The sequence below is a fragment of the Amycolatopsis samaneae genome, assembly GCF_039541975.1.
GTDB lineage: Bacteria > Actinomycetota > Actinomycetes > Mycobacteriales > Pseudonocardiaceae > Amycolatopsis > Amycolatopsis samaneae.
Map to the genome: position 1 here is coordinate 224,850 of NZ_BAABHG010000010.1, position 113,363 is coordinate 338,212.

General features: G+C 70.6%; 108 protein-coding genes and 1 pseudogene (2 of these 109 cut by a window edge). 53 read left to right on the plus strand and 56 right to left on the minus strand.

Annotation, left to right across the window (positions count from 1 at the left end; genetic code table 11):
* Positions 1-647, plus strand: the 3' portion of a protein-coding gene (locus ABD987_RS26880; protein WP_345399454.1) for a PQQ-dependent sugar dehydrogenase. The gene continues 349 nt to the left of window position 1, outside the view; 647 of the gene's 996 nt are visible here — the last part of the coding sequence; its start codon lies beyond the left edge, outside the window; its stop codon occupies positions 645-647.
* A gap of 102 nt (positions 648-749) precedes the next feature.
* On the opposite strand, the gene ABD987_RS26885 is transcribed toward ABD987_RS26880, so the two are convergent.
* Positions 750-1,319 carry a TetR/AcrR family transcriptional regulator gene (locus ABD987_RS26885; protein ID WP_345399457.1) on the minus strand — a complete coding sequence of 190 codons (570 nt, stop codon included), beginning with the start codon at positions 1,317-1,319 and terminating at the stop codon, positions 750-752.
* A gap of 56 nt (positions 1,320-1,375) precedes the next feature.
* Here ABD987_RS26885 and ABD987_RS26890 point away from each other — a divergent pair, with 56 nt between their 5' ends.
* Positions 1,376-2,557 (plus strand): MFS transporter, encoded by a 1,182-nt coding sequence (locus ABD987_RS26890; RefSeq protein WP_345399460.1) that lies wholly within the window; start codon positions 1,376-1,378, stop codon positions 2,555-2,557.
* 132 nt (positions 2,558-2,689) lie between these two features.
* A complete protein-coding gene (locus ABD987_RS26895; protein WP_345399463.1) occupies positions 2,690-3,607 on the plus strand; it encodes a hypothetical protein in 918 nt (305 codons plus the stop codon).
* Here the strand turns inward: ABD987_RS26895 and ABD987_RS26900 are convergent.
* Positions 3,604-3,867 (minus strand): hypothetical protein, encoded by a 264-nt coding sequence (locus tag ABD987_RS26900; RefSeq protein ID WP_345399466.1) that lies wholly within the window; start codon positions 3,865-3,867, stop codon positions 3,604-3,606. The genes ABD987_RS26895 and ABD987_RS26900 overlap by 4 nt on opposite strands.
* 128 nt (positions 3,868-3,995) lie before the next feature.
* Between ABD987_RS26900 and ABD987_RS26905 the strand changes: the two genes are divergently transcribed.
* The gene (locus tag ABD987_RS26905; RefSeq protein WP_345399469.1) at positions 3,996-4,757 is read left to right on the plus strand and encodes a GntR family transcriptional regulator; all 762 of its coding nucleotides are present in this window, start codon (positions 3,996-3,998) and stop codon (positions 4,755-4,757) included.
* Between the two features lies 1 nt (position 4,758).
* On the opposite strand, the gene ABD987_RS26910 is transcribed toward ABD987_RS26905, so the two are convergent.
* A complete protein-coding gene (locus ABD987_RS26910; RefSeq protein WP_345399472.1) occupies positions 4,759-6,129 on the minus strand; it encodes a WS/DGAT/MGAT family O-acyltransferase in 1,371 nt (456 codons plus the stop codon).
* 86 nt (positions 6,130-6,215) lie between these two features.
* Between ABD987_RS26910 and ABD987_RS26915 the strand changes: the two genes are divergently transcribed.
* The 3 genes from ABD987_RS26915 (at position 6,216) to ABD987_RS26925 (ending at position 10,322) form a co-directional block, all read left to right on the plus strand.
* Positions 6,216-7,217, plus strand: coding sequence for a glutathione S-transferase family protein (locus tag ABD987_RS26915; RefSeq protein WP_345399475.1), 1,002 nt, complete (start codon positions 6,216-6,218; stop codon positions 7,215-7,217).
* A 67-nt stretch (positions 7,218-7,284) separates the two neighbouring features.
* A complete protein-coding gene (locus ABD987_RS26920) occupies positions 7,285-8,919 on the plus strand; it encodes a thiamine pyrophosphate-binding protein (RefSeq protein WP_345399479.1) in 1,635 nt (544 codons plus the stop codon).
* A 137-nt stretch (positions 8,920-9,056) separates the two neighbouring features.
* Positions 9,057-10,322 carry an aminotransferase family protein gene (locus ABD987_RS26925; protein WP_345399481.1) on the plus strand — a complete coding sequence of 422 codons (1,266 nt, stop codon included), beginning with the start codon at positions 9,057-9,059 and terminating at the stop codon, positions 10,320-10,322.
* Positions 10,323-10,478: 156 nt separating this feature from the next.
* Here the strand turns inward: ABD987_RS26925 and ABD987_RS26930 are convergent, their stop codons facing one another.
* The 8 genes from ABD987_RS26930 to ABD987_RS26965 form a co-directional block, all read right to left on the minus strand.
* Positions 10,479-10,916, minus strand: a complete 438-nt coding sequence (locus ABD987_RS26930; protein WP_345399484.1) for a VOC family protein — start codon at positions 10,914-10,916, stop codon at positions 10,479-10,481.
* Positions 10,895-11,128, minus strand: coding sequence for a hypothetical protein (locus ABD987_RS26935; RefSeq protein WP_345399487.1), 234 nt, complete (start codon positions 11,126-11,128; stop codon positions 10,895-10,897). Before ABD987_RS26935 ends, ABD987_RS26930 begins: the two co-directional genes overlap by 22 nt.
* 118 nt (positions 11,129-11,246) lie before the next feature.
* Positions 11,247-12,521 (minus strand): methyltransferase domain-containing protein, encoded by a 1,275-nt coding sequence (locus ABD987_RS26940; RefSeq protein WP_345399490.1) that lies wholly within the window; start codon positions 12,519-12,521, stop codon positions 11,247-11,249.
* 190 nt (positions 12,522-12,711) lie between these two features.
* On the minus strand, positions 12,712-13,236 hold the full coding sequence (locus ABD987_RS26945) for a GNAT family N-acetyltransferase (RefSeq protein ID WP_345399493.1): 525 nt from the start codon (positions 13,234-13,236) through the stop codon (positions 12,712-12,714).
* Positions 13,233-14,090, minus strand: coding sequence for an ABC transporter ATP-binding protein (locus ABD987_RS26950; protein ID WP_345399496.1), 858 nt, complete (start codon positions 14,088-14,090; stop codon positions 13,233-13,235). The genes ABD987_RS26945 and ABD987_RS26950 overlap by 4 nt, the downstream gene beginning before the upstream one ends.
* Positions 14,087-14,860, minus strand: a complete 774-nt coding sequence (locus tag ABD987_RS26955; RefSeq protein ID WP_345399499.1) for an ABC transporter permease — start codon at positions 14,858-14,860, stop codon at positions 14,087-14,089. The genes ABD987_RS26950 and ABD987_RS26955 overlap by 4 nt, the downstream gene beginning before the upstream one ends.
* Complete coding sequence (locus tag ABD987_RS26960; RefSeq protein ID WP_345399502.1) at positions 14,857-15,870, minus strand: ABC transporter substrate-binding protein; 1,014 nt, start codon at positions 15,868-15,870, stop codon at positions 14,857-14,859. Before ABD987_RS26960 ends, ABD987_RS26955 begins: the two co-directional genes overlap by 4 nt.
* Positions 15,871-16,005: 135 nt before the next feature.
* Positions 16,006-16,785 carry an IclR family transcriptional regulator gene (locus ABD987_RS26965; protein ID WP_345399505.1) on the minus strand — a complete coding sequence of 260 codons (780 nt, stop codon included), beginning with the start codon at positions 16,783-16,785 and terminating at the stop codon, positions 16,006-16,008.
* A 116-nt stretch (positions 16,786-16,901) separates the two neighbouring features.
* On the opposite strand from ABD987_RS26965, the gene ABD987_RS26970 reads away from it, so the two are divergent.
* The 3 genes from ABD987_RS26970 to ABD987_RS26980 are packed head-to-tail and all read left to right on the plus strand — an operon-like array spanning position 16,902 to position 20,164.
* Positions 16,902-17,936, plus strand: a complete 1,035-nt coding sequence (locus ABD987_RS26970; protein WP_345399508.1) for an amidohydrolase family protein — start codon at positions 16,902-16,904, stop codon at positions 17,934-17,936.
* Positions 17,937-17,948: 12 nt separating this feature from the next.
* The gene (locus ABD987_RS26975; RefSeq protein ID WP_345399511.1) at positions 17,949-19,553 is read left to right on the plus strand and encodes an FAD-dependent monooxygenase; all 1,605 of its coding nucleotides are present in this window, start codon (positions 17,949-17,951) and stop codon (positions 19,551-19,553) included.
* Positions 19,553-20,164, plus strand: coding sequence for a TetR/AcrR family transcriptional regulator C-terminal domain-containing protein (locus ABD987_RS26980; protein WP_345399514.1), 612 nt, complete (start codon positions 19,553-19,555; stop codon positions 20,162-20,164). The genes ABD987_RS26975 and ABD987_RS26980 overlap by 1 nt, the downstream gene beginning before the upstream one ends.
* A gap of 79 nt (positions 20,165-20,243) precedes the next feature.
* Here ABD987_RS26980 and ABD987_RS26985 read toward each other — a convergent pair whose 3' ends face one another.
* The gene (locus ABD987_RS26985; protein ID WP_345399977.1) at positions 20,244-21,737 is read right to left on the minus strand and encodes a PH domain-containing protein; all 1,494 of its coding nucleotides are present in this window, start codon (positions 21,735-21,737) and stop codon (positions 20,244-20,246) included.
* 77 nt (positions 21,738-21,814) lie between these two features.
* Positions 21,815-22,360, minus strand: coding sequence for a PH domain-containing protein (locus ABD987_RS26990; RefSeq protein ID WP_378214402.1), 546 nt, complete (start codon positions 22,358-22,360; stop codon positions 21,815-21,817).
* 131 nt (positions 22,361-22,491) lie between these two features.
* Here ABD987_RS26990 and ABD987_RS26995 point away from each other — a divergent pair, with 131 nt between their 5' ends.
* Both ABD987_RS26995 and ABD987_RS27000 read left to right on the plus strand, forming a co-directional pair.
* Complete coding sequence (locus ABD987_RS26995) at positions 22,492-23,412, plus strand: proteasome assembly chaperone family protein (protein WP_345399520.1); 921 nt, start codon at positions 22,492-22,494, stop codon at positions 23,410-23,412.
* Between the two features lie 289 nt (positions 23,413-23,701).
* Complete coding sequence (locus tag ABD987_RS27000; RefSeq protein WP_345399523.1) at positions 23,702-24,439, plus strand: class I SAM-dependent methyltransferase; 738 nt, start codon at positions 23,702-23,704, stop codon at positions 24,437-24,439.
* Between the two features lie 7 nt (positions 24,440-24,446).
* Here the strand turns inward: ABD987_RS27000 and ABD987_RS27005 are convergent, their stop codons facing one another.
* Positions 24,447-24,875: a MarR family winged helix-turn-helix transcriptional regulator gene (locus ABD987_RS27005; protein ID WP_345399526.1), complete on the minus strand. Its 429-nt coding sequence runs from the start codon at positions 24,873-24,875 to the stop codon at positions 24,447-24,449.
* A gap of 143 nt (positions 24,876-25,018) precedes the next feature.
* Between ABD987_RS27005 and ABD987_RS27010 the strand changes: the two genes are divergently transcribed.
* Positions 25,019-25,933 (plus strand): class I SAM-dependent methyltransferase, encoded by a 915-nt coding sequence (locus ABD987_RS27010; protein WP_345399529.1) that lies wholly within the window; start codon positions 25,019-25,021, stop codon positions 25,931-25,933.
* A 65-nt stretch (positions 25,934-25,998) separates the two neighbouring features.
* On the opposite strand, the gene ABD987_RS27015 is transcribed toward ABD987_RS27010, so the two are convergent.
* Positions 25,999-27,189, minus strand: a complete 1,191-nt coding sequence (locus ABD987_RS27015; protein WP_345399532.1) for an FAD-dependent monooxygenase — start codon at positions 27,187-27,189, stop codon at positions 25,999-26,001.
* Positions 27,190-27,293: 104 nt separating this feature from the next.
* Complete coding sequence (locus ABD987_RS27020; RefSeq protein ID WP_345399535.1) at positions 27,294-28,229, minus strand: zinc-binding dehydrogenase; 936 nt, start codon at positions 28,227-28,229, stop codon at positions 27,294-27,296.
* Between the two features lie 93 nt (positions 28,230-28,322).
* On the opposite strand from ABD987_RS27020, the gene ABD987_RS27025 reads away from it, so the two are divergent.
* From ABD987_RS27025 to ABD987_RS27030, 3 genes are all read left to right on the plus strand, one after another.
* Positions 28,323-28,919: a TetR family transcriptional regulator gene (locus ABD987_RS27025; RefSeq protein ID WP_345399538.1), complete on the plus strand. Its 597-nt coding sequence runs from the start codon at positions 28,323-28,325 to the stop codon at positions 28,917-28,919.
* Entirely contained in the window at positions 28,876-29,058 is a 183-nt protein-coding gene (locus ABD987_RS44615; RefSeq protein ID WP_425551093.1) for a muconolactone Delta-isomerase family protein, read from the plus strand. Before ABD987_RS27025 ends, ABD987_RS44615 begins: the two co-directional genes overlap by 44 nt.
* A 125-nt stretch (positions 29,059-29,183) precedes the next feature.
* The gene (locus tag ABD987_RS27030) at positions 29,184-30,269 is read left to right on the plus strand and encodes an AraC family transcriptional regulator (RefSeq protein ID WP_345399541.1); all 1,086 of its coding nucleotides are present in this window, start codon (positions 29,184-29,186) and stop codon (positions 30,267-30,269) included.
* Here the strand turns inward: ABD987_RS27030 and ABD987_RS27035 are convergent.
* The 8 genes from ABD987_RS27035 to ABD987_RS27070 form a co-directional block, all read right to left on the minus strand.
* The gene (locus ABD987_RS27035) at positions 30,198-31,436 is read right to left on the minus strand and encodes an MCE family protein (protein WP_345399544.1); all 1,239 of its coding nucleotides are present in this window, start codon (positions 31,434-31,436) and stop codon (positions 30,198-30,200) included. The genes ABD987_RS27030 and ABD987_RS27035 overlap by 72 nt on opposite strands.
* Positions 31,436-32,572, minus strand: a complete 1,137-nt coding sequence (locus ABD987_RS27040; RefSeq protein ID WP_345399547.1) for an MCE family protein — start codon at positions 32,570-32,572, stop codon at positions 31,436-31,438. Before ABD987_RS27040 ends, ABD987_RS27035 begins: the two co-directional genes overlap by 1 nt.
* Positions 32,573-32,775: 203 nt before the next feature.
* Entirely contained in the window at positions 32,776-33,960 is a 1,185-nt protein-coding gene (locus tag ABD987_RS27045) for an MCE family protein (protein ID WP_345399550.1), read from the minus strand.
* Complete coding sequence (locus ABD987_RS27050; protein WP_345399553.1) at positions 33,957-34,979, minus strand: MCE family protein; 1,023 nt, start codon at positions 34,977-34,979, stop codon at positions 33,957-33,959. The genes ABD987_RS27045 and ABD987_RS27050 overlap by 4 nt, the downstream gene beginning before the upstream one ends.
* Entirely contained in the window at positions 34,976-36,010 is a 1,035-nt protein-coding gene (locus tag ABD987_RS27055) for an MCE family protein (protein ID WP_345399556.1), read from the minus strand. The genes ABD987_RS27050 and ABD987_RS27055 overlap by 4 nt, the downstream gene beginning before the upstream one ends.
* Positions 36,007-37,293: an MCE family protein gene (locus ABD987_RS27060; RefSeq protein WP_345399559.1), complete on the minus strand. Its 1,287-nt coding sequence runs from the start codon at positions 37,291-37,293 to the stop codon at positions 36,007-36,009. Before ABD987_RS27060 ends, ABD987_RS27055 begins: the two co-directional genes overlap by 4 nt.
* Positions 37,290-38,159: an MlaE family ABC transporter permease gene (locus tag ABD987_RS27065; RefSeq protein WP_345399562.1), complete on the minus strand. Its 870-nt coding sequence runs from the start codon at positions 38,157-38,159 to the stop codon at positions 37,290-37,292. The genes ABD987_RS27060 and ABD987_RS27065 overlap by 4 nt, the downstream gene beginning before the upstream one ends.
* A 6-nt stretch (positions 38,160-38,165) precedes the next feature.
* Positions 38,166-38,960 (minus strand): MlaE family ABC transporter permease, encoded by a 795-nt coding sequence (locus tag ABD987_RS27070; protein ID WP_345399565.1) that lies wholly within the window; start codon positions 38,958-38,960, stop codon positions 38,166-38,168.
* A gap of 476 nt (positions 38,961-39,436) precedes the next feature.
* Here ABD987_RS27070 and ABD987_RS27075 point away from each other — a divergent pair, with 476 nt between their 5' ends.
* Positions 39,437-39,817 (plus strand): hypothetical protein, encoded by a 381-nt coding sequence (locus ABD987_RS27075; protein WP_345399568.1) that lies wholly within the window; start codon positions 39,437-39,439, stop codon positions 39,815-39,817.
* Positions 39,818-39,895: 78 nt separating this feature from the next.
* Here ABD987_RS27075 and ABD987_RS27080 read toward each other — a convergent pair whose 3' ends face one another.
* Together ABD987_RS27080 and ABD987_RS27085 are read right to left on the minus strand one after the other, a co-directional pair.
* Positions 39,896-40,807, minus strand: a complete 912-nt coding sequence (locus ABD987_RS27080; RefSeq protein ID WP_345399571.1) for a diacylglycerol kinase — start codon at positions 40,805-40,807, stop codon at positions 39,896-39,898.
* Between the two features lie 111 nt (positions 40,808-40,918).
* Positions 40,919-42,544 (minus strand): FAD-binding oxidoreductase, encoded by a 1,626-nt coding sequence (locus tag ABD987_RS27085; RefSeq protein ID WP_345399574.1) that lies wholly within the window; start codon positions 42,542-42,544, stop codon positions 40,919-40,921.
* Positions 42,545-42,564: 20 nt separating this feature from the next.
* Between ABD987_RS27085 and ABD987_RS27090 the strand changes: the two genes are divergently transcribed.
* The 3 genes from ABD987_RS27090 to ABD987_RS27100 all read left to right on the plus strand — a co-directional run bounded on the left by ABD987_RS27090 (position 42,565) and on the right by ABD987_RS27100 (position 45,552).
* A complete protein-coding gene (locus ABD987_RS27090) occupies positions 42,565-43,155 on the plus strand; it encodes a TetR/AcrR family transcriptional regulator (RefSeq protein ID WP_345399576.1) in 591 nt (196 codons plus the stop codon).
* On the plus strand, positions 43,152-44,681 hold the full coding sequence (locus ABD987_RS27095; protein WP_345399579.1) for a glycerol-3-phosphate dehydrogenase/oxidase: 1,530 nt from the start codon (positions 43,152-43,154) through the stop codon (positions 44,679-44,681). Before ABD987_RS27090 ends, ABD987_RS27095 begins: the two co-directional genes overlap by 4 nt.
* Positions 44,682-44,751: 70 nt before the next feature.
* The gene (locus ABD987_RS27100) at positions 44,752-45,552 is read left to right on the plus strand and encodes a TIGR03084 family metal-binding protein (protein WP_345399582.1); all 801 of its coding nucleotides are present in this window, start codon (positions 44,752-44,754) and stop codon (positions 45,550-45,552) included.
* Positions 45,553-45,647: 95 nt separating this feature from the next.
* Here ABD987_RS27100 and ftsW read toward each other — a convergent pair whose 3' ends face one another.
* The 7 genes from ftsW to ABD987_RS27135 form a co-directional block, all read right to left on the minus strand.
* Positions 45,648-46,979 (minus strand): putative lipid II flippase FtsW, encoded by a 1,332-nt coding sequence (gene ftsW, locus ABD987_RS27105; protein ID WP_345399585.1) that lies wholly within the window; start codon positions 46,977-46,979, stop codon positions 45,648-45,650.
* A 324-nt stretch (positions 46,980-47,303) separates the two neighbouring features.
* The gene (locus ABD987_RS27110) at positions 47,304-48,080 is read right to left on the minus strand and encodes an SDR family NAD(P)-dependent oxidoreductase (protein WP_345399588.1); all 777 of its coding nucleotides are present in this window, start codon (positions 48,078-48,080) and stop codon (positions 47,304-47,306) included.
* A 33-nt stretch (positions 48,081-48,113) separates the two neighbouring features.
* A complete protein-coding gene (locus ABD987_RS27115; RefSeq protein WP_345399591.1) occupies positions 48,114-48,908 on the minus strand; it encodes an enoyl-CoA hydratase/isomerase family protein in 795 nt (264 codons plus the stop codon).
* The gene (locus tag ABD987_RS27120) at positions 48,905-50,080 is read right to left on the minus strand and encodes a CaiB/BaiF CoA transferase family protein (protein ID WP_345399594.1); all 1,176 of its coding nucleotides are present in this window, start codon (positions 50,078-50,080) and stop codon (positions 48,905-48,907) included. The genes ABD987_RS27115 and ABD987_RS27120 overlap by 4 nt, the downstream gene beginning before the upstream one ends.
* A 17-nt stretch (positions 50,081-50,097) precedes the next feature.
* On the minus strand, positions 50,098-51,522 hold the full coding sequence (locus tag ABD987_RS27125) for a class I adenylate-forming enzyme family protein (RefSeq protein WP_345399597.1): 1,425 nt from the start codon (positions 51,520-51,522) through the stop codon (positions 50,098-50,100).
* A complete protein-coding gene (locus ABD987_RS27130) occupies positions 51,519-52,685 on the minus strand; it encodes an extracellular solute-binding protein (RefSeq protein ID WP_345399600.1) in 1,167 nt (388 codons plus the stop codon). Before ABD987_RS27130 ends, ABD987_RS27125 begins: the two co-directional genes overlap by 4 nt.
* Positions 52,682-54,049 (minus strand): sugar porter family MFS transporter, encoded by a 1,368-nt coding sequence (locus ABD987_RS27135; protein ID WP_345399603.1) that lies wholly within the window; start codon positions 54,047-54,049, stop codon positions 52,682-52,684. Before ABD987_RS27135 ends, ABD987_RS27130 begins: the two co-directional genes overlap by 4 nt.
* 129 nt (positions 54,050-54,178) lie before the next feature.
* Between ABD987_RS27135 and ABD987_RS27140 the strand changes: the two genes are divergently transcribed.
* Entirely contained in the window at positions 54,179-55,174 is a 996-nt protein-coding gene (locus ABD987_RS27140; protein WP_345399606.1) for a LacI family DNA-binding transcriptional regulator, read from the plus strand.
* A 129-nt stretch (positions 55,175-55,303) separates the two neighbouring features.
* On the opposite strand, the gene ABD987_RS27145 is transcribed toward ABD987_RS27140, so the two are convergent.
* Complete coding sequence (locus ABD987_RS27145) at positions 55,304-55,957, minus strand: TetR/AcrR family transcriptional regulator (protein ID WP_345399609.1); 654 nt, start codon at positions 55,955-55,957, stop codon at positions 55,304-55,306.
* A 112-nt stretch (positions 55,958-56,069) separates the two neighbouring features.
* On the opposite strand from ABD987_RS27145, the gene ABD987_RS27150 reads away from it, so the two are divergent.
* From ABD987_RS27150 to ABD987_RS27165, 4 genes are all read left to right on the plus strand, one after another.
* On the plus strand, positions 56,070-56,993 hold the full coding sequence (locus ABD987_RS27150; protein ID WP_345399612.1) for an AurF N-oxygenase family protein: 924 nt from the start codon (positions 56,070-56,072) through the stop codon (positions 56,991-56,993).
* Positions 56,993-58,528, plus strand: coding sequence for a flavin-containing monooxygenase (locus ABD987_RS27155; protein WP_345399615.1), 1,536 nt, complete (start codon positions 56,993-56,995; stop codon positions 58,526-58,528). The genes ABD987_RS27150 and ABD987_RS27155 overlap by 1 nt, the downstream gene beginning before the upstream one ends.
* A gap of 63 nt (positions 58,529-58,591) precedes the next feature.
* Complete coding sequence (locus ABD987_RS27160; protein WP_345399618.1) at positions 58,592-59,293, plus strand: maleylpyruvate isomerase family mycothiol-dependent enzyme; 702 nt, start codon at positions 58,592-58,594, stop codon at positions 59,291-59,293.
* Positions 59,294-59,361: 68 nt separating this feature from the next.
* Positions 59,362-60,576 carry an MFS transporter gene (locus ABD987_RS27165; RefSeq protein ID WP_345399620.1) on the plus strand — a complete coding sequence of 405 codons (1,215 nt, stop codon included), beginning with the start codon at positions 59,362-59,364 and terminating at the stop codon, positions 60,574-60,576.
* 21 nt (positions 60,577-60,597) lie between these two features.
* Here ABD987_RS27165 and ABD987_RS27170 read toward each other — a convergent pair whose 3' ends face one another.
* The 4 genes from ABD987_RS27170 to ABD987_RS27185 form a co-directional block, all read right to left on the minus strand.
* Positions 60,598-61,206: a TetR/AcrR family transcriptional regulator gene (locus tag ABD987_RS27170; RefSeq protein WP_345399623.1), complete on the minus strand. Its 609-nt coding sequence runs from the start codon at positions 61,204-61,206 to the stop codon at positions 60,598-60,600.
* Positions 61,207-61,280: 74 nt separating this feature from the next.
* The gene (locus tag ABD987_RS27175) at positions 61,281-63,833 is read right to left on the minus strand and encodes a polynucleotide kinase-phosphatase (RefSeq protein ID WP_345399626.1); all 2,553 of its coding nucleotides are present in this window, start codon (positions 63,831-63,833) and stop codon (positions 61,281-61,283) included.
* On the minus strand, positions 63,830-65,242 hold the full coding sequence (locus ABD987_RS27180; RefSeq protein ID WP_345399629.1) for a 3' terminal RNA ribose 2'-O-methyltransferase Hen1: 1,413 nt from the start codon (positions 65,240-65,242) through the stop codon (positions 63,830-63,832). The genes ABD987_RS27175 and ABD987_RS27180 overlap by 4 nt, the downstream gene beginning before the upstream one ends.
* Positions 65,243-65,472: 230 nt before the next feature.
* On the minus strand, positions 65,473-65,805 hold the full coding sequence (locus ABD987_RS27185; RefSeq protein ID WP_345399632.1) for a DUF4288 domain-containing protein: 333 nt from the start codon (positions 65,803-65,805) through the stop codon (positions 65,473-65,475).
* Positions 65,806-65,957: 152 nt separating this feature from the next.
* Here ABD987_RS27185 and ABD987_RS27190 point away from each other — a divergent pair.
* Positions 65,958-66,583: pseudogene (locus ABD987_RS27190) on the plus strand (ATP-dependent Clp protease proteolytic subunit).
* Here ABD987_RS27190 and ABD987_RS27195 read toward each other — a convergent pair.
* Positions 66,570-67,415 (minus strand): prolyl oligopeptidase family serine peptidase, encoded by an 846-nt coding sequence (locus ABD987_RS27195; RefSeq protein WP_345399635.1) that lies wholly within the window; start codon positions 67,413-67,415, stop codon positions 66,570-66,572. The pseudogene ABD987_RS27190 and the gene ABD987_RS27195 sit on opposite strands and share 14 nt — an antisense overlap.
* A gap of 209 nt (positions 67,416-67,624) precedes the next feature.
* On the opposite strand from ABD987_RS27195, the gene ABD987_RS27200 reads away from it, so the two are divergent.
* From ABD987_RS27200 to ABD987_RS27210, 3 genes are read left to right on the plus strand one after another with little or no spacing between them, the layout of a single operon-like run.
* Positions 67,625-68,563 carry an alpha/beta hydrolase gene (locus tag ABD987_RS27200; protein ID WP_345399638.1) on the plus strand — a complete coding sequence of 313 codons (939 nt, stop codon included), beginning with the start codon at positions 67,625-67,627 and terminating at the stop codon, positions 68,561-68,563.
* A 33-nt stretch (positions 68,564-68,596) separates the two neighbouring features.
* A complete protein-coding gene (locus tag ABD987_RS27205) occupies positions 68,597-69,043 on the plus strand; it encodes a GbsR/MarR family transcriptional regulator (RefSeq protein ID WP_345399641.1) in 447 nt (148 codons plus the stop codon).
* 8 nt (positions 69,044-69,051) lie between these two features.
* Positions 69,052-69,861: a class I SAM-dependent methyltransferase gene (locus ABD987_RS27210; RefSeq protein WP_345399644.1), complete on the plus strand. Its 810-nt coding sequence runs from the start codon at positions 69,052-69,054 to the stop codon at positions 69,859-69,861.
* On the opposite strand, the gene ABD987_RS27215 is transcribed toward ABD987_RS27210, so the two are convergent.
* The 3 genes from ABD987_RS27215 to ABD987_RS27225 all read right to left on the minus strand — a co-directional run bounded on the left by ABD987_RS27215 (position 69,858) and on the right by ABD987_RS27225 (position 72,076).
* Positions 69,858-70,445 (minus strand): TIGR03086 family metal-binding protein, encoded by a 588-nt coding sequence (locus ABD987_RS27215; RefSeq protein WP_345399647.1) that lies wholly within the window; start codon positions 70,443-70,445, stop codon positions 69,858-69,860. The two genes, ABD987_RS27210 and ABD987_RS27215, sit on opposite strands and share 4 nt — an antisense overlap.
* Positions 70,446-70,507: 62 nt before the next feature.
* Positions 70,508-71,251, minus strand: a complete 744-nt coding sequence (locus ABD987_RS27220) for a dienelactone hydrolase family protein (RefSeq protein ID WP_345399650.1) — start codon at positions 71,249-71,251, stop codon at positions 70,508-70,510.
* A 63-nt stretch (positions 71,252-71,314) separates the two neighbouring features.
* Positions 71,315-72,076, minus strand: a complete 762-nt coding sequence (locus ABD987_RS27225; RefSeq protein ID WP_345399653.1) for a maleylpyruvate isomerase family mycothiol-dependent enzyme — start codon at positions 72,074-72,076, stop codon at positions 71,315-71,317.
* A gap of 66 nt (positions 72,077-72,142) precedes the next feature.
* On the opposite strand from ABD987_RS27225, the gene ABD987_RS27230 reads away from it, so the two are divergent.
* Positions 72,143-73,057 (plus strand): MerR family transcriptional regulator, encoded by a 915-nt coding sequence (locus tag ABD987_RS27230; protein WP_345399656.1) that lies wholly within the window; start codon positions 72,143-72,145, stop codon positions 73,055-73,057.
* 236 nt (positions 73,058-73,293) lie between these two features.
* The gene (locus tag ABD987_RS27235; RefSeq protein WP_345399659.1) at positions 73,294-73,980 is read left to right on the plus strand and encodes a TIGR00645 family protein; all 687 of its coding nucleotides are present in this window, start codon (positions 73,294-73,296) and stop codon (positions 73,978-73,980) included.
* Between the two features lie 120 nt (positions 73,981-74,100).
* Here ABD987_RS27235 and ABD987_RS27240 read toward each other — a convergent pair whose 3' ends face one another.
* Genes ABD987_RS27240 through ABD987_RS27250 form a run of 3 tightly spaced genes read right to left on the minus strand, consistent with a single transcriptional unit; the run spans position 74,101 to position 75,801 of the window.
* On the minus strand, positions 74,101-74,946 hold the full coding sequence (locus ABD987_RS27240; RefSeq protein WP_345399662.1) for a helix-turn-helix domain-containing protein: 846 nt from the start codon (positions 74,944-74,946) through the stop codon (positions 74,101-74,103).
* A gap of 11 nt (positions 74,947-74,957) precedes the next feature.
* Entirely contained in the window at positions 74,958-75,491 is a 534-nt protein-coding gene (locus ABD987_RS27245) for a DUF6879 family protein (RefSeq protein ID WP_345399665.1), read from the minus strand.
* Positions 75,472-75,801, minus strand: coding sequence for a hypothetical protein (locus tag ABD987_RS27250; protein WP_345399668.1), 330 nt, complete (start codon positions 75,799-75,801; stop codon positions 75,472-75,474). Before ABD987_RS27250 ends, ABD987_RS27245 begins: the two co-directional genes overlap by 20 nt.
* 189 nt (positions 75,802-75,990) lie before the next feature.
* On the opposite strand from ABD987_RS27250, the gene ABD987_RS27255 reads away from it, so the two are divergent.
* From ABD987_RS27255 to ABD987_RS27285, 7 genes are all read left to right on the plus strand, one after another.
* The gene (locus ABD987_RS27255) at positions 75,991-76,245 is read left to right on the plus strand and encodes an HC3 family zinc finger protein (protein ID WP_345399671.1); all 255 of its coding nucleotides are present in this window, start codon (positions 75,991-75,993) and stop codon (positions 76,243-76,245) included.
* 301 nt (positions 76,246-76,546) lie between these two features.
* Positions 76,547-77,797: a bifunctional glycosyltransferase family 2/GtrA family protein gene (locus ABD987_RS27260; protein WP_345399980.1), complete on the plus strand. Its 1,251-nt coding sequence runs from the start codon at positions 76,547-76,549 to the stop codon at positions 77,795-77,797.
* Positions 77,794-79,947, plus strand: coding sequence for an ArnT family glycosyltransferase (locus tag ABD987_RS27265; protein WP_345399674.1), 2,154 nt, complete (start codon positions 77,794-77,796; stop codon positions 79,945-79,947). Before ABD987_RS27260 ends, ABD987_RS27265 begins: the two co-directional genes overlap by 4 nt.
* A gap of 80 nt (positions 79,948-80,027) precedes the next feature.
* Positions 80,028-80,765, plus strand: a complete 738-nt coding sequence (locus tag ABD987_RS27270) for a response regulator transcription factor (RefSeq protein WP_345399677.1) — start codon at positions 80,028-80,030, stop codon at positions 80,763-80,765.
* Complete coding sequence (locus ABD987_RS27275; protein WP_345399680.1) at positions 80,762-82,243, plus strand: sensor histidine kinase; 1,482 nt, start codon at positions 80,762-80,764, stop codon at positions 82,241-82,243. Before ABD987_RS27270 ends, ABD987_RS27275 begins: the two co-directional genes overlap by 4 nt.
* Before the next feature lie 22 nt (positions 82,244-82,265).
* Positions 82,266-83,435: a glycosyltransferase gene (locus tag ABD987_RS27280; protein WP_345399683.1), complete on the plus strand. Its 1,170-nt coding sequence runs from the start codon at positions 82,266-82,268 to the stop codon at positions 83,433-83,435.
* A gap of 146 nt (positions 83,436-83,581) precedes the next feature.
* Positions 83,582-84,574 carry a PQQ-dependent sugar dehydrogenase gene (locus ABD987_RS27285; RefSeq protein ID WP_345399686.1) on the plus strand — a complete coding sequence of 331 codons (993 nt, stop codon included), beginning with the start codon at positions 83,582-83,584 and terminating at the stop codon, positions 84,572-84,574.
* Between the two features lie 5 nt (positions 84,575-84,579).
* Here ABD987_RS27285 and ABD987_RS27290 read toward each other — a convergent pair whose 3' ends face one another.
* Positions 84,580-85,311 carry a hypothetical protein gene (locus ABD987_RS27290; protein WP_345399689.1) on the minus strand — a complete coding sequence of 244 codons (732 nt, stop codon included), beginning with the start codon at positions 85,309-85,311 and terminating at the stop codon, positions 84,580-84,582.
* Between the two features lie 105 nt (positions 85,312-85,416).
* Here ABD987_RS27290 and ABD987_RS27295 point away from each other — a divergent pair, with 105 nt between their 5' ends.
* From ABD987_RS27295 to ABD987_RS27305, 3 genes are all read left to right on the plus strand, one after another.
* Positions 85,417-86,067, plus strand: coding sequence for a TetR/AcrR family transcriptional regulator (locus ABD987_RS27295; RefSeq protein WP_345399692.1), 651 nt, complete (start codon positions 85,417-85,419; stop codon positions 86,065-86,067).
* Positions 86,068-86,208: 141 nt separating this feature from the next.
* On the plus strand, positions 86,209-87,840 hold the full coding sequence (locus ABD987_RS27300; protein WP_345399695.1) for a choice-of-anchor A family protein: 1,632 nt from the start codon (positions 86,209-86,211) through the stop codon (positions 87,838-87,840).
* A gap of 139 nt (positions 87,841-87,979) precedes the next feature.
* Positions 87,980-88,261: a hypothetical protein gene (locus ABD987_RS27305; protein ID WP_345399698.1), complete on the plus strand. Its 282-nt coding sequence runs from the start codon at positions 87,980-87,982 to the stop codon at positions 88,259-88,261.
* Positions 88,262-88,265: 4 nt separating this feature from the next.
* Here the strand turns inward: ABD987_RS27305 and ABD987_RS27310 are convergent, their stop codons facing one another.
* Positions 88,266-89,294 (minus strand): alpha/beta hydrolase, encoded by a 1,029-nt coding sequence (locus ABD987_RS27310; protein WP_345399701.1) that lies wholly within the window; start codon positions 89,292-89,294, stop codon positions 88,266-88,268.
* A gap of 8 nt (positions 89,295-89,302) precedes the next feature.
* On the minus strand, positions 89,303-90,451 hold the full coding sequence (locus ABD987_RS27315; protein WP_345399704.1) for an MFS transporter: 1,149 nt from the start codon (positions 90,449-90,451) through the stop codon (positions 89,303-89,305).
* Between the two features lie 90 nt (positions 90,452-90,541).
* Here ABD987_RS27315 and ABD987_RS27320 point away from each other — a divergent pair, with 90 nt between their 5' ends.
* From ABD987_RS27320 to ABD987_RS27340, 5 genes are all read left to right on the plus strand, one after another.
* Positions 90,542-91,000 carry a MarR family winged helix-turn-helix transcriptional regulator gene (locus tag ABD987_RS27320; protein WP_345399707.1) on the plus strand — a complete coding sequence of 153 codons (459 nt, stop codon included), beginning with the start codon at positions 90,542-90,544 and terminating at the stop codon, positions 90,998-91,000.
* A gap of 96 nt (positions 91,001-91,096) precedes the next feature.
* A complete protein-coding gene (locus ABD987_RS27325) occupies positions 91,097-91,537 on the plus strand; it encodes a helix-turn-helix transcriptional regulator (RefSeq protein ID WP_345399710.1) in 441 nt (146 codons plus the stop codon).
* A 10-nt stretch (positions 91,538-91,547) separates the two neighbouring features.
* The gene (locus tag ABD987_RS27330; protein ID WP_345399713.1) at positions 91,548-91,958 is read left to right on the plus strand and encodes a VOC family protein; all 411 of its coding nucleotides are present in this window, start codon (positions 91,548-91,550) and stop codon (positions 91,956-91,958) included.
* Positions 91,959-92,069: 111 nt separating this feature from the next.
* Positions 92,070-94,460 carry an ATP-binding cassette domain-containing protein gene (locus ABD987_RS27335; protein ID WP_345399716.1) on the plus strand — a complete coding sequence of 797 codons (2,391 nt, stop codon included), beginning with the start codon at positions 92,070-92,072 and terminating at the stop codon, positions 94,458-94,460.
* 138 nt (positions 94,461-94,598) lie between these two features.
* Positions 94,599-95,663, plus strand: coding sequence for an aldo/keto reductase (locus ABD987_RS27340; protein WP_345399719.1), 1,065 nt, complete (start codon positions 94,599-94,601; stop codon positions 95,661-95,663).
* Between the two features lie 174 nt (positions 95,664-95,837).
* Here ABD987_RS27340 and ABD987_RS27345 read toward each other — a convergent pair whose 3' ends face one another.
* Together ABD987_RS27345 and ABD987_RS27350 are read right to left on the minus strand one after the other, a co-directional pair.
* The gene (locus tag ABD987_RS27345) at positions 95,838-97,019 is read right to left on the minus strand and encodes a C40 family peptidase (protein WP_378214400.1); all 1,182 of its coding nucleotides are present in this window, start codon (positions 97,017-97,019) and stop codon (positions 95,838-95,840) included.
* On the minus strand, positions 97,016-97,978 hold the full coding sequence (locus ABD987_RS27350; RefSeq protein ID WP_345399722.1) for a nucleoside hydrolase: 963 nt from the start codon (positions 97,976-97,978) through the stop codon (positions 97,016-97,018). Before ABD987_RS27350 ends, ABD987_RS27345 begins: the two co-directional genes overlap by 4 nt.
* A gap of 106 nt (positions 97,979-98,084) precedes the next feature.
* Between ABD987_RS27350 and ABD987_RS27355 the strand changes: the two genes are divergently transcribed.
* On the plus strand, positions 98,085-98,846 hold the full coding sequence (locus tag ABD987_RS27355; RefSeq protein ID WP_345399725.1) for an acyltransferase: 762 nt from the start codon (positions 98,085-98,087) through the stop codon (positions 98,844-98,846).
* Positions 98,847-98,971: 125 nt separating this feature from the next.
* Positions 98,972-100,375 carry a sulfatase family protein gene (locus ABD987_RS27360; RefSeq protein WP_345399728.1) on the plus strand — a complete coding sequence of 468 codons (1,404 nt, stop codon included), beginning with the start codon at positions 98,972-98,974 and terminating at the stop codon, positions 100,373-100,375.
* Positions 100,376-100,412: 37 nt separating this feature from the next.
* Here ABD987_RS27360 and ilvA read toward each other — a convergent pair whose 3' ends face one another.
* Positions 100,413-101,669, minus strand: a complete 1,257-nt coding sequence (ilvA, locus tag ABD987_RS27365; RefSeq protein WP_345399731.1) for a threonine ammonia-lyase IlvA — start codon at positions 101,667-101,669, stop codon at positions 100,413-100,415.
* Positions 101,670-101,838: 169 nt separating this feature from the next.
* A complete protein-coding gene (locus tag ABD987_RS27370; protein WP_345399734.1) occupies positions 101,839-103,263 on the minus strand; it encodes a short-chain fatty acyl-CoA regulator family protein in 1,425 nt (474 codons plus the stop codon).
* 229 nt (positions 103,264-103,492) lie between these two features.
* On the opposite strand from ABD987_RS27370, the gene aceA reads away from it, so the two are divergent.
* Together aceA and aceB are read left to right on the plus strand one after the other, a co-directional pair.
* Complete coding sequence (aceA, locus tag ABD987_RS27375) at positions 103,493-104,770, plus strand: isocitrate lyase (protein WP_345399737.1); 1,278 nt, start codon at positions 103,493-103,495, stop codon at positions 104,768-104,770.
* A gap of 77 nt (positions 104,771-104,847) precedes the next feature.
* Positions 104,848-106,455, plus strand: a complete 1,608-nt coding sequence (aceB, locus tag ABD987_RS27380) for a malate synthase A (protein ID WP_345399740.1) — start codon at positions 104,848-104,850, stop codon at positions 106,453-106,455.
* A 149-nt stretch (positions 106,456-106,604) separates the two neighbouring features.
* Here aceB and ABD987_RS27385 read toward each other — a convergent pair whose 3' ends face one another.
* Positions 106,605-107,150: a TetR/AcrR family transcriptional regulator gene (locus ABD987_RS27385; RefSeq protein ID WP_345399743.1), complete on the minus strand. Its 546-nt coding sequence runs from the start codon at positions 107,148-107,150 to the stop codon at positions 106,605-106,607.
* 90 nt (positions 107,151-107,240) lie between these two features.
* Between ABD987_RS27385 and ABD987_RS27390 the strand changes: the two genes are divergently transcribed.
* Positions 107,241-107,699, plus strand: coding sequence for a DUF1348 family protein (locus ABD987_RS27390; protein WP_345399746.1), 459 nt, complete (start codon positions 107,241-107,243; stop codon positions 107,697-107,699).
* Positions 107,700-107,766: 67 nt separating this feature from the next.
* Positions 107,767-108,558, plus strand: coding sequence for a class I SAM-dependent methyltransferase (locus ABD987_RS27395; RefSeq protein WP_345399749.1), 792 nt, complete (start codon positions 107,767-107,769; stop codon positions 108,556-108,558).
* 6 nt (positions 108,559-108,564) lie between these two features.
* Here the strand turns inward: ABD987_RS27395 and ABD987_RS27400 are convergent, their stop codons facing one another.
* On the minus strand, positions 108,565-109,818 hold the full coding sequence (locus ABD987_RS27400) for a glycosyltransferase family 4 protein (RefSeq protein WP_345399752.1): 1,254 nt from the start codon (positions 109,816-109,818) through the stop codon (positions 108,565-108,567).
* A 179-nt stretch (positions 109,819-109,997) separates the two neighbouring features.
* Here ABD987_RS27400 and ABD987_RS27405 point away from each other — a divergent pair, with 179 nt between their 5' ends.
* On the plus strand, positions 109,998-111,800 hold the full coding sequence (locus ABD987_RS27405) for a glycoside hydrolase family 2 protein (RefSeq protein ID WP_345399755.1): 1,803 nt from the start codon (positions 109,998-110,000) through the stop codon (positions 111,798-111,800).
* On the opposite strand, the gene ABD987_RS27410 is transcribed toward ABD987_RS27405, so the two are convergent.
* Together ABD987_RS27410 and ABD987_RS27415 are read right to left on the minus strand one after the other, a co-directional pair.
* Complete coding sequence (locus tag ABD987_RS27410) at positions 111,769-112,257, minus strand: glutathione peroxidase (protein ID WP_345399758.1); 489 nt, start codon at positions 112,255-112,257, stop codon at positions 111,769-111,771. The genes ABD987_RS27405 and ABD987_RS27410 overlap by 32 nt on opposite strands.
* A 20-nt stretch (positions 112,258-112,277) precedes the next feature.
* Positions 112,278-113,363: the 3' portion of a 1,4-alpha-glucan branching protein domain-containing protein gene (locus tag ABD987_RS27415; protein WP_345399761.1), read on the minus strand. The gene runs 426 nt beyond the window's last position; only the last 1,086 of its 1,512 coding nucleotides appear in the window; its start codon lies off the right edge, out of view — the gene reads right to left on this strand; the stop codon is at positions 112,278-112,280.

The following is a 113,363-nucleotide window of genomic DNA, read 5'->3' on the forward strand; positions in this document are numbered from 1 at the left end:
CGTCGGACAACCGGGTCGCGAAGCTCAAGCTCGGCCAGCAGCCGACGCCGGTGCTCACCGGGATCCCGCGGGGTACGCAGTTCCACCAGGGCGGCCGGATCAAGTTCGGCCCGGACGGGTTCCTCTACGTCGGCACCGGGGACGCGAAGAACGGGGACAACGCGCAGAACAAGAACTCGCTCGGCGGCAAGATCCTGCGCGTCACCCCCGACGGCAAGCCCGCGCCGGGCAATCCGTTCGGCAGCGCGGTCTACTCCTACGGGCACCGCAACGTGCAGGGCCTGACCTGGGTCGGCAACCAGCTCTACGCCTCGGAGATCGGGGACAGCAAGGTCGACGAGCTGAACAGGATCGAGCCGGGCAAGAACTACGGCTGGCCCCAGTGTGAGGGCAAGTGCTCCGTCTCGGGCATGACCAACCCGGTCAACCAGTGGCCGACCTCGGAGGCGACGCCCAGCGGTATCGCGTACTACAAGGGCAAGCTGTACATGGCCGCGCTCAAGGGCGGTACGTACAAACTGGACACCGCGGGCAAGGGTGGCAAGGTCTACACCGATGTCGGCCGTACTCGTGACGAGGTCGCCGGGCCCGACGGCCGGCTCTGGGTCGTCACGCCGGGCAAGATCTACACCGCCGACGGCAGCTGAGCCTTTCGATGGTGGTTCCGCATTCCGGCGGCTGGTGTGCTGAAGGACGCCTTAGGTGCGCTCGATGCACTGAAGGCGTCCTTCAGCACCTGACCTGCCCGGCTATCCCGTGGACGGAGGTTGAGCGCGAAGCAGTATCTCGGCGGCCGCCCGGGCGTCGGCTCCGGCCCCGAGGTCGCCGTCGATCGTGGTCACCACGCTCGCTCCTTCGATGAGCAGAAGTAGTTGCCGGGCAAGGGGAATCGGGTCGGCGACGCCCATCTCGCGGAGCCTTTCCTCGAGGAGCGCGCGATAACGCGCGAGGTGGCGCCTGGCGATCGCGGCGATCGCCGGTGCCGCGCGGGTGTCGGTGACGGTGTTGACGACGGTGCAGCCGCCGTAGCCGGGCTGGGCGAACCATTCGAGCAGCAGCTCGAACACCGAAAGCACGCGCGGTGGCCCGGCGGGCGCGTCGGCGGTGTTGCGGATCAGCCAGGCGTGGATGCGGTCGCTGTGTTCGGCGAGCATCGCCTCGACGAGCCGCTCCTTGGATTCGAAGTAGCGGTACAGGCTCAGCTTCGACGCCGCCGCGCGCGCCGCGATCTCGTTGACGCCCACCGCGTGGACGCCCTTTTCGTAGAACAGTCCGGCCGCGGTTTCGAGGATCCGCTCCCGGGTCGCCTCCTGGGTCACGAAACACACAGTACCACTCTGTACTTTCGACAGTACCGATCTGTACTGTGCGGCTCATGAGTGATGCCGAAGTCCCGCTGCGGCGGTTGTGGACGGGCGTGCTGTGCGGCTATCTCGCCCTCGGGGCGACGTTGCAGGAATTGCCGGGCTATGCCGTGGCGACGTTCGGCGCCGGCCCGGCGACGACGGGTCTGCTGGTCGGGGTCGCCTTCGCGGCGGCGGCGAGCACGCGGCCGTTCGCGGGGCGGGCGGGCGACGCCGGGCGGGCACGGGCGGTGGTGCTGGCCGGTGGTGTGCTGACCTCGATGGCGGCGGCCGGACACCTGTTCGCGCCGGATGTCGGGACGTTGCTCGTCGCGCGGCTGCTGATGGGGATCGGCGAGGGGATGCTGTTCTCGGCGAGTCTGCCGTGGGTTCTCGCGGCCGCGCCCGCGGATCGGCGTGGGCGGGTGTCCGGCTGGTTCGGCCTGTCGATGTGGGGTGGGCTCACGCTGGGGCCGCTGCTCGCGGTGGTCCTGCACGACATCGGCGGCGCGCGTGCGGTGTGGGGAGCGGTGATCGCGCTGCCGGTCGTGTCGGCGGTGCTGGCCGCGACGACCCGGCGTCCGCCACCGCTCGCGGATCCGGTGCCGATCCGGCCGCGGTCGTGGCGGGAGGTCCTGCCGCGCGGGGCCGGGCTGCCCGGCCTCTGCCTGGGCATGGCGGCGTACGGCTACGGCAGCCTGACCGCGCTGCTGGTGCTGTACCTGAGCGACGGGATCGGCGGGCAGAATCTCGGGCTCGCGGTGTTCGCGGTCGCGTTCCTGCTCACCAGGTCGCTCGGCAGCCCGCTGGTTGACCGCTACGGCGGTGCGGTGGTGGCGCGAATCGTGCTGCTCGTCGAATGCGCCGGGCTGACGCTGCTCGCCACCGTGCCCACCGAGTTCTTCGCCCTGCTGGGCGCCGCGATCACCGGCGTCGGTATCGGCACGATCTTCCCCGCGACGACGGCGATGACGTTGCAGCGCACCGGCGCGATCCGGCCGGGTACCGCGGTCGGTTCGATCACTTCCTTGTGGGACTTGGGAATTCTCGCCGCGGGCCCGATCGGCGGAGTGGTCGCCGCACACTTCGGGTATCGCCCGGCGTTCGCGCTCGCGGCCGGGGTCGCCATCGTCGCCTGTGGACTGACCTTCGTGCTCGTACGCGATGCGAAGCCTGTTGATATCCCGCCGGTGATGGCTCGAAATCGTTCCTGAGCCGGTAAGCTTTCTTGCGAAGGATTCACCTTCTTCGTTGCCACCACGTGCGAATCGGCAATACGTAACGGGGTGAGCTTCTCCGGCGACTTCCGGCTTCGTGGTACGCGTTCCGGAAGGCGGGAAGAATTCATGATGATGCCTTATGACCACGTCGGTGAAAAACTCGTCGAACTTCTCGAAGAACGGTTCACCAGACCCCACGGCGCGGCTTTGATGAGCCTGGCGGAAACTCGGGCGGAACTGGCGGCCACCGGCGGTGTTCATCAGGCCACGTTCCACGGTTACCACGCCATCGTCCAGCACCGGCGCTACGAAGAGCCGGGCAGACTGGACGTCTTCTACACCAATCCGGACAAGGTGTACACCTCGATCGGAAACTGGCTCACCGGGCTGGCGCGTTTTCGGGTCAATCCCTGCTTCGGGCACGCGGTCGTCAAACACGGCAGGATCATCGAATGGTGGTTGGTGTTCGGCGACGGCAGGTTCCGGCTCACCCCGCTCGAACCGACCGCGATGGCGCGGAGCCTGCTCTACCGCGCGGCCAGGGCGCACAGCCTGGACTCCTACACCGTGCGCCAGTACGGCATCCTGGTGGGTGGCCTGACCGCGGGCTCGGCGCTGGGCGCGGTCAGTGGCGGGCTCGGCGCCGTTGTCGCCAAGCAGGCCGCCGTCGCCGTCAGTGAGGCGCTCAGTGACTCGGCGGCGAAGAGCAGGGAGACGGTCAAGAGTGCGCTCTGCGCGCATATCGCGGAATTCATGCGGTACGCACTTGCCAAACAGCGTGAGTTCGACGAAATGGTGGTGGCGAGCCGGGCGGCGGGGCGGCCATGGGACCCGGCGGTCGTTTCGGGATACGCCATGCTACCCGGATACTGCGTCACCCACCGGTTTTCCTCGCCCCCGGGGGATTTCACCTTCCACTACAGTGGTGACGGAAATGTGCCGTTCGGCAACAATCAGGGCACCATCGTGTTCACCGACTACCGGATCACCAGCTGGTGGTATCTCGGCCCTGGTCGCAAGCGGCTGAAGATCGTGCCCGATTAGCGCGCCGGCCATCGGTATCCTGAGGGCGGCGGATCGTAGCCGTTTCGGAGCCGATAGACCTTTTCGCAATCCCAGCACTGGCGCGGAACCAGATGTATCTCGCGGTTGCTGGTGTCGTCGTACGCGGCCACGGACGAAAGCCCGCACAACATCGTGATCGGCTCGCCGGGCAGCGGCACCCGGCTCAGGATGATGCGATGCCAGATTCCGTCCACGACGGGAAGAACATGGGCGAGATCGAGGTAGATCAACGCGTTCATGTGTCGCCGCCCTCGCGTCGTTCGGTCACAGCGCCTCCAGCGTGGCAACTTGTAATGACGTCTTGACAAGAGAGTCTCATGTGAGGGAGAACTGGTCAAGACAAGAGGACCAGTGGGATAGTGGAGGCATGGTGGACCGGAGAAGTGGCGTCCCAGCGTTCAGGCAGGTCGCATCCGACCTTCGTGAGAAGATCACCGCGGGCGAGTACGCGCCGGGCGAGCAACTGCCCAGTGAGCGTGAACTCGTTGACAGCTATGGTGTTTCGAGGCCGACTGTTCGTGAGGCGGTCAACATGCTCCGTGCGGAAGGTCTTGTTACCTCCGAGCACGGGCGCGGTGTGTTCGTGCGGCCTCCGGCGAGCATTCAGCGCATGTCCAGGGCGAGGCTGTCTCGTGAGGCGCGCGAACGCAACCGCGGTGCGTTCCTCGCCGACGCTGCCGCCCGCGGGTTCACACCGTCGACTTCGGTGAAGATCCGTTTCGAGCAGGCTGATCAGCGGGCAGCCGCGCACCTCGCCATCGACGAAGGAACCGAAATCACGGTGCGGGATCGGGTGATGCGCGCCGATGGGCTGGTTGTGCAACTCGCGGTGTCGCGCCTACCGCGTGAGCTGACGCGCGGCACCGCGATCGAGGAGGTCGACACCGGGGCTGGCGGTGCGTACGCACGACTTGAAGAATCGGGGCACCGCCTGGGTTCCTTCGTCGAACATGTCGGCGCGCGGATGCCAACGCCGGACGAGGCGACGCAGTTGCAGCTCGCCGAGGGTGTCCCGGTGATCACCGTGACCAGGGTGGCTTACACCGAGGACGGCACGCCGGTCGAGATGAACGACATGGTGCTCGCCGCCGATCGCTACGAGCTGTCCTACGAGTGGCCTGCCGACTGAATCACGCGGCCAGTGCGGCGTTTTCCAGTTCCGCCAAGGCCGTGTCGAGGTGGACGAGGATGCGTTGCAGGTGCGGGACGCTGCGGCGACAGCCGGTGATGCCGAAGTCGAGGTTGTCGCCGTTGCTGGTCAGGGTGATGTTGAGGGCCTGCCCGTCGAGCAGTACCGACGCGGGGTAGATGCCGTCGAGCTGCGCGCCGTTCCAGTACATCTGCTTGCGCGGGCCGGGGACGTTCGAGATCACCAGGTTGAACGGCGGCCGCGTGTTCTCCACGACACCGGGCAGCGGCGAGACACCGAGCGCGGCGACGTTGATGCCGGACAACGCCAGTGTCTGCAACGGGGACAGCTCGGAGAACAGCCGCTTCCCGTTGCGCATCGAGGCGTGGATCGCGGCCAGGCGGTGCGCGGGGTCGGGCTGGTCGGTGGCCAGGTTGCACAGCAGCGCGCCGATGTTGTTGCCGCTGGCGGTGCCACTGTCTTCCTTGCGGCGCAAGGAAACCGGCACCATCGCGATCAGCGGGGCGTCCGGCAGCGCGCGCTGTTCGATGAGGTAGTCGCGCAGCGCGCCCGAGCACATGGCGAGCACGACGTCGTTGCGGGACACCCCGGCCGCGGTCGCGATGGCGCGGACCCGGTCCAGTGACCACGACTGCGCGGCGAACCGGCGGGCGCCGCCGATCGGCACGTTGAGCATGGTCTTCGGGGCCTGCATGGGCAGCGTCAGCGTGTGCTCCTGGAACGCTTCGCGCGCGACCTTCACCGCCACCGGGGCGATGCCCGCGAGCTGGTTGAGCGTCCTGCCCGCGGTGCGCAGGAACGACGCGGGTGCTTTGCCGTTGCGGGTCCCGCCGGTGTTCCGCGTGCCCCACGGCGGCGGGCAGGCGAGGTCGTCCGGGGAGTCGCTGAGCGTGTTCTGCAGTTGCCGCAGCGCCGAAACACCGTCCATCAGCGCGTGGTGGACCTTCGTGTACAGGGCGAAACGGCCGTCGGCGAGACCCTCGACGAGGTGGGATTCCCACAGCGGACGGTGCCGGTCGAGCAGCGTGCTGTGCCAGCGCGACGTCAGCTCCAGCAGCTCGCGGATCCGGCCGGGGCCCGGCAGCGCGGAGTGCCGGAAGTGGTAGTCGAGCTCGAGGTCGGTGTCGGTGGACCAGGCGACGTGACCGAGCGTGTTCACCGGCCGGGTCGGGCGACGGCGGAACACCGTGCGCATGTTCTCGTCCTGGAGCAGGTTCGCCCGGAGATCGCGCAGGTACTCGGGCCCGGCGCCCTCGGGTTTGCGGAACAGGCTGAGGCCGCCGACGTGCATCGGATGTTCGCGCGTCTCGATCAGGAGGAACATCGAGTCGGTCACGGGCATCATCGGCATGCCGACCACCTTCCCTCGCGGTACCCCGGGAGGGCGAGTGTACGCACACCACGGCCGATCGGGCAGATTCGCTCTAGGCTGGGGGCATGACGATCCCGACCGACCCGAAGACGGGGGAGTTCCGGCGCTCCGCCAACCATTTCGACGCGCGCGTCACCGCCGACGGGCGGGACGGCTGGCCGGTCGAGGCGGGCCGCTACCGGCTGGTGGTCAGCCGGGCCTGTCCGTGGGCGAGCCGGGGGCTGATCGCGCGGCGGCTGCTCGGGCTGGAGTCCGCGCTCTCGGTCGCGGTGGCCGACCCGATCCAGGACGAGAAGAGCTGGCGCTTCACCCTCGACGCGGACGACCGCGATCCGGTGCTCGGCATCCGGTACCTCGCCGAGGCCTACCACGCCGCCGACCCGCACTACATGGGCGGCATCAGCGTCCCGGCGGTGGTCGACGTGCCGAGCGGACGGCTGGTGAGCAACGACTACCCGCGGATCACGCTCGACCTGGCCACCGAGTGGGGCGGGCTGCACCGGCCCGGCGCGCCCGAGCTGTACCCGGAGCGGCTGCGCGCGGAGATCGACGAGGTCAACGACGGCGTTTTCCGCGACGTCAACGCGGCGGTGTACCAGGCCGGATTCGCGAGCAAGCAGGCCGCGTACGAGGACGCCTACCAACGGCTTTTCGCCCGCCTTGACCAGCTTTCCGAGCGGCTGGCCGGGCAGCGCTATCTCGTCGGCGACACCATCACCGAGGCGGACATCCGGCTGTTCACCACGCTCGTCCGGTTCGACGCGGTGTACCACGGTCATTTCAAGTGCAACCGGAACAAGCTGACCGAAATGCCGGTTCTCTGGGCTTATGCGCGCGATTTGTTCCAGACTCCCGGATTCGGTGACACGGTCGATTTCGACCACATCAAACGGCACTACTACGCCGTGCACGAGCAGGTGAACCCGACGCGGATCGTCCCGCTCGGCCCCGATCTGTCCGGCTGGACGGATCCGCACGGCCGGGAGGCGCTCGGCGGGCGGCCCTTCGGCGACGGCACCCCGCCGGGCCCGCCGCCGGAGGGCGAGTTCGCCGGACCCCGGTGGTAACCGTGGGGCCACCGCCCGTGCACGGGGGGTGTTGCTGGCGTATTCGATCATCTGGCAGCATGCCGGGGTGGGTGATCGGACCGGAGCAGAACATGTCGCGGACGCCCTGACCGCCCTGGGTACCGAAGTCGCGTTCGGACTCCCCGGGGTGCACAACCTGCCGCTGTGGGAAGCGCTCGCGCACACCGGTATCCGGTTGATCGGGGTACGGCACGAGCAGACGGCCGGGTACGCGGCCGACGGATACGCGCGGGCCACCGGCAGGCTCGGTGTCGCGCTCGTCACCACCGGTCCCGGCGCGGCCAACACGCTCGGCGCCGTCGGCGAGGCGATGGCCTCGGCGGCGCCGGTGCTGGTCGTCGCCACCGACATCCCGTCGACGTTGCGGCGGCCCGGCGTGGTCCGCGGAGTGCTGCACGAGACCTCGGACCAGCAGGCGATGTTCGCGCCGGTGACCAAGGCCGGGTTCACCGTGCGCGCCGCCGACCAGATCGGCCCCACCCTGCACCGCGCGGCCCGGCTGGCCACGCAGCCGCAGAGCGGCCCGGTCTACCTCGGCATCCCGGCCGACTACCTCCGCGACACCGCGCCGCGGCGCGAACCGCCTCCGCCGCCGCTGGCGCCGCGCATCGACATCTCCGAGCTGAGCGCGGTCGAGGCGCTGCTGTCGGGTGCGAAGCGTCCGCTGATCTGGGCCGGTGGCGGCGCGCTGCGGTCCGGGGCGGGCGAGGCGATCGGCAGGCTGGCCGAACGGCTCTGCGCGCCGGTGCTCACCACGTTCGCCGCCCGCGGCCTGCTGCCGCCCGAACATCCTTGCCTGGCCCCGAATCCGGTGCACAGCCCGGAGGTCGGCGAGCTGTGGGACACCGCGGACGTGGTGCTCGCGATCGGCACCGACTTCGACGGCCTGATGACGCAGAACTGGCTCATGCCGAAGCCGCCGAAGCTGATCGCGGTCAATGTCGACGCGCAGGACGCGGCGAAGAACTACCCGCCCGACTTCCTGCTGGTGGGTGACGCCCGCGAGGTCGTCGAGGTGATCGACGTCCCGAAGCGGCCTGGACTGCCCGAGCTGACCGCGCGGCTGACCGGGATCGGCCGCCGGGTGCGGCGGCGGATCCGGGAGGAGGAGCCGCAGGCCGCGGACTTTCTGTCCACTTTGGAGGAAGTGCTGCCCCCGGACGCGGTGGTGGTCTCGGACATGTGCGTCGCGGGCTACTGGCTCGGCGGCTTCCACCGGTTCCGCGCGCCACGCCGCTTCGCCTACCCGATGGGCTGGGGCACGCTCGGCTACGGGTTCCCGGCCTCGCTCGGCACGGCCGCGGCCGGCGGCGGGCGGGCGGTCTGTGTCAGCGGTGACGGTGGTTTCCTTTACGGCTGCGGGGATCTCGCGACGCTGGCCGCGGAACAGCTGCCGGTGACCGTCGTCCTCGTCGACGACGGTGGTTACGGCATGCTGCGCTACGACCAGGAGCGCGCGGGCCTGCCCTATCGCGGGGTCGACTGGGACAGTCCGGACTTCGTGGGGCTCGCCCGGTCCTTCGGTGTGCACGCCGAACGGGTGTCCGGGTTCGGGCGCGCGTTCCGGCGGCGGCTGGGTGAGTTCGTGAAGTCGGACGAGCCGAACGTGCTGGTGGTCAGCGCGCGGCTCGCCCCGCCGGTCAACACCTCGCCGCGCTGGTACCGGCGGGATGACCGCTGACCTCCTGGTTCGCGTCCGGTGGTGATCCGGGTCAGGATGGGTGGCGAGGACCAGGAGGCAACGCGAGCACACAATCGCGAAGCACCGCTCACGGCGCCGACCGGGTGCGGGTGTCCCGCAAAGCACAGGAGGCAGGTATGACTTCAGCACAGCCGAATCCGCTGTGGCACCCGTTCGCGGACATGGGCGCGGTCGACGGGGACCGCTTCGTCGTCACCCGCGGCGAGGGATCCTATGTCTGGGACGAGGACGGCGAGCGGTACTTCGACGCGACGGCGTCCCTGTGGTACGCCAACTTCGGCCACGGGCGCGAGGAGATCACGCGCGCGGTCACCGAGCAGCTCCGCACGCTCGACTCGTACAACCTGTTCGGCTACAACGCCACCAAGCCCGCGCTGGAGCTGGCCGAGCGGGTCTCCGCGCTGGCGCCGGTGCCCGGCTCGAAGGTGTTCCTCGGCTCAGGCGGCGGTGACGTCGTGGACACCGCGGTGAAGATCGCGCGCTCGTACTTCGCGCACACCGGGCGGCCGGAGAAGGTCCACGTGATCGGCCGGGTGCAGGGGTATCACGGCACGCACGGGTTCGGCACCGCGGCGGGCGGGATCGCGGTGAACGCGGAGGGGTTCGGGCCGCAGGCGAGCGGGTTCTCGCACATCGCGTGGGACAGCGCGGAGGCGCTGGAGGCGGAGATCCAGCGGGTCGGCCCGGAGCGGGTCGCCGCGTTCTTCTGTGAACCGGTGATCGGCGCCGGGGGCGTGCTGCTTCCGCCGGACGGGTACATCGAGGCGGTCGCCGAGATCTGCCACCGGCACGACGTGTTGTTCGTCGCCGACTGCGTGATCGCCGCGTTCGGACGGCTGGGCACCTGGTTCGGGATCGACCGCTGGCCGGTGCGTCCCGACCTGATCACCACCGCGAAGGGCATCACCGGCGGGACGATCCCGCTCGGCGCGCTGCTCGTGGCGCCGCGGGTGGCGGAGCCGTTCTTCACCGGCGCGCCCGGCGCCCCGGTGCTGCGGCACGGCGCGACCTACGCCGGGCACCCGGTGGCCTGCGCGGCGGCGAACGCGACCCTCGACATCTACGAGCGGGACGGGCTCATCCCGCGTGGCCGTGAGCTGGAAAAGCCTCTCGCCGACGCGCTGTCCGGGCTCCGCTCGCACCCGCTCGTCGGCGAGGTACGGGCGGGTCTCGGTTTTCTCGCCGCGGTGGAGCTGCGCGACGACCTGCTCGCGACGGATCCCGGCGCGCCCGGCAGGCTGCAGCGGCTGTGCCGTGCGGAGGGGGTGCTGGTGCGCCCGGTGGGCCGGGGCATCGTCGTGTCACCGCCGCTGATCGCCGCCGAACCGGAGCTGGATCTGCTGGCCTCGGCGTTGCCGAGGGCGATGGACCGCCTGGTTTAGCCCGCCCGTTCCCGCTGTCCTTTGTGGACGGAAGGTGCTGAAGGACGCCTTCGGTGCGTTGGTCGCACTGAAGGACGCTTTCAGTGCAGTGGATGCACTGAAGGCGTCCTTCAGCACGTCCGCAACGCGTCGTCCGGGACATCGCGCGCCGACGGGTCAGGAGATGCAGAACTCGTTGTTCTCCGGATCGGCCATGGTGACCCAGCTGTGTGGCCCCTGCCGCCCTCGGTGCAGGAACGTCGCGCCCCGCCCGGCCAGCTTCTCCCGCTGCTCCTCGACGTTCGCCGCGCCGACCCAGACGTCCAGGTGCACGCGATTCTTGACCGTCTTGGCCTCCGGGACCAACTGGAACAGCACGCGTTTCGGCGGGCCGCCCGCGGGCGAGTCCGGATGTCGGATCGCCGCGCCGGACTTCCACACGAGGGAGCCCCGGTACGTTCTGGTCTCCGCCTCCGTCGCGTAGCCCTTGGCGATCATCTCGCGCACGAACGCCTCGTCGGTCGGTTCGGTCTGCCAGCCGAGCGTCTCCGCCCACCAGTCGGCGAGCACGTGCGGGTCGGCCGCGTCCACGGTCACTTGGAAGTCATACGCCATACCGGGACGTTAACCACCGGCACCGACATTTCCTGAAGAGACGCAGCTTGAAGAGACGCGGTGGCGAACACCGCGGGCCGCTCGGCGGGGACCACCGTGAACCGCCACTTGTCCACGCCGCCGCCCATGATCTCGGCGTACCGGCGCGCGCCGTCCGCGTTGGCGAAGCGGACCTGCTGGCCGTTGGTGAGATGGGTGATCTTGACCGCCACGGTGCCTCCTGTACTGGGTGGGCCGGCCCGCGGAGCTTCCCCCTCCGGGACCGGCCACGTCAGTAGAACACGTGTTCGACAATCTTCGCCACCCGGGTCCCCCGGGCGAGCGAGAAGGTCAGACGCCGAACGCCGCCGGGTACCGGATGACGCCGCCGGTCACCGGCCGCGACGGGTCGAGGGTCAGTGCCATCATCGCCTCGTCGGGTACCTCGAACGACGGCCGGATGCCCCATCGCGAAGCGGGGACGAAGCCGAACCTCGGGTAGTACTCGGGGTGTCCGAGTACGAGCACGAGGTTCTCGCCCAGCGCCTTCGCCGCGTCGAGCCCGGCACGGATCGCGGCCGAGCCGCCGCCCTGACGTTGGAACGCGGGCAGCGTCGAGCACGGCGCGAGGCACAGCGCGGGAGCGTCGTCGACGTGGCAGCGGGTGAACAGGGCGTGGGCGGCGAGCGTGCCGTCCGGGGCCTCGGCCACCCACGACAGGCCGTCGATCCACGCGCCGGGGTCGGCGCGCAGGGCGTCGACGAGGTCGGCCTCCTCGCGCGTCGGGAAGGCGGCGGCGGTGATCGCGTGGATCGCCGGGATGTCGGCGGCCGTTTCGGGCCGGGTGTGCCAGGTCATGGTGGTTCCGTTCTCGTGCGGGGTGCGGGGACGCAGGACGTACCCGGCGTAGTGGTAGTCGTCGCCGTGGTCGCGCCGCAGGGAGATCTCCTCCCGGGCGGCCTCGATCGCCGCGGCCATGCCAGGGAGGGCCGGGTCGGCGGCGTCGAGGTGTGCGGACAGCGGCGTGTAGCAGTCGTGCCACCAGTCCTCGTCGGGCAGCGGCCAGTGCGCGCCGACGTGATAGCCGGCGGCTTCGGCGGCCGCGACGTTCTCTTCGGGGGAACGCAGCGGATAGCCGCTGTCCCAGAAGGCCCGCGAACGCGGCGAGGGGGTGGGAGTGCTCCACTCGGCCTCGGTGACGACGAGGACGCCGTCGGGCGCGAGCAGCCGCCGCCACCTCCGCAGCGCGGTGTCGAAACCGAGGACGAAGGCCGAGCCCTCGGCCCAGATCAGGTCGAAACCGGCGTCGGCGTAGGGCAGTTCGGCCATCGACCAGCGCACGGGGGTGACCCGCTCGGCCAGCCCGCGACGTGCCGCCTCGGCGGTGAGTTCGTCGAGGAACGGCTGATGGGTGTCGACGGCGACGACGTCGGCGCCCGCCTCGGCGGCCAGCAGCAGCGCGGAGCGGCCGGAACCGCAGCCCACGTCCAGCACCCGCGGCCGGGACGGCAGCCGCCCGGCCAGCCGGAGCAGGTGCCGGGTGGTGGCGTCCGAACCCGGGCCCTGCCGGGGCAGTCCGTGGCGCAGCGCGAAGAAAGCGGAAATATGATCGGAAGAACGAGACAACGTGGAGACCCTTGGTTCAGGGGTCCCGATACGGGCAGTGCTCAGACCGGGACCCGGGATACGAGGATGATCCGGGTGACACGCACGGTGGCGCGTTCCACGACAGTCATCAACTCAGCTCCCCAGGTCGGTACGGCCGCCCCACGTTAACACGCCGCCCCACGCGGGGGCAGCGGGTTTTCCGTACGGCTCAAGCGTCCACTGTGGACGTCGAGGGGGTGCGGCGCATCACGACGCGGGGCCACGCGTCGAGGCCGCGGGCCGCCTCGTGCCGCCGGATCGTGCGGAGCCCGTCGCTCAGCTCGGCGTCGTCGACGATCTCGAAGTTCAGCCGTTCGTAGTACGGCGCGTTCCAGGGGACCTCGGCGTAGGTGGTGAGGGTGAGCCCGGCGAGGCCGTGGTCCGCGGCCCAGCCGTCCACGGCGTCGATCAGCGAGCGGCCGAGCCCGCGCCGGGCGTGGCTGGGCCGGACCGAGACCTGTTCGATGTGCGCGAACCCGTCGACGATCTCGGCCAGCAAGTAGGCGACCGGCCGGTCCCGCTCGTCGGTGCAGACCCAGGCGCGGCCGGCCCGCTGGTAGGCGGCCAGCTCCTCGATCGACGGCGGTTCGTCCTCGGCGATCGAGGTCATGCCGAGCGTGCGGAAGGGCGCGCCGGCGGCACGCTCGATGTCGCGCAGGACCGGAAGGTCTTCACTGGACGCGGAACGGATCACCCGACAGTCCTACCGTGTTCGCCGCCCTCGCGCGAACGCGTTTCGTCGCGGCGCCCGGCCAGCAGCTCGCGCTCCATCGACTGCCGGACCTCGCCTTCGATCAGGCTCCACACGTGCTCGACGTGCCGGGCGAACTCCGGAGAACGCTTCACAGCCAGCGTTCGGGGCCGTGGCAGCGTGACGTCGAGGACGGCCCGCACCCGGCCCGGCCGCGCGGTGAGGACCACGATCCGGTCGGACAGGTACACCGCCTCGTCGACCTGGTGGGTGACGAACAGCACGGTTTTCGCGCGCTGCGCCCAGATCCGCAGCAGCTCGCCCTGCATCAGCTCGCGGGTCTGGCCGTCCAGCGCGGCGAACGGCTCGTCCATCAGCAGCACGTCCGGGTCGACGGCGAGCGCGCGGGCGATGTTGACCCGCTGGCGCATCCCGCCGGACAGCTCGTGCGGGTAGGCATCCGCGAACCCGGGGAGCCCGACGAGGTCGAGCAGTTCGGCGGCCTTCGCCGCGCATTCCTTTTTGGACAGTCCGTGGAACTCGAGGCCGAGCCCGACGTTCCTGGCGACGGTGCGCCACGGCAGCAGCCGGTCCTGCTGGAAGACGAGCGCGCGGTCCTGGCCGGGGCCCCGCACCGGCCTGCCGTGCAGTGTCACCGTGCCGGTGGTGGCCGGGATCAGCCCGTCCACCAGCCGCAGGAGCGTGCTCTTGCCGCAGCCCGAGGCGCCGACGACCGAGACGAACTCGCCGGCCGGGACGTCGAGATCGATCCCGTGCAGCGCCTCGACCTCGGATCCCTCGCGCCGGAAGGTCTTGCCGAGGTTCTCCAGCCGCAGCTTCGCGGACGCGTCGCTCACGCGGTCCCCTCCTGTCGCTGGACGACGCGCCAGCGTCCCACCCGCCGTTCCACCGCGGCGAGCGCGTAGGTGATGACGACCCCGACGACGCCGAGTACCACCACGCCGACGAACAGGCCCCGGGTGTCGAAGGTTTCCGCGGAGCTCTGGATCAGCAGCCCGATCCCGGCCTTGGCGCCGAACAGCTCCGAGACGACCACGCCGACCAGGCCGTGCGCAGCGGCCAGCCGCAGTCCGGCGAGCACCATGGGCAACGCCATCGGCAGCTTGATCTTGACGTAGTTCTGCCATCGCGTCGCGGCGTACGCGCGGGCGACCTCGACCAGGTGTGGGTCGGTCGTGGAGAAGCCGGCGTAGGTGTTGATCAGGATGGGGAAGACCATCACGATCGCGCAGATCACCACCTTCGACGCGATGCCGAGGCCCAGCATCAGGACGAACAGCGGCGCGAGCGCGATCACCGGCGTCGCGTTGAGCGCGGACACCCACGGGTCGAGCAGGTCGCGGATCGGCGCCGAGGAGGCCATCGCGACCCCGGCCACGACGCCGCCGACGATCGCGAACGCGAGCCCCAGCAGGTACGTCCGCGCGGAGACGCCGAGGTCGCGCGGGAGGCTCCCGTCGGCGGCCAGTTCGAGGAACCGGGTCCAGATCGCGCTCGGCGGTGGCAGGAACAGCGGGTCGAACACGGTGCGGGACAACAGTTCCCACAGCGCGATCCCGCCGAGCACGGACACCGCGCCCAGCGTCCTGGTGCGCGTTCTGGTCATCGCCCGGACCCCCTGGCTTCGGCGGCGTAGGAATCGTCGACGAACTCCCGGACGTCGACGGGGCCGCCGGGGAGCAGGCCGACGAGGCGCAGTCCGTCGACGACGCCTTCGCCGGCCGGGAGGCTGATCCCGATCCGGTCGGCGAAGGCGGGGACCTTCGAGCGGAACAGCAGTTCGTAGGTCTGTTTCGCGCGCTGCGGCGGGATTTTCGTCTCGGCGGCGAGGATCTTGGTGGCTTCCTCGGCGTTGGCGGGCTCGTGCAGCCATCGCAGGGCGTCGTCGCGGGCGGCGAGGTAGCGGACCAGTTCGTCGCGGTGGTCTCGGGCCCAGGACGCGCGGACGACGACGCCGGTGAACGAGAACTGGTAGCCGGGGCCGAGCAGTTCCGGCAGGTAGCCGAGCCGGTGCGTGCCCTGCTGTTCGGCGGTGAAGTTGACCGGCGGCAGCAGCATGGTCGAGGACGTCCCGCCCACGTTCATCGCGGCGAGCCGGTTCCCGGTGCCCCCGGTCGGGACCATCTCGACCGTGGCCGGGTCGACGCCCATGCGCTGGAGCAGCTGGTAGGTGACGACGGTGGCCTGGTCGGTCGGCGACGGGATCCCGACCGCGGTGCCCGCCAGCGCGGCGAAACCGCTGATTCCTTTGGCGGACATGACGAACGGCGGCCGGACCGTGGTGTCGGCGACGTCGACGAAGTCCAGCGCGCCGCCGGTGCGCAGCCGGGCGAGCACGGTGTTGGCCAGGCCCCTGCCGACGTCGACCTCGCCGGTCGCCAGCAACTGCACCGACTGGGTCGCGGTCCCGGTCTGCGTCCGCCGGACGGTGACCCCGTGCTTGGCGTAGAAGCCTTTCGCCTTCGCGACGTAGTCGTCGAAGTCGGTCACCGAGGGCGCGGCGACCGTCATGGTGACGAGGTTGGCCGGGCGGGCCGGATGCGCGGAACCGCAGGCGGTCAGCGAGACCGTGCCGAGGGCGGCCGTGAGCGCCAGGGACAGCCACGGTCTCCGCACGAGTGCTCCGCGAGGTCGAAGGACAGCCGCCATTTGGCACATTGTGAGAATCGAATGAGAAAATACGATGGCGAATCTAGCGTGGCGGCTTTGTCGTCGTCAATCGACCGAATAGCGGAGTACCGAATCGGCCGTTCACAGTGAGTAGGAGGAAACGGCCTTCTGGATGCGATTCGCGTACGCCTGCAAAGCGGTGATGGAGGTGCGTTTCTGGTCGTCGGCGATCCGCGCGGCCGGGCCGGCCATGCTGAGCACCGTCGGCCTGCTGCCCGCGGTGTGCACCGGGACCGAGCAGGCCCACACGCCCTCGTCGATTTCCGCGTGGCTGGTGGAATAGCGGTTGAGCATGGCCCGCCGGAGCTCCTCGCGCACGCCGGCGCCGCGCCGCTGGACGATGGCGGGCATGCGGCGTTCGCGCTCGGCCTCGGGCAGCAGCGCGAGCAGCATCTTGCCCGACGCCCCGGTGCCCAGCGGCAGCGAATGCCCAGGCTGGAACGTGAAACGCATGGCCTTGTCGCATTCGACCCTGTCCGCGCACACGGCGACGTCGCCGAACTGCTGGAACAGCATGATGGTTTCGCCGAGTTCCCGTGCCGCGTCCTCCATCGCGGGCTTGGCGAGCCGGGCGAGGTCGTTGGCCAGCTGTGCCGCGCGCGCCAGTGGCATCACCTGGCTGGTGAGGTGGTACCGGCCGGCTCTGCCCTCTTCGAGCAGCTGGAGTTCCTTGAGCAGCGCGACATAGCGGTAGGTGGTGGCGACGGGGGTGCCGATGAGCCCGGCGAGTTCGGCGACACTGCATTCCCAGCGGCGTTCGGAAAACGCGAGCAGGAGCTGCAGGACCTTCCGCGAACTGCTGGCGCCGGGGGTGCGACGGGGTGGTGCGGCACTGTCGATGGGGCGTGCGGCAGGGGACATCTTGACCTCTCCGGGCGGCGCGAACTACCTTCGCTATCACATCGAGTGAATAAATTAGCACGATATGTAAAACAGTGACCAGAGTCGTGCGGGGACCCGCGCGGAGGGAGCGATCGGTGAAGATCGACGCGTTCTGTCACATCCTTCCGCCCCGGTTCGCGAAGGGGTTCTTCGCCATCGACGACGCGCCCGCGGTGCGGAATCTGCAGAATCGTACCCGCGCGATTCCGGCGCTCACCGATCTCGATGTCCGTTTCCGGCAGCTGGACGAGTTCGGCGACTACCGGCAGATCCTCAACGTCGCGGCGCCCCCGCTGGAGGACTTCGGCCCGCCCGCGCGCTGCGCGGAATTCGCCAGGCTGGCCAACGAGGAGCTCGCCGGGCTGGTGGCCCGCCATCCCGACCGGTTCGCCGGGTTCTGCGGGGCCGTCGCGCTCAACGACGTCGACCGCGCGCTGGCGGAGATCGACTTCTGCTTCGGCGAACTCGGCGCGCTTGGCGTGCAGATCTACTGTCATGTCAACGGGCATCCGCTGGACGAGCCGCGGTTCGACCCGCTGTGGGCGCGGCTGGCGGCCAGCGGGAAGCTGGTCCAGGTGCACCCGAACCGGACCGCGGCGTGGCCGGACTACCCGGCCGAGCGCCGGTCCCGGTTCGAGATCTGGTGGGCGTTCGGCTGGGAGTACGACCTTTCCGTGTTCATGGCGCGGATGGTGTTCTCCGGGGTGCTCGAACGGTGGCCGGGGCTGAAGTTCCTCATCCACCACGGCGGCGCGATGGTGCCGCACTTCGCGGGCCGGGTCGGGCCGGGCTGGGACCAGCTCGGCGCGCGGACCCCGGGGGACGAGAAGGCCGACGTCACGGGATACCCGCTCACCCGGCGGCCCCTCGACTACTTCCGGATGTTCCACGTCGACACCGCGCTTTTCGGAGCGGAGGACGCCCTGCGCACCTCGATCCGCTTCTATGGCGTGGACAAGGTGCTGTTCGGGTCGGACAGCCCCTACGACCCGGAGAAGGGTCCCGGCTACATCCGCGCGACCGTCGGGAACCTGGCGGCGCTGGACCTGACCGACGCGGAACGGGCCGCGATCTACCACGGCAACGTCACCCGCCTGCTCGATCTCGGCGAACCCGCCGCGGCCGGATAGCCGGGCCGTCACATGCCCGAAGTGCTGGTGGCCGGGGCGGGGCCGGTGGGGCTGACCCTCGCGATCGCGCTGGCGCGCGGCGGAATCCACGTCCGGGTCGTGGACAAACGCGCCGCGCCGGGACGATTGCCGAAAATGGAGCGGTGTAATGCGCGGACAATGGAAAATTTCCGTAGATTCGGGCTCGCCGACGCAATTCGTGCGGCCGGTCTCGACGGTGATGTGCCGATGGATGTCTTCATCTGTCTGCAGGACCTGACCGGGCGGCCGCTGGTGCACCACGAATACCCGTCGGTAAACCGGCTCAAGGCCGCCTATCGCGCGGTACGGGACGGGAGTTGTCCCGCCGAGCCGTCCCAGGTGATTTCGCAGTACACGCTGGAACCGCTGTTGCGCGCGGCGGCCGACGCGCTGCCCTGCGCGCGCGTCGACTTCGGGCACGAGCTGACCGCGTTCGCGCAGGACGAGCACGGGGTGACCGCGACGATCACGCGGGCGGACGGCACCGCGGAATCCGTGCGGGCGGCCTACCTCGTCGGCTGCGACGGCGCGGGCAGCACCGTGCGGCGCGGGCTCGGCGTCGCGTTGCGGGGCGAGTCGCGGCTGGAGATGCGGCAGGCACTGTTCGCCAGCGACGAGCTGTACGCGCGCATCCCGGCCGGGCGCGGCAGGCACTACCACTTCGCCGACCGGCTCTCCTCCTACCTGGTCGTGCAGGACGACACGCGGCGGTTCTCGTTGCACGCCACGGGCCTGGCGGAAACGGAGATGCCCGCGTTGTTCGAACGGCGCGTCGGCTTCCCGATCGCCTACCGGACGGAGTACCTGGGCACCTGGCGGCAGCGGCTGATGGTCGCCGACCGCTACCGCGACCGGCGGGTGCTGCTCGCCGGTGACGCGGTGCACCTGATGATCCCGGCGGGCGGGCTCGGGATGAACACCGGGCACGCCGACGCCGTCGATCTCGCGTGGAAGCTCACCGGGACCCTGCGGGGGTGGGCCGGGCCCGGGCTGCTGGACGCGTACGAGGCGGAACGGCGCCCGGTCGGGATCCGCAACGTCGGGGCGTCGCGCCGGGCGACGCTGGGCCGGGTGGCGTGGCGGAGCCTGTGGTGCCCGCAGATCACCGAACCCGGCGCCGAGGGGGAGGCGGCGCGGGCGGCGCTGGCCGAGCGGGCGGACCGGGAGCAGCGGCTGAGCAACGACCTGCTCGGGATCGAGCTGGGCTACCGGTACCTGGACTCGCCGATCATCGCGCACGACGACGGGCCCGCGCCCGATCCGGACGGCTTCGCCTACGAGCCGACGACGGCGCCGGGCGCGCGGCTGCCGCACGTCTGGCTGGACGACGGCGGGGCGGTGCAGGATATGTTGGGTGCGGAGTACACCATGCTCCGCGTCGGCGCCGGGGGTGATTTCTCCGCGCTGGCCAAGGCTTTCGCCAGGTTGGGTGCGCCGTTCCGGTGTTGTGACGTGCCCTCGGCCGACGCCGCGGCGGTCTACGGTCACCCGTTCGTCCTGCTGCGGCCCGATCTGCACGTAGCATGGCGTGGCTCGGCCCCGCCGTCCGATATGGACGGTCTGGCCGCGCTGGTCACGGGCTGGAAGGAGGGCTGATGCGGCTCAGCAGGGAGACGGTGGTGGCCGGCGCGCTGGACCTGCTGGACGAGGTCGGCCTGGACAAGCTGACCATGCGGCGGCTCGCGGACACGCTCGGGGTGCAGAACGGCGCGACGTACTGGCATTTCCGCACGAAGCGGATGGTGCTGGAGGCGATGGCGGAGTCGCTGCTCGGCGACGTCGTGCGGGATTTCGACGGCGAAGGGGAGTGGCGTGACCGCCTCGCGGAGCTGATGCGCCGCTTCCGGGCGGTGCTGCTCTCCCGGCGGGACGGCGCGCGGTTGTTCTCCGGGCTGCTGTTCGCGGCGCCGAACGCGCTGGCGTTCGGGGAGCTGATGGTGACGTTGCTGCGGCGTGGCGGGCTTTCCGCGCGGTCCGCGGTGTGGTCCGGTGACACGCTGGTGTACTTCGTCGTCGGGCACACCGTGGAGGAGCAGGCCGCGCGCGAGCTGCCCGCCGACGGCGCGAAGACCCGTGAACTGGAGACCGCGCTCGATCCCGAGCTGTACCCGAACACCGCCGAGGCCCTCGCCCACGTCCCCGCCCCCCACCACGACGACCACTTCGAACACGGCCTCGCGGTCATCCTCCGCGGCCTCACCACGTAACTCGCGTGTTCACCCACGTAACTCGCGTGATTGGTGGCGTAACTCGTGAGTCGCGCCGCCAATCACGTGAGTCGCGGCCTCAATCACGCGAGTTACGTGTGAGGAACGGGGTGAGGAGGCCGGGGAGGGCGGCGTCGGCGAGGGCGAGGGCGTCGGATTCGGCGACGTCGACGACCTGGTAGCCGCCCTTGCCCGCGGCGATCGGGGCGATCAGGGTGACCAGGCCCGCGCGGCGCTGGAAGAACGAGCGGTCGAGCACGATCCCGGTGAGCCCGTCGCAGCGGATCACCGCGGTGCTCCTGGCCAGCGAGCCGGAACGGGTGACCAGGTGCCTGCCGGTGAGCCGGTGCCCGAGCGCGCGGTAGCGGTCCCAGCCGACGAGGGCCGCGACCGGGAGCAGCGCGCACGCGGTGAGCCATGGCCAGTCCGGCAGGAAGCCGATCCACGCGAGCCCGGCCAGTACCGCCGCGAGCAGCGCGGTGCCGAGGATCGCCCGGCTCAGCCGCCGGTGCAGCGCCCGGCGCGGATGCCGGACGAGCCCGGGGCCGAGCGGGTCCTCGCCGAGCACGTCCGCGACGACCTCGTGGGCCCGGGCGACCGGGGCCGGGGGCAGCAGCAGGCCGCCGCCGTCCTCACGGCCGCCGTGGTGCAGCCCGGACGCGACCGCCGTGGCGCGGGCCCCGCCGACGAGACGCAGCGGGAGCGGTTCCTTGATTTCGGCGCCGCGCAGGCGGTCCTCCTCGATCGACACCGAGCGGGTGGTGATCAGGCCACGGCGGATGTGCAGGGTGCCCTCGGGCTCGCGGGTGAGCCGGAAGTTCCAGAACGACAGGACGTACCCGCCGACGGACAGCAGCGACACGACCACGAGCAGCGCGGCCGCGGCCAGTACGACGACCAGCCAGAGCGGCGCGGCGGTGACCTGGTCGGCCAGCGAGCGCACCGGGCCCAGCTCGACCGGGTCGAGGTGCAGTTCGTGCGCGAAGTGGTAGACGGTGCCGACCAGCGCGCCGATGACCGCGAGGCCGGACAGCGTGAACGGCGCGTACCGCAGCCAGCGCCTGTCCACCGCGGCGAGCGGGATTTCCGGCGGCCCGGCCGGGGCGTCGCCGGTGCTGCCGGTGACTTCGGCGGTTTCGGCTGTTTCGGCGGCGGGTTCCGCCTTGCGGTGCAACAGGAGGGTGCGGAGCCGTCGCGCCTCCTGCTTGGTCACCGCGTCGAGGACCAGTTCGTCCTTGCCCGGCCCCTTGCCGTGGTTGTGCCGTCCGGTGCCGATGCGCACCGCGGCGAGGGAGAAGAGGCGGTGCTTCGGCTCGGAGGTGACGTCGACGGCGCGGATGCGGTCGCGCGGGACGGCGCGGTGCTTGCGCAGCAGCAGCCCGGTACGCCACTCGACCTGTTCGCCGGTGACGCGGTAGCGCGAGGTCAGTACGTGGGAGACGCCGACGAACACGGCGAGCCCGGTGGCCACCAGCCCGATCCACTGCCAGCCGTTGCCGTTCCCCAGTATCAGTGCCCCGAACAGCACCGGGATGGACTTCACGACGTCCAGCACCGGGCGGATGAGCAGCATGCGCCGGTCCAGCCGGTGCCAGCGCGCTTCGCCGGTGTCTTCGGCCGGTGTGGTCGCGACGTCGTTCTCGGTGGTGTTCACGTCGCGTCGCCCCGCACGGTCCTGGTCCGCTGGGTGAGCTCGTCGGCGAGGGCGAGCGCCGTGGCGTGGTCGAGCCCGGAGATCCGCAGCGGCCCGGCCGAGGACGCCGTGGTGATGGTGATCTTGGCGAGCCCGAACAGCTGCTCCACCGGGTCGCGCTCGATGTCGACGGTCTGGATGCGCGACACCGGCGCGATGCGCCACTGCTGTTTGAGCCAGCCCGCCTGTGTGTACACGGCGTCGCCGGTGACCTCCCAGCGGTGCACGCGATAACGCCACTGCGGCATCACGAGCAGGTGCAGCGGCCCGAGCACGCAGGCGACCAGGAGCGCCACCGACAGCCAGGACGGCGGATCGTCGCTGGTGAGGACGATGACGGCCAGCACGGCGATGACGATCGCCCAGCCCGCGCCCGCCGTCGCGGTCCAGTATCCGATGGCCCGGCGGCTCACGCGGTGTTCCGGCGGGCGCAGGCGCAACGCCGTGGTTTGTCCGTTCACCTCCTCAGCGTGCCGTATCGGGAAGTGACGCGACCACGACAACTGTCATGAGCTGGTCCATCCGCGCTCCAGCGCGTGGCGTTACCATCACGGTCTCCCGAAGGGAATGGACGTGGGGGCGCGCCGCGTTGACCGGGGGACGGCGTAACCGACAGCGAGCGGCAGGAGGATCAGTGGGACTCGATCCCGAGGATCTGTACGAGGTGGACTCGGATGTTCCCGATCTGACCGGGGCGGTGCTGCTGCACTCCTTCGAAGGGTTCATGGACGCGGGCTCCGCGGGACGGCTGCTCACCGAACACCTGCTGGACGGCGGGGATAACCGCGTGGTCGCGCGGTTCGACGTCGACCGGCTGATCGACTACCGGTCGCGGCGTCCCACCATGACCTACGCGGTGGACCACTGGGACGACTACGACGCGCCGGAGCTGGTCGTCCGGCTGCTGCACGACGCGGACGACACGCCGTTCCTGCTGTTCACCGGTCCGGAGCCGGATCACGACTGGGAGCGGTTCTGCCTGGCGGCGCGGAGCCTGGTCGAGCGCTGGTCGGTGCGGCTGACCGTCGGGTTCCACGGCATCCCGATGGGCGCGCCGCACACCCGGCCGCTGGGGCTGACCGCGCACGCGACGCGCAAGGATCTCATCGGCGACCACCAGCCGCTGCCGAACCGGTTGCAGGTGCCGGGCAGCATCGCCGGGCTGCTGGAGTACCGGCTGGGCCAGTGGGGGCACGACGCGATGGGGTTCGCCGCGCACGTGCCGCACTACCTCGCGCAGTCGACCTATCCGGCGTCGTCGGTGAAGCTGCTGGAGGCGCTCACGAAGGCGACCGGGCTGAACCTGCCGGAGGGCGACCTGCGCGAGGCGGCGAGTGTCGCCGACGCGGAGATCGCCCGTCAGGTCGCCGAGTCCGACGAGGTCGCCGACGTCGTGCAGGCGCTGGAGCGGCAGTACGACACGTTCGTGGAAGCCTCCGAACGGGACAGCCTGCTCGCCGAATCGGTGGAGCACATGCCGACGGCGGAGGAGCTGGGATCCCAGTTCGAACGCTTCCTCGCCGAGCAGCAGCGCGGCGACAACCCCGACCGCTGACCGTTTTCGTCGCCCCCTCCCCGTACTGTGCCGGGTAGGGGGCCTCCGGGTGTCCTGAATCTTCCGTTCATTCCTTCAGTGGTCCGTGAATGCCACATTGAGGGACTCAGAGTCCCTCAATGTGGCATTCACGGACCTACGGGGGCAGCGAGGGCCCGTAGGCGTTGGTCCTCATCGATTTTTCCTTGTGGCTCGCGGGATGCCCGCGTCCGGGGCGCAGTCGTGCGGCGAATCCTCGGTTACCGCAACGAAAGCGGCTTCGGCCCCGCGATCTCCTTAGGGTGAGCGGATGGTCCTCTACGACGAGATCGGCGTCGGCTACGCCGCGCACCGGCGCACCGACTCCCGCTGGCTCACCCCGGTTCTCGACGCGCTCGACGGTGCGGGGACGGTGCTCGACGTCGGTTCCGGCACCGGTTCGTACGCGCCGCCCGGCCGGACGGTGCTCGCGGTCGAGCCGTCCGTCGCGATGATCGGCCAGCGCCCGCCCGGCTCGCCGCCGGTGGTGCGCGCGGTCGCGGAAGCGCTTCCGGTGCGGGACGACGCCGTCGACGCGGCGCTGGCCGTGCTGACCGTGCACCACTGGACCGACTGGCGCCGGGGCGTCGCCGAACTGCGCCGGGTGGCACCGCTGCGGGTCGTGCTGGCCTACGACACCGCGCGGATCGCCGACTTCTGGATGGTCCGTGACTACCTGCCGGAGATCCTGCGTCTGGAACTGTCCCGTCCCTCGTCCGACGACATCGCCGACGCGCTGGGCGCCGACGTCGTGCTGCCGCTGCCGGTGCCGTGGGATTTCACTGACGCGCTCTTTCCCGCGCACTGGCGGCGGCCCGCCGCCTACCTGGATCCGCGGGTGCGCCGGGTGGCCTCGGCGTTCGCCCAGACACCGGCCGCGGTGGTCGAACGGGGCATCGCGCGGCTGCGCGCGGACCTCGACAGCGGGCGCTGGCACGAGAACAACGCCGCGCTGCTGGAGGAGAAGGAGTACGACGCCGGATTCCGTCTCGTCGTCTCCCGCGCCTAGGGACGGCTCAAGGCCGCCAGTCGACGAGTTTGCGCAGTGCCTCGGCGGTCCGGTCGAAGCCCTCGTCGCCGAGCACGGCGCGCAGTTCGGCGTTGAACTTCGCTATTTCCGGGCGGACCAGGTCGAGTGTCGCGGCACCGGCGGCGGTCAGCTCGAGCACCACCGCGCGGTGCTGGCTCGGATGCGTGTCCTTGTCGAGGAGCCCGGCTTCGGTGAGCCTGCCGACCATCGCGGTGATCGCCGACTCGCGCTGCCCGAGGACCGCGGCCAGCTCACGCTGGGTGATTCCCGGCCGCTCGCGGACCGCGAACAACGCGCCGAGCTGTGCGCTGGTGACCCCGGCGGCGGCGGTCAGCCGCCGGTCGGCGGTGACCCGTAACTGGTGTGCCGCGCGCTGGAGCAGGAAGTAGAGACGCCGATCGGCGGACTCGGGCATATCCGCATCCTGGCAGGAGCCGCCGCCCGGTGTCATTCCACGCAGCCGGGAAAATGCCGGGAAAACACCCACGCCGGGTACGAACACGTGAGGCGGGTGCGGGGCGGCACGGCCTTGTCCGGTGGACAAGGTACGGTCTCGGAATGGACGGCTTGCACGAAGATCGTTTGTCGGCAAGGAAGATCGGCGGCGCGGTGAAACGCCGCGTCGGTCGGGTCCTGCACCGGGCGGCCACCCGGTTGCACGACCCGTACACCGAACAGCTGGAACGGATGACCGCCCAGTTGCACGACCAGGCGCGCGAACTGCGTGAGGTGCGAGAGGAGGTCATCCGCCAGGGTGACCGCCTGCTCGATCGGGTGGTGGAATTCGAGATCCGCAGCCGCCGCGACATCGTCTACGCGGGGGATCAGGACGCGGCGCTGGAAAGCAATCGGTTCGCCAGGGAAAACCTTGTCGGCGCACAACATTTCGGCACGCCGCCCGAGACACTCGACCACGCGCTCTCGATCGCCCCGTCGACCGGCGGGATGGCGCTGGAGTTCGGGGTCGCCACCGGCAACACCCTCCGTGCGATCGCGAAGGCCCGTGGTGGCGTCGAGGTCTACGGTTTCGACTCCTTCGAAGGACTTCCCGAGGCGTGGCTCAACGGCATGCCCGCGGGCGCTTTCGCGCGGGACGACCTGCCCGACGTGCCCGGCGCGGAGCTGGTGGTCGGCCTGTTCTCCGACAGTCTGCCCGGGTTCCTGGAAGCGCATCCCGGTCACGTCGACTTCCTGCATGTGGATGGTGATCTCTACAGCTCGGCGAAGACCGTCCTCGACCTCGTCGGCCCGCGGCTGCGGCCGGGCAGCATCGTCCACTTCGACGAGTTCTTCAACTTCCCCGGCTGGAAGCGGCACGAGTACCGGGCCTGGACGGAATACGTCGAGCGCACCGGTGTCGAGTTCACCTACGAGGCCTACACCTACAGTGACAACCAGGTGACCGTCCGCATCACCGGTGTGCCCACAGTGGACACCGCGGTGGCCGGAAAGGCCGCCGCCAAGCGAGGCTAGTCCGGCTTTCGGTGGGGAAGTGACCCGTTTCGACGGTCACTTCCCCACCGCCGTGTCCGGCCGGTTCACGCCGCGACCGGGCTCGGGTAGTCCTGGCACCGCACCATGTTCGCCCCCTTCGACATGAGCTTGTCGAAGAACCGGGCCATCAGCCGCGTGGTCATCATCCGGTACAGCCGGTTGCGCTGCCGGATCTTCTTCTCGGTGAGCGGCGCGAGGAAGTTCCCGGCCCCGCCGCCGTTGCGCTGCCCGATCCTGGCGGCCGGGCGCAGCTTCTCCTCGTACCGCGCGAACGCGATCCGGTGATCGCCGCCCGCGACCGCGAGTTCCCCGGCGAGGAAGTGCGCGCCCATCATGCCCAGCCCGGTGCCGTTGCCGCCGGGCCCCGCGCACCAGGCGGCGTCGCCGAGCAGGACGACCCGGCCCTTCGACCAGCGGTCGAGGTGGACCTGGCAGATCGAGTCGAAGTACAGGTCCGTCGCGTCCTGCAAGTTTTCCAGCAGCTTCGGCATCTCCCAGCCCATGGTCGCGAACTTCTCGGTGAGAAAACGCTTCTGCCGCTCGACGTCGCGTCGCGCGCCGTCGGGGCCGTCCCCGGCGACGATGAGGCCGACCTGCATCAGCTCCGGTTCCCGCGCGCTGGTCACGCGCACGCCGAGGCCGGGTTCGTTGTAGGTCAGGCCCGCGTGGCGCAGCCCGAGGTGGTTGGGCGCGGAGAACCCGGCGATGAGGAACCCGGAGTCGCGCCGGAAGTCCGTTTCCGGCCCGAACGCCGCGGCCCGCACCCCGGAGTGCACCCCGTCGGCGCCGACGACCAGGTCGAACGTGCGGGTCCGGCCACTGGCGAAGGTGACGTCGACGCCCCCGGCGTGTTCGGCCAGCGACGTCACCCGGTCCCCGAAGACGTACTCGGTGTAGCCGAGGGTCCGTTCGTACAGGATCCGGCTGAGGTCGCCGCGCAGGATCTCGACCTCTCCGCTCATGAAGCTCGTCGGCAGCTCGACCGCCGGTTCGCCGTTGAGGTCGAGGATGGTCTCCGTGTTCATCACGGTCTCGTGGCGGCGGATCTCGTCGAGGATTCCCATCCGGCGCAGCAGTTCCATCTGCACGCCGCGGAAGTCGACGGCCTGCCCGCCGGGGCGCAGCTCCGGCGCGGTCTCGACGACGGTGGCGGTGAAGCCGTGGTGGTGCAGCCAGAAGGCGGCCGCGGGGCCCGCGATGCCGGCGCCGGACACGAGCACGGTCTTGGTGGTCATCTCGAGTTCCTCTCTCGGTTTCCGATGACCGCAAGACTGCGGGCGGGCGCTGACCGTCGGCGCACGGCGGGCTGACCGCCGCCGACGGCCGTCGTCAGCGGCGGTCAGCCGATCGTCAGCACCGCCTTGCCGTGCAGGCGGCGGTCGAGCAGGGCCCGCGCGGCCTCGTCGTAGCCGGTCCACGGGCCGCGCCGGCTGATCCCGGGGTCGAGCCGTCCGGCGGCCACCTCGGCGGCGAGCCAGGTCAGGTCGGCGGAGAAGTCGGCGGCCGGGTCGGCGAGCAGGTAGAACGTGTGGATCGAGCGGTCGTGCCGCCCGTCGACGGGCGTCAGCGCTTCGGGCGGGAGGACCGAGTCCGTCCCGGCCGATCGGCCGACGCTGATCAGTGCGCCACCCGCCTGGAGGGCGGCGAACGCGGTCACCAGCTGCTGCCCGGCGACATTGTCGAGCACCCCGAACACGGGCCGGTCCACCTCGGCCGGATCGGCGAGCACCTCGTGTGCGCCCAGCGCGCGCAGTTCGGCCGCCATGGCGGGGTTCCCGCTGATCGCCACGACCTCGGCGCCCGCCATGGCGGCGAGCTGCACCGCGTAGCGGCCGACACCGCCGGACGCGCCGGTGATCAGCACCCGCCTGCCGAGGAGCAGGCCCATGCGGCGCAGCACGCGCAGCGCGGTCAGCCCGGCGACCGGGATCGTGCTGACCGCGCCGAGATCCGCGCTGTCCGGCACGACGCCGAGCAGGGCGGCCGGCACGGCCCGCAGCTCGGCCCAGCCGCCGCCCGCGCCGATCGTGACCACCCGGGTGCCCTCGGCCGGGCCCGAGCCGTCGGCCGCGGCCCGGACGACCACACCCGCCGCGTCCCAGCCGATCACCGTGCCCTCCGGCGTGTCCGGACTGGTGCTGCCCTTCACCTCGCCGTAGTTGAGCGAAACCGCTTCGATCCGGACCAGTGCTTCGCCGGGAACGGGGACCGGGTCGGGTACGTCGGCCAGTGTGAGGTGGGCCGTCGCGGAGTGGTCGACAACGAGTGCGCGCACGGGCGAATCTCCTTCGAGTCAAAATGCCACAGTGTGGCGTTTGCTTCATTGGAGCATATGCGCACTGGAAGCGTGTTCGCTAGACTGTCTCTGATGACGACCTCCGGACCGCCCGCCACACTGCGCGAACGCAAGAAGCTGCGTACTCGCCAGGCGCTGGAGGAAACCGCGCTCGAAATCTTCGGCGAGCACGGATTCGACACCACGCCGCTCGACACGCTGCTCGAAGCGGTGGAGGTCTCACGGCGGACGTTCTTCCGCAACTTCCGCTCGAAGGAGGACGTCGCGCTCACCGCCGTCAAACGGCTGTGGAGCGAGTTTCTCGACGTGCTGGACGAGACCGCGAAGTCCGGACCGCTGGCCGACGTCTTCCGCGACGCGATGCTGACCACGCTCGACCGCATGGACGAGGACTGGTATCGGCGTTTCCCAGCCACGCTCCGGCTGGTCGAGGAGTCACCCGCGCTGGACGGGCATTCGCTGCGGCACTGCGCGGAGATCAAGGACGAGGTCATCCGGCGGCTGGGTGATCCGGGCCGTCTCGAACTGCGGCTGCTCGTCGAATTCTGTGTGGCCGCCTGGCACTGCGCGCTGGACGAGTGGCTGCCCGGCTGTGCCACCGGTGAGCTGCCTGGCTGCGTGCGGCGTGCTTTCGCCGCGATGGACGCGAGCCTGCGCCTGGAGGCGTGACCAGGTCAGCCGGGCGTGGATTCCTCAGGCGGGAGCGGACGGGCTGGAGGAGGCGCTGACGAGTCTGCCGATCCGGCCGTACGTGGACATCGACGTCACCCCGCTCGCGACCCACCCGATGATGAGGGAGAGCGCCTAGCGTCGGGGCGGCGAACTGCCTGGTCAGCGGCGTCGGCGTCACGGAAGCGGGCATTCGGTCGTTGACCTGACCGACCAGGGAGCTGGTAGTTTCCGCTCGGGCAGCGACGCCGACGGGGGTCACAGATGGCCGGTCACACGGTGGCGATCCATTTCGTGCGTTCGGCGGTCCGTGCCGTGGAAAAACAGGGGCTCGACGTCCGCCCCGCGCTGGCGAAGGCCGGGATAGCGCGGTCGCTGATCGACTACGACCGCGCGCGGATCACCGTCGAGCAGGCCAGCGCCATGGTCCGCGGCCTGTGGCGGCTCACCGGCGACGAGATGTTCGGCCTCAGTCCGTGCCCGATGCCGCTGGGCACGTTCCGGATGATGGCACTCGGCATGATCCACCAGCCGGACCTCGGGGCGGTGCTCGACCGCTGCTGCGAGTTCTCCCGGATCGTGCCGGGCATGCCGGACCTGCGGACCCGCCTCGGGCCCGGCACCTGCCGGATCGAGGCCGACGTCGAGTCGTACCGCTGGGAAACGATCATCATCGACACGATCCTGTTCATGCTGCACCGGTTCGCGGGCTGGCTGGCCAACACCCGCGTCCGGCTGCGGCTGGTCGAGCTGCCCCAGCCCGAGCCGTCGTACCTGCAGGACTACGACCTCGTCTACGGCGCCCCGGTGCGGTTCGCGGCGGGCGGCGCCGCGATCACCATCGACCGCGAGGTGCTGCCCGCGCCGGTCGTGCGGGACGAGGACGACCTGCTGCGCTTCCTCGGCGCGGCGCCGGCGGACATCCTGGCGCGCCGCGAATACGACAGCAGTGTGGTCGACCAGGTGCGGCGCATCCTCTCCTTCGGCCTGCGCGGGCACGCGCCGTCCGCGGTCACCTCCCGCGAGGTCGCGGCCCGCCTTTCGCTGAGCCTCCAGCACGTCCGGCGGTTGCTGCGCGAGGAAGGCACGTCGATCAGCCGGATCCGGGAAGAGGTCCTCCGCGACGCGGCGATCGCGAGTCTCGTCCGCGGTGAGGAGCCGATCGCCGTGCTGTCGGAACGGCTGGGCTTCTCGGAGCCGAGCGCGTTCCGCCGCGCCTTTCGCCGCTGGACGGGCAGCCCGCCCGGTTCGTACCGGCCGGGCGGCACCGAAGGCGGGTCAGCCGGGAAGTCCCAGCAGCGCGCCGAGCCCGGTGAGGTCGACCCCGGCGGCGTCGAGCAGGCCGGGTAGCGGAGCCGGGGTGCCCGGCCGGGCGGTGGTCCGCGCGGGTGCGGCGACTTCACGGGGTTTGCCGCCGTAGGGCGCGTTCTGCGCGCCGCGGACGCCGGTGGGGCTGCCCGGCGGTTCCGCGCAGTACGCTTGCTGGTTGGGCGGCTCGGCACGGACGTCCGAACCCGGCCGCGCCTTCGTCGCTTCGTAGCCCTTGGTGCAGGCCATCGGATCGAAGAAGTTGAGCACCAGCCCGAGATGCGCGGTGCCGTCGCCGGGGAACAGCGCCTTGCCGACCACCGGCACGTACGGGTAGAGCACCAGCGCCTGCTCCAGCCCGTCGACCCGGGTCTTGACGACGTCCGCGGTGGTGAGCAGGTTCGCCAGCACCACGGACAGGTCGGAGCCGGACCGGCGCAGGATGTCGACCGCCTGCCGCGCGAGCGGCGGCGCGACGTTGATCAGCTTGCGGAGGTCCGGATCCGACGTCTTCAGCTGCCCCGCGAGCGTCCGCACGTCGGTGCTGAACGAGGTGATCGGTTCGGCGAGGTCGCGCTGGGTGTGCGTGACGGTCCGGCCGTCGGCGAGCAGCGATGTCGTCTGCGGCAGGTGTTCGGTGGCGGCGGGCAGGAACGCGTTCGTGGTGTCGACGAGCCGCTGGATCGCCGGGCCGTTCCCGGCGAACGCCTTGTCCAGCTCGTCGACCACGGTGCGCAGCGCGTCGGTCGGGATGCTGGTCAGCAACGCGTCGGAGTCGGCGAGAAGTCGTTCCGCGCGCGGCGGCAGGGTCGTGTCCTGCTGCCGGATCCGGGCACCGTCGGCGAGGAACGGCTCGCCGCCGCTTTCCGGCCGGAGGTCGAGGTACTGCTCGCCGATCGCGGACCGGTTGCTGACCACGGCCTTCGCGGACGCCGGGATCCGCGGCGCGTCCGGGCTGATGTCGAGCCGGGCGTCCACACCCGCCGCGGTCAGCGTCAGCCCGGTGACCCGGCCGACGCCCACCCCGCGATAGGTGACGTCGGCGCCGGGGAACAGGCCGCCGCCGCGTTCGAGCTGCACGGTGACGAGGTAGCCGCGATGGCCGAACAGCCGGTCCAGCCCGGCGAAACGCCAGCCCGCGTAGCCGATGCCGACGACGGCGATCAGCGCGAACACGAAGATCTGGATCCGGACGCGGCGCAGCGGCATCAGTGTCCTCCTCCGAGAATCGCGCCGAGCAGCCCGCCGAGCCCGGTAGGTCCTTTTTGGACTGGAGAAGCCGGATCGCCGGGCAGGGGCAGCGCCGGTGGCGCGGTGCGCGCGGCGTCCGGGTCGGGGCCGGCGGTGGTGCCGGGCAGCGGAATGATCGGCTGCGCCGAGCGCCCGAAGTTGTTCAGCAGGGAATCGAGCTTGAAGTCGGCGACGATCGCGGCGTTCGCGTAGTCGCCCTTGATGACGTCCAGCCCGGCGTCGGAGAACGGGAAGGTCAGGAGCAGCTCCAGCGACTTCGGCAGCGCGTCGCCCGCGGCGGCGAGCTGGCGCAGCGTCGGCGCGAGCGCGCGCAGATCGGCGACCAGATCGTCGCTGCTCCGGTTCACCGTGTCCACCGCGACGCCGGAAAGCCGGTCGACGGCGCGTAGCAGGCCGGTGAACTGTTCCCGCTGCTGGTTGAGCACCTGGACGCCGGGCGTCAGCTTCTCCAGCGCGTTCGCCACGTCGCCGCGTTGTTTCGCGATCGTGGCGGACAACCGGGCGACGCCGTCGATGGCCCTGGTGATCGCGTCGCGCTGGCTGTCCAAAGTGGAGGCGAGGGTGGTCACGTTCGCCAGCAGCGAGCGGATCCGGGTCTCGTTGCCCGACATCGCCTGGTTGAGTTCCTTCGTGATCGTCTGGGCCTGTTCGAGCCCGCCGCCGTTGAGCAGCAGGGAAACCGCGCCGAGCACCTGTTCGACCTCCGCGGTCTTGCTCGTGCGGCTCACCGGGATCGTCGCGCCGTCGGCCAGCTGTCCCCGCGCCGCCTGGCCGGTGGGCGGGGACAGGTCGACGTACTTCTCCCCGAGCAGGCTCGACTGCCGCAGCCGCGCGGTCGCGTTCGCGGGCAGCGTGGCCGCGCGGTTGACCGTGACGTCCACGGTGACCGTGTGGTTGTCCGCGCCCAGCGTGATCGCGGTGACCTTGCCGACCGGGACCTCGCCGACCTTGACCGCAGCCTGCGGCACGAGGTCGGCGACGTCGGCGAACTGCACCCGGACCGCGTACGGCCGGTCGCCGAGGTCCGCGCCGCCGGGCAGGGGCAGGTCGGACATCCCGCCGCCACAACCGGTCGCGACGAGCAGCACCGCCACCCCGGCCAGCGCCAGCGCCCGGAATCCCCATGCGCTGCGTGTCCGGTTTACGCGGCGGTCATGCGCCCCAATGTGGCGTTCGGTGCGTTCAACGCACCGAACGCCACATTGGGTGCGTCCAACGCACCCAATGCCACATTGGGGCGCTCGTCCGGTGGGTGACCAACCGTTGGTCGGCGCCGACCGGCTGCTACGCCTGCGTGTCACGGTTTGCCTCCCGGGGTCATCGCGTCGATCACCGGGAGCGGCAGTGGCGGGAGTTTTCCTTGCTGCACCGAGGAAAGCACCTGTGCCACCGAGGGCAGCCCGAGCGTGCCGTCCAGTACCGGGGCGAGCTTCTCGCAGGCGTTCAGCAGCACCGGCGGGATCTGCGGGGGCGCGCCCTGTTTCAGCAGGCGGCACACCATCAGGATCGGCGGGCTGGTCAGCTCGTTGAGGTTCGCCCGAGCCTGCAACGTCCCCGACGCCGGGTCGTAGGTGTTGAGCGCGTTGCTCGCCAGCAGCGGCACCACGTCCAGCACCTCGGCGAGCGCGCCGCGCTGGTCGACCAGCGCCTGGGTGATCCCGGTCAGCGAGGACACGTTGGACTGGACGCGGTCGCGGTTGTTCGCGATGAAGTCGTGCACCTCGCCCAGCGCGCCGGCGATCGAGCCGAGCGCGGTGCCCATGTCCTGCCGTTCCGAGGCGAGGAACGAGGTGACGTCGGCGAGCTGCCCGGAAAGCCCGCGCAGCTGCTTGTCCGAATCGGACAGTGTCTTGGTGAACCTCGCCAGATTGTCCACTGTGGAAAACAGGTCGCCCTTCGACCTGTCCAGTGTGGACGCGGCGTCGCCGAGCCGTCGCAGTGTCGTGCCGAGGTTCTCGCCGTTGCCCGCGAGGTTGTCCGCGCCGGTCCGGAGCGCGTCGGACACCGCGCCGTTCGCGTTCGCCCCGTTCGGGCCGAGCGCGGTGACGAGCTGGCCGAGGCTACGCGCCATGTCGTCGACCTCGACGGGCGCGGCGGTGCGCTCCCGGGGGATCACCGCGCCGGGCGCCAGCACCGCGCCGCCGGTGTACACCGGGGTGAACTGCACGTACCGGTCCGAGACCAGCGTGGGCGCGACGATCACCGCGCTCGCCCCGGCCGGGATCCGCACCCCGTTCCGCACGGACATCTCGACCCGGACCCGCGGCCCGTCGGGCACCACCGCGTCGATGTCGCCGACCTTCAGCCCCAGCACCCGGACGTCGGAGCCGGGGTAGACGCCGACGGCGTTGCCGAAGTAGGCGGTCACCTTCGTGCCACCGCCGAGCCTGCCGAACCACCACAGCGCACCGGCGAGCACGAGCACCGCGACGCACGCGAGCGCGGCGATCCGATAGGCGAGCACCGATCGGCGACTGGTCATTTACCGTCTCCCTTCGCCGAAGGCGGCAGGCAGCCCTGCGGGTTGATCGACAGCGGCCCGGCGTTCACCACCGGCGGCAGCAGGCCGCACATGTAGACCTCGAACCAGCGGCCGTTGCCGAGCGCGTTGGTGCCCAGCCGGGCGAACGGCGCCAGGTTGTGCAGGCCCTTTTCCAGGTTCGCCTGGTTGCGTTTCAGCAGGTCGGTGACCTTGCCCAGCTCGTCGAGCGCCGGTCCGAGCTGCGCGGAGTTGTCGCCGACGACCCCGTGCAGCTGGTTCGCCAGCGACGTCGTCGCGCCGAGCAGGTGATCGAGCGCGTCCTTGCGCCGCTGGATCTCGGCCAGCAGCGCCTGCCCGTCGGTGAGCAGCGAGCGCACCTGCTCGTCCCGTCCGGCCAGTGTCCCGGAAAGCTGACTGGCGTTGCGCAGCAACGTGGTGAGCTGTTCGTCGCGCGCGGCGATGGCGGTGGACAGCCGAGTCACTCCGTCCAAAGTGGATTTCACACCGGGGCCGGTGTTCGCGAAGGTGTCCGAAATGGTCTGGAAGCTCTTCGCCAGCTGGGCGGTGTCGACCTGCCGCACCGTCGTGGTCAGGTCGTTGAGCACCGGGCTGAGGTCATACGGCACGCGGGTCCGCTCGCGGGGGATCGCGCGGTGCGGGTCCTGGGGGGCGTCCCCGGCCGGGGACAATGCGAGGTACTTCTGGCCGAGCAGCGTCTTGATCTCGATCGACGCGGAACTGCGGTCGCCGACCGGGACGTCCCGCACGGTGAACTCCACCCGGATGTGGTCGCCCTCGAGCGTGACGTCACGGACCTCGCCGACCTTCACCCCGGTCACCCGGACCTCGGCGGAGTCGGTGAGTCCGGCGGCCTCGGTGAAGTCGGCGGCGTAGGTGACGCCCCCGCCGCCGAGGAAGGGCACCTTGTCGGCGTTGAGCGCGACCACCGCGGCCAGTGCCATGACGGCGGTCGACACGACGCCGAGCACCGGGAGATTCCGTTCCCTGATCGGCTTCACTTCTTGCACCTCGGTGACGTGCTGGTGGCGGGGAGGGGGAGGATCGGCACGGACACGTTGAGCGAGCCGATCCCGACGGTGCCTTCGAGGTCGCACAGGTAGAAGTTCAGCCAGCTGCCGTAGTCGACGATGCCGGTCATCCTGTCCAGCTTTCCCGGCAGGGTCTGGAGGAACTTCTCGACGACGGGCTGGGAATCGTTCAGGCTCCTGCCGAGGGACTGGAGCCCGGCGATGCCGTCCTTCAGCGGCGCGCGCGACCGGCCGAGCAGCCCGGCGGTGCTGTCGGCGAGGTCGCCCATCCCGGCGATGGCGTTGCCGATCGGCTCCCGCTGCGCGGCCAGCCCGGAGACCAGCTGCTGGGTCTGGTCCACCAGCGAGGTCAGCTGTCCACTGTGGTCGTTCACTGTGGACAGTACGGCGTTGAGGTTGTCGATCACCGAGCCGATCACCCTGTCCCGGTCGGCCAGCGTCGAGGAGAGCGAGGCCGTGTGCGAGAGCAGGTTCTCGACCGTGCCTCCTTCTCCTTGCAGGACCTTGATGATCTCGCCGGAGAGCTGGTTGACGTCTTCGGGTTTCAGCGCGCGGAACAGCGGCCGGAACCCGTTGAACAACGCCGTCATGTCGAGCGCGGGCGTGGTGTGCGCCACCGGGATCGTCCCGCCCGCCGGCAACTGCTCACCGGGGCCGGGGACGTCCGAATCGAGTGCGACGTAGCGCTGGCCGATGAGGTTGCGATACCGCAGCGCGGCCCGCGTACTTCTCGACAGCGGCCTGCTCCGGTCGACGGTGAAGCGCACTTCCGCGTACTTGGGGTCCTTCGGCTCGACCGAGTTCACCGAGCCGACCTTGACCCCGGACATGCGCACGTCGTCGCCGGGGTTGAGGCCCAGCACGTCGCTGAACTGGGCCACGTAGCCGTTTTCCGGGGAGAAGCTGGTGTTCGCCAGCGTGACCGCGAGGACGCCGGTGCACAGCACGGTGACGGCGACGAAAACCGCCAGCTTGAGCACCGGCCCCACCAGGCTCCTCACGACACCGTCACCTCCGCTCCTCGGTAGAGCGGCCCGACCAGTAGCCCCGCCCAGCCGGGCACGTCCCTCGGCGCGACCGCGAGCCGTGGTGCGAGCAGGCCGCCGAGCAGTTCCTTCTCCGCGCCGGAGTTCGCGACCTCGCCCGCCGGGGCGCCCCCGCCGCCGGGTTTCCGGCCCGGTGGTTTCGTGGCACCGTCGGCGAACGGGCCGTCCGCCGGGTACTGCGGCGGGAACTTCCCGGTCTTGGTCAGGTCGTAGCAGCGCGGACCGCGTTTGTCGTCGTAACGCGGGGTGTCGACGCCGGGCCGGTACTGCCCGCGGCTCGCGGTGATCTCCATGGTGAACTTCGCGATCCCCGGATGGTCGGTTCCCTTGCCGTAGAAAGCGTCCGCCCTCGGCACGATGTCGGCGAGCTGGCCGAACAGGCAGGGGTACTCGGGCGCGTACTTCGCCAGCACCTCGGCGGCGGGACGGCTCGACGCGACGAGATGGATGAGATTGTCCTTGTTGGCGTTGAGGAACTGCTCGACATCGACCGTCGCCGTGGTGGCCACCGTGAACAGGTTCTGGAGCTTTCCCCGCTCCTGGAACAGGGTCTGGCTGGTCGTGGTGAGGTCGGTCAGCGCGTCGAGCAGCCGCGGCCCGGCGCGGTCGTAGGTGGCGGTGACGGCGGGCGTGTCGGCGATGATCGAAGTCAGGTCCGGCAGGCTCGGCAGGATCCGGCGCAGGTAGCCGTCGAGCAGGCCGATGGTCTCCCCGAGGCTCTTGCCGCGACCGTCCAAAGCGGACGAAACTGCGTGCAACGTCGCCAAGAGCTTTTCCGGCTGCACGGCCTGCAGGACGGGCAGCAGATCGTCGAGTACCTTCTCGGTCTCGATGGCGTCCTGGCTGCGGTCCTGGCCGAGCACCGCGCCCGGCGCGAGCGGTTCGGCCGAGGGCGGCCCGGGGACCTCCAGCGAAACGTACCGCTCGCCGAACAGGCTCTTCGGCAACAGCCGGACCACCACGTTCGCCGGGATGTGATCGAGCTGTCCCGGTTGCAGGGCAAGGGAAATCTCGGCGTACTCGCCGGTGGAGCGGACCCCGGAAACGGTGCCGACGACGACGTCGCGCAGCTTGACGTCCGCGCCCGTCCGCATCTGGTTGCCGATGTGACTCGTTCGCACCGTGATCGGCGAGGTCGCGGTGAAAGCCTTGCGGTAGAAGGCGATCGTGAGCGTGAGGAAACAGGCGATCGTCACCAGGAACGCGACTCCCAGCAGGTGATAGCGCAGTTTCCTCATCCGGCAATCCTCACCGTCGTGTCGGCGCCCCAGATCGCGAGGCTGAGGAAGAAGTCGAGCACGGTCAGCGAGACGATCGACGCCCGCACGGCACGCCCGACCGCGACCCCGACCCCCGCCGGCCCGCCCGACGCCTTGTAGCCGTAGTAGCAGTGACTCAGGATCACCACGAGACTGAAGACAATCACCTTCCCGAACGACCACAGCACGTCCTGCGGCGGCAGGAACAACGTGAAGTAGTGGTCGTAGGTGCCCGCGGACTGGCCGTAGATCCACACCGTGATCTGCCGCGACGCGATGTAGGAGGTGAACAGCCCGACGACGTAGAGCGGGATCACCGCGGCGAGCCCGGCGAGCACCCGGGTGGTCACGAGGTAGGGCAGGCTCGGGATCGCCATGACTTCCAGCGCGTCGATCTCCTCCGAGATCCGCATCGCGCCGAGTTGCGCGGTGAACCCGCAGCCGACCGTCGCCGACAGCGCTAGCCCCGCCGACAGCGGCGCGACCTCGCGGGTGTTGAAGTAGGCGGTGAAGAACCCGGTCAGCGCGCTGGTGCCGAGCTGGTTCAGCGCCGAATAGCCCTGGAGGCCGACGATCGTCCCGGTGAACATCGTCAGGCCGATCATCACGCCGAGCGTGCCGCCGATGACCGCGAGCGCGCCGCTGCCGAACGACACCTCGGCCAGCAGCCGCAGCGTTTCCCGCAGGTAGCGGCGCAGCGTACGCGGGATCCACGCGATCGCGTGCGCGTAGAAAGCGAACTGGCGGCCCAGGTCGGCGAGGCCGTCCGACGGCCTGCCGAACGTCCTGGCGGCGACCCGCTTCGCGCGGGAGACGACCGGGGGATCGGGAGAGGTCGTTGTCATCGGCCCTCAGCTCAGCTTCGGGGGGACCACCTGCAGGTAGATCCCGGTCAGCACGACGTTGATCAGGAACAGCACCAGGAAGGTGATGACGACGGACTGGTTGACCGCGTCCCCGACCCCCTTCGGACCGCCCTTGGGGTGCAGCCCCCTGTCGGCGGCGATGACCCCGGCGACCAGCCCGTACAGCACCGCCTTGATCGAGGAAACGGCCAGGTCGGGCAGCTGTGCGAGCGCGCTGAAGCTGGCCAGGTAGGCACCCGGCGTCCCGTCCTGCACGAGGACGTTGAAGGCATAGCCGCCGACCATGCCGACCACGCTGACCATGCCGTTCAGCAGCACCGCGACGAAGATCGCGGCGAGCACCCTCGGCACGACGAGCCGCTGGATCGGGTCGACGCCGAGGACCTCCATGGCGTCGATCTCCTCGCGGATCGTGCGGGCGCCGATGTCGGCGCAGACCGCGCTGCCGCCCGCCCCCGCCACCAGCAGCGCCGTGACCAGCGGGCTCGCCTGCTGCACGATCGCGAGGCCGCTCGCCGCGCCGGTGAACGACTGCGCGCCGATCTGCTGCGTCAGCGAGCCGAGCTGCAACGCCACGACCGCGCCGAAGGGAATCGAGACGAGCGCCGTCGGCAGGATCGTCACACTCGCGAAGAACCACGACTGGTAGAGGAACTCGCGGACCTGGAAGGGCCGGCGGAACGCGCCGCGCCCGACCGCGAGGAACAGCGCGGTGATGCGGCCGACCTGGCCGAACACCGCCGCGCCGGGAAAGCCGGCGCTGGACGATCTCGTGCTCATACGGCGTGACCTCTCTCGTTGAGGTACCGGTCGACGATAGGCCGCGACAAGCTTGCCTTGGAGGACCCGATCGCGCACGGTCCGTGACCGGATCGCTCATTGCCGCAGGTCAGTGCTTTGTCCGCCGGTCGAGCGCCCCAATGTGGCATTGGGTGCGTTGGACGCACCGAACGCCACATTGGGGCGCATGACCGCCGGGAAGCCCAGCCTGACTGTGCACCCCGGATCGGGTGAGCCACCGTAGTCCGGGGTGGGTGCCTTCGCAGCCCGCTGTTGTCCCTCGAAAGTGTTTGTTTGCAAGGAGAGTCCTGCGACCGGGGTCCACAGTCGACACCTTTGAGTGATCAAGCCCGTGTTTTCTTTTCGTGACCCGGCTTTGCGGTGAGACTGCTCCCTAGTCGCTCGGTGGCGTGGAGGGCGGAAGTCCTTGCCCACCATCGGCTATCCCTGAAGTTGCGTGGAGAGGAAGCGTTCTCGTGAGTAAGGTTTCGCTGAAGAGGACCGTGATCGCCGGCATGCTCGTGGGTGGTGCGATGGTGGTCGCGGCTGGTACGGCGTCGGCCTCGCCGTCGACGACGACGGATCACGGCAGGGTCGATCACCGCAACCACGGCGGCATCAGCGTGCTGAACAACGCGTGCGCGCTTCCGTGGCTCTGGAACGGCCCCGGCAACGTGGGCAACATCGCGAGCGGCAACCAGTACAGCGCCTGCAACGGCAATACTTCCGAAGGGCACCACGGGATCGAGGTCGGCAACAACCTCTGTGTCGCCCCGTGGCTGTGGAACGGCCCGCTGAACTGGCTCAACCCGGGCAGCCCCAACAACTACAAGGCCTGCACCGGCAACAAGTCCTGATCCCGGCGCACTGACCCGACGGCGCGGCCGGGGACACCCAGGTGTCCTCCGGCCGCGCCGTCCGTCGTTTGTGGATGGTCAGGATTCCTTGTGGGGGACGAGAACGGTCAACGCGCCGGGCAGGACACTGACGTCGACCGGTAGCGGCGCGACCGGTTCACCGTCGGCGTAGGTGGTGATGCCGGGGGACTCCAGCCGCACGGACGCGGTCCGGTAGGTGTCGACCCCGTCGCGGCGCACATGCGTGCCGGCGAACACAGTGGGCAGGAAACGCAGCGCCGTCCGGCGCGGCATCGCCCGCACCACGGTCACGTCCAGCAGCCCGTCGGTGTGGTCGGCGCCGGGGCAGATCCGCATCCCGCCGCCGTAGCTGGCGGTGTTGCCGACGGCGGTGAGCAGCACCTCCTGCTCCAGCACGAGCCCGTTGTCCAGCGTCAGCCGGAACGGCAGCGGCCGCAGGTTCGCGAACTCGGCGAGGATCGCCAGGTTGTAGCGCGCCCGCCCGCGTGGCCACCGGAGCCGGTTGGCGCGGTCGTTGACCAGCGAGTCGAATCCCGCGGCCAGCACCGAGCCGAAGTAGCGCCGGGTCCCGTCGTCCGCCTCGATCCGGCCGACGTCGACCAGCGCGGTGTGGCCCTCGGCGATCACGTCGGCGGCGGCCACGGGGTCACCGATCGGCAGGCCGTAGGCCCGCGCGTGGTCGTTCCCGGTCCCGGCGGGGACGACGCCGAGCGGGACGCCGCTGCCGGTCAGCGCCTGGAGCGCGAGGCAGATCATGCCGTCACCACCGACCACCACCAGCGCGTCGACCCGCTGCCGGACCGCCTCGGCCGCCAGCCGGAAGGCGTCCTCCGCGTCCCCGCCCGCCACGTCGAGGACGTCGATGCCGCGTTCCCGCAACCGCCCGGTGGCCAGCCGCGCGGCCCGGTCGGCCTGCCCGGCACCGGCGGCCGGATTGGTCAGCACCACGACCGAGCGGACGTCGGTCATGCGATCGGCTCGCTTCGCGAGACAGCTTCGCTCATGCGATCGGCTCGCTTCGCGAGGCAGCGCTCAATCCCTTTTGGCGCATGATATCCATGGTTCGCTCGCAAGCTTCGCTCACGGGATCAGCTTGCCGGGATTGAGAATCCCGGCCGGGTCGAGCGCGTCCTTCACCGCGCGCAGGATCCGGACGCCGAGCTCACCGACCTCGGCGGTCATCCACGGCCGGTGGTCCGCGCCGACGGCGTGGTGGTGTGTGATCGTCCCGCCCGCGGCCACGATCGCGTCCCCCGCCGCGCGTTTCGCGTGCGACCACTGGGCGATCGGGTCGCCCTTCTGGGCGGCGACCACGGTGAAGTACAGCGACGCGCCGGTCGGGTAGACGTGCGAAATGTGGCACATCACCAGCGACTCCGTGCCGGTCTCGCGCAGGGACTCCCGCAACGCCGCGGTGACCGCCGCCTTGAGGTTGTCCACATTGGACCATTGGGTGGCGGTTTCCAGGGTCTCGCACAGCGCGCCCGCGTCCAGCAGCGCGTCCCGCAGGTACGGGGCGCCGAACCGGCCGTGTTCCCAGGCCACCGCGGGCTCGGCGCCCAGCGGCGTTCCGCCGGCGGCGAGCAGCACGGCGCGGGTGCGTTCGTGGCGTGCCGCCACCTGCTCGGCGGTGCCCTCGAACACCGTCACCGCCAGGCAGCCGCCCGCGACCTGGTCGCCGCCGATCCGGTCGGTCATCGCGAGGTTGATCCCGGTCTCGGCCTCGTCGGACAGCCGGAGCACGGTGGGCCCGGTCTCCTGCTGTTCGACGGCGCGCAGCGCGGCCGCGCCGGTGGCGAAGTCCGGGAAGTTCCATGCCTTGTGCGCCTTCGTCGCGGGCAGGGGGTGGACGCGGAGCCGGACGGCGGTGATCACGCCGAACACGCCTTCGGATCCGAGGAACAGCTCGCGCAGGTCCGGCCCGGCCGCCGAGGCCGGCGCGCGGCCGAGGTCGAGGACGCCGGCGGGGGTGACGACCCGCAGCCCGCGCACCATCTCGTCGAACCGGCCGTAACCCGCGGAGTCCTGACCGGACGAGCGGGTCGCGGCGAAGCCGCCGATCGTCGCGAACCGGAAGCTCTGCGGGTAGTGCCCGAGCTCGAACCCTTGCGCGGCAAGGAGTTCCTCGGCCCTCGGGCCGGGAAGACCCGCGCCGAGCGTCGCCTCGCCGGACACCGGGTCGAGCGCTTCGAGCCGGTCGAACCGGCGCAGGTCCAGGGTGATCACCGCGGTGAAGTCGCCCCGGATCGGGTCCACGCCGCCGACCACGCTGGTCCCGCCGCCGAAGGGCACCACCGCGATCCGCTGCCGGACGCAGTGCGCGAGCACGGCGGCGATCTCCTCTTCCGAACCGGGCAGCACGACGGCGTCCGGCGCGTCCTGCGGCTCGCCGCCGCGGCGCCGATAGAGGTCCACAGTGGACTTACCGCCCGCGCGGGTGAGGCGGTCGGCGTCGGCGACGCCGACGTGCTCCGGCCCGACGATGGCGGCCAGCGCGGCGCGGTCGGACTCGGGCAGGGCCGAGGGCGTCAGCCGGACGGACTCGGCCGACCGCGCGGGCGGCTCGTCCGCGGTGGTGCCCAGCACCTGCTGGAGCAGCTTCTTGATGTTGTCCGACAACGGTTTCGCCAGGGCGGGATCGCCCCAGGCGTCCCACTTCATCGGGGGACGGGGCAGGGAGTCGGGTGCTTGCGTTCCGGCGGCCATGAGCTACAGTGTTACACATAATGTCAAGTCGTAACGACACTCGTGAGAGTGATCCCCGGAGCACCGACGACGTCATCCTCGACGCCGCCGCCGAGCTGATCGTCCACTTCGGAGTGCGGCGTACCCAGCTCGCCGAGATCGCCCGGCGGGCCGGGGTCAGCAGGCCCACGGTGTACCGGCGCTGGCCCGACGTCCGCGCCGTGATCGGTGCGCTACTGACCCGCGAGGTCCTGCGGACGCGGGAAGCCGTCCCCGACCTCGGTGACGATCGCGCGTCCCTGGTCGCGCGGTCGGTCGAGATCGCGGTCCGCATCCGGGATCATCCGCTGCTCGGCGCGCTGCTCGTCTCGGAACCGCAGCTGCTCGCCGAGTACGTCGTCGAACGGCTCGGCACCAGCCAGCGCGGGCTGCTCGAAGCGCTGGCCGAGGGGATCGAGCGGGGCCAGAAGCACGGCTCGGTCCGCGCCGGGAACCCGAGGGAACTGGCCGCGATGGTGCTGCTCATCGCGCAGTCGACCGTCCAATCGCACCGCATGGTCGCGGACCTGCTCCCCGACGAGGCGTGGCGGCGCGAACTCGCCAAGGCACTGAACGGATACCTCGCCCCATGACAGTCCTCAATGGACAAACACGTGCCCGCGCGCTCGAAGCGCTCGGCGACCACGCCGAGGTCGACGTCCTGGTCGTCGGCGGTGGCGTCACCGGTGCCGGGGCCGCGCTCGACGCCGCCTCCCGTGGGCTGCGGACGGTGCTCGTCGAGGCCCGCGACCTCGCGTTCGGGACCAGCCGCTTCAGCTCCAAACTGGTGCACGGCGGCCTGCGCTACCTGGCCAGCGGCCAGATCGGCGTCGCGCACGAAAGCGCCGTCGAGCGCGGGATCCTGATGACCCGCACCGCCGGTCACCTGATCCGCCCGCTGCCCCAGCTCGTCCCGCTGGTGCCCTCGATCCGGCGGGCCCAGCGGCTGGTGATCCGCGCCGGTTTCCTCGCCGGGGACGCGCTGCGCGTCGGCGCGCGCACGCCCGCGTCGAGGCTGCCGTCGGCGCGGCGGGTCGGCCCGGCCGAGGCGCTCGCGCTCGCCCCGCGGATTCGCGCGGACGGGCTCGACGGCGCCTACGTCGCCCACGACGGCCAGCTGGTCGACGACGCGCGGCTCGTCGTGACGATCGCGCGGACCGCTGTCGAGTACGGCGCGAAGGTGCTCACCCGGGTGCGCGCCGAGGACGTCACCGGCTCGTCCGCGCGGCTGACCGACACGCTCACCGGGGAAACCCTCACGCTGCGGGCGAAGGCGGTGCTCAACGCGACCGGCGTCTGGGCGGGCGAGGTGGACTCCTCGATCCGGCTGCGGCCCAGCCGGGGCACGCACCTGGTCTTCGACGCCGCCGCGTTCGGGCACCCGCGGGCCGCGCTGACCGTGCCGATCCCCGGGGCGGCCAACCGGTTCGTCTTCGCGCTCCCGCAGCAGCTCGGCCGGGTCGTGGTCGGGCTCACCGACGTCGACGCGCCCGGCCCGGTCCCCGACGTCCCGGTCCCGGACGAGGACGAGATCACCTTCCTGCTCGACACCGTCAACGCCTACCTCCGCACGCCGGTGACCCGCGACGACGTGCGCGGGAGCTACTCCGGGCTGCGGCCGCTCATCGACTCCGGCGGCGGCAGCACCGCCGACCTGTCGCGGCGGCACGCCGTCCGCGAAGCGCCGTCCGGGCTCATCACCGTCGTCGGCGGGAAGCTCACCACCTACCGGAAGATGGCGCAGGACGCGGTAGACACCGCCGTCCGGCTGCGCGGGCTGACCGCGCTGCCGTGCCGCACCGCCGCGCTCCCGCTGGTCGGCGCGCCGGGACGCGCGGACAACCGGCCGGCCGCCGGGCTCCCGGCGTCGCTCGTCGCCCGGTACGGCGGCGCCGCCCGCGCCGTCGTCGACGCGGCGACGGTGGCGCGTCCGCTGGAGCCGGTCGCCGACGGGCTCGACCTCACCCGCGCGGAGGCCGAGTTCGCCGTGTCGCACGAGGGCGCGCTCGACGTCGTCGACGTCCTCGACCGGCGCACCCGCCTGGGACTGGTGCCCGCCGACGCCGCCCGCGCGGAACCCGTCGTCGCCGAGATCGTCGCCGCGCACCTCGCCCGCTGAGGAGAAGACCGCGCCCGCCGCGCGCTGGACACTCGGAGCACAGGGATCGGGCCCCAAGGAGGACAGCGTCATGACCGACCTGCGCACCGTGATCGCGGATCTGACGACGGAGGGCGAGGAGGTCGACCGGCTCGTCGCGGATCTCACCGCGGAGCAGTGGCGGCTGGCCACCGCGGCGCCCGGCTGGACGGTGACGCACCAGATCGGGCACCTCGCGTTCATCTTCCGCATCGCCGGGATGGCGGCCGCGGACCCGGCCGGGTTCGGCCGCCTGGCCTCGGGGGTGCGGGACGGCAACGCCTTCGACGCCGCGGTCAACGGCGCCCTCGCCGAGTTCGTCGAGGACCCGCCGGAGGTGCTGCTCTCCCGCTGGCGCGCGGAGCGGGACACCGGCATCAAGGCGCTGGCCGCCGTCCCCGCCGACACGCTCGTGCCGTGGCTGGTCAACCCGCTGCCGCCGTTCGTGCTGGCCTGCGCGGGGATGATGGAGCTGTTCGCGCACGGGCAGGACATCGCGGACGCGCTCGGCGTGCGGCCGGTGCGCACCGACCGGGTCGCCTACCTCGCTGGCTTCGTCGCGCGGACGTGGAACTTCGGCTACCAGGCGCGGAACCTGCCGACGCCGGACGTGGAACTGCGCTTCGAGCTGACGCTGCCGTCGGGCCGTCCGTGGGCCACCGGGCCGGAGGACGCCACGCAGCGCGTCTCCGGGCCCGCCCTCGACCTCTGCCTGCTCGCCACCCGCCGCCGCCACCGCGACGACCTCGCGCTCACCGCGACCGGCGACGTCGCCGAGCAGTGGCTCGACCTCGCGCAGTGCTACCGCGGCCCGGCCGGGGAAGGCCGCCGCCCCGGCCAGTTCGCCCGCTGACCCCTCCCCACCCCGGAAAGGTCCGTGGGGGCCTCCTTGAGGGACTCCAGGTCCCTCAAGGAGGCCCCCACGGAACGCGCGGGATCAGTGCGGGATCAGCGTGGGGAACGGCGCCGTACCGGCGTCCTCGGCCTGGGCCGGGGACGCGGGCGGGCCCGGGTGCGGGACTGCGGGACGTACGGCTCGGGCGCGGGCAGCCGCAGCAGCGTGCCGAACTTGCCGGGCCCGTGGTTGCGCAGGGCCGCGACGGCCTGGGGTTCGTTGCGGGCACAGTTGGCGAGGATGCCGAACACCAGCATCGTGACCAGCAGCGACGAGCCGCCGTAGGACACCAGCGGCAGCGTGACGCCGGTGACCGGCAGCAGGTTGACCACGTAGCCGATGTTGATCGCGGCCTGGGACACGACGAACAGCGTCAGCGTGCCGGCGACGATGCGGATCCACGGGTCGATGTTGCGGGTGGCCACGCGGATCCCGACGATCGTGACCCCGACGTAGAGGCCGATCACCACCGCGCAGCCGAGGAAGCCGAGTTCCTCGCCGACGAGCGCGAAGATGAAGTCGTTCTGCACGCCGGGTAGGTAGCCCCAGTTGGACTTGCCCTGGCCGAGGCCCTTGCCGAAGAACCCGCCGTCGGCCAGCGCGTACAGCGCCTGCTGTGCCTGGTAGCCCTCGTCGCTGGTGTCGGGGTTGGCGGACAGGAACGACAGCACCCGCGCCAGGCGGTACTTCGCGACGACCGCCAGGATCCCCGCCCCGGCGGCCGCGCCGAGCAGCAGCATCGCGAACAGCCGCTTGGGGATCCCGGCGAACCACAGCAGCCCGAGCAGGACCACGCCGAGGGTGATCGTGCCGCTCAGGTTCGGCTGGGCCATCACGAGCGCGAACATCAGCAGCGCGACCGGGACGACCGGGACCATCAGGTGCCGCCACTGGTGCAGCACGTGGTACTTCGCGACGAGAACGTGCGCGCCCCACAGCGCCAGCGCGAGCTTCGCCACCTCGACGGGCTGGAACGACTGCCCGGCGATGACGAACCAGCGCTGCGCCCCGCCGCCGCTGGACCCGAGCGGCGTCAGCACCAGCAGCAACGCCCCGAGCGAGACGATCATCGAGGCGGGCGCGAGCTTCCGGATCTTGGGCAGCGGGGTGCGCAGCCCGAGCCAGAACACGACGGCGCCGAGCGCGAGGTAGATCAGGTGTTTCTGGAACTGCGCGTACTGGCCGGTGCCGGTCGCCGGGTCGTAGGAGGACACCGACGACGCGCTGAGCACCATCACCACGCCGATCACCGCGAGGATCCCGCACAGCGCGAGGACCAGGTGGAAGGACGCGAGCGGGCGGGACAGCCAGCCGGTCAGCGCGGACCCCACCGCCGAAGCGCCCGTTCTCCCGCGTTTCCGCGCGCCCGCCGAACGCGTCGTCATACGCCGTCGTCCCGGTGGCGGTACGGGTCGGCGCTGGGCATGGTTCCTCCTCGGCAGGTTCGCTCAAATGGTTGCACAACCATTTGAGCATGTCGCCGGGACACGCTCCGGCTGTCTGCCAGGGGAACACGCCGGACCCGTGCGGGCAGGGAAAGACACGCGTGACCGGGCGCGGGTCACACGTGATCAGACACGAAACTCACGTGATCAGACCAGGTACCTCCGCTGATCACGCGAGATACGTGCCCAATCACGCGAGTGCGTTGTCTGATCACGTGAGGTCGCCGGTTCGGCACGGGATGCCCGGTTTGGACGGGTCGTCGATCAGACGGCGAGTCTCGCGGTGAGGCCGCCGTCGACCAGGAGGGTCGTCCCGGTGATCGCGCTCGCCTCGGAACTGGCGAGGAAAGCGATCGCGGCGGCGACCTCGCGGGGTTCGATGACCCGGCCGATCACGTGCCGGCGTCCCCATTCCGCGAACGCCTTTTCGGTGTCCCCGCCCGCGAACTGGCGCGCGCTGTCCTCGAGCATCGCGGTCCGGACCGATCCTGGCGCGACGCAGTTGACGCGGACGCCGTCCGGCCCGTGGTCGATGGCCAGGGTCTTCGTCAGCGCCACCAGCGCGGCCTTGCTCGCGGTGTAGCTCGCCACCAGCGGCTGGCTCGCGAACGCCTGCGCGGAGGACACCGACACGATCGCCCCGCCACCGCGCTCGCGCAGCCGCGGCACGCAGTGTTTGGCCAGCAGGTAGAGACCCTTGACGTTGGTTTCGAGCACCGCGTCCCAGTCGGTCTCCGGGGTGTCGACGACCGTGCCGTACCGGACTATCCCGGCACACTGCGCCAACACGTCGAGACCGCCCAAAAAGTCCGAAATGGACTCGACGGCGGCGGCCACCGACGCCGCGTCGCGGATGTCGCAGGGCACGGACACCGCCTGCCCGCCCGTCGCGACGATCGACGCCGCCACCTCGCCCGCGGCGGCGGCGTCGAGGTCCGCGACACCCACCGCCGCGCCGCGCTCGGCCAGCAGCCGCGCGGTCGCCGCGCCGATCCCGCTGCCGCCGCCGGAGACCAGCGCGACCTTCCCGTCGAACCTCATCGGACGCCTCCTCGAACGCTCGGCGGGGCGAGCTCAACGGCCATGGAACACCGCCGCGCGCTTCTCCAGGAACGCGGCGATTCCCTCGCGCGCGTCGTCCGTTGTGGACAGCCAGGACAGCACCTGCTGCTCGCGGGTGAGCGCGGTGGCCAGTCCGGTCTCGACGCCGTCGTCGACCAGCCGCTTGCCCTCCCGGACGGCCAGAGGTGCCTGCGCGGCAAGGGTCGCGGCCAGCTCGTCCGCGCGGGGCAACAGGTCGTCCGGTTCGGTCAGCGCGGTGAGCAGCCCGAGCCACTGGGCCTCGTCGGGCCTGATCCGCCGCCCGGTCAGCACCAGCTCCTTGGTGAGCCGGACGCCGACCTGCCTGGCCAGCCGCACGGTCCCGCCCCCGCCGGGGAGCAGGCCGAGCGAGACCTCCGGCAGCCCGAACCGCGCGGCCGTCGAAGCGACGAGAAAGTCGCAGCACAACGCGATTTCGAACCCGCCGCCGAGCGCGTACCCGTTGACCGCCGCGATCGTCGGCTGCGGCAGCTGTGCCAGCTGGTCGAAAACGCCGCGCGAGAGCTTCTGGTAGTCGTCGAACGCGGTCCGCGTCACCCCGGAGTACTCGGTGATGTCCGCGCCCGCGACGAATCCGCGCCCGGTACCGGTGAGCACCAGCACCCGAACGTCCTCATCGGACCGCAGCGCGGTCAGGTACCCGCCCAGCGCCTCGACCATCGGCCGGGACAGGGCACCGAGCGCCCTCTCCCGGTCGATCCGCAGCGTCGCCACGGCGCCGGACCGGGTTTCCACCAGGTTTTCGTGCACTCGATGTTCGACACTCACGCTATGGCCCCGTCCGCGCGCAGCTTCGCGAGAGCCTCCGCGGAAAGCACCTCGCCGAGTACCTCGTCGGTGTGCTCGCCCACCGCGGGCGGCGCGTACCGCAGCTCCCACGGCGTCTCCGACAGCCGGATCGGGCAGCCGACCAGCTCGACCTCGCGACCGGAGGCCAGCCGGGTGCGGACCAGCAGGTCCGAACCGTCGGACCTCAGCTCGTCCACGGCCTCCTTGGTGCCGCGGACCCTGGCACACCAGACACCCGCGGGCAGCAGCGTGTCCAGCCAGTCCTGTGTGGACCTTCGCGCGGTGCGTTCCTCGATCCGCCGCTTGACCTCGTCGCGGTCGCGCCAGGCGTCGAGCCCGTGCAGCTTCGGCACGTCGAACAGCGGGGCGACGACCTCCAGCGGCGCCATGGCGACCGCGAGCCAGCCGTCGGCGGTCCGGTAGATCCCGAACGGGGCCTCCAGCCACGCCTGCCCGACGCCCGCTGCCGACCGGGTGAACTCGGCGTCCTGGTTGACCATCGACGAGATCTCCTGGCACTGCAGGGAAATCGCCGTGGCGTACAGATCGACCTCGACCCGCTGCCCGACCCCGTGCCGCATCCGCGCGACCAGCGCCGCGAGGATGCCGTTCGCCAGGGTCAGCGCGGTCGCGGCGTCCACGATCGCGGTCCCGGCCGGGGTCGGCGGGTCGCCGGCCCGGCCGCCGTTGGCCGCCAGCCCGGACATCGACTGGATCAGCAGGTCCTGGCCGGGCCTGTTCTCCTTGGCGTAGCGGGTGTCCTGGCCCCAGCCGGATCCGGAGCAGTAGATGATGTCCGGTTTCACCCGGCGGAAGTCCTCGTAGCCGAGGCCGCGTTTGGCGAGCACACCGGGCCGGAAGTTCTCCACCACGACGTCGCAGGTCGCGGCGATCTCCAGCAGCGCGTCCCGCACCTCGGCCGACCGCAGATCGGCCGCGACCGAACGTTTGTTGCGGTTCATCGCGAGGAACGCGGCCGATTCGCCGTCGACGAGGTCGCCCTGCATCCGCAGGCCGCGCTCCCACTCGCCGTCGATCCGTTCGACCTTGATCACGTCGGCGCCGAGGTCGGCGAGTACCTGGGTCCCGTACGGGCCCAGCATCATCTGCGTGAAGTCGAGGACGCGAATCCCGTCCAGCGCCTGTGGCACAGCTCTTCCTCCTTCTGCTAGAACCAGGATCGCAGCGGCTGTTTGGCGATCTTCCCGGTACTGGTGAGCGGAAGCCGGTCGGCGAACACGATCCGGCGGGGCTTCTTGTACCCGGCCAGTCGTTCCGCGCAGGCCCGCTGGATATCCATTTCGGACAGTTCGTACCCGTCCTCGACCACGACCACGGCGGCGACCGTTTCGCCCCACCGTTCGTCCGGCACGCCGAGCACGGCCACCGCCGCGACGGCGTCCAGCTCCGCGAGCACGTTCTCCACCTCGGCGGGATGGACGTTGAACCCGCCGGTGACGATCAGTTCGCTGCGCCGTCCGGTCAGGTGGAGATAGCCGTCCTCGTCGAGAAAACCGAGATCGCCGGTGGCGAACCAGCCGTCGGCCGGTGTCTCCGCGCCGTTCCAGTAGCCGGACATGATCTGCGGTCCGCGTACCCTGATCTCGCCGTCCTCGCCGGGAGTATCCACAACGGACACTTCGACCGAATCGACCGGACGGCCCACAGATGCTGTCCGATGTGGATCGGGACTCGCGTGGTCCGCCGCGGACAGCACGGTGAGTGGCGCCAGCGCCTCGCTGAGCCCGTAGAACTGGTACAGCACGTCACCCAGCACCGCGCGGGCACGACGTTGCGCGGCGGGCTGGATCGGCGCCCCGCCGTAGACCACCGCGCGCAGCGACGCGGGAGCCGGTGCCGATGCGGTGACCAGCCGGTCCAAAATGGTCGGTACGAGCGGTATCGCGGTCACCCCGTTCGCCCGCACAGTGTCCCAGGTGGACTCCGGGTCGAATCGGGGCAGCGGGAGCGCGGCCGCACCGGCGAGGGTGTACGCGCTCCCGACCGAGCCGCCGAAATGGCTCATCGGCGCCACGTGCAGCACGACGTCACCGGGTCCGATCGGCGGCAGCGCCGCCCACATCGCCGTCACCATGGCGACCCACGCGGCGCTCGTCACCCGGGCACCCTTCGGCTGCCCGCTGCTCCCGGAGGTGTACATCAGCGCGACCAGGTCGTCGGGGGAGCGCGGCGGTTCGCGGAACGCGCCCCCGCCGCGCAGCAGGCTTTCCGGCGTGCACGTGCGCTGTCCGTCGAGCCGGGCGGCGAGTTCCGCCGCGCAGACGACCACCGTCGCGGCGCAGTCGGCCGCGATCCCGGCGATTTCCCGCGCGTGCGGCCGGGTGCCGACCGCGACCCGCACGAATCCGCCGAGCCAGATCCCGTGCTCGACCGCGAGGACCTCCGGCCGGTTGTCCAGCGCGAGCACCACCCGGTCGCCGGGCCGCGCGCCCAGCCCGGCCAGCGCGGCGGCCACCGACCGCGCCTGCGCGCCGAGTCCGGCGAACGTGGTCACCCCGTGCTCGCCCAGCACGGCCGGATGATCGGCGAAGTCCCGGTGTGCCGTGGAAACCAGCTCGGCCAGCGTCGTCACAGCTCGGCGCTCGCGTAGGTCGTCAGGCAGATGTCGTTGAAGCACTGGACGATCTCGCCCGCGTCGGCCCCTTCGCGGAACAGCCGGTGCACCTCCGGCCCGGCGCGGTGGTGCACCGAGGGATAGGCCGGGTCGCGCGGACGGACGAAGGCGTTGTCCAAGGTGGACAGTGTGCCGGAGAAGAAGTTCCCGCAGGAGGCGTCGATGGCGGGATCCGTCCACGCCGCGCGGTGCCCTGGCTGGCCACCGGCGGACACGTACTCCCCGGTCTGGCACTCCCGGCTGACCACGTACTCCAGGAACCGTGCCGCCGCTTCGGGTTCGGCGCACCGCGAAGAGAGCGTCAGGCCGACACCGCCGAGCAGTGACCCGGCGGGACCGCCGTCGAGTGAAGGGATGTCGGCGAACCGTACCTGATGCCCGGCACTGTCCACTCGGGAATAGTTGACGTAGCCGAAGACGATCGGCGAGTAGGCGATCTCGTCGCCGCCGCGCATCGCCTCCAGTACCCGGATCGGGTCGGTGTCCCACGACATCGGGTCGGCCAGCGCCAGCAGCAGCCGCAGCCGGGCGACGGCGGGCACGGCGACGTCCGGGTGCAGGCCGTGGTGACCGAGCCAGCCCTCCTCGGTGCCCGCCTGTTGCGAGCAGAGGGTGAGCAGGCTGCCGAGCAGATGCGTCGGGTTCGCCGGGATGACCGCTTTCCGTTGCGGGGGAAGGGATCCGAGCAGATCGGCGACGCCCTCCCAGGTCCGGGGCGGCGCGCTCCGGCCGAGTTCGCCGAGTAGATCCGGGCGGTAGGCCGTCGTCTGTGCCGCCGCGTCCATCGCCACCGCCCATTGGCCGCCGGCCCAGGTGTAGCTGGCGTAGCTAGGCCCGGCGCTCGCCGCCCGCTGTGCGGACAGCGAACCGGTGGACATGACCTTTTCGAGTGGTACCAGCGCGCCCGACTCCCGCGCCTGGCCGACGTAGGGGTGATCCATCGCGATCAGGTCGTAGCGGTCGGCCAGCGCGGTGATCGGCACGTCCTCGAATTCCTGGAGCGAGCGCGAGTCCCAGGTGATCGACACTTCCGGGTTCGCCTCGGTGTACACAGTGGACACCGCGCGCAGGCAGCCGATCCCGCGCTGGTGCCCCCACGCCATTCCGCGCAGCGTGATCACGGTTCGACCGTCCTTCCTGTCGGTCCGGTGGCGGAGATTTCCTCCAGCGAACGCCGTTTCGTCTCCGGTACCAGCCGCACGCAGAACACCGTCGCCGCCGCGCAGGCGACCGCGAAGATCCAGAACGTCGCGGTGGCGCCGGCGGCGGCGATCAGCACCGGAAAGGTCAGCGCCACCACGAAGTTCGCCAGCCAGTGCGCCATCGTGGCCAGTCCGACCGCGGCGCCGCGGACCCGCGGCGGGTAGATCTCGGAGATCAGCACCCACAGCACGGCGCCGACGCCGAAGGCGAAGAACCCGATGTAGCCCGCCATGCACACCAGCGCGAACCAGGCCACCGCGCCGCCATGGGCAGGCAGCAGGTAGACCAGCCCGAGCAGCAGCATGGCCGCGCCCATCCCGGCGAACGCGGTGATCACCATCGGTCGCCTGCCCATCCGGTCGATGAGCACCATCGCGAGCACGGTCACCAGCACGTTGATCACCCCGACGCCGACCTGCGCGAGGATCGAGCCGGACGCGCCGAAACCCGATCCCGCCAGCACGGACGGCGCGAAGTAGATGATCGTGTTGACCCCGGCGATCTGCGAGAACACCGCGAGGCCGACGCCGACCACGAGCATCGGCCGCACCGACCGGTCCCGCAGCACACCGCGCGTCGCGATCTCCGCGCGGCTTCGCTCGTCGGCGGCGCGGATCTCGGCCAGCTCGGCCGTGACGTCGGGTTTGCCGTGGATCGACCGCAGCACCGCCTCGGCCCGGCCGGGGTGCCGCCGGATCAGGCTGCGCGGCGTCTCCGGCAGGAGCAGCATCCCGGCGCCGAGCAGCGCGGCGGGGACCGCCGCGAGCCCGAGCATCCAGCGCCAGCCCTGCACCGGCGCGAACGCGAACCCGACGGCGTAGGACACCACGATGCCGATGGTGATCATCAGCTGGTTGCAGTTGACCAGCGCGCCACGCCGGTCCGCGGGCACCATCTCGGCGATGTAGAGCGGGACGACCGCCGAGGCGGGGCCGATCGCGAGACCGAGAACGAACCGGCCGAGCACCAGCACGGTCTCGTCCGGCGCGAGACCGGCCAGCAGCGCGCCCGCCGCGAACACCGCCGCGGTGCCAAGCAGCACCGCGCGCCTGCCGTACCGGTCGGCCAGCCTGCCCGACACGAGCGACCCGGCCACCGCCCCGACGAGCAGGGAGCTGACCACCACGCCCTCGCCCAGCGCGGAGAGCCGGAACTCGTCGCGGATGAACAGCAGGCCACCGGAGACGATCCCGGTGTCGTAGCCGAAGAGCAGGCCGCCGAGCGCGGCCACGGCGGCGACCGAGCGGGCGAACCGCCGGTTCACGCCGGGCACGGACTCCATCGTCCTGACCTCCTCACCGGATGGGGACCCGAGAACAAGTAAATCGATTTACCGCGAGGTAAGCTTGCGTCCGTGCCCGAGAACTGTCAACCGTCGAGTCCGTCACGGCCGCATAACGGCCGCGCGAAGATGAGCGACGTCGCGCGTGCCGCCGGGGTGAGCCCGGCGGTGGTCTCCCGGCTGCTGCGCGGCGACGAGACGCTGCGGATCCGCGAGGACACCCGGCTGCGGGTGCTCGCGGTCGCCGACGAGCTGAACTACACACCCAACGAGGTCGCGCGGGCGCTGCGGAAGGCCGAGGTCGGCATCATCGGGATGGCGGTGCACGACACCAGCAACCCGGTGTACAGCGAGATCCTCGACGGCGCGCAGGCCGAGGCCAGCGCCCACGGGTTCGCCCTGTTGCTCGCCGACGCGGACGAGCTCGCGCGCGGGGACCGGACCTTCGAGCGGATCGTGCGCGGCAACCGGATCGACGGCCTGCTCCTGCAACGCGGCAGCAGCACCGCCGACGACACGGTCGCCAACATCGCTTCGGCGCGGCTGCCGCTGGTGCTCGTCAACGACCGCACCCGAGGCGAGGTGGGCAGCGTCGCGCTCGACGACGAGGCAGCCGCGCACGTCGCGACCCGGCATCTGCTCGACCTCGGGCACACCGTGATCGGGCATCTCAAGCTGGGCGCGCCCAAGGCCCGTTCCGAGGCGCGCGTCCGCGGCTGGCGCGCCGCCCTGCGGGCGGCGGGTGTCCACGATGGACCGTCGCTCTCCGGCGGGCACACGACCGGCGAGGGCGGGACGGCGCTGGCGAAGCTGCTCGCCGCGCACCCGGACGTCACGGCGATCGTGGTCAGCAACGTCCTTTCCGCGGTCGGCGCGATGACCGCCGCGCGTGCCGCCGGGCTCGAGGTGCCCCGCGACCTGTCGATCGTGGCCCTGCACGACGTGTTCTTCGCCGAACATCTCACGCCGGCGCTGACCGTGGTGCGGCTTCCGCTGCGGGAACTGGGCCGACGCTCCGTCGCCGCGATCCTGCGTCAGCTCGACGGCGCCCAGCCACGGCACGAGGTCATCCGCGAACCCGCCCCGGAACTGGTCATCCGAGCCTCGACAGCCCCACCCCGCTGAGACGCTCCGGCGAACTCGCGTGATTGGGAGCGGAACTCGCGTGATTGAGCGGCGAACTCGCGTGATTGAAGCAGGGCCCTCCTCCAATCACGCGAGATCTTCGTCTGATCACGTGAGTTCGCCGCCTGATCACGTTTTCGGGCGGAGGGTCTGGACCAGGGGGGTGAGGTAGAGGTCGGCGAGGCGGCGACGGCCTTCGGGGGAGTCGACGGGCAGCACGGTGTCCGGGGTGATGACCAGGGAGATGACGGTGCGCGCGATGAGTTCGGCGGCGCACTCGATGTCCTCGTCCGGCAGCGCGAGCCGTCCGGCGCCGACCTCGGCGCGGATGTGCCCGGCGATCCAGGCCCGCGCGGCGGCGATCAGCGTGCCCGCCCGCGTGGTCAGGTGCGGCAGGATCAGCTCGGGTTCGGTGCGCAGCAACCGGTTGAGCAGCCGGTGCCCGCGTAGGAAGTCCAGGCAGAAGATCAGGCCCTCGACGAGCTTGGCCTCCGGTGTCGGCTCGGCGGCGATGACCGCGTCGACCTTGGTCAGGAAACGCCGTAGCTCGCGCATGAGCAGCGCGTTGAGCAGCTGGTCCTTTTTGGGGAAGTACCGGTAGATCGTCACGCGGGAGACGCGGACCCGCCGGGCGACGTCGTCGATGGTGAAGCGGCGCAGCCCGAAGTCCTCGGCCTGTTGCAGGGCCGCGCCCATGATGCGTTCGGTCGTCTCGTCGTCCGGCAGTTCGCTGTCGAGCGCCCGCTTCAGCAGGTTGTCGTCGTCGAGGGTGTCACCGCGCATGACAAAACCTTAGCCTGCCGTCCTGCCGGACTTTACAACTTGACTTTCATTGTTACATGCGTTCTGCTGTTAAGCCGCAAGGCCCTGCTCCGCCGTCTGATCGGGAGGCCTGATGGATGCGACGAGGCAGCCAGTGGACCGGGAGGCGACCGCGCGGCGCCTGCTGCTCGGTTCTGTCAAACGCTCCTACGATCCCGACGTCGACATCGACTGGGACGCGCCGCTGGTCGAGGGCAAGTTCTTCACCCCGCCGAGCATGGTGACGCTGTACGGGACGCGGCTGTGGGACGAGCTGAGTCACGAGCAGCGGGTCGAGATCTCGCGCCAGGAGATGATCAACACCGTCAGCGTGGGGATCTGGTTCGAGAACATCCTCAACCAGATGCTGCTGCGGATGACCTACGAGCAGAACCCGACCCGCGCCCACGTGCACTACGCGTGGACGGAGCTGGGCGACGAATGCCGGCACATGACGATGTTCGGCAGGCTCATCGAGAAGGCGGGCGGCCGTCCGTACCGGCAGGGGTTCGTGCTGCACAACCTCGGCCGCGTGCTGCCGTTCGTGCTGACTGGGCCGTCGGTGTGGGTGGCCGCGCTGGTCGGCGAGGAGATCTTCGACGCGCTCCAGCGGATCACCATGAACGACGACGACCTGCAACCGCTCGTGCGCCAGGTCATGCGCATCCACGTCACCGAGGAATCGCGCCACATCCGCTTCGCCCGTGAGGACCTGACGCGCAGGCTGGCCCGGTCGCGATGGCCGGAACGGGCGCTCGCGCGGCTCGTCGCGGGGATCGGGACCCTGCTGCTCAAGACGGTGCTCACCCGGCCGGAGGTGTTCCGCCGCGCCGGTCTCGACTCCGCGACGGCCCGGCGAGCCCGGCGGGAGGCCAGGAAGAATCCGCATCGCGCGCGGATCTACGCGACCGGATTCGAGAAGCTGCGGGCGTTCCTGCACGAGCAGGGCGTCATCGCCGGGCCGAGCAGGCTGCTGTGGCGGGCCTCGGGCCTGCACCCGGACGGGAAGGCCGCGTGATGCCGAAACCCGAGCACGAGGTCGTCATCGTCGGCGCGGGCTTCGTCGGCCTGTGTGCCGCGATCCGCCTCAAGGACGCGGGTATCACCGACTTCGTCATCCTGGAACGCGCCGACGACATCGGCGGTACCTGGCGGGACAACTCCTATCCGGGTGTCGCGGTCGACATTCCCTCGGTGACGTACCAGTTTTCCTTCGCGCAGACCGGTTCGTGGAAGCGCGTCTTCGCGCGGGGCGCGGAGGTGAAGTCCTATGTGGACGACATCGCCGATTCGCGCGGCCTGCGTTCCCATGTACGGCTGGGCAAGGACGTCGTCGACGCCGAGTTCGACGGCGAGAACCACCAGTGGACCGTGACCACTTCGGACGGTGCGGTGCTGACCGCGCGGTTCCTGATCTCGGCGCACGGCGTGTTCGGGAAGGCGCGGATCCCGGACATCGAAGGCATCGGCACGTTCGCGGGCAAGACGATCCACACGCTGCACTGGGATCACGAGCACGACCTGACCGGGGAACGGGTCGCGGTCATCGGCACCGGCGCGTCCTCGGTGCAGCTGGTGCCCGCCATCGCCGACCGGGTCGCGCGGCTCGACGTCTACCAGCGCACACCGATCTGGGTGGCGCCCAAACCGGAGTTCCGGCTGTCCCCGCGTGCCCGGTGGGTGCTGGAAAACGTGCCGCCGGTCCGGTGGGCGGCTCGGGCGGCGGTCAGCGGTGGCATCGAGCTGGCGATGCTGTTCGGCGTCACCAACCACGCCCGGCTGCCGTTCCTGGTGAAGCTGATCCGCAAGCAGTCCGAGCAGCATCTGCGGCGTCAGGTCAAGGATCCGGAAACCCGGGCGAAACTGTTGCCGGGCTACGAATTCGGCTGCAAGCGACCGGCGATCTCCAACGACTACTGGCGTACCTTCGACCGCGAAGACGTCGAGCTGGTCACCGCGCCCATCCGGCGTGTCCTGCCCGACGGTATCGAGACCGAGGACGGTCGGGTCCGGTCCATCGACACCCTCGTGCTCGCCACCGGGTTCAAGTTCTTCGAGTACGACAGCGTGCCCGGCTACGCGTTGCGGGGCGAGGGCGGAACGGACCTGCGCGACTGGTGGCTCGAAAACCGGTTCCAGGCCTACGAAGGCATCACCGTGCCCGGCTTCCCGAACCTGTTCCTGATCCCCGGCCCGCATTTCGCGACGAGCTGGTCCTGGCTCGTGATGGCCGAGACGCAGACCCGGCACGCCCAGCGCGTCATCGCCCACGCCCGCGACCGCGCCGCCACCTACGCGGCGGTGCGGCGGGACGCGCACGACCGGTTCCTCGCCGAGGTGCGGCGCCAGCATCGGAAGGGGCTGTTCCTCGACCCGTCCTGCGCGGGCTCGAACAGCTACTACCTCGACCGCAACGGGGAACCGTCCATCGTCCGCCCGCAGTCGAGTCTCACCGCGCGATGGCGGGCCAACCACTTCCCGCTGTCCCACTACGACTTCCGCGCCGTCCCCCGGATCCTCGATCGCGCCGCACGGGCCCGTTCCGCGGGCTGAGGGGGAGTACGCTCGACACCGGAGTGCGGGGGTCGGCGAACTGCTCAACGGGGTGATCCGGAAGTGCATCTGATCGAACAACGGCTGGCGTGGATCGAAGCGGGTGCGGCGCGCCTTTTGTCCTATGTGGACAAACTGCCGGACGACGGGTTCGCCGCCGCGAGTTCGTTGCCCGGCTGGACCGTGGGGCACCTGGTCGCGCACCTCGGGTACAACGCCAAGGCCCTTTCCCGGCTGCTGCGCTGGGCGCGGACCGGGGTGGTGACCCCGATGTACGCCGACGGCGGGGCCCGGGACGCCGAGATCGAGCACGGGGCCACCCTCGTCCCGGCGGAGCTGCGGGACCTCGTGCGCGGTTTCGACACCCGACTGCGCGCCGAGCTGGCCGAATTCCCCGGCGACGGGTGGCAGCGCTTCGTGGTCACCGCGCAGGGGCAGGCCGTGCCGGTGTCGGTGGTGCCGTGGCTGCGGACGCGGGAACTGTGGATCCACGGCGCCGATCTCGGCATCGGCGCCGGTTTCGACGACTTCCCGCCGGAGTTGCTCGACGCGCTGCTGACCGACCTCACCGCCGCCCGGCGGGACGCGGGCGTGGGACCGGGCCTGCTGCTGCGCCCGGTCGACCGGGCACGGGACTGGAATGTGGACGTGCCGGACGCTCGACCGGTCACTGTGGACGGAACGGCGGCGGACCTGTGCCGCTGGCTGACCGGCCGTGGCACCGGCGCGCTGGCCGATCCGCCCGCGCTGGACAGGTGGCTGTGACGCGGTGGCGCGTGGCTGCCGGTGGTGGGTAACATCTGCAGAAATCGCTCGACTGGGGAGGACGTGCGATGGTGGGTATTGCTGTGCGCGGACAGGCGTCCGTGGACCGCCGTGGCGGGTACCGGTGGGTAGTGCTGGCGCTGTGCTGGCTGGCGTTCACGATGACCGTGGCCGATCACGCGGTCTGGGGCCCGACGGCGCTGTCGGCGAGCGCGGGGCTGGCGTGGGCGCTGGCCGGGCTCAGCGTGTTCGTCGTCGGGTACTACCTGGGTTACCTGCTTTTCACCGCGGTCGGCGGATTCCTGACGGACTGGCTCGGCGGCCGGGTGATCGTCGGTTCGTCGCTGGTGGCTGGAGCCGCCCTCATGGTCCTGTTCGGACAGGCGACGTCCACGGCCGCGGGGATCGTGTTCCAGGCGTGTGTCGGCCTGTTCGCGGGCGCGAGCTACTCGGCCGGTGTCAAGCTGATCGCGCAGTGGTTCGCGCCGACGCGGCGCGGGTTCGCGACGGGCGTGTTCATGACGGCGACCTCGCTGGGCACGGTGCTCGCCACCACGACCGCGCCGCTCCTCGTCGAGTGGGCCGGTGAGCAGGCGTCGTACTACGTCTTCGGCGGTGCCTCGACGCTCGTCGCGGTGTTGTGCCTGGTGTTCCTGCGCGACGGCACGGCGGCCGGTGACCGGCCGGGGAGGCTCCCGGACCCGCGCCCGGTGGTGCGTGATCGAGACCTGCTGGTGCTCGGCGCGGCGGGGTTCGGCGCGCTGTGGGGCGCCTCCGGGTTCGTCACCTGGGCCGGCGTCGCGATGGTGCGGGGAGGCCAGGTCGCACCGATCCAGGCCGGCGTGGTCGTGACGATCTTCGTCATCGCCGCGGTGGTGACGAAACCACTCGTCGGCCTGGCATCCGATTTGTCCGGAGGAAAGCGAAAAGTCCCGATCATCGTGGCGCTCGGCGGTTTCGTCGTGACACTCCTGGTCTTCGGGGCCGGGTCGGATCTCACGGCGTTCCTGTGGACGGCGCCGTTCCTGGGGATCGCCGCGTACGCCTCCAGTCCGCTCATGGTGGCGCTGGTCCCCGGGCTGTCCGGCCCGGCGCGGGCCGGTTCGGCCTCGGGGCTGACGAACGCGATGTGGCAGCTGGGTGCCGTGGCCGCGCCGCTGGTGGTCAGCGCGGTGTTCGACGCGACGGGCTCGTTCTTCCTGGTCTTCGCGACGCTCGCCGCCGGGCCGTTCGCCGGTCTCCTGCTGATGCTCCTGGTGCGCGAGCATCGCGCTGTCCACTGAGGACTGTCCAGCGAGGACTGTTCAGGATCCGAGCACCAGCAGTACCAGGTCGTCGACGAACGCGCACACCGCTGCCTCGGCCTCGGCGACCGGCAGCCGGGGCAGGGCCATCTGCGCGGCGCTCGGCCCGCCGACGGCGAGCAGCACGGCGGCGCGCGCCACCGGGAGCCGGATGGTCAGGCCCGCTTCCTCGCACGCCCGCAGCTGGGCGGCGAGGCGTTCGAGCGTCGGGCTGTTCTCCCCTGGCGCGTCGTCGATCGTCCGGTGCGCCTGGAGGAGAACCCGGTGCGCGCCCGGGTTGCGCAGCAGGAACATCGCCAGCGCGTGCACCGCCGCGCGTAGTCGTTCGCGGGGGTGCGGGCCCGCGGATTCGACGGCGGCGTCCATGTGGTCCCAGATGCGCCGGCGTTCGTAATCGGCCAGCGCCTCGACCAGTTCGGCCTTGCCGCGGAAATGCGCGTACGCGCTGGGCGCGGCGATTCCGAGCCGTTTGGCGACCGCGCGCAGGGAAAGCCCTTCGGCCGCGCCGAGTTCGTTCAGCAGCACACTCGCGGTTTCGAGAATCTCGATGCGCAGGCGTTCGCCCTGGCCTCGTTGATTGCGTTCTCGTTTGACGCGGTCAACCTCCACCACATCGAAAATAGCACGGTCAATCGACGGTGAGCAGGGGCGGATTTTCACTGGCGAGTGCTCCGTGCCGGTTCCTACAGGCGGGGGTCGACGGGCTCGGATTCCAGGGCCAGCACACCGAACACGGCCTCGTGTACGCGCCACAGGGGTTCGCCGTCGGCGACCCTGGCCAGCGCCTCCATGCCGAGGCTGTATTCGCGCAGCGCGAGGGAACGCTTGCGGGCGAGCTTGCGTTCCCGCAGGCGAGCGAGGTTTCCGGGTTCGGTATAGTCGGGTCCGTAGATGATCCGCAGGTATTCGCGGCCCCGGCATTTGATGCCCGGTTGCGCTATTCCGCGTTTCCCGCGCACAAGCCCGGCGAGGGGTTTGATGACCATGCCCTCGCCGCCCGCGTCGGCCGAGGTCAGCTCCGTCCACCACCGCGTGCCCGCCGCGACGGAAGCGGGAACGTCGACGTCGACGACCAGGCGCCGGGTCGTCCTGAGCACGTCGGGCGCGGCCGCCACCAGACGGTCGATCCGGTCGAAGTGCCAGGCGCGGTCGAGCCCGGCGTAGGAGGCGCCTTCCCCGGCCAGGATGGTGAACGGCGCGAGCGCGAGGTCGCCGAGGCCGCGGACCGGCCAGCAGTAGCGGCCGTAGGCGCTGGTGAACGCCTCGGCGTTGGCGAGCCGCGAGCGCTGGCTGTCCAGCAGTTCGCCGAGGTCCTGCCCGGTGTCGCGCGCCGCGGCCCGCTCCAGCACGGAGATCGCGGCGGGCAGCGCGGTGCGGGCGGCGGTACCGACCGGTGCGTACTGCCGCCGGAGGAGCTCGCCCGCCTTGAGCGACCACGGCAGCAGTTCGGCGTCGAGCAGCAGCCAGTCGGTGTCGAGTTCGGCCCAGAGGCCGGCCTCCCCGACGGCCGCGCGTACCCGGTCGAGCAGCTGTTCGCCGAGTTCGGCGTCCTCGCCGGTGAAGAACGGGCGGCCGGTGCGGGTGTGGATCACCCCCGCCGCGCCGTCGGCGGCGCCGAACCGGCGCCGGGCGACCTCGGCGTCGCGGCACAGCAGGACGACCGCGCGCGAGCCCATGTGCTTCTCCTCGCACAGCACCTCGCGGACCTCGCCCCGGTAGGCGTCGAAGGCCTGCGCGGGGTGTTCGAGCAGACCGTCCACGGGGGAGGCCGGGCACGGCGCCATGGTCGGGGGCAGGTAGAGCAGCCAGCGCGGGTCGAGGGCGAACCGGCTCATCACCTCGAGCGCGCCCGCGGCGTTCTCCTCACGGATCTTCACCCGGCCGAGGAACCGGGTTTCGACGACCCGCGTGCCGAGGACGTCGTCCAGGCGCAGCAGATCGGGCTGTCGCACGGGTTCCGGCGCGCGCAGCGGCCGCGCGGGTTCGTAGTGGACCCGTGCCGCGGGCACGGCCACGGTTTCGCGCTCCGGCCAGCGCAAGGCGGTCAGCGCGCCGCCGAACACGCATCCGGTGTCGAGGCAGAGGGTGTTGTTGTGCCACACCGCTTCGGTGACCGGCGTGTGTCCATAAACGACGGACGCGCCGCCCCGGTACTCGTTCGCCCAAGGGTGCCGCACCGGCAGGCCGTACTCGTCGGTCTCCCCGGTGGTTTCGCCGTACATGCAGAACGAGCGCACCCGCCCGGACGCCCGGCCGTGGTACTCCTCCTTCAGGCCCGCGTGCGCGACGACCAGCGCCCCGCCGTCGAGCCGGTAGTGGCTGACCAGCCCGTACATGAACTCCCTGGCCGCCGCGCGGAACTCCGCGGGCTCGGCGGCGAGCTGGGCGAGCGATTCGGCGAGGCCGTGGGAGGTGGTCACGCCCCTGCCGTCCAGCGCGCGGACCAGCTTGTGCTCGTGGTTGCCGGTGACACACAGCGCGGTGCCCGCCGCGACCATGCCCATGACCAGCCGCAGCACACCCGGGGTGTCGGGACCCCGGTCGACCAGATCGCCGACGAACACCGCCGTCCGGCCCTCGGGGTGGTGCGCGCCGGCGGGCCGTCCCGCTTCGTCGCGGGTGAGCACGTAGCCGAGCCGCGCGAGCAGCGTCTCCAGCTCCGCCCGGCAGCCGTGCACGTCCCCGATGACGTCGAAGGGCCCGGTCAGTTCGCGCTTGTCGTTGTACGCCTTCTCGTACTCGATCCCGGCGGCGGCCACGTCGTCCACAGTGGACAGGACGTGCACCTTGCGGAAGCCCTCCTTCGCCAGGTGCCGTACCGAACGGCGCAGTGCCTCCTGCTGCCGCCGGAGCACGTGACCGGGCAGGGCGCGGTGTTCGGCGTTGCGTCGGCGGGTCACCGCTTCGGGCAGGTCGAACACGATCGCGACCGGCAGCACGTCCCGCGCGCGGGCCGCCGCGACGAGCTTCGCGCGGTCCTCCCGGTGCAGGTGCATGGCGTCGACGACGGTGAGGCGCCCGGCGCGCAACCGCTTGTCCGCCACGTAGTAGAGCGCGTCGAAGGCGTCCGGGGTGGCGGACTGGTCGTTCTCGTCGTCGGCGACGAGACCGCGGAACCGGTCGGAGGACAGCACCTGGGTCGGCGCGAAGTGGGTGCGGGCGAAGGTGGACTTGCCCGAGCCCGAGACACCGACGAGCGCGACCAGGCTCAGGTCGGGGATGGCGAGCTTCGTCATGACCTTCCTTCGTTCCTCGTGAACACGGCGAGCTGGGTCGGCGCGCCCAGTTCGGGGTCGGCCGGGCCGACCGGCAGCAGCCGGTGCGGGTAACCGTGGCCGGCGCCCACCTCGTCCGCCCACGCGGCGAACTCGGCGCGGGTCCATTCGAACCGGTGATCCGGATGCCGTTTCGCTCCCGCCGGCAGGGTTTCCCAGCGCGCGTTGTACTCGGCGTTCGGCGTCGTCACGATCACGGTGGCCGGACGGGCGGCACCGAACACGGTGGCGGCCAGCGCGGGCAGGCGTGCCGGGTCGAGGTGTTCGACCACTTCGGACAGGACGATCGCGTCGTACCCGGTCAGCCTGTCGTCGGTGTAGGTGACCGAACCCTGCATGAGCTTGATCCGCCCCCGCTGGCGTTCCGGCAGGTGTTCCAGCCGCAGCCGCGCCTCGGCGGTGCGCAGCGCCCCGGCGGCGACGTCCACGCCGACGATCTCGGTGAACTCCGGCTCGGCCAGCAACGCGCGCAACAGATTGCCTTCACCACAGCCGAGATCGACGACGCGGGCCGCGCGGGCCGCCCGCAGTTCGGCGAGGATCGCGGTGCGGCGCTGCTCGGCGAGCGAGGGCAGGCGTTCGTCTGCGGCGCCGGGCCCTCGCGACGGCTCGTCCGCGTCGGCGACCCGATCGTCTACTTCGGACAGCCGGGCGAGCGCGTCGGAGGTGAACCGGCGCTGGTGGGCCAGGTACCGCGCGGTGATCAGCTCCCGCTCCGGATGCGCGGCCAGCCAGGTGCCACCCGCGCGGATCAGCTTGTCCACCTCGTCCTCGGCGACCCAGTAGTGCTTGGCGTCGTCGAACACCGGCAGCAGCACGTACAGCTGGGTCAGCGCGTCGGACAGCCGGAGCGTGCCGGTCAGCCGCAGCTCGACGTACCGGCTCTCGCCCCATTCGGGGAACGTCGGGTCGAGGGCGATCGGGCGCGCCGACACCGTCCAGCCGAGCGGGCCGAAGAGCCGCTCGGCGAACTTCGGCCCGCCCCGGCAGGGGAGCACCGGGACGTGCAGCTCCAGCGGGATCGCCGTCTCGGCGAGCTCCGGGCGCGCCGCGCAGCGGCCCCGCATCGCCGAGCCGAACACCTTGCCCAGCGCGACCGCGAGCAGGGACGAGGCGGCGTAGGGCCGGTCGTTGACGTACTGGCCCAGCGAAAACCCCTCGCCGGACGGCCCGCGCGCGGAGCGGACCAGCTGGACCGGGTCGACCTCCAGCAGCAGCGCGGCGGTGCAGCGGTCCTCGGTGACCTCGGGGTACACGACGTGGGCCGCCCCGGCGGTGAGCTCGAACCGCTGCGCGCGATCGGGATGCTTGTGCAGCAGGTGGCCCAGATCGCTCGCCGGGTGATGGGTGGTCGTGACGGTCAGCAGCACGACACCAGTATTCCCGACGACGGCGGCCGTTTCGACCGGTTATCCGGTTCGGGTTCCGTCCACAGAGGACTCAGCCGGGAGCGGGGTGTCCGGGGCGGTGGCGGGCCGTCCAGCCGACGCTCGTCGCCGGGTCGTCGAAGACGTCGGCGTGGCCGCCGGGCGCGGACCGCACGGGCCGGACAGCGCCTGTACGGTCTCGGCCGAAGGCGCGCGGGATCGACCGATGTCTTTCAGTCCTTTTCGGACAGAAGAGGTTCGAAGCGCCGGTAGGATTCGTAGTCGGTGAAGTGCCGGGCGTAGAGGTCCGCGCCGCGGTCGATGTCGTCGTACAGTGCTTGGGCCACGTCGACGATGTGCTTCAGCGACAGCGTGAGCAGATCACCCGCTTCGTTGTGATAACTGCCCGTTTCCTGGTCGGCGTGCCGCTGTGCCGCTTCGCGGGCCTCCTGCTCGTCGCGTGCGTAGAGGAGCACGATGTCTTCCCGGTACAGCGGCTGGTGTCCGGGGGCGTCGCTGGTGGAAACGTAGAGCAGGATGGCGACGAAGGGCTTCTCGGTGGTCATGCCCTTCTGTACCACGATCGTCGTCCCGAGGTTCCGGCCGGGTGTGCCGAACCGGCCATGCGCGGTATTCGCCGATCGTGAACACCCGGCATTTCCGTGTCGTTTTCCGTTAGCTTCGGACGGGTAGCGGATCGCGAGTGGCGGAGGCGTTCATGGACACGGCCGAGGTTCCCCGCGCGCGGCGGTTCGTGCCGTCGTACGTGGAGCACACGAGTTACGGGACGAAGGAAAGCAATCCGTACAACCGGTTGTACGAGGACAGGATCATCTTTCTGGGGACCCCGATCGACGACGCGTCCGCCAGTGACGTCATGGCACAGTTGGTGCAGCTGGAGGGCGACGACCCCGACGCCGATATCGAAATCTACCTCAATTCCCCCGGTGGTTCGCTCACCGCGATGATGGCCATCTACGACACGATGCGCTACGTGCGTTCGCGGATTCGCACGGTCTGCCTCGGCCAGGCCGTTTCGGCGGCGGCGCTGATCCTCGCCGCGGGTCGCCCGGAACGCGGCTCTGCCTGCCCAACGCGCGCGTGCTGATCCGGCAGCCCGCGATCGAAAGCGTTTACGGGCACACCTCGGATCTGCTCATCCAGGCCGCCGAGCTGCAGCGGATGCGCGCACTGATGGAATCCGCCTTCGCCGAGCACACCGGGAAGACGGCGGACCGGGTGCACGAGGACATCGAACGCGCGGCCATCTTCACCGCCGACGAGGCCCTGCGGTACGGCCTCGTCGACGAGGTGGTGCCCTCGCGCAAGCTCACCGCGGCGTGAAGTGCTGCCGGAACCAGCGCGTGACCGTCTCGTCCACCACCGCCGCGATCGGCAGCTGCGGCGCGGGTTCGATGCCGGGTTCCTCGGCCAGGGGATGGGCGAGCCCGGTCACCGGCGCCAGCACGACGTCCTCGGGCCGCGCGTACCGGGCACGCAGGGCGGCGACGAGCTCGGCCGCGTCCGCCCGCAGCGGCGCGTGGTCGTCCTCGCCGCTGACCAGCAGCAGTGGGACCTGCGGCGCCCTGGCCGCGAACTCGCCCGCCCGCGCGACGAAGTCCAGCTCGTCGGCGGCTTCGCTCGCCCGCGGGGTCCATCGGTACGGGCCGGTGATCGGTTCCACCAGGTCCACCACCGTGCGCGCGCGGACGGCCGGGTTGACCAGCGCCGCGGCCCGGACCGGGAACCGGTTCTCGATCAGGTGCGCCAGGACCACCGCGCCGCCGAGTGAGCCGCCGAGGAGTCCGATCGGGCCGTCGTCGAGCGGGAACCGGGCCCGCAGCGCGGCGAGGGCGGCGGGGAACTCCCCGGTGGCCTGGCGTACGAACGAGTCCACATAGGACAACATGGCGTCGTCCCTGATGCGTTCGAGGCCCGCGGCCATGCTGCCCTCGACCATCCGCGCCCCGCACATCGGCATGCCGAGGTGGATCCGCCACGCGGGTACCGCGCGCAGGGGCAGCGCGGCGGCGAACGCGGCGTCCGAGCGGGGCGCGTCGAGCATGTGCCAGGTGACCACGAGCGGCGCCGGGGTGTCGGCGCCGCCCGCCGGTGGCAGCGCGGTGAACGGCACCCCGGCGGCCGTGCCGGTGATCGGGTCGGTGTGTTCGGCCATCGTGACTCCCCCTGTGCGGTCCGGTTCCCCGTCACCCTAGACGGCGGGTGCGCTCGGGAAACCGTTGTCCGCCAAGGGCGAACCCCGCTACGCCTTCGCGGCGGGAGGCTCGGCGAGGCCGCCCGTCGGATGCCGGGTTTCCTGACCACTTGACGTGGCTAGTCATTTCAGTCAATACTGAAATGACTAGTAGATGAGGAGTGAGGCTCATGACCAACCGGTCGGAAGAGATCCGGTTCCCCAGTCTCGGCACGCACTGCGCCGGTGACCTGTACCTGCCCGCGGAGACGCCGGCACCGGCGCTCGTGCTCGGCCACAGCGGAGTCATGGTGAAGGAGGCGCTGAGCGTCTTCGCGCGGTACTTCGTGCGTGCGGGCTTCGTGGTACTGGCCCTCGACTACCGCACGGTCGGGGCCAGCGAGGGGGAGCCGCGAGGGCAGGACTACCCGGAACGGCAGGTCGAAGACTTCCGCAGCGCGATCTCGTACCTGCGGACGCGCCCCGAGGTGGAGCCCGAACGCATCGGCCTCTGGGGCGTCAGCGTCGGGGGTTCCGTCGCCGCGCAGGCCGCGGTGCTCGACCGGCGCGCGAAGTGCGTCGTGGTCCAGAGCCCGAGCGTCTGGGACGGCTGGCGCTACCTGGAGCGGCTGCTCGGCGGTGAAGGGCTGCGCGCGCTGCGCGATCGGCTCGACGAGGACTGGGAACGCCGGTACCGCACCGGCGAAAGCGCCCGTGTCCCGCACCTGACGCTGGGCCACGAGAACGTCAAGGACGGGCCGGAGCTGTCCGCCGAGCTGTTTCCGCGCTATCGCAACGAAAGGACGCTCGACTCCACCGAGCACCTGCTGACGTTCGCGCCGGAGCACCTGATCCACCGGCTCGCGCCGACACCGCTGCTGATGATCGCGAACGGCGGGCACGACCCCTACCACCTGCTCGACGAGGCGCAGAGCGCGTTCGCCAGGGCGGGCGAGCCGAAGCGGCTCGAGGTACTGCCGTACGACGTCCTCGGGCTCTACACCGGTCCCGGCCTGGACGAGGCGATGGCGCTGGCCGTCGAGTGGTTCGACCGCTATCTGCGCCGTACCCGCCTGGTCACCGCCACCCCGGTACCGACACGCGAGACGGTGGCCGCTGTGAAACAGTGATCAGCCGAGGATATCGGTGAGGAGCGAGGCGACATGGCTGACGAGGACCGGGTAGCGCGGTGGGTGGAGCGCGTGGCCACCTTCTGCGTCGACGAGTGGGGGCTGCCGCCCATCACCGGGCGGATCCTCGGCTGGCTGATGATCAGCGACCCGCCCGAGCAGTCCGCGGGCGAGATCGCCGACGTCATCTCGGCGAGCCGCGCCTCGCTCACCTCCAACATGCGCTTCCTGACCGTGATCGGCCTGGTCCGCAGGACCCGGCGCCCCGGCGACCGCACCGCGTACTACCGCATCGAGGACGACGCCTGGCAGAAGGTCGTCCAGCGCAAGCTCGACAGCCTCGGCGCCTTCGGCGAGATCGCCGACGAAGGACTGGCCATCGCGGGGGCCGACGAGTCCCGCACCGAACGTATCCGGGCCGCCCAGGAATCCCTGACCTGGCTGCGGGACATCGCGGCCCGGAATCCTCCGAAACCCTAGGAAATCCCATGCGTGTCCGGCTCGATCTCGGACCGATCCAGGAAACACTGCTGCTCACCCTGCACGCCCGCGCGCTGGACGACAGGGCACCCGCCCCGATCCTCGGCGATGCCCTTTCCGCCGCGCTCGAGGAACGGATCGACTACGACTTCGCCAAACTCAAGGTGAAGGCGAGCCTGATCGCGGGTACCGCGCTGCGGGCGAAGAAACTCGACGACGCCGTCCGCCGGTTCGTCGCCGCGCATCCGGACGCCGTCGTGCTCGACCTCGGCTGTGGGCTCGACACCCGCGTCTTCCGCTGCGACCCGCCCGGCGGCGTCGACTGGTACGACGTCGACTTCCCGGAGGTGGTCGCGCTGCGGCCGCGGTTCCTTCCGGAGCGGTCGCGGCTCGTCGCCGCCGATCTGCGCACGACGGGCTGGGCGTCGGCGCTGCCTGCCGACCGGCCCGCGATGATCGTCGCGGAGGGGGTGCTGCCGTTCATGCCGGGAGACTCCTTCCAGCGTATGGTCCGCGAACTCACCGGTCACTTCCCGGGTGGGGAGCTGGTACTCAACGGCTACACGCGGTTCGCGGCGTGGGCGATGAAGTACCACCCGTCGATCAAGGCGCTGAACATCAGGGCGGCACAGGGCTTCGACGACCCCCGGGAACCGGAGGGCTGGGGCGCCGGGCTCACCCTGGCCGAGGAACAGCTGCTGGCGCGCGCTCCGGAAGTGGCCGCGTTTCCCCGGCCGTTGCGCGGGTTCACCCGGCTGACAGGCCGGAGCGCGGCGCTCGCGCGGCAGGGCGGACGTGTGTTGCGGTATCGCTTCTAGGGCCTCCGGCCCATCAGGCGCAGCAGGCTGTCCTGCCGTGACGTGCTCGGCGTTTCGTCGCGTGCGGCGAAGAAGCGGTGGGTGGTCGAGGTCGCCACCGGGCTCTCGTTGAGTCCTTTGTAGATGGTGTCGAGGTGCTCGTCGATCCAGGCCACCAGATCGCTGTCGAGGGTCTCGTCCGCGCCGATGGCCCGCGCGAGATCCCAGGTGTGGATGACACTGTCCGTCGTTCGCACGGCGAGCGCCTGTCGCCCGGGCAGCTCGCCCAGCGGATAGTCGAGAAGCCGGTCGAGCACGCCGGGCCGGGCGAACGCTTCGGCACACTGCTCGACAGACCGGGTGTACGCGCCGACCGGGTCGTCGCCGAGCGCGTCGGCGTCCCGGAGCCGGAGGAACTCCGCGCTGTCACCGCCCTCGGCGAGACGGAGGTAGCTGAGATTGCCGCGGGTCATGTGGTTGACCAGTGCGCGGACGTTCCACTCCGTACACGGTGTCGGCCGGCGCCACTGATCCTGCCGGACTTTCCGTAGCCGTCGTTCGAAGCCCTTGCCGGCCAGGAGAAAGAGGGTGACAGTCGCGCTCATGGGGACAGTGTCGACGGAGGGGACGGACTCGACCGGCGGTTTTCGGACTTCGGTGTGGTGGCTTACCCGCCGGGAGCCAGGGTGGTGGCGTAGAGCTCGGCCAGTGCTCGCCAATGGCGTTGCGCGGCGGTTTCGTCGTAGGTCGGATTGTCCGGGACGGCGAATCCGTGTTCGGCGGGACAGGTCTCGATGCGGTGGCGTACGCCGGACTCGACGAGCGCGTTTTCCAGCCGTTCGAACTGTTCGGGCGGGAACGAGCGGTCGTTCTCGGCCGCCGCCACGTGCACGACGGCACGGATCCGGTCGGTCAGCCGGTGGGGGCTGTCCGGGGTGTCGTCGGCCAGGTTCCCGCCGTGGAACGAGGCCGCGGCCGCGATCCGGGCGGGGTGGTGCGCCGCGGCGAGCAGGGACATGCGCCCGCCCATGCAGTACCCCGTCGTGCCCGTCGCCGCCCCGGACACCTCCGGGCGATCGGTGAGAAAGTCGAGGAACGCGCCGGTGTCGCGGACGATCATCTCCGTGGTCAGGCCGGTGTAGAGCGCGTCAAGACGTCGCCGCTCCGCCGGATCGCGGAACACCGTGGCGACGTCGAACGGGTCCCACTCGGTGCGGTAGTAGACGTCGGGCAGTAGTACGGCGTACCCGAGCCCGGCGAGCCGATCGGCCATGACGGCGAAGGTTTCCCGGACGCCCGCGGCGTCCGGGAAGAGGATCACCGCGGGCACGCCGCCGCCACCCGGCGGGGTGTGCAGGGTGGCGGCACAGACGCCGTCTTCGGTGTCGATGGTGACATCCGCGCGAGGCATACGGTCCAAGGTGGCGCCGTCGTTCCCGGCGGACGGCGGATATCGCTGACGGCGGAACGGAGGTCAGAGGGCGGTGGCGGCGAGCCACTCGTCCAGCAGTGCGCGATCGCCGGTGACCGTGACCCTCGGGTCATCGGGTGGCAGGCGCCGGGAGATCACCAGCACGAGGTGCCGGATCTCCCCGGTCACCGTGACCTCGGCGTCCGCGTCGCCGCGATCCCAGCCGACCCCGGCCGGGGTGCGGGTGATCCGCCAGCCCGGTGCCGCGCCCCGGGGCCGCAGCCGGAGGGTCTGGCCGTCACCGCGCAGCGCGGCCAGCGCGGGACGGACGGTCGTCGCCTCCGGTGCGGAGAACATGTCCAGGTTCTCGCTGAGCACGTCCTCGGCGAGGTCGGCGGCGAGCAGGTACGGCCGTCCGGAGGCGAGTGCCGCGTCGCCGTTGTGCACGACGGTTTCGGCCAGCATCCGGCGCAGCCAGAACAGCGCGGGCCGGGCGCCAATGGGTGTCCACACCGGAGTGTCGGTGCCGGTTTCCCCGACCGCGCCGGCGAGTTCGGCCGCGCCCTCGCGCAGCCAGCCTGGCCAGTGTGGCGGCTCACCGGGCTCCGCTTCGAACGGATCGGGGATCGCGGCGGCCGTGCCGGTGCGCACCAGGCCCGCGGCCCAGCGATGCGCCTGGCCGACGTGCCCCACCAGCTCTCGTATCGTCCACAGTGGACATGTTGGCACCGGGGTGTCCGGTGCCAGGCCCTCGACGGCGGCGGTGAACGCGCCGGTCTGTTCGCGCAGTCCTTCGGCGAGGCGGTCGAATCCGAGGTGTGTCATTGCGTTGCTCCCTTCCCGAGCTGTCCGTACGGTAGGAATTCCACTGGGGTGGAGGTTCGACAAAAGGTGACCGAGGACACATCGCTGGGGATCGGCGAGCTGGCACGGCTGACCGGCGTTCCCGTGCGCACCATCCGGTTCTACTGCGACGAGGGCATCCTGGACTCGGCGCGCAGCGCGGGCGGGCACCGCAGGTTCGAGGCCGCTGCGGTCGAACGACTCGGGCTGCTGCGGCGGCTGCGCGGGCTCGGTCTGGGGCTGCCGTCGATCGCGCGGGTCCTCACCGGTGAGCGCTCGCTCGCCGAGGCCGTCACCGCCGAACGGGCCGCGCTCGACGTCGAGCTGGCGGCGCTGGCGTGGCGCCGCGCTTCGCTGCGCGCGGTCGAAGAAGCCGCGCCGTCGGCCAGGGCGGCGCGGCTTGACCTGCTCGCCGCGGTCCAGGACGGCCTCGTCGCCCGCGACGCCCTCGCGACGTTCTGGCGCCGGTGCTACCTCGGCGCGGTGTCCGCCGAAACCGCCGACATGTTCCTGTCCGTCACCGTGCCGCCGCCACCGCGGGATCCCACGCCCGCGCAGGTGGTCGCCTACGCCGGGCTGGTCACCGTGGCCGGGGATCCGGCGCTGCGGCGGAAGTTGCGTGCCCGTGCCCGGCTGGTCGCGGACCTGGTCGCCGACGAGAGCGCGTTGCACGCCGGCGTCGGCGCGGCCTGCGAACTGGCCCGGCTGCTGGTGCTCACCGGACGTCCGCCCGGCCGGGGCCACGCCCTCGACCGCTTCGTGGCCGCGCACGCCTCGGCCCGGCGAGCCAGGGACACACCGCTGTTCCGGCGCGAACTGGTCGCGCACACCGCCACCGACCGCGATCCGCGCCTGCGCCGGTACTGGACGCTGGTCGGCGAGGTGACCGGCGAACCCGTCACCGTCGGCACAAGCCACCACTGGCTGCTCGACGCGCTGGAAGAATCGGCGGGTGGCAGGTAAGAGTCGCCGCGCGAAAGTCTGTCCGGGAAGCGAAATCGCCAGCGACAGTAAGGTATTCACGTTTATCTGAGTTATCGCGTGGGTGTCCCACCATCGGTGGAACCCGGCGCCTTTCCACTCGCGGTCCGGTGGCTGTCCGGCTAGGAAATTGATCAAGGAATCCAGGCGGTATCGCGACGGCGCGGCCCGCCGGTTCGCCATTCTCACCTTCCGCTCCGATCGGAGGTCGGTCCCGCATGTCGACACGCAGCACCGGTTCGTCGACCACGCCCCGTGGTTCTTCCAAGGTCGGGAAGCTGTTGTTCTTCAGCCGCTGGCTGCAGGTCCCGTTGTATCTGGGCCTGATCGTCGCGCAACTGGTGTACGTGTGGCGGTTCCTGATCGAGACCGGGCACCTGGTGGTGCACGCGTTCACCGGTGTCACCGGCGACGATGCGCACGGCACGCCGGGCGCGCCGTTCACCGAGGGCGACGTGATGCTCGCCGTGCTGCAACTGGTGGACATCGTGATGATCTCCAACCTGCTGATCATGGTGATCGTCGGCGGCTACGAAACGTTCGTGTCCCGTATCCGGCTGCGCGGGCACCCCGACGAGCCGGAGTGGCTGTCGCATGTCAACGCCAATGTGCTCAAGACCAAGCTGGCCACGGCGATCGTCGGTATCTCCTCGGTGCACCTGCTGCGTACCTTCATCCAGCCCACCCGGGTACCGGCCACCGGTCAGATCGACTGGCAAACCGTGATGTGGCAAGCGATCCTGCACTCGCTTTTCGTGCTTTCCGCGATCGGTCTCGCGGTCATCGACCGGATCATGACCAAAACCGAGGCCGACAAACACGCCCAGTCCGCGCACTCGCTGCCCGCGCCGCGCGCGTCGGACGGGGCGGGCAGCGGCAACCACGTTCCCGCCGACCACCACTGAGCCTCGTCGGGTATCCACCGCTCGGCTTCGTCCGTGCCCGGTGAAGACGCGGCAAACCCACCATGGAGGTACCTCATCCTGTTCCGGATCGGACGATGACCGGCCTCGTGGCGCGTCTGATCAGCCGGTCGGCTCACGATGCAGATCGAGCGCCGCGGTGATGAGGTCTCTGGCGGAGGGTCCGGTGACTGCCTGTGCGGCGAGTTCCGTGAATGCCCTGTCGTACAAAGAGATTTCTCGCGGCTGCTTGATGGTCAGCTCGGCGGAGACGGTTTCGATCTCGACGAGCTGATCGTCGTACATGATGAACTGGTTGGTGGGTACGTGGTATTCGGCTCGGGCGGGAATGATTCCGAAGCGGACACGCGGCAGCGACATGACCGCCAGCAGCCGGTCCAGCTGCCCGGCCATGACCTGCGGGCCGCCGACCACCGTGTGGAGGGCTTGCTGGGCGAGGACAAAGTGAAACCGGTGATTGCCCTGGTAAAGGATCTGCTGACGTTCCAGGCGCGCGGATACTCCCGCGTCGAGATCGTCGGGGATGCCGTAGAAGTCGATCACTCGACGTAAGACTGCCTCGGCGTATTCGGCGGTGTGCAGGATTCCCGGTACGAGGACAGGTTCGTACCAGCGCATCAGCCGGGTCCCGGCCTCCAGTGCGCGTGCGGCCTTCTGTCGCCGCCGGGTTCCACTGCCGAGTGTTCGCCGCCATTCCACGTACATCGCTTCGATGTGCCGGACGGTGGCGATCAGGTCCGGTATCTGATCACCGGCGCCGGTGTGTCCGCACCATGCGCGGATGTCGTCCTCGGAGGGCGTTTGCCTGCCGTACTCGATCTTCGAGACTTTCGAGCTGTTCCAACCGGCGAGAATGGCCAGCCCGCGACCGGTGAGCCCGGCGTCCTTGCGGAGGTCGCGCAACCGATGGCCGAGAGCTTGGCGGGCTTCGTGGACGGAGGTCGTCACGGAGCGGTGGCCTACGCGTGCATGTGTTCGGTGCCGAGGTAGTCCTGATGGGGAATGGCCCGTTGCCACGCCAGATCCCGCGCGGTACGGCAGTGGGACACGATCACCGGGTCTGCAGTGGCGGCTCCGCCTGCGAACTTGCCCCCGGGCTCGAACACGGTGAACACGACGCACTCCTCGTCGAACAACCAGAAGTCGTCGGTGGTCAGCGCGGCGGGGTCTGCCAGGTGTCGCGGCAGCCAGCGGATGTCTTCTCCCGCGTCGATGTTGTGCTCTGCGACAGTGAGGCCCCAGCGGGTGTAGTCGACGTGCGGCACGGTCACCACTCGTACCCGGCGGATGCGCCTGTTCGTGCTCGTGGTTTCCCGTACGAGATCGAGCCATGGCCGATGCCAAGCGAAGTCGTCGGCCTGCCCGGACAGGAACAGCTGGAAGGGGCCGGTCTCGTCCGGTGTGTGGTAGGTGTCCTGGACCTCCAGGTGGAACGCTTCGCGGTGGAATCCACGGAACAGGTCGTCGAACGCCTCACCCTGCAGCAGTTCCACCGAACCACCTCTCCTCGGTCTTGGGGACCTCCACGCAGGTCTCATGTCCCGGAATATCCATTTGCGACAGCGCGTCGGTGTCGTCGACCGGTGCGCCCGACAACGTGAAACTACCGCGTCCGGTGTCGGCCATCCGCGCTCCCACGTAGGTGCCCGTCTCCACGTACGCCAGGAGCCGGTGCGGGATTTCGACAGTGGACGTCTGCCCTGGCACCTTCCAGCCCTGCACCACGTAGGTGTTCCGGTCGGTGGCGAACAGTGTCGGCGAGCCGCCGCCTTGAGTGGCCTTGCCGAGGAAAGTCAGCCGCATGTCGGCTCCTTGGGTCCAGTATGCGCCGATTTTCTTGACCGCACCGATGCTGCCCTGACGTGCTCAGATGAGTCAACCAAGCTACCACGGAAGTAGTCATCGTAAGCAAACTCCAGCAAACTTCTGGAGTCTCGTCGGCGACGGCTCTAGCGTCGGTCGCGTCAACCAGTCCGCCTTGGGAGGTGGGTCGTGATCGCGTTGATCTATGTCGACACCAGGGCGATCCTGCCCGTGGTGGACGGGACCTGGCACCGTGCCCGGTTCACCCACGTTCCTTCGCCCGGTGAGCCGATCACGACACTGTGCGGTGTCTCGGCGGTCACCGAGTTCGAGCTGTTGGACCGTCGGGACGTGCACGGCGTGCCCCGGCAGTGCTGGTCCTGCGACCTGCTCTACCGGCGTCAGCACGGCATCGACGTCTGGCCCGGTCATCCCGGTCTGTAGCAGAACTTCCATCCCCGCGTGCGGGGAAGACACTTCCTGACCAGCGGCCTTAGCGCCATATCCCCGAGTTTTCCTTCACCTTGTCCGCATCCTCCCCCACTGCGGAACCAGCACCGGCCGTTCGCGCCACGACGGGGTGAAGATCGGGACATCACGCGGCAAACCGGCCACCGCGTCACCGATTCACAGGTTTCTTTGACGTTCCGCACAGCCTTCTCCCGCACCGGCCCGACATACCTGGAGCAGTGCCCGGGGGACGGGCGGAGCGACGGACGTGGGACGGGTGGTCGGCTTGAGCGGTGTGATCGCGCCAGGGGAACGTGCCGGGAGCGGGGGTGCCCGCGGCCCGGCAGGGCGGACGGCGACGGTCGACGTCGTCATCCCGGTGTACAACGAGGAAAGGTCGTTGCCAGGGTGCGTCCGGGTGCTGCACGAGTATCTCAGCGAGCAGTTCCCGTTCGAGTGGACGATCACCGTGGTGGACAACGCCAGCACGGACGCGACCCACCAGGTCGCCACCGAACTGGCCGAGGCCACCGAGGGCGTGCGGGTGCTGCGTCTGGACCGCAAGGGCCGGGGCCTGGCGCTGCGCACGGCGTGGGGCTGGAGCGACGCCGACATCGTCGTCTACATGGACGTCGATCTGTCCACCGGGCTCGACGCGCTGCTGCCGCTGGTGGCGCCGCTGAGCAACGGGCACTCCGACGTGGCGATCGGGTCGCGGCTGGCGGCCGGGTCCCGCACCGTGCGCGGGCCCAAGCGGGAGCTGATTTCCCGGTGCTACAACTGGCTGATCCGGATGTCGCACGGGGCCGGGTTCACCGACGCGCAGTGCGGGTTCAAGGCCGCGCGGACCGACGTCGTCCGGCCGCTGCTGGCCCATCTCGAAGACGATTCCTGGTTCTTCGACACCGAACTCCTCCTGCTCGCCGAGCACAACGGCCTGCGGGTGCACGAGGTCCCGGTCGACTGGGTGGAGGACACCGACACCCGCGTGCACGTGGCGAGCACCGCGCTGGACGACCTCCGCGGGCTGGTCCGGGTGGCGCGGAACAAGGCGAGCGGCGCGGCGAAGGTGACCGAACTGCCGCGACGGCCCGAGCCCGCGCCGATCCACCCGGACGCCGTGCTCGCCCGGCGGGAAACCGGGCTGCTGTGGCAGGTCCTGTCGTTCGCGGTGATCGGGGTGCTCTCGACCGCGGCGAACCTCGCGCTCTACGCGTTGTTCCGCACCGTGTGGCCGTTGCTGCTGGCCAACTTCGCGGCACTGACCATCACGACCTTGTTCAACACCGAGGCGAACCGGCGGCTCACCTTCCTCGGCGCGCGCGGCTCGACCGGCCGTGTGCACTTCCAGGGCCTGCTCGTTTTCGCGCTCTACTACGCGTTCACCTCGGGCGCGTTGCTCACCCTGCACGCGCTCGTCGCGCGTCCCTCGACCGCGCTGGAACTCGGCGTGCTGCTGGTTTCCTCGGCCATCGGCACCGCCGGCCGGTTCGTGCTGCTGCGCGGCTGGGTCTTCAAGCACACCGGAAGGAAGGCGTCCGCATGACGACCGCAGCCCACCCCGCCGAGGCCACCGCGCCGCCCGGCGAACCGACGACCACCCCCGCGCGACGGCGCTGGCAGCCGTACGCGCTGGCGGCGATCGTGGTGGTGTCTCTGCTGCTCTACGGCTGGGGAATCGGCTCGGAGGGCTGGGGGAACACGTTCTACTCGGCCGCGGTGAAGTCGATGGGCCAGAACCTGACGAACTTCCTCTTCGGCGCCTACGACCCGGCCGGCGTGGTCACCGTGGACAAGCCGCCGATGGCGTTGTGGCCACAGGTGTTCTCGACCTGGATCTTCGGGTTCCACGGCTGGTCACTGCTGCTGCCACAGGTGATCGAGGGCGCCGCGGCGGTGTTCCTGCTGCACCGGGTGGTCCGCCGCTGGGCAGGCGAGAACGTCGCGCTGCTGGCCGCGCTGATCCTCGCGCTCACCCCGATCACGGTCGCGATCAACCGCGACAACAACCCGGACACGCTGCTCGTCCTGCTGTGCGTGGCCGCGGCGTACGCGGTCACGCGGGCGGTCGAACCGGGCGTTCCCGCCAAGAGCGCGACGAAGTGGTTGCTGCAGGCCGCTTTCTGGTGCGGCTGCGGCTTCGTCACCAAGATGCTGGCCGGGTGGATGATCGTGCCCGCGCTCGCACTCGCGTACCTGTTCGGCCGGGACACCACCTGGCGGCGCAAAGCACTCGACCTGCTGGCCGCGGCGGGCGTGCTGCTGGTCAGTTCGCTGTGGTGGGTCGCGCTGACCGCCTGGTGGCCCGGCGAAAAGCCATACATCGGCGGCAGTACCGACGGTTCGGCGTGGGATCTGATCATCGGCTACAACGGCCTCGGGCGGATCTTCGGCCAGGGGAACGGCCCGAAGGGCGGCATGGGCGGGCCGCCGCCCGGCGCCGTGGTCGGTGGCCCCGGCGGACCGGGCGGGCCCGGCGGGGCGGGCCACGAGGTGACCATGGGTGCCGGTTTCGGTGGTGACGCGGGACTTTCCCGGCTGTTCGGCGCCGAGGTCGGCGGGCAGATCAGCTGGCTGATCCCGGCCGCGCTGCTGGTGCTGGCCGTGGTCGCGGTGGCCGGGGTCCTGCGGTGGCGCCGCAAGGACCCCGCCGATCACTTCGGGCGCGCGGGCTGGTGGCTGTGGGGTTCGTGGCTGGTGATCATCGGCCTCGTGTTCAGCTACCAGGAAGGCATCTTCCACTCCTACTACACGACGCAGCTCGCGCCCGCGATCGCCGCTCTCCTCGCCGCCGGGGCCGCGCTGGGCTGGCGGTACTACCGCGCGCCCACGGGCACCGCCTGGCTGCTGCTCCCGCTCGGGATCGCGCTGACCACGGTCTGGGCGTGGGTGGTGATCTCCCGCGACACCTCGTGGCACGGCTGGCTGCGCTACGCCGTCGCGGCCGCCGGGGTCCTCGCGGTGGCCGGGCTGATTCTCGCCCGGCTGGTGAAGACCGGCATCGGGGGACGGGCCGCCGCGGTGCTCGGCGTGGTCACGGTGCTGCTGACGCCCGGTGTGTGGTCGGTGGCCAAGGCGGTCAGCCCCACCGGCGGCGGAATGGGCGGCGGCACGATGCCCACCGCGGGCCCGAACACCGGGATGCCGGGCGGCATCCACATCGTGGGTGGCGGGCCGGGCATGCCGAGCACGCAGGAGCTGGAGCAGATGATGACCACCGGCAGGACACCGGGCGGGCGACGGATCGGCGGCGCCGAGCTTTCCGGGGAACAGCGCGGCATCCTCGACTACGTCACCGCGCACAGCGGCGACGCGAAGATCAAGCTCGCGGTCGAAGGCGGGTCGATGGGCTCGGCAGGCTACCTCATCAACAGCGACGCCACGATCATCGGCATGGGCGGGTTCATGGGCAGCGACGACGCGCCCAGTGTCGACAAGTTGACATCGTGGCAGCGTGACGGGCAGCTCGGCTTCGTGCTCAGCCGCGCCAAGGAGGACGCGAACAAGCAGGGGCAGGGTCGTCGCGGCGGGTTCGGGATGTCCGAAGCGTCGACCGCGCGGGTCGCCTGGGTCCAGCAGCACTGCACGGTGGTGCCGCCCAGCGCCTACGGCGGCACCACCGAGCAGACCTCCGAGCCGCGGACGATGCTCCCCGGCGGCGAGTCGGACACGCTCTACGACTGCCGGGGCCGGTGAGTGTCACTCGAACGGGTGAGTCGCCGGGAAGGGTGCCGTGGTTCACGCGGACTTCCCGGCGGCTCGCCCATCCTGGACCGATGACCGAGGCCACCGCGCAGCCCGCCACCGTGCTGGTGGTCGACGACGAGCCGAACATCCTCGAACTGCTCTCCGCCGCGCTGCGGCTGAGCGGTTTCGAGGTGCATTCGGCCGACACCGGCACCGAGGCGCTGGCCATCGCCGCCCGCGCCGCCCCGGACATCGTGGTGCTGGACGTCATGCTGCCGGACTACGACGGGTTCACCGTGGCGACCATGCTCCGGTCCGCCGGGAACCAGGTGCCGGTGTTGTTCCTGACCGCGCGCGACGCCGTGGAGGACCGGATCGCCGGGCTGGTCGCGGGCGGCGACGACTACGTCAGCAAGCCGTTCAGCCTGGACGAGGTCGTGCTGCGGCTGCGGGCGATCCTGCGCCGTACCAGGAGCGGCGAGGGCGCCGAGGAACCCGCCGGGCGGCTGCGGTACGCGGACCTGGAGCTGGACGAGGACGCGCACGAGGTGCACCGGGGCGGGCGGCCGGTGAGGTTGTCGCCCACGGAGTTCAATCTGCTGCGTTACCTGCTGCTCAACGCCGAAAAGGTGGTGAGCAAGGGCCAGATCCTCGATCGAGTGTGGGATGCGGAGTTCGACCGGGACAGCCGGATCGTCGAGTCCTACATCAGTTATCTGCGGCGCAAGATCGACGCGCGGGACCCGCCGCTGATCCACACCATCCGCGGTGTCGGCTACACCCTGCGGCTCGCGCCGGGCCGGGCGGACGACCGGCCGGAGCCGTGACCCGCCGTCGTCGCTGGACGCTGCGGACGCGCCTGCTGCTGGCGTTGCTCGCGCTGACCGCGATCGGGCTCGCCGCGTTCGGGACGCTGACCGTGACGCTGCTCGACCGCGCCCAGCTCGAACGGATCGACAGCCAGCTGGCGGCGATGGCCGACAACCTCGCCTCGCCGGACCGGCCGCCGCCACGTCCGCCGGTGGAACTGAACGCCGCGGACCGGCTGCCCACGGACTTCCGGGTCTTCTTCTTCCAGACCGCGGGCGAGCTGACCGACCAGGTCGGGGTGACCAGCGGGATGAGTTCCGTGCCCGAGCTGCCGCCGATGGACACGGCGTCGGTGCGGCAGCGGGCGGGCGCCGCGGTGACCGTGCCCGACCGCGACGGCAGCGGGGAATGGCGCCTGCGCACCGTGGTCCAGGCACCCACCCCGGCCCAGCCGAGGGGCGGGACGGCGGCCGTCGCGCTGTCGCTGGACACGGTGAACGCCACCACCGGAAGGCTGCGCACCATCGAGCTGGCCGCGGGGTCGGTGCTGCTGGTGATCATCGGTCTCACCGCGACCTGGCTGGTCCGGCTGGGACTGCGACCGCTGACCAGGATCGAACACACCGCGAAGGCCATCGCGGACGGCGAGCTGGATCGCCGGGTGACCGAGGACGATCGTGACACCGAGGTCGGCAGGCTCGGCGCGGCGTTCAACGTCATGCTCACGCGGATCTCCTCGGCGATGAAGCAGCGTGAACAGTCCGAGGACCGGCTACGGCGTTTCGTCGGCGACGCCTCGCACGAGCTGCGTACGCCGCTGACGTCGATCCGCGGCTTCGCCGAGCTGTACCGCAAGGGCGGCGCGGAAACCGAGGCCGACGTCGCCCGCCTGATGCGCCGGATCGAGAGCGAAGCGACCCGGATGGGCCTGCTCGTCGACGATCTCCTGCTGCTCGCCAAGCTCGACGAGGAACGCGCGCTGGACTTCGCCGAGGTCGACCTGGCGGTGCTCGCCGAGGACGTCGTGCTGGACGCGCGGGCGCGTGCTCCCGAACGCGAGATCTCCTTGCACCGCCCGGAAAAGCCGGTGCGGGTGCTCGGCGACGAGCACCGCCTGCGGCAGGTCGTGACGAACCTGGTCGGCAACGCGCTGGTGCACACCCCGGCCACCGCCGCGATCCACGTGTCCGTCGGCACCGGGCTCGCGCGCCGCCGGTCCCGCGAGCCCGCCGCCGAAGCCGGGGGACAGCCGCCGAAGCCCTCGTCGGTCCGGGCCGTGTTCGAGGTACGCGACGAGGGGCCGGGAATCCCGCTCGCCGACGCGGCCCGGGTGTTCGACCGCTTCTATCGGGTGGACCGGGCCCGTTCCCGCGGCGGCACGGGGCTGGGCCTGGCGATCACCGCGGCGATCCTCGAGGCACACAACGGACGGATCCAGCTCTGCACCGCACCGGGCGAGGGGACGACGTTCCGCGTGATGCTCGCGCCGGCGTGATCGACTGCGTACGGTCGGGTGGATGCGCTTTCTCTTCTCCGCCGGTTCCGGCCACAGTCACATCGCGCCCCTGCTGCCGCTGGCCACGACGGCGCGGGACGCGGGGCACGACGTCGTGTTCGTGACCGGGTCCGCCGCCGCGCGCTTCCCGGAGGCCGCGGGGCTGGGCACGGTCGCGATCGACGGCGCCCCCACCGAGGCGTCCGCCCGGTACGCGCGGGAACATCCGCTCGACCGGATGCGGACCCTGTCGCGCGACGAGGCGCTGTCGGAGATGATCGCGTACTACCTGGTCGGTGTCGGGGCGGGCACGCGGCTGGCCGAGATGCGCGCGTTCGTGCGCGACTGGAAGCCGGACCTCGTGGTCAGCACCCTCGCCGAACGCGCGTCGGTGCTCGCCGCGAACCTCGCCGGGGTGCCCTACGTCATGCACGCCATCGGCCCGCCGAAGACGGCCGAGGTGATGGCCGCGGCCTGGGAGGTGGCGCACGAACTCGTGCGGCCGTACGGCGTCGAGCGGCTGCCGCCCCGGGAAACCGTGCCCTATCTCGACATCTGGCCGGACGAACTGTGCCGGGACGGTGCCGGGTGGGAGTTCCCGGCCCGGTGGCCGCTGCGCCCGGAGAACGTTCTCCCCACCGGGGCGCCGCGACCGCCGGTGCTGGACGGGCTGCCGTACGAGCGCACCGTCTACGTCACGGCGGGCACCTCGCACAACACCAAGCCCGGCGTGCTGGAGGCGATGCTCGACGGGCTGCGGGACGCCGAGGTCAACGTCGTCGCCACGATCGGCCGCGACGGGGACCGCGCCCGGTTCGGGGACCAGCCGGACCACGTCCGGATCGAGCACTTCGTGCCCCAGGACCAGCTTCTGTCCTTTGTGGACGTCGTGGTGTGTCACGCCGGTGCCGGGACGATACTCGGCGCGCTCGCGCACGGGGTGCCGCTGGTGGTCTCGCCGCTGGGCACCGACCAGTTCGACATGGCGGATCAGGTCGTCGGCGCGGGCGCCGGCCTGCTCGCGGGGTCGGGCACGCCGTCGGCGGACGCGGTGCGCGCGGCGGTCCGCGAGATTCTCGGGACCCCGTCGTTCCGGGAACGGGCGTCGGCGATTGCCGGGAAAATCACCACGATGCCCGCGCCTGCGGACATTCTCGACCGGTTGAAGGCCTACGTGGCAAACGATTCCTGACGATTTCGGATTGGCGGATTCCCGACTGCTTTCTGGTCACGGCCGGGCGGGTGCGCCACCATGGCTGCGACCGGACAACCACGTGGTGTGACCGTGGGAGGACAGCTGTGAAGCTACGCCGGATTTTCCTTGCCATCGCCTGTGTAGTGGCCACCGGGCTTGCCGTTCCCGTCCCCGCCGGAGCGGCGCCGCAGGCGGTCCGGACCATTGCCGGAAACCTCGCGGTCCCCTGGGGGCTGGCGTTCCTGCCCGACGGGACGGCGCTGACCACCGAACGCACCACCGGCCGGGTGCTTTCGATCAAGGGTGGGGTGGCGACCGAGGTCGCGAGGATCCCCGGCGTGCGGCCCAGCGGGGAGGGCGGTCTGCTCGGCATCGCGGTGTCGCCGGACTACGCCACCGACGGCTGGCTGTTCGTCTACTACACGGCGGCGTCGGACAACCGGATCGCGCGCTTCAAGCTCGGCGGCGCCGCGCCGCAGCCGATTCTGACCGGGATCGCCAAGAACTCCTTCCACGACGGCGGCGGGCTCGCGTTCGGCCCGGACCGGATGCTCTACGCCACCACGGGTGACGCGGGCAACCGCCCCAGCGCGCAGGACCTGAACTCGCTGAACGGCAAGATCCTGCGGCTCAGGCCGGACGGGACCGCCGCGCCGGGGAATCCCTTCAACTCGCGGGTGTACAGCTACGGGCACCGCAACGTGCAGGGTGTGACCTGGTCGCCGGAGGGCCGCATGTACGCCTCGGAGTTCGGCGACCAGACCTGGGACGAGCTGAACCGGATCGAGGCCGGCGGGAACTACGGCTGGCCGAGCTGCGAGGGGAAGTGCGGCGACCCGTCCTATGTGGACCCGCTGCTGGTCTGGCCGACCCGGCAGGCGTCCCCGAGCGGAATCGCCGTCCACAAGGGATACGTCTACCTCGCCGCGCTCGCCGGACGGCGGCTGTGGCGGGCGCAGCTCACCGGTGACGGCGGTGTCGGGCAGCCGCAGTCGCTCTACCAGGGCACCTACGGACGGCTGCGTGCCGCGGCCGTGGCCCCGGACGGCACCCTGTGGTTCAGCACCAGCAACCGGGACGGCCGTGGCTCGCCCGGCCCCTCCGACGACCGGATCCTGAGCACCGACGGCACCTGAGTCGTTCACCCGCTCGCTTCGGTGCGCGGCTTCTTGACCAGCGCGAGCACGGACCCCACGGTCCGGCGCGGGGTCCCGGCCAGGTCACGGTCGGGGTCGATGAGGCGACGTCCGGCGAGCCAGACGAGCGCGCCGAGCGCGAAACCGTACGCGGCGACCAGGCCGTGCCCGTTGTCCTGGACGAACCAGAGGGCCAGTCCGAGCACCGGCGCGGCGAGCGCGAGCAGCTTCTCTTTGGCGACGCGGCTGCGGAGCAGGAGCGCGGCGGCCAGCGTCGCGCCGAGGAAGTACGTCGCGCCGGAACTGCCCGCGAAGTTGCGGGGATCGGTGCCGCGCTCGGCCACGCCGAGCAGCGCGTCGACGACCTGCGGCAGGAAGATCTCCCCGGCGAACAGCAGCAGCATCAGCGGGCCACCCCAGAACCACTCGGCCAGCGCGGCGATCACGGCGAGGGTGATCAGGTTGTAGACCGTCCCGACCGGGCCGCCGTTCTGCATGAACACCGAGGTGACCACGCGCCACCAGCCCGGCCTGGCCGGGTCCGCGTCGAAGGTGTCGATGGCCCCGCTCCAGCACAGCTGCGTGACGACCCCGGCGACGGCCACGGCGGTGAGCCCGGCGGCGAACCAGGGGAGGCGGCGCCGGGTGATCGTGTCGACACCGACGAGCGTCCGCCCGCTCAGGAACAGCAGCAGCATCAGCGCCGCCGTCGTCAGGTTGTAGAGCACCGCGCCCATCTGTCCACCCTCGTTTCAAACACTGTTTGAATCCGTCGGCGCTGACGCTAGCAGGTGCGCCGGGTGGAATCAAACAGTGTTTGAATCCTGCGCTAAGCTGGTGCGGTGAAGCTCACCAGGGACCGGATCATCGACGCGGGCATGGCCACCTTCGCCGAGGTCGGCTACCAGGCGCTGTCCATGCGGCAGGTGGCCGAACGGCTCGACGTGCACGCCGGGAGCCTCTACTACCACGTGCGGAACAAGAACGCGCTGCTCCAGCTGATGGCCGATCGGGTGGCCCGGCGGGCCTACGACGCCGGGACCGCCGCGCTCGACCGGCTGCCAGGGGACGCGGACTGGCGGGCACGGATCGAAGCGCAGATGACGACGTTGCGCGAGAGCATCAAACGTCACCCCGGCGGGGCGACCCTGCTCGCCGAAAGCCCGAAGGTGCTCAGCGTCGGAGCACTGTCGCTGATGGAACGGCTCCTGCGCACCCTCGCCGACGCCGGGATGCCCGAGCAGCAGCGGATCATCGGCGCCGACACGCTGCTCAGTCATGTCACGGGATTCGTGTTGCAGGAGCAGAGTGAGCCGGACGCCCCGGCCGTCGACGCCGGGGAACTCGCCGATCTCGGCGCGCGTTTTCCGCTGACGGTGGCGGGTGCGGCGCGCTATGATCAAGAAGACAAGTTCATGCGCAGCGTCCGCCTGCTCTGCGCGGGAATCGCGAATCTTTCCGCCGAGAATTCGGGGCAGTGTACCCGCGAATAGAATGTGCCGCCCATCTCGCCCGGTCGGGGGTATTTCCCTCGTCCGGTTGGGTGTTCGCCATTGATCCGAACAAGAATCTCACGCATGCGTGCAAGGCGGTTTGCTTCGATCTCTGCCAGTGTTGCCGCCGCGGTGTGCGCGGTGGCCATTGTGGTCACTCCGGGCGCGGTCGCCGCGCCTCTGCCGGGCGGGCTGGGCCCGTGCGTCGGCAGTGACTGCCCCAATCCGTATCCCCCGGTCAACAACGGCGCGGTCGCCGGCCACGACAACGGCATCAACGTTTTCGTCGGTGGCGACATGCAGGTGCGTGAGGGGGCGGCGGAGGCCGAAGGCCGGGTCGTGATTCTCGGCGGTTTCGACATGGCGAAGCGCGCCGGCGCGTCCGCCATCTACAACGTCGGCGAGGCCGGTGTCGGCTCGCGGGTGCCGCCGCCGGACGGCGGCGACTACCTGACCTCCGGCGGGAACGTGAGCATCGCCCCCGGGCAGCGGCTGCTCGCCGAGGGCGGCGTCGTCCGCCACGGGGGAACGCTGACCGGGACGGTCGACGGCAAGACGGTGGCGGACCCGGACGCGGCCAAGCCCTACCTGAACCTGCGCACCGAACTGCAGGTGGCGAGCCAGTGCTACGCGCGTCCGGACGCCGGGCAGCGGCCCGCCACCGGCACGGCGGTCAACCAGGGCTACCAGACCCTGTTCACCGGCGACGGCAAGTCCGCGCTCCAGGTGTTCAATGTGGACTTCGACATCGCCGGGGCAGGCGGCGGGATGCAGGGCATCGCGTTCGAGGGCATTCCGGACGGGGCCACCGTGCTGGTCAACATGACCGGCGGCGCACGCGTGATCAACACCTACACCGGTGACCCCGGCGATGCCGACCCGATCAACAAGCTGCGGCAGCGGCTGCTGTGGAACTTCCCGGACGCGAGCAGTGTGAAGATCGCCGGTGGCGCGCAGTTCCAGGGCAGTGTGCTGGTCGGCAACCCGGGCAGCCTCGCGACGATCAGCGTGCCCGGCATGAACGGCCGGTTCTTCACCACCGGTTCGCTGCTGCACACCTCGGCCGGCGGCGGTGGCGGCCAGGAGTTCCACAACTACCCGTTCACCGGTGACCTGCCCGACTGCGCGGGCGCGCCGGGGACCACGACCCCGACCACGCCCACGACGTCGACGACCAGCACGACGCCGACCACTTCGACCACGTCGACGACGCCGACCACCTCGACGACCTCGACCACTCCGACGACGAGCACCACCAGCACGTCGTCGACGAGCACCACGCCGACGACGAGCACGACGTCGACGACGCCGACCACCAGCACCACCTCGACGAGCCCGACGACGAGCACGACCTCGACCACGTCGACCACTCCGACGACGAGCACCACGTCGACGAGCCCGACGACCAGTACCACGCCGACGACCTCGACCACCGGCACGTCCAGCACGACGCCGACCTCGGGCACGACGTCCGGCACCACCTCCAGCAGCACGTCGAGCACCGCGCCGACCAGCTCGACGACGAGCGGGACCACGACGTCCGGCACGAGCAGCACGTCCAGCACCGCGCCCGCGCCCGGGCTGACCACCGGCACGACCCCGGGACCGGGTGTGGGGCCGGGGACCGGGACCGGTGGTGGTCCCTCCGGTGACCAGCCGCTGGCGTCGACCGGTACCGACCTGCGCGGCGCGCTGATCGGCGGTCTTCTCCTGCTGACCCTCGGCGGTGCGCTGGTGGCGGTGACGATCCGCCGCGGGCGCCGCGAATCCTGACCGGGGAGTCCGATCGGGCCACCTTCCGGCGGTACGCCGGGAGGTGGCCCGTTTCTTGGGCGCGCTGAGGTCAGTTTTCCCGTCCTGCCAACGGAACCGAGCCGGTTGACTTCGGGGTGAGACCTCGAAGGGAGCCCCGATGCGGGAGTACTGGCCGCAGATCCGGTTGTGGCTTTTCGGCCTCGGCTCTCTCCTCCTGCTGGTGCTCGGCATCGTGTCGCTGGCGTCGCCGGGCGGAGTGACCTGCGGCGGCGAGACGATGCGTCCCGGCGATCGGTGCGTGTCCTCCGGTCAGTCGCGCGGCATGACCGAGCAGGCGTCGGAGAACACCGGGCGCGACTGGATCTTCGTCGTGGCCGGTGGCCTGGGCACCCTCGGTTTCGGCGCCTACGGCGTGCTGGCGCTCAGGCGCCGGGTCTGACCGCTCAGCGCGCCAGCCGCCCGGCCAGCCACGCGAGCGAGAGCGGGTAGCGGTACTCGATGGCCGCGTGCCCGGCGTCGAAGAGTTCGAAATGGACCCGATCGTCCGGCAGGCCCGCCTTCGCGATCTCGGCGCGGAACGCTTCGGCGCCGAGATCGAGGTAGTACTCGTCGCGGGTGCCCGCGTCGATCCACACCGCCCGCAGCGACCGGATCGCCTCGGTGTACCGCGGCACCATCCGCACCGGGTCCCAGTCGAGCCAGCGCTGCCACGACTCGGGACGTGGCGCCCCGGTCCGCGGGTCGAACGGCAGCTCGGGAGTGCCGTCCTCGCGGGCGGAAAAGCACGCCGCGACACCGAACAGGTTCAGCAGCAGGGGATCCTCGGGGCGGGTGAACGCCGTCCGCGACTCGAAGTCCGCCCACCAGCGGGTGACGTCGTGGTCGTGGTCGCGCAGGGCACGCGCGGCGTCGCCGAAGTCGGTCAGGTAACACAGCTCGTACAGGCTGTCGCCGGCGTGGGTGGCCAGCGCGCCGAAGAGGTCCGGCCGCAGCATCGGGGTGATCATCGCGCCGAAACCGCCGGAGGACTTGCCGGTGATCGCCCGGGACTCCCGGTCTGGAATCGTGCGGTAGTGCGTGTCCACCCACGGCACGACCTCGTCGCACAGGTACGAGTGGTACCGGCCGGTGCCGGGGGAGTCGACGAACTGCGAGCCGCCGTAGCGGGTCCACGCGTCGACGTAGACCACGACGCAGCCGGGCGCCGCGCCCTCGGCGAAGACCGCGTCGGCGGTTTCGGGGAACGGGCGGCGGAACGGGGTGCGGTTCGCCCACATCGTCACGTGCCCGGTGTAGCCCTGGATGACGTACACCGTGGGGTAACGGACGCCGGGATCCTCGTCGTAGCCGGGCGGGACGTACACCCACAGCGGGCGCCGGTGCGGATCGCCGAGCGGGTTGTCGCGCAGCAGCGCGGAGTCGAGGACGTGCCGGTCGAGACGGCCGGCGAGTTCGGCTTCCCAGGGCAACATACGGCCAGTCAAGCACGGATGCGTCGCTCGGCGCGGGCGATGGACACCGCGAGGCCCAGCCCCGCCAGGGTGAGGACCGCGCCCGCCACCGGCAGCGCCCGCGGTCCCGGCCCGGTGAGCAGTGCGCCGCCGAGCCAGCCCGCGAACGCCGCGGCGAGCTGGAAGCCGGACGCGTTCACCGCCACGGCCAGGGTGGGCGCGGCGGCCGCGGTGCTCAGCACCCTGGTCTGCATGCCGGGGATGAGCGCGAAGGCCAGCGCGCCGAGCGCGAAGGTCAGGATCGCCGCGGGCGCCGGTGTCCCGCCGAGGAGCCGGAACGCCACGAGCACGACGGCCAGCGCGGCGAGTAGCCAGACCAGCGAGGACAGCGGCGCGCGGTCGGCGAGCCTGCCGCCGAGGAAGTTCCCGAGCACCGCGCCCGCGCCGTAAACCAGCAGCAGCACCGGAATCGCGTCGGCGGAGAACCCGCCGACGTCGGTGAGCAGCGGGGTGAGGTAGGTGAAGACCGTGACGACGCCCAGGTTGCCGACCGCGGTGAGCAGGATCGCGAGCCGGACGTCGCGGCCGGCGAACACCCGGAGTTCCGCGAGCACCGGATCGGTCGCGGCGGCGGGCCGGGCGGGCACGAACCGCAGCACGAGCGCCAGCGCGGCGACGGTGACCGCGGCGACCACCGCGAAGGTGGCGCGCCAGCCGAGGTGGTGACCGGCGAACGTGCCGATCGGGGTGCCGAGGATGATGCCGAGGTTCATGCCCAGCGCGACCTGCGCCACCGTGGCGCCCTGTTTCCCTTCGGGCGCCATGGACACCGAGATGGCGATGGCGACCGCGAAGAAGGTGGCCACCACCAGGCCCGCCGCGAACCGCGTCGCCAGGAGGACGACGTAGCCCGGCGCCAGCGCGGACGCCACGTTCCCGAGCACGGACACCGCGACCAGGCCGGCGACGAGCGGTTTCCGGGGCAGTCGCGCGGTCAGCACGGTGACCACCGGGCCGCCGACGATCATGCCCGCGGCGTAGGCCGAGGTCAGCAGGCCCGCCGAGGAGAGCGGCACGCCGAGACCCTCGGCCACGTCCGGCAGGATCCCGGCGGGGACGAACTCACCGGTCGTGAGGCCGAAGACCACGAGCATGAGCGCGAAAACGGGCAGTGGCATCGGGGACCCCCATCACCGAGAATGGTTACAGCTTGAATGATTCGAGCTAGAACTATCACAGTTCGAACCATTGTGGCTAGACTCGGGGCCATGGCGGACCGGCCGGTGGAGATCCAGCTCGATCGCGACGTGTGCAAGCTGGTGCACCGGTTCGCGCGGACCCTCGACACGCACGTGCGCCGGGTCGCCGACGAACTCGGTCTCACCCCGGCGCAGGCGGTCGCGCTGCGCGAGCTGTCCGAGCCGATCACCGCGCGCGAGCTGGCCGTCCGGATGTCCTGCGAGGCCTCGAACGCGACATTCGTGCTCGACCGGCTCGAAGAGCAGGGGCTCGTCGAACGTCGTCCCCATCCGAGGGACCGGCGGGCCAAGCAGATCGTGCTCACCGCCACCGGCGAACGCGGCAGGGCCGCCGTGGTCGACCGGCTGAGCGCGCGATCGCCGCTGACCTCGCTCGACGCCCGGCAGCAGGAAACGCTGCGGAGCCTGCTCGGGGTGCTCGTCGAGGACGGGAACGGCCAGCCGGACGCGCGGAAGACGTCGTCGTGACGCGTGCCCGGCCGCGACCACGACCGGGGCCGGACGCCTGAGCCGTCACCAAGTCGTGTGTTTGGCGAGGCGATCGCGCGACGTACGATTTCGCGGGTGAGCAGACCCGCCGCGGACCACCGCCTGACCGACCTCGCGCGGTTGCGCCGCGTCCGCGACCGGATCGACCGGGAGTACGCCCAGCCGCTCGACGTCGAGGCGCTCGCCAGGGACGCGCACATGTCCGCCGGGCACCTCAGTCGCGAGTTCCGGCGAGCCTACGGAGAGTCACCGTACTCCTATCTGATGACGCGCCGCATCGAGCGCGCGATGGCACTGCTGCGCCGGGGCGACCTGAGCGTCACCGAGGTCTGCTTCGAGGTCGGCTGCTCGTCGCTGGGCACCTTCAGCACCCGGTTCACCGAGCTGGTCGGCATGCCGCCCAGCGCCTACCGGCGGGAGGCGGCGGGCGCGACGGAGGGCATCCCGCCGTGTGTCGCGAAGCAGGTCACCCGACCGATCAGGAATCGAGAAGCGCCGTCCCCGAGCCGCACGTAGCGTGACCGCCATGGACATCACCATTCACGCGAGCTTCCTCCCGCACGACGACCCGGAGGCCTCTCTGGCGTTCTACCGCGACACCCTCGGCTTCGAGGTGCGCAACAACGTCAAGTACGGCGGGATGCAGTGGATCACGATCGGCCCGCCCGGGCAGCCCGACACCTCGATCGTCCTGCAGCCGCCCGCCGCCTTCCCCGGGCTCACCGACGAGGAGCGCCGCGTCGTCTCCGAGATGATGGCGAAGGGCACCTACGCCGCGGTCAACCTGGCCACCAAGGATCTCGACGGCCTTTTCGAACGCCTGCAGGCGAGCGACGCCGAGGTCGTCCAGGAGCCGACCGACCAGCCGTACGGGATCCGCGACTGCGCCTTCCGCGACCCCGCGGGCAACCTGATCCGCATCCAGCAGCTGACCTGAGCCTCCTCCGGCGTCGGCCGGGTGGCTGGCGCCGGCCCGGGGGCACCGGGCACCGAGAACACCCCGCGGACCGTTGCCGCGGCCCAAGCGACAGAGAGAGACAGCACGAGCATGGCCACGAGGAAGAACACACCAGCGCCGTCCCCCGCGTCGCACGCCGCCGACACCCACGACCTGATCCGGGTGCACGGCGCGCGCGTGAACAACCTCAAGGACGTCAGCATCGAGCTGCCGAAGCGGCGGCTGACGGTGTTCACCGGTGTTTCCGGCTCGGGCAAGAGCTCGCTCGTGTTCAGCACGATCGCGGCGGAGTCGCAGCGGCTGATCAACGAGACCTACAGCGCCTTCGTGCAGGGTTTCATGCCGACGCTGGCCCGCCCCGACGTCGACGTCCTGGACGGGCTGACCACCGCGATCATCGTCGACCAGCAGCGGATGGGCGCCGATCCGCGGTCGACGGTCGGTACCGCCACCGACGCCAACGCGATGCTGCGGATCCTGTTCAGCAGGCTCGGGAAACCACACATCGGCTCGCCGCAGGCGTTCTCCTTCAACGTCGCCTCGATCAGTGGCGCGGGCGCGGTCACCGTGAAGCGCGCCGGGCAGACGGTGAAGGAGCGGCGCAGCTTCAGCGTCACCGGCGGCATGTGCCCGCGCTGCGAGGGCCGTGGCTCGGTCAACGACATCGACCTGACCGCGCTGTACGACGAGGACAAGTCGCTCAACGAGGGCGCGCTGCTCATCCCCGGCTACAGCATGGACGGCTGGTACGGCCGCATCTTCCGCGGCAGCGGCTTCTTCGACCCGGACAAGCCGATCAAGAAGTACACCAAGAAGCAGCTGTTCGACCTGGTCCACAAGGAGCCGACCAAGATCAAGGTCGAGGGCATCAACCTGACCTACGAGGGACTGATCCCGAAGATCCAGAAGTCGATGCTGTCCAAGGACGTCGACTCCCTGCAACCGCACATCCGCGCCTTCGTGGAGCGGGCGGTCACCTTCACCGTCTGTCCCGAGTGCGAGGGCACTCGGCTTTCGGAGCTGGCCCGCTCGTCGAAGATCGGGAAGATCAGCATCGCCGACGCGTGCGCCATGCAGATCAGCGACCTCGCTGATTGGGTGAGCGGGCTGAAGGAACCGTCGGTGGCGCCGCTGCTGGCGAGCCTGCGGCACACGCTCGACTCGTTCGTCGAGATCGGGCTCGGCTACCTCAGTCTCGATCGCCCGGCGGGCACCCTTTCCGGCGGCGAGGCGCAGCGCACCAAGATGATCCGGCACCTCGGCTCGTCGCTCACCGACGTCACCTACGTCTTCGACGAGCCGACCATCGGGCTGCACCCGCACGACATCCAGCGCATGAACGACCTGCTGCGGCAGTTGCGGGACAAGGGAAACACCGTGCTGGTCGTCGAGCACAAGCCGGAGGCGATCGCGATCGCCGACCACGTGGTGGACCTTGGCCCCCGAGCGGGCACCGCGGGCGGCGAAGTGGTCTTCGAGGGCACTGTCGACGGGCTCCGGGCCTCGGGCACGCTCACCGGCAAGCACCTGGACGACCGCGCCGCGCTGAAGCCGTCGGTGCGTACGCCGTCGGGCAAGCTCGAAGTGCGCGGCGCGGACACCCACAATCTCCAGGACGTCGACGTCGACATCCCGCTCGGAGTGCTGGTGGTCGTCACCGGTGTGGCGGGCTCCGGCAAGAGCTCGCTGATCCACGGCTCGGTGTCGGGCCGCGACGGAGTTGTGGCCGTCGACCAGACCCCGATCCGCGGCTCACGGCGCAGCAACCCGGCGACCTACACCGGGCTGCTCGACCCGATCCGCAAGGCGTTCGCCAAGGCCAACAACGTGAAGCCGGCGTTGTTCAGCGCGAACTCCGAGGGCGCCTGCCCGAACTGCAACGGCGCCGGTGTCGTCTACACCGACCTGGGGATGATGGCCGGGGTCTCCACGACCTGCGAAGTGTGCGAAGGGAAGCGATTCGACGCGTCGGTGCTGGAGTACCGGTTCGGGGGCCGTGACATCAGCGAGGTGCTCGGGATGTCGGTGGCCGAGGCCGAGCGGTTCTTCGGCGACGGCGAGGCGAAAACCCCGGCGGCGCACCGGATCCTGACGCACCTGGCCGACGTCGGGCTCGGCTACCTCCGGCTCGGCCAGCCGCTCACCACCCTGTCCGGCGGCGAGCGGCAGCGGCTCAAGCTGGCCACCCACATGGGCGAAAAGGGCGGTGTCTACGTCCTCGACGAGCCGACCACCGGGCTGCACCTCGCCGACGTCGAACAGCTGCTCGGCCTGCTCGACCGGCTGGTCGAGGCGGGCAAGTCGGTGCTCGTGATCGAGCACCACCAGGCGGTCATGGCGCACGCCGACTGGATCATCGACCTCGGTCCCGGCGCGGGTCACGACGGCGGCCGGGTCGTCTTCGAGGGCACCCCCGCCGAGCTCGTCGCCGCCCGGAACACCCTCACCGGCGAGCACCTCGCGGACTACGTCGGCGCCTGATCGTGGTCCTGGGGTTCCTGGGTGGGGCGCACCCGGGAACCCCGCGGCCTGGTTACCGCCCGCCGGCTACGTCAGCGTGGGGCGTGAGGGGCGAAACCTCGTCACACTCCTGGGCAGTACCGGCCACAAAGGACTTTCATGCGCTACACGCTTCTCGGCCGTTCCGGCGTTCGCGTTTCCGAATTCGCGCTCGGCACTATGACCTTCGGCGAGGACTGGGGATGGGGCGCCGCGCCGGAGACCAGCACCCGGATGCTGGAGATTTTCGCGGACGCGGGCGGAAACTTCATCGACACCGCGAACGCTTACACCGGCGGCGTTTCCGAGTCGATCATCGGCCGGGCCCTGCGGGGCCGTCGCGACCGGTTCGTGCTCGCGACGAAGTACACCCTGCAGACCACGCCGGGCGACCCGAACACGGCGGGCAACCACCGCAAGAACCTGGTCACCTCGCTCGAGGCGAGCCTGCGCCGCCTGGACACCGACTACGTCGATGTCCTCTGGGTGCACGCCCGCGACACGCTCACCCCGCTGCCGGAGCTGATGCGGGCGCTGGACGACCAGGTCCGGGCGGGCAAGGTGCTGCACGTCGGCGTCTCGGACTGGCCCGCGTGGGAGATCGCGCAGGCGAACACGCTCGCCGAGCTGCGTGGCTGGTCGCCGTTCGTCGGCGTCCAGCTGCGCTACAACCTGCTGGCCCGCTCGGTCGAGTCCGAGCTGACCCCCATGGCGCGGGCCCACGATCTCGCGATCGTCGCGTGGGGCCCGCTCGCCGAGGGACGGCTGACCGGAAAGTACCTCGACGGCGCGGAAGGCAGGCTGACCCGCGGCGGCTGGGACTTCAGCGGGGAACGTGGCGATCACCTGGTGCGTGAGGTCGTCGCGGTGGCCGAGGCCGGTGGCTGGACTCCTGCGCAGGTCGCGTTCGCCTGGCTGCGCGCCCGGCCCGGCACCGTCATCCCGCTGCTCGGCGCCACCAGTGAGCGACAGCTGACCGCGAACCTCGGTGCCGCCGACGTCATCCTCGACGACGACGTCCTGCGGCGGCTCGACGAGGTCAGCGCCCCCGAGCTCGGCTTTCCCCACGACGTCATGGCGGGAGAGGACATGATCGGCCTCGTCTACGGCGACCAGTGGCGGCAGGTCACCGACCGTCGGCGCGCCTCCCGTCGCCCGGTCAACGACAACGACCGCTACGCCTGACGGCGTACCGGCGCCTCGTGCTGGCCTGCGACGACGGGCGCGCCGACAGGCTGGGGAGGCCGGCGCCGCTCCGCGAACCGTCGCGCGCCGAGGGACGAACTCGCCCGGGGCTGATCGCGTGGTCGCCTGCCCGCCCGGTCCCGAAGCCCGTCGCCTGACCCTGACCGCACAGGGTCAAGCAGTCGGGCGGCCCGCGCCCGCGTAGTCGTCGCCCGGTTTGCGGTAGGGGTGTACCTGCACCGCCTGCCCCTCGGTCGGCGCGTCGATCATCTGCTGGTTGCCGATGTAGAGCCCGACGTGGTGGATCTCGGTGCCCGGGCTGCCGTAGAAGATCAGGTCGCCCAGCGCCGGTTCGTCGACCCGTTTCACACTGCGGTACTGGGTGTCGGCGGTGCGCATCAGCTTGATCCCCGCGCTGCCGTACGCCGCCGTGGTCAGCCCCGAGCAGTCGAAACCGGGGTCGCGGCCGCCGGTGCCGTTACCACCCCACACGTAGGGGAGGCCGATCTTGTCGATGGCGAAGTTGACCGCGCTGAGCACGGCCGGATTCGGGGCCTTGTCCTGCTGCCCGACCGTGCCGTAGACGTTCACCGTCGCCAGCGTGCGGTGCAGGTACAGCGGTGCGGCCTGCACCGAACCCACCGCGTTCCACCAGGTCTGGCCCTGGGAGAGGTCACGGCCCTCGGCGCACAGCGCCCGGCCGGTGGTGAGCGCGGCGTCGTCGATGTTCTGGGTGTTCGGGGTGCCGCCCGCCGCCGATCGCTGCCACCTGCCCCAGACCGCCGGGGACAGCTGCATCGGCCCGCTCGCGTTCGCCGTCGAGACGACCCGGTCGTAGAAGTCGCGGACGTCGATGGTGCCGATCGGCGCGCTCATGGTCCCGTCGGCACCGATCGTGCCGCCCTTGGCGCGGCCGTGGTCACTGGTGACCTTGCCCAGCGCCGCCAGCGTCACCCAGGAGAGGTGACAGCCCGGGGTCTCCTTGCCCAGTGTCACCGTCGCCTTGGCGTAGCCCGTCATCGCCCGCAGCGGGATGTCGAGCCACTGGCTCGTCCGCGACACCCACGCGTCGAACTCGCTCGGTGCCTGCGGGGGCGCCTTCGGCGCTTCCTGGGGCGGCGGCGGTGCCGGACTCGGGCTCGGCGACGCCGAGGAGGTGACGGCGGCGGCCGACGGGAGCGGCTGGTCCTCCGGCGACAGCTGGACGGCCGCCACGACCGCGCCCGCCGCGACGGCCACCGTCGCCGCGATGACCACGATCCGGCGACGGCGCGACGGTCTCGCCGCGCCCGGCTCCCGCCGGGCGGAGTCCCCGGCCTCGGCGGCGGGTTCGGACGGCTCCGGCGAGGTCGTCATCGCGGGCCTCCGGACAGCCGGTCGAGCACGAACTGCCGCAGCGTGCCGAGGTCCGTGTCGACGGCCACCTCGACCGTCCTGCCCGGACTGGCCTCCGGATCGTCGCGGCTGAGCCTGCGACGGTCCACGACCGTCATCCCCCGGGCCGGCCCGGCGCCGCAATCGACGTTCACCGGGTACGGCTCGGTCCGCAGGATTCCGGGGCTGATCGCCTCGGCCACGGCGACGGCGTCGTGCATGACCATCCCGTCGAAGCCGAGTACGCGGCTGTAGTAGGCGGTGTAGTCCGCGGTCAGGCCCTCCAGCGTCGCGCCGAGCGGCCCGGAGGCGGCGAGCTTCGCCAGCCAGTCGCGGTCGATCGCGCACCGGTGGGTGATGTCGAGCGGCACCAGGGCACACGGGACGTCGTCTTCGGCGAGCACACGACGCGCGGCCTCGGGGTCGCTCCAGATGTTGAACTCGGCGGCGGCGGTGCTGTTGCCGCGCTCGACGCCGCCGCCCATGATCACGATCCGCGCGATCTTCTCCCGGACGCCGGGATGCGCGGCGAGCAGCGCCGCGATGTTCGTGAGCGGTCCGATCGGCGCGATCGTCACCGGTTCGTCGGCGGCCTCCAGCAACGACACCAGCAGGCTCACCGCGTCGCCGCTTTCGAGCGGCCGGGTGGCCTCCGGCAGCGTCGAGGACCGCCCGGACAGCCCGTCCGCGCCGTGCACGAACGCGGCGGTGTGCGGGTTCCGGTGGACCAGCGGGCGCGCGGCGCCGGCCGCGACCGGGACGTCCGGCCTGCCGCACAGCTGCAGCAGCCGCCGGGCGTTCGCCGTCGTCGAGGCCAGCGGCACGTTGCCGAACACGGTGGTCACCCCCAGCAGCTCGACATCGGCCGACACCGCGGCCAGCGCGATCGCGAAAGCGTCGTCGACACCCGGGTCGGTGTCGATGATCAGCTTCGTTCCCATCAGCTCCCCTTGCGTGTGTCGGGCGTCCGTTCACAGGTTACGCACCGCCTTCCTCCCCGCCACCGCCCTCAAGGGAGGCGCTTCGCGCCGCTGTTAGATTCCATGCATGACGTCGATGTGGGGTGCGCCGGCACTGTCACGGGTGCGGGCCTGGCGCCAGGCCCGGCGCGACCCGCGGCAGGCGAGGTTCCTGACCGCCGATTCGCTGCGCTGGGTGCTGCGTAACCGCGCGTACACACCTTGGTATCTGGTGCGGTACTGGCGGCTGCTCAGGTTCCGGCTCGCGAACCCGCACATCATCCTGCGGGGCATGGTGTTCCTCGGGAAGAACGTGGAGATCCACTGCCGTCCCGGGTTCGGCCGGATGGAGATCGGCCGCTGGGTGCACATCGGCGACGGCAACGCCATCCGCTGTCACGAGGGATCGCTGCGGATCGGCGACAAGGCCGTCTTCGGGCGGCAGAACGTGATCAACGGCTACCTGGACGTCGAGCTCGGCTCGGCGACGCTCGTCGCGGACTGGGTGTACATCTGCGACTTCGACCATGTCACCACCGACATCACGCTGCCGATCAAGGACCAGGGCATCGTGAAGTCCCCGGTCCGGATCGGCCCGGACACCTGGATCGGCACCAAGGTCAGCGTGCTGAAGGGCACCCGTGTCGGACGCGGCTGCGTGCTGGGGGCGCACGCGGTGGTGCGCGGCGACATCCCGGACTACTCGATCGCCGTCGGCTCGCCCGCTCGCGTCGTGCGCAACCGGCAGGACGACTACGCCGCCGACGCCGCGCGCCGCGAGGCCGTCGCCGACATGGCGCGCAAGGCGAACAAAGCGCTGCAGAAAACCCTCGACGAGTCCGGTACCTGACCGGTCCGGCAAGCCGTCCCACGGCTTGAACGTCGTTGCCGTTTTTTGGCGACGACCGAAAAACTCCTGCTCGACGCGCGAAAAGCCGGACAGCGCCGGACCGCGCCGGACAGTGGGAGGGCAAGATGGACGAGTCCGCGGGACTTTCGCGGCGGGCTTTCGGGACGTTGCTCGGGGCGACCGGCGCGGGTGTCCTCGCCACGGCCGGGACGGCGTCGGCGGAAAACGGCGACGAACAGCCGTTCCGGGCGGCCCCGGGACGGCCGGCGCGCAGGCCCAACCTGCTGGTGATCCTCGGCGACGATCTGGGCTGGGCGGATCTGTCCAGCTACGGCTCCCCGCACATCCGTACCCCGAACCTCGACCGGCTCGCCCGCGAGGGTGTCCGCTTCACCGACGCCTATTCGGGCTCCGCGACCTGCTCACCGACGCGGTTCAGCCTTTACACCGGCCGCTATCCGGGACGGCTGCGCGGTGGTCTCGCCGAGCCGATCGCGTCGCCGAACGAGCTCGAAGGAATCCCGCACGAGCACCCGACCCTCGCGTCACTCCTGCTCGACGCCGGGTACTCGACGGCGTTGATCGGCAAATGGCACTGCGGCTATCTGCCGTGGTTCAGCCCGACCCGGGCCGGCTGGCAGGAGTTCTTCGGCAACTTCGGCGGCGCGATCGACTACTTCTCGAAACTCGACGGCGCCGGCCGCCACGATCTGTACGAGGGCGAGGTCGAGTACGCCGACCTGCGCTACTACACCGACATCATCACCGAACGAGCGGTCGAGTACGTGCGCCGCGACCACGACCGGCCGTGGCTGCTCAACCTCAACTTCACCACTCCGCACTGGCCGTGGGAAACCCGCGACGACAAAGCCGTGAGCGACGCGCTCAGCGCGCGGATCCGGGCGGGGGAGCAGGGCGTGCTGTCGCACGCGGACGGCGGTTCACTGGAGACCTACCGGAAGATGGTCGAACACCTCGACAGCGCGATCGGCGTCGTGCTCGACGCGCTGCGTGCCCGTGGCCGTTTCGAGGACACGCTGGTGTTGTTCGCCAGTGACAACGGCGGCGAACGATGGTCCTACCAGTGGCCGCTGTCGGGCGGGAAGTTCGGGCTCCAGGAGGGCGGCATCCGCGTCCCGACGATCCTGCGCTGGCCGGCCGCGATCCGGCCGCGCCAGGTCAGCGACGTCCCCGTCGTGTCCCCCGACTGGACCGCGACCCTGCTCGAAATCGCGGGCGCGAAGGTGGATACCCGGTATCCCCTCGACGGGCACAGCCTCGCCGGGTACCTCCTGCGTGGCCGGAAACCGCCCACGCACGACCTGTTCTGGCGGACCCGCGCCGAACGGGCGCTGCGCCGCGGTCCGTGGAAGTACCACCGGACACCGGAGGGCGCCGACCAGCTCTTCCACGTCGTGCGTGATCCCCGTGAACAGGCGAACCTCGCGCGTGCCGAGGCGTCCCGGCTGACGGAGCTGCGGGCGGCCTGGGAGAAGGTCGACTCCGGCCTGCTGCGCTATCCGCGCTGAACGCCCCACACGCCGGGCGGTGTCACACCAGGCTGGGTCACACCAAGAAGTGGAACAGCGGGCTGCCCGGCTCGACCCGTTCGACCTGCAGCGGGCTGGCGGCCAGCCGATGGAGAAGCCCGTCGAGGTCCTCCGGTCGCGCGAGTTCGACGCCGATCAGCGCGGGTCCGGTCTCGCGGTTGTTGCGCTTGACGTACTCGAAACGGGTGATGTCGTCGTCCGGCCCGAGTACCTCGTCGAGGAACTGTCGCAGCGCACCGGGCTCCTGCGGGAAGCCGACGAGGAAGTAGTGCTTGATGCCCTCGTGGATCAGCGAGCGCTCCACGATCTCGCCGTACCGGCTGACGTCGTTGTTGCCGCCGGACACGACGCAGACCACCGTCTGGCCGGGTTCGACCTTCACGGGGTCCCCGAGCGCGGCGGTCGCCAGCGCGCCGGCGGGCTCCGCGATCACGCCGTCGGACTGGTACATCGCGAGCATTTCCGTGCACACCGCGCCCTCGGCCACCGAGGTCAGCTCGGCACCGCTGTCGCGGACCAGCGGATAGGTGACCGCGCCCGCCTCGCGCACGGCCGCGCCGTCCACAAAGGAGTCGACGGCCTCGATCCGCACCGGGTGCCCCGCCTCCAGCGCCGCCGCCATGCAGGTCGCGCCCGCCGGTTCGACGCCGACGACACGGATCTCGGGGTGCCGCTGCCCGACCCAGCTGGTGATTCCGGCGAGCAGCCCGCCGCCGCCGACCGGCACGACCAGGACATCCGGGACGAAGCCGAGCTGTTCCACGATCTCGAGCGCGACCGTGCCCTGTCCGGCGACGGTCTGCACGGCGTCGAAGGCGGGCACCAGCGTGGCGCCCGTGCGGCGCGCGTCCTCCTGAGAAGCGGCGAAAGCGTCCTCGTAGGTTTCACCGACGACGATGACCTCGATGTGCGCGCCGCCGAGCGTCGCGATGCGCTCGCGCTTTTGCCGCGGCGTCGTGCCCGGGACGTAGACGCGGCCGTTCGCGCCAAGCCTGCGGCAGGCGTAGGCCACGCCCTGCGCGTGGTTCCCGGCGCTCGCGCACACGACGCCGCGGGCACGGGTCGCCTCGTCGAGCTGGACGATGAAGTTGTAGGCGCCGCGGATCTTGTACGAACGGACCGTTTGCAGATCTTCGCGCTTGAGCCACACCCGCGCGTCCACGCGGGACGAAAGCCGGGCGTTGGGTTCCAGCGGCGTCTTGGTGACCACCCCGGCCAGCCGGCCCGCGGCCCGCTCGACGAGGTCGGCGGTCACCGTGTCGATGTCGTGCACCTCGACGAATGTACTGACCCGGTTGGCGGTACCGGCGCCGGGGCTTCCCGCCCCTTCCTACCGCCCGAATGTGGCCTCTGACCTGGGCGTTGCCGAAAAACGGCGACGGGAGGCGACCGATGACGCGAGCCGCGGCCCCGGCGTCGCCGAATTTCGGCGACGGCGTTCGTCAGCTCTTGGGCACCGCCGGGTAGGGCACGAACGTGCTGGTGTTCTCGTCCACGGTGAGCTGTTTGCCGATGGTCGGGAACGCCCGCTGCGGGCAGGCCGGGCGTTCGCAGACCTTGCAGCCCATCCCGATCGGCGTCGCCGCGGCGGGCTCGTCCAGGTCGAGCCCGGTCGAATAGACCAGCCTGCCGGCGTGCCGCAGCTCGCAGCCGAGCCCGACGGCGAACGTCTTGCCGGGGCTGCCGTACCCGCCGATGTTCCGCGACACGGCCCGCGCGACCCAGAAGTAGCTCTTGCCGTCGGGCAGCGTCGCGATCTGCGTCAGGATCTTGCCGGGAGAGGTGAACGCCTCGTAGACGTTCCACAACGGGCACGCGCCCCCCACCCGGCTGAAGTGGAACCCGGCTGCGGACTGCCGTTTCGACATGTTGCCCGCGCGGTCGACGCGGACGAACGAGAACGGCACGCCGCGATGTTTCGGACGCTGGAGCGTCGACAGTCGGTGGCACACCGTCTCGAAACCGACGCCGAAGTGGTCGCACAGCCGCTCGATGTCGTAGCGGAACTTCTCGGCCGTGGTCAGAAAAGCGCCATACGGCAGGATCAGCGCGCCCGCGAAGTAGTTCGCCAGCCCGACGCGCGCCAGCGACCGCGCCGCCGGACCGGAGAACGCCCACGAATCGGCGAGCTCGGTGATGAGATCGTCGTATTCGAGCAACGCGATCTGGGAGGCCATCCGGAAGGCCTGCTGGCCGACCCGCAGGCTGGGCGCCAGCCGGAGCACCCGGCCCTGCGGCTCGTAGCGGTGCTGTTCGCCCGCCGACTCGTCGATCCCGGCGCTGGTGACCTCGACCCCGTAGCGCTGCCACAGCCGCTGCTTGAGCATGACCATCACCTCGCCGCGTCGTAACGGGATCTCCGCGGCCATCCGTTCGGCGCGATCGTCCAGCTCGGCGACGTAGTTCTCCCGTTCGTAGAAGAAGTCGCGCACCTCTTCGTGCGGGAGCGGCGCGGCGGCGCTCCCGTGCAGGCCGAGGCCGTTTTCGGTGGTCAGCGCGGCGGTGTTCTCGACGGCGTTGCGGTAGCTGCGGTGCAGCTTGACCAGCGCCTGCGCGATCGTCGGCAGGTTGGAGGCCAGCTCGTTGAGTTCGCCGGTGGTGACGTCCAGGCCGAGCACCTCGTCGAGCAGCGCTTCCCGGACGTCGGCGACCAGCCGCGAGGTGTCCTTGCCCGCGAAGAACTCCGCGTCGACCCCGAACGCCTGGGTGATCCGCAGCAGCACGGGGACGGTCAGCGGCCGCGAGTTGTGCTCGATCTGGTTGAGGTAACTGGGTGAGATCTCGAGCACACGAGCGAGGTCGGCCTGGCTCATCGACCGGGTCTCGCGCAGATGCCGTAGCCGCGCGCCGGCGAAAATTTTGTCCACCAAGCCTCCGGAGTCCGCAAGGTTTCCGGCCCTGAACGATTACGTGAACGATCAAGTCCGGCGTTTTTGGTCCCGGTTGCGAACCGTCGATTCGCAACCTTCACAGAAGCGTACGGAAGCTTCGCAGAAATTGGCAAATTGGAGATCTGGACCGGATTTTCGTTGCCGTGCAAAGGTCACGGCAGGAAAGGCGAGCAATCGCAAACTTCGCAACACCCGGGAGACTTCGATGACCGAGCAGGCCAAGCAGGCGGCCCAGGAGCTGGCAAAGCAGTGGGAAACCGACCCGCGCTGGGCGGGCGTCCAGCGGACCTACTCGGCCGCCGACGTGGTGAAGCTGCGCGGCAGCGTCGTCGAGGAACACACCCTGGCCCGTCGCGGTGCCGAGAAGCTGTGGAACCTCCTGCACACCGAGGACTACATCCACGCGCTGGGCGCGCTCACCGGTAACCAGGCCGTCCAGCAGGTCCGTGCCGGGCTGCGCGCGATCTACCTGTCGGGCTGGCAGGTCGCCGCCGACGCCAACCTCGCCGGGCAGACCTACCCGGACCAGAGCCTCTACCCGGCGAACTCGGTGCCCGCCGTGGTCCGCCGCATCAACAACGCGCTGGGCCGCGCCGACCAGATCACCTGGGCCGAGGGCAACACCGACATCGACTGGTACGCCCCGATCGTCGCCGACGCCGAGGCCGGTTTCGGTGGCCCGCTGAACGCGTTCGAGCTGATGAAGGGCATGATCGCCGCCGGCGCGGCCGGGGTGCACTGGGAGGACCAGCTCGCCTCCGAAAAGAAGTGCGGTCACCTCGGCGGCAAGGTCCTGATCCCGACCAAGCAGCACGAGCGCACCCTGAACGCGGCCCGGCTGGCCGCCGACGTGCTCAACGTTCCGTCGCTGATCGTCGCCCGCACCGACGCGCAGGCCGCGACCCTGCTCACCAGCGATGTCGACGAGCGCGACCAGAAGTTCACCACCGGCGAGCGCACCGCCGAGGGCTTCTACACCGTCCGTAACGGCATCGAGCCGTGCATCGACCGGGGCCTGGCCTACGCCCAGTACGCCGACCTGCTGTGGATGGAGACCTCCGAGCCGGACCTCGAGGTGGCACGCAAGTACGCCGAGGCGATCAAGGCGAAGTACCCGGACCAGATGCTGGCCTACAACTGCTCGCCGTCGTTCAACTGGAAGAAGCACCTGGACGACGCGACGATCGCGAAGTTCCAGCGCGAGCTCGGCCACATGGGCTACAAGTTCCAGTTCATCACCCTGGCCGGCTTCCACGCGCTGAACTACTCGATGTTCGACCTGGCCCACGGCTACGCCCGCGAGGGCATGACCGCCTACGTCGACCTGCAGGAGCGCGAGTTCGCTTCGGAGAGCCGTGGCTACACCGCGACGAAGCACCAGCGTGAGGTCGGCACCGGCTGGTTCGACCAGGTCGCGACCGCGCTGAACCCGACCAGCTCGACCACCGCGCTCAAGGGTTCCACCGAGGAAGCCCAGTTCTGACCCAGCCCGGTAGCCGTGGTGCGGCCCCTCCCTCCCCCTGGGGGCCGCACCACACCGGCCACAACGGAAGGTGTGTCATGTTCGACAGCCTCACCCACCGCGTCGAGGTCGCCGGGCCCACCGGCGACCGGTTCGCCGAGATCCTCACCCCCGCCGCGATCGACTTCGTGGTCAAGCTCGACAACGCTTTCGCCGGCCGCCGCAGCGAGCTGCTCGACGCCCGCCGCACGCGCCGTGAGAAGCTCCAGTCCGGTGAGCAGCCGCTCGGTTTCCTGCCCGAGACCCAGGCCGTCCGCAACGACCCGACGTGGCGCGTGGCCGAATCCGCGCCGGGGCTCGAGGACCGCCGCGTGGAGATCACCGGGCCGACGGACCGCAGGATGACGGTCAACGCGCTCAACTCCGGCGCGAAGGTGTGGCTCGCGGACTTCGAGGACGCGACGTCCCCGACCTGGCACAACGTGATCGACGGGCAGCTCAACCTCTTCGACGCGATCCGCCGCAACATCGACTTCACCACCGAGGCCGGTAAACGCTACGTCGTCGGCGACGAACCGGCCACGATCGTCGCCCGGCCGCGCGGCTGGCACCTGGTGGAGAAGCACATCCGCATCGACGGCCGCCCGGTTTCGGCGAGCCTGGTCGACTTCGGGCTGTACTTCTTCCACAACGCGCGTCAGCTGATCGCGCGCGGCAGCGGCCCGTACTTCTACCTTCCGAAGCTGGAAAGCCACCTCGAAGCCCGGCTGTGGAACGACGTCTTCCTGCTGGCGCAGCGAGAACTCGGCATTCCGCGCGGGACCATCCGCGCGACCGTGCTGATCGAGACGATCACCGCGGCGTTCGAAATGGACGAGATCCTCTACGAGCTTCGCGAACACGCGGCCGGTCTCAACGCCGGCCGGTGGGACTACATCTTCAGCGTCATCAAGAACTTTTCCTCGCACGGCGCGGACTTCGTGCTGCCCGACCGCGCGCAGGTCACCATGACCGTGCCGTTCATGCGTGCCTACACCGAACTGCTGGTGCGTACCTGCCACAAACGCGGCGCGCATGCGATCGGCGGCATGGCCGCGTTCATCCCCAGCCGAGACCCCGAGGTCAACGCGACCGCGCTGGAGAAGGTCCGCCAGGACAAGGAACGCGAGGCAGGGGACGGGTTCGACGGTTCGTGGGTGGCGCACCCCGGCCTGGTCCCGGTGTGCCGCGAGGTCTTCGACACCGTGCTCGGCGGCTGGCCCAACCAGCTCGGCAAGCTGCGAGAGGACGTCGAGGTCACCGCCGAGGATCTGCTCGATGTCGCGAGCGCCGGTGGCGAGGTCACCGAGGCCGGTGTCCGCGCGAACATCAACGTCGCGCTGCGCTACATCGACGCCTGGCTGGGCGGTACCGGCGCGGCCGCGATCCACAACCTGATGGAGGACGCGGCCACCGCGGAGATCGCGCGCTGCCAGGTGTGGCAGTGGATCCGCAACGGCACGAAGCTCGAAGACGGGACGGTGCTGACGCGCGAACTCGCGGTCGAGTTCCTGGACGACGAGCTGGCGTCGGTGCGTGCCGACCTCGGCGAAGGCACCCGGCTCGACGACGCGTACGCGATTTTCACCGAGACCGCGCTGGGCGAGAAGCTGCCGAGCTTCCTCACCACGAGTGCGTACGCGCGGTATCTCACCGATCTTCGGTGAGCCTGGCTGTGTCGATGCGCTCTCGCCGGTAGAGAGTGTTTCGCGCTCCGGCCGTCCTTACCTGACGAAGGACGGCCGGGATCCACATCGGTTTGGGACGGTGTGGCCGAACGAGCCCGGTGGCGGAGGCTCCCCGCCACCGGGCTCGTTCACGTCCGGCGCCTCTTGTTCGCCTTGATCAGCACCGCCGCGGCCTCGCGGGCAGTAGCCGCTTCGCCCGGGTCCCCGCCGATGGCCGCGAGAACGGTCGCGCCTTCCACGAGCGAGAAAAGCATGTCCGCGAGCGGTGGGTCAGGTACCAGTTCGCGGAGGTACGCGCGGACCTCGTCCTTGTGCTTGCGGATGGCGGCGAGAATCCGGGGTGTGGGCTCGCCGAACTCGCCGAACGAGTTGATGAACGCGCAACCGCGGAAGTCCGGTTCGCGGAACCAGTCGTAGAGCCACTCGAACACGGCCAGCGGATCGTCGCCGTGCGCGCGGACGAAACCGCGCAAGGACGCTCTCCAGCGCTCATCGCGCCGTAGCAGATACGCCTCGACGAGGTCGTCCTTCGACGGGAAACACTGGTACAGCCGTTTCAGGGACACACCGGAACGTTCGCGCACGGCGTCCATTCCGACGGCCTGGACGCCGTGGGCGTAGAACAACGTCTCGGCGGCCTCCAGCAGTCGCTCGGTCGCTTCCGCGGGATCCATGTCACCTGCCCTAGCGTGGAGAACGAACGTTCTCTACTGTACTCGACAGGAAGAGAACGACCGTTCTCCCCGTCTTCGAAGGAGAATCCGATGACGTCACGTCCGCCGTTCCCACCGTTCGACGAGGACACGGCCCGCCAGAAGGTCCAGGCCGCCGAAGACGCCTGGAACACCCGCGATCCCGAACGGGTCGCGCTGGCCTACACCGAGGACTCGGTCTGGCGGAACCGGGACCGCTACGTCGTGGGCCGTGCCCAGATCGTCGAGTTCCTCGCCGAAAAATGGCGACGGGAGCTGGACTACGTGCTGCGTAAGGAGCTGTGGGGATTCCGGGGCAACCGGATCGGCGTCCGCTTCCAGTACGAGTGCCGGACCGCGGACGGCCGGTGGTACCGCAGCTACGGCAACGAGTTGTGGGAGTTCACCGGCGAGGGCTTGATGAGCCGCCGTGAGGCGAGCATCAACGACGTGCCGATCACGGAGGCCGACCGCCGGATCCACGGCCCGCGGCCGAAAGTCGAATATGGGCTTTCGCTGCCGATTTTCTGACCATGGGCGCGCTCAGCCGAAAGCGAAACCGCGCGTCACGACAGCCCGATCACGGCAGGCTGAGTGGATGAGCCTGGGATTCGGCGGCGAGGTGACCGAGTTCTACCACCGGTTCCGGCGGGGCTACCCGCCCGCGGTGTTCGGGATACTGACCGAGGTTTTCGGACTGTCCGCGGCCGATGTCGTCCTGGACCTCGGCTGCGGCACCGGTCAGCTGGCCCGCCCGATCGCGGCCGGTGTCCGTGCCGTGCTGGGCATGGATCCCGAGCCCGACATGCTCGTCCGGGCCCGGCGTGCCGCGCTGGACGAGAACATCCGGAACGTGACGTGGCTGCTCGGTGGCGACACCGATGTGCCCGCCCTCGGGACGCTGCTCGGTGACGATCGCCTCGGCGTGACCACGATCGGACAGGCCCTGCACTGGATGGAGCCGGCCCCGCTGTTTCGCGCGTTGCGGTCGTTGTCCCGTCCCGGCGGCGGCGTCGCGGTGGTGACGAACGGCGAGCCGTTGTGGCTCCAGGACTCCCCGTGGTCCCGCGCGCTGCGCGAGGTGCTGGAGAGCTGGCTGGGCAGGCGGCTCACCCGGACCTGCGGCACCGACGAGGCCAGCCACGCGCGATACCGGGCGGAACTGGTCAAAGCCGGATACCGGGTCGACGTCCGGACCGTCGAGTACACCGGGCACCTGGACGTCGACGATGTCGTCGGTGGCGTTTTTTCGGCGATGAGCGTGGACCGGCTGCCCGCGCCGGAACTACGGGCGGAGTTCGCCGATCGAGTCCGTGAAGCACTGACGCCCCACGCGCCGTTCGTCGAATCGGTGCGAGTCCGCCTGCTGACCGGCCGGGTGCCGCGTTGAGCGCGGTCAGATTTCGAAGGCGTTGCCGGTGGCGATCTTCGGGCGGCCCAGCTCGGCCGGCTCCCCGGGCCGCGCTCGCCGATAAACGGCGACGGTCGCCTCGGCGATCCGGTTCCAGTCGAAGTCCGCGGCCAGTCGTGACTGCGCGGCCAGCGCGCGCCTGGTGGCCGCGTCGCCGTCGTTCAGGACCGTCTCGACGGCGTCCGCGAGCGCGTTGACGTCACCGGGCGCGAACGCGAGCCCGGTCTCACCGTGCACGACGACCTCGCCGAGCCCGCCCGCCGTCGAGGCGACGAGCGGCGCCTTCGCCGCGGCCGCCTCGAGCGCCACGATGCCGAACGGCTCGTACCGGCTGGGCAGGACGACGGCGTCCGCGGCGGCCAGCACGGCACGCAGGTCACGGTCGGAAAGATGGCCGACGAAGTCGACCGCGCGCCGCACACGCAGCCGCCGTGACTGCTCGACCAGCTCGTCGAAGTGTCGCCCTTTTCCGGCGACGACGAGCCGGGTCCCCGGATGCTCGCGGCGGATCCGCGGCAGTGCCGAGAGCAGGTCCTGAACGCCCTTTTCCCATTCCAGCCTGCCGAAGTACAGCAGCAGCGGCGCGCCGTCCGGGCTGTAGACCTCGCGGGCGCGGGCGATCTCCTCGGCGGGGACCTGCCAGCTGCGTTCCTCGATGCCGTTGTGGATCACCGTGACGTCCGTGCCGTCGATCTCGAACAGGTGCGCCACCTCCGCGCGCATCGCCTGCGAGCAGGTGATCAGCGCGTCCACCCGGTTCGCGAGCCACCATTCGACCGAGTGCACCTGCTGGTTCAGCGGATGGGACAGCCAGCCCGAGTGCCGTCCCGCCTCGGTCGCGTGGATGGTGCCGACCAGCGGCACCCTGGCCGCCTCGGCGATCGCGATCGCCGGGTGCGTGACCAGCCAGTCGTGCGCGTGCACGACGTCGGGTTGCCAGCCGCGCAGCAGATCGTGCGCGGCGCGGATCATCGCGTGGCCCATCGCCAGCGTCCACGCGACGAGATCGCGTTCGAACGTCACGTGCATCGGGTCCTCGGCGACCCGGATGATCCGCACCCCCTCGACCACGCGATCGGTGCGCGGATGCGTTTCGGCGTCCGTGCCCGCCGTGTGCCGGCACAGCACCACGACCTCGTGCCCCTGCCGGGCGAGATGACGCGCCAACGCGTGCACGTGCCGTGCCAGGCCGCCGACCACCACGGGCGGGTATTCCCAGGACAACATCAGCACGCGCATGGGAGGAGGTTACTCGCGAGTTGGTCTCTCGCGGGCGCCCCCGCCATGCCGTTCGGCGCCCAGGTCCGGCTTTAGTACACGGCGTTAGCTGGGACGGCCGCGCAGGTGGTCAGGCCGCGCTGCCATGATGTGAAATAGGTCACCCACGACGGTGCGAATCTCTGCCACCATCGAGGGTGATGACTTTTCTCGAGCACGTGGACCCGCCCCTGTCGACGCCGTGGACCGCGCAGGTCGGACCCGGCGCCGTGCTGCCCGAGTACCCGAGGCCGCAACTCACCCGGCCACGCTGGCTGAACCTGAACGGCGTCTGGGAGTACGCCGGATGGCCGGTTTCCGGCGACGAGCCGCGGCCGTCCGGCTACGGCGAACGCATCCTGGTGCCCTTTCCGCCCGAGTCGGCCCTGTCCGGGATCGGCAGGCACGACGAGGTCCTCTGGTACCGGCGCGTGTTCGAGGTCCCGGAGGACTGGCGGGGCTGCCGGGTGCTGCTGCACTTCGGCGCGGTCGACCAGTCGGCGGCGGTGTGGGTGAACAACCAGCGGGTCGCCACCCACGAGGGCGGCCACACCGCGTTCAGCGCCGACATCACCGACGTCCTTCGCGCGTCCGGCTCCCAGGAACTCACCGTCCGGGCCGAGGACCACACCGACACCGCGACCTTCCCGGTCGGCAAGCAACGCAACGATCCGAGCGGGATCTGCTACACGGCGGCGTCGGGAATCTGGCAGACCGTCTGGCTCGAACCGGTGCCCGCGGCGCACGTCGCGGCCCTCGAAGTCACCTCGGACCTCACCGGCTTCACGGTGTTTTCGCAGGTCACCGGCGGTGCTCGGGTCGAGGTGGAGGCGTTGCCGAAATGTGGCGACGGAAGCTCGGGCGACGTGGCACGGGCCGTCGGCGAGGCCGGGGAGCCGGTGCGCGTCGCCATTCCGCGGCCACGGCTGTGGAGTCCCGAGGACCCGTTCCTCTACGACCTGACCGTGCGGTTGCTCGACCGGAACGGTGAGGTCCTCGACGAGGTCGGCAGCTACGGCGGTCTTCGCACCGTGGAGGTCTTGCCCGGCTCTGACGGCCGTCCGCGCATCGCTCTCAACGGCCACGTCACGTTCGTGCACGGCCCGCTCGACCAGGGCTACTGGCCGGACGGGATCTACACCGCCCCCACCGACGACGCGCTGCGCTTCGACCTGGAACGCACGAAGGAACTCGGCTTCAACTCCGTCCGCAAGCACGTCAAGGTCGAACCGGCCCGCTGGTACTACTGGACCGACCGGCTGGGCCTGCTGGTCTGGCAGGACATGCCCGCACTGACCGTGTCCTTCGACGGCCCGCCCGGCCCGGCGCCCGATCCGGTGCCGGAGGCCAAGGCCCGGTTCGAGGCCGAACTGGCCGAGATGATCACGCAGCTGCGCGGGATCACCTCGATCATCGGGTGGGTGCCGTTCAACGAGGGCTGGGGCGAATTCGACACCGCGCGTGTCGCCGAGGCCGTCAAGAAGCTCGACCCGGGCAGGCTGGTCATCGCCAACAGCGGCGTCAACTGCTGCTTCTCCCGACCTGACAGTGGCGCAGGCGACGTCTACGACGATCACACCTATGTGGGGCCCGGCGAGCCCCCGGAGAACGACGAACGTGTCGTCTTCGACGGCGAGTACGGCGGGTTGGGCCTGGTGCTCGACGACCATCGGTGGCCGGGGCCGCCGCAGGCCTACGAGATGGCGCCGACCGCCCAGCGGCTCACCGAGCGCTACGTCGAGCTCAGTGAGCGGCTGGAACGGCTGGCGCGCGAAGGCGGCGTCGCGGGGGCGATCTACACCCAGATCACGGATGTCGAGAACGAGGTCAACGGCTTCCTCACCTATGACCGCCGGGTCGTCAAACTCGACCTCGCCACCGCCGCCGCCCGCAACCGCGCGGTGATCGCGGCGGGCAGCGCCGGGGCGGACGTCAGCTCGGCAGCGCCGCCTCGATCGCCTTGACGAGGGTTTCGTCCTCGGGCTCGGTGCGTGGGCGGAACCGGCCAAGCACCGAGCCGTCCGCACCGACGAGGAACTTCTCGAAGTTCCACTGGACGTCACCGGCGGCGCCTTCGGCATCGGCGGTGCCGGTCAGCTCGGCGTAGAGCGGGTGCCGGTTCTCGCCGTTGACATCGACCTTCTCGAACAGGGGGAACGAGACGCCGTAAGTGGTCGAGCAGAACGTCTGGATCTCTTCGGCCGTGCCGGGCTCCTGGCCGGCGAACTGGTTGCACGGGAAGCCGACGACGGAGAATCCCCGGTCGCCGTAGCGCTCCTGCAGGCGTTCCAGACCGGTGTACTGCGGGGTCAGCCCGCACTTCGACGCGACGTTGACCACCAGCAGCGCCCTGCCGTCGAGCGCGCCGAGCGTGGTGTCCTGGCCGGCGAGGGTCTTGAGCGGAATGTCGTGGATCCCCATGGTGGTCCCTTTCTTCGTGGTCAGCGCTTCTTGAGCGCCCTGGCGTCGAGATGACCGAACGGGTTGTCGTCGCCGCGGAACGTCGACGCGAGCTGGTGCGCGCGGGCGCGATCGCCGTCGCGCAGCAACGTCGCCAGCGCGTCGAACCGTTCGGTGTGGACGCGGGCGCGGCGACGCGCGTAGTCGGCGGCGGAGTCCTTGGTGACCATGAACGCCCAGTCGCTCGAAAGCGCGAGCATCGCCTCCGCGACGGCCTGATCGGCGACGGTGTCCCGGGCAGTGCTGTCCACGGATTCGGCGAGGTCGAGCAGCCGGTGCTGCAGCGCGGTGTTGGCCGTGACCATGTCGGCGACCTGCTCGCCGTCCCAGACCCGCCAGTCCTTGCCCGACCCCCAGGAGGAGGCGGGCAGATCGATGGGCGCGCCGAGGTGGCCCGCTTCGAGAGCGCCACGCAGGGTGGTCACCCGGACCCCCGCCTCGGGCAGCGCGCGCAGCACGCCCTCCAGCCACGCCGGACCTTCGTGCCACCAATGGCCGAACAGCTCCGTGTCGTAGGCCGCGACCACCAGCGATTCCCGGCCGTGCCGGGACTTGAGGTCGCGCAGCCGCGTGACCACGGTGTCCACGAAGTCCTTGACGTGCAGGCCCAGCACGTCGGCGGCGAGCGCGGGATCGTAGGGCGCCTTGTCCGGCGGTTCGATCTGCTTGCCGGTGACCCGGGACGGCTTCAAGCCGACTTCGTGCGCCCAGGTGTGGAAGTCGCGATAGGCGGCGTGCCCCGGATACCCCGCCTTGGGCGACCAAACGCGATAGGTGACTTCGAGGTCGCGGCCGAAGCAGACGACGTCGGATTCGCCGACCGGGTGCGCCGCCGCCGTGTCGCCCCGCAGCGACGGGCCGTCCACCAGGAACCGATGGACGCCCGCCGCCGCGTAGTCGCCTTCCATGCCCGGCGCGTAGCCGCACTCCGGCGCCCAGATCCCGGCCGGGCGGTGGCCGATCCGCAGCTCGGTGTCGGCGAGACCGCCGCGCAGCGCGAACTCGCGTACCGCCGGCTCCAGCAACGGCTGGAACGGATGGGCCAGCGGGCCGCCGAGTAGTTCGAT

Bases quoted from the DNA above. Each gene is read 5' to 3' on its own strand.
- ABD987_RS26890 (WP_345399460.1), top strand. From the start codon at position 1,376: ATGAGTGATGCCGAAGTCCCGCTGCGGCGGTTGTGGACGGGCGTGCTG.
- ABD987_RS26895 (WP_345399463.1), top strand. From the start codon at position 2,690: ATGATGATGCCTTATGACCACGTCGGTGAAAAACTCGTCGAACTTCTC.
- ABD987_RS26900 (WP_345399466.1), bottom strand. From the start codon at position 3,867: ATGAACGCGTTGATCTACCTCGATCTCGCCCATGTTCTTCCCGTCGTG.
- ABD987_RS26905 (WP_345399469.1), top strand. From the start codon at position 3,996: ATGGTGGACCGGAGAAGTGGCGTCCCAGCGTTCAGGCAGGTCGCATCC.
- ABD987_RS26910 (WP_345399472.1), bottom strand. From the start codon at position 6,129: ATGCCGATGATGCCCGTGACCGACTCGATGTTCCTCCTGATCGAGACG.
- ABD987_RS26915 (WP_345399475.1), top strand. From the start codon at position 6,216: ATGACGATCCCGACCGACCCGAAGACGGGGGAGTTCCGGCGCTCCGCC.
- ABD987_RS26925 (WP_345399481.1), top strand. From the start codon at position 9,057: ATGACTTCAGCACAGCCGAATCCGCTGTGGCACCCGTTCGCGGACATG.
- ABD987_RS26930 (WP_345399484.1), bottom strand. From the start codon at position 10,916: ATGGCGTATGACTTCCAAGTGACCGTGGACGCGGCCGACCCGCACGTG.
- ABD987_RS26955 (WP_345399499.1), bottom strand. From the start codon at position 14,860: ATGACCAGAACGCGCACCAGGACGCTGGGCGCGGTGTCCGTGCTCGGC.
- ABD987_RS26965 (WP_345399505.1), bottom strand. From the start codon at position 16,785: ATGTCCCCTGCCGCACGCCCCATCGACAGTGCCGCACCACCCCGTCGC.
- ABD987_RS26975 (WP_345399511.1), top strand. From the start codon at position 17,949: ATGCCCGAAGTGCTGGTGGCCGGGGCGGGGCCGGTGGGGCTGACCCTC.
- ABD987_RS26980 (WP_345399514.1), top strand. From the start codon at position 19,553: ATGCGGCTCAGCAGGGAGACGGTGGTGGCCGGCGCGCTGGACCTGCTG.
- ABD987_RS26985 (WP_345399977.1), bottom strand. From the start codon at position 21,737: ATGCTGCTCATCCGCCCGGTGCTGGACGTCGTGAAGTCCATCCCGGTG.
- ABD987_RS27000 (WP_345399523.1), top strand. From the start codon at position 23,702: ATGGTCCTCTACGACGAGATCGGCGTCGGCTACGCCGCGCACCGGCGC.
- ABD987_RS27005 (WP_345399526.1), bottom strand. From the start codon at position 24,875: ATGCCCGAGTCCGCCGATCGGCGTCTCTACTTCCTGCTCCAGCGCGCG.
- ABD987_RS27010 (WP_345399529.1), top strand. From the start codon at position 25,019: ATGGACGGCTTGCACGAAGATCGTTTGTCGGCAAGGAAGATCGGCGGC.
- ABD987_RS27015 (WP_345399532.1), bottom strand. From the start codon at position 27,189: ATGACCACCAAGACCGTGCTCGTGTCCGGCGCCGGCATCGCGGGCCCC.
- ABD987_RS27025 (WP_345399538.1), top strand. From the start codon at position 28,323: ATGACGACCTCCGGACCGCCCGCCACACTGCGCGAACGCAAGAAGCTG.
- ABD987_RS27030 (WP_345399541.1), top strand. From the start codon at position 29,184: ATGGCCGGTCACACGGTGGCGATCCATTTCGTGCGTTCGGCGGTCCGT.
- ABD987_RS27035 (WP_345399544.1), bottom strand. From the start codon at position 31,436: ATGCCGCTGCGCCGCGTCCGGATCCAGATCTTCGTGTTCGCGCTGATC.
- ABD987_RS27045 (WP_345399550.1), bottom strand. From the start codon at position 33,960: ATGACCAGTCGCCGATCGGTGCTCGCCTATCGGATCGCCGCGCTCGCG.
- ABD987_RS27060 (WP_345399559.1), bottom strand. From the start codon at position 37,293: ATGAGGAAACTGCGCTATCACCTGCTGGGAGTCGCGTTCCTGGTGACG.
- ABD987_RS27065 (WP_345399562.1), bottom strand. From the start codon at position 38,159: ATGACAACGACCTCTCCCGATCCCCCGGTCGTCTCCCGCGCGAAGCGG.
- ABD987_RS27070 (WP_345399565.1), bottom strand. From the start codon at position 38,960: ATGAGCACGAGATCGTCCAGCGCCGGCTTTCCCGGCGCGGCGGTGTTC.
- ABD987_RS27080 (WP_345399571.1), bottom strand. From the start codon at position 40,807: ATGACCGACGTCCGCTCGGTCGTGGTGCTGACCAATCCGGCCGCCGGT.
- ABD987_RS27085 (WP_345399574.1), bottom strand. From the start codon at position 42,544: ATGGCCGCCGGAACGCAAGCACCCGACTCCCTGCCCCGTCCCCCGATG.
- ABD987_RS27090 (WP_345399576.1), top strand. From the start codon at position 42,565: ATGTCAAGTCGTAACGACACTCGTGAGAGTGATCCCCGGAGCACCGAC.
- ABD987_RS27095 (WP_345399579.1), top strand. From the start codon at position 43,152: ATGACAGTCCTCAATGGACAAACACGTGCCCGCGCGCTCGAAGCGCTC.
- ABD987_RS27100 (WP_345399582.1), top strand. From the start codon at position 44,752: ATGACCGACCTGCGCACCGTGATCGCGGATCTGACGACGGAGGGCGAG.
- ftsW (WP_345399585.1), bottom strand. From the start codon at position 46,979: ATGACGACGCGTTCGGCGGGCGCGCGGAAACGCGGGAGAACGGGCGCT.
- ABD987_RS27110 (WP_345399588.1), bottom strand. From the start codon at position 48,080: ATGAGGTTCGACGGGAAGGTCGCGCTGGTCTCCGGCGGCGGCAGCGGG.
- ABD987_RS27135 (WP_345399603.1), bottom strand. From the start codon at position 54,049: ATGGAGTCCGTGCCCGGCGTGAACCGGCGGTTCGCCCGCTCGGTCGCC.
- ABD987_RS27140 (WP_345399606.1), top strand. From the start codon at position 54,179: ATGAGCGACGTCGCGCGTGCCGCCGGGGTGAGCCCGGCGGTGGTCTCC.
- ABD987_RS27145 (WP_345399609.1), bottom strand. From the start codon at position 55,957: ATGCGCGGTGACACCCTCGACGACGACAACCTGCTGAAGCGGGCGCTC.
- ABD987_RS27150 (WP_345399612.1), top strand. From the start codon at position 56,070: ATGGATGCGACGAGGCAGCCAGTGGACCGGGAGGCGACCGCGCGGCGC.
- ABD987_RS27155 (WP_345399615.1), top strand. From the start codon at position 56,993: ATGCCGAAACCCGAGCACGAGGTCGTCATCGTCGGCGCGGGCTTCGTC.
- ABD987_RS27165 (WP_345399620.1), top strand. From the start codon at position 59,362: ATGGTGGGTATTGCTGTGCGCGGACAGGCGTCCGTGGACCGCCGTGGC.
- ABD987_RS27175 (WP_345399626.1), bottom strand. From the start codon at position 63,833: ATGACGAAGCTCGCCATCCCCGACCTGAGCCTGGTCGCGCTCGTCGGT.
- ABD987_RS27185 (WP_345399632.1), bottom strand. From the start codon at position 65,805: ATGACCACCGAGAAGCCCTTCGTCGCCATCCTGCTCTACGTTTCCACC.
- ABD987_RS27195 (WP_345399635.1), bottom strand. From the start codon at position 67,415: ATGGCCGAACACACCGACCCGATCACCGGCACGGCCGCCGGGGTGCCG.
- ABD987_RS27200 (WP_345399638.1), top strand. From the start codon at position 67,625: ATGACCAACCGGTCGGAAGAGATCCGGTTCCCCAGTCTCGGCACGCAC.
- ABD987_RS27205 (WP_345399641.1), top strand. From the start codon at position 68,597: ATGGCTGACGAGGACCGGGTAGCGCGGTGGGTGGAGCGCGTGGCCACC.
- ABD987_RS27210 (WP_345399644.1), top strand. From the start codon at position 69,052: ATGCGTGTCCGGCTCGATCTCGGACCGATCCAGGAAACACTGCTGCTC.
- ABD987_RS27215 (WP_345399647.1), bottom strand. From the start codon at position 70,445: ATGAGCGCGACTGTCACCCTCTTTCTCCTGGCCGGCAAGGGCTTCGAA.
- ABD987_RS27220 (WP_345399650.1), bottom strand. From the start codon at position 71,251: ATGCCTCGCGCGGATGTCACCATCGACACCGAAGACGGCGTCTGTGCC.
- ABD987_RS27225 (WP_345399653.1), bottom strand. From the start codon at position 72,076: ATGACACACCTCGGATTCGACCGCCTCGCCGAAGGACTGCGCGAACAG.
- ABD987_RS27235 (WP_345399659.1), top strand. From the start codon at position 73,294: ATGTCGACACGCAGCACCGGTTCGTCGACCACGCCCCGTGGTTCTTCC.
- ABD987_RS27250 (WP_345399668.1), bottom strand. From the start codon at position 75,801: ATGCGGCTGACTTTCCTCGGCAAGGCCACTCAAGGCGGCGGCTCGCCG.
- ABD987_RS27265 (WP_345399674.1), top strand. From the start codon at position 77,794: ATGACGACCGCAGCCCACCCCGCCGAGGCCACCGCGCCGCCCGGCGAA.
- ABD987_RS27270 (WP_345399677.1), top strand. From the start codon at position 80,028: ATGACCGAGGCCACCGCGCAGCCCGCCACCGTGCTGGTGGTCGACGAC.
- ABD987_RS27280 (WP_345399683.1), top strand. From the start codon at position 82,266: ATGCGCTTTCTCTTCTCCGCCGGTTCCGGCCACAGTCACATCGCGCCC.
- ABD987_RS27290 (WP_345399689.1), bottom strand. From the start codon at position 85,311: ATGGGCGCGGTGCTCTACAACCTGACGACGGCGGCGCTGATGCTGCTG.
- ABD987_RS27305 (WP_345399698.1), top strand. From the start codon at position 87,980: ATGCGGGAGTACTGGCCGCAGATCCGGTTGTGGCTTTTCGGCCTCGGC.
- ABD987_RS27310 (WP_345399701.1), bottom strand. From the start codon at position 89,294: ATGTTGCCCTGGGAAGCCGAACTCGCCGGCCGTCTCGACCGGCACGTC.
- ABD987_RS27315 (WP_345399704.1), bottom strand. From the start codon at position 90,451: ATGCCACTGCCCGTTTTCGCGCTCATGCTCGTGGTCTTCGGCCTCACG.
- ABD987_RS27320 (WP_345399707.1), top strand. From the start codon at position 90,542: ATGGCGGACCGGCCGGTGGAGATCCAGCTCGATCGCGACGTGTGCAAG.
- ABD987_RS27330 (WP_345399713.1), top strand. From the start codon at position 91,548: ATGGACATCACCATTCACGCGAGCTTCCTCCCGCACGACGACCCGGAG.
- ABD987_RS27335 (WP_345399716.1), top strand. From the start codon at position 92,070: ATGGCCACGAGGAAGAACACACCAGCGCCGTCCCCCGCGTCGCACGCC.
- ABD987_RS27340 (WP_345399719.1), top strand. From the start codon at position 94,599: ATGCGCTACACGCTTCTCGGCCGTTCCGGCGTTCGCGTTTCCGAATTC.
- ABD987_RS27345 (WP_378214400.1), bottom strand. From the start codon at position 97,019: ATGACGACCTCGCCGGAGCCGTCCGAACCCGCCGCCGAGGCCGGGGAC.
- ABD987_RS27350 (WP_345399722.1), bottom strand. From the start codon at position 97,978: ATGGGAACGAAGCTGATCATCGACACCGACCCGGGTGTCGACGACGCT.
- ABD987_RS27355 (WP_345399725.1), top strand. From the start codon at position 98,085: ATGACGTCGATGTGGGGTGCGCCGGCACTGTCACGGGTGCGGGCCTGG.
- ABD987_RS27360 (WP_345399728.1), top strand. From the start codon at position 98,972: ATGGACGAGTCCGCGGGACTTTCGCGGCGGGCTTTCGGGACGTTGCTC.
- aceA (WP_345399737.1), top strand. From the start codon at position 103,493: ATGACCGAGCAGGCCAAGCAGGCGGCCCAGGAGCTGGCAAAGCAGTGG.
- aceB (WP_345399740.1), top strand. From the start codon at position 104,848: ATGTTCGACAGCCTCACCCACCGCGTCGAGGTCGCCGGGCCCACCGGC.
- ABD987_RS27385 (WP_345399743.1), bottom strand. From the start codon at position 107,150: ATGGATCCCGCGGAAGCGACCGAGCGACTGCTGGAGGCCGCCGAGACG.
- ABD987_RS27390 (WP_345399746.1), top strand. From the start codon at position 107,241: ATGACGTCACGTCCGCCGTTCCCACCGTTCGACGAGGACACGGCCCGC.
- ABD987_RS27395 (WP_345399749.1), top strand. From the start codon at position 107,767: ATGAGCCTGGGATTCGGCGGCGAGGTGACCGAGTTCTACCACCGGTTC.
- ABD987_RS27400 (WP_345399752.1), bottom strand. From the start codon at position 109,818: ATGCGCGTGCTGATGTTGTCCTGGGAATACCCGCCCGTGGTGGTCGGC.
- ABD987_RS27405 (WP_345399755.1), top strand. From the start codon at position 109,998: ATGACTTTTCTCGAGCACGTGGACCCGCCCCTGTCGACGCCGTGGACC.
- ABD987_RS27410 (WP_345399758.1), bottom strand. From the start codon at position 112,257: ATGGGGATCCACGACATTCCGCTCAAGACCCTCGCCGGCCAGGACACC.